General features: G+C 38.9%; 97 protein-coding genes and 2 pseudogenes (2 of these 99 running past the window's edge). 54 read left to right on the top strand and 45 right to left on the bottom strand.

Annotation, left to right across the window (positions count from 1 at the left end; all coding sequences use genetic code 11):
* Both I6F43_RS02180 and I6F43_RS02175 read right to left on the bottom strand, forming a co-directional pair.
* Nucleotides 1–864, bottom strand: a pseudogene (locus I6F43_RS02180) (tetratricopeptide repeat-containing diguanylate cyclase) (it extends 1,057 nt beyond the left edge of the window).
* 178 nt (nt 865–1,042) lie between these two features.
* Nucleotides 1,043–2,698, bottom strand: a complete 1,656-nt coding sequence (locus I6F43_RS02175) for an RluA family pseudouridine synthase (protein WP_197100782.1) — start codon at nt 2,696–2,698, stop codon at nt 1,043–1,045.
* Between the two features lie 321 nt (nt 2,699–3,019).
* On the opposite strand from I6F43_RS02175, the gene poxB reads away from it, so the two are divergent.
* On the top strand, nt 3,020–4,744 hold the full coding sequence (poxB, locus tag I6F43_RS02170) for a ubiquinone-dependent pyruvate dehydrogenase (RefSeq protein ID WP_197100780.1): 1,725 nt from the start codon (nt 3,020–3,022) through the stop codon (nt 4,742–4,744).
* Nucleotides 4,745–4,988: 244 nt separating this feature from the next.
* On the opposite strand, the gene I6F43_RS02165 is transcribed toward poxB, so the two are convergent.
* The 3 genes from I6F43_RS02165 to I6F43_RS02155 all read right to left on the bottom strand — a co-directional run bounded on the left by I6F43_RS02165 (nt 4,989) and on the right by I6F43_RS02155 (nt 8,553).
* Nucleotides 4,989–6,215 carry a threonine/serine ThrE exporter family protein gene (locus I6F43_RS02165; RefSeq protein ID WP_076924234.1) on the bottom strand — a complete coding sequence of 409 codons (1,227 nt, stop codon included), beginning with the start codon at nt 6,213–6,215 and terminating at the stop codon, nt 4,989–4,991.
* A 116-nt stretch (nt 6,216–6,331) separates the two neighbouring features.
* Nucleotides 6,332–7,561: a glycosyltransferase gene (locus I6F43_RS02160; protein WP_197100778.1), complete on the bottom strand. Its 1,230-nt coding sequence runs from the start codon at nt 7,559–7,561 to the stop codon at nt 6,332–6,334.
* Complete coding sequence (locus I6F43_RS02155) at nt 7,558–8,553, bottom strand: LacI family DNA-binding transcriptional regulator (protein WP_197100776.1); 996 nt, start codon at nt 8,551–8,553, stop codon at nt 7,558–7,560. Before I6F43_RS02155 ends, I6F43_RS02160 begins: the two co-directional genes overlap by 4 nt.
* 165 nt (nt 8,554–8,718) lie before the next feature.
* On the opposite strand from I6F43_RS02155, the gene I6F43_RS02150 reads away from it, so the two are divergent.
* The 4 genes from I6F43_RS02150 to I6F43_RS02135 all read left to right on the top strand — a co-directional run bounded on the left by I6F43_RS02150 (nt 8,719) and on the right by I6F43_RS02135 (nt 12,705).
* Nucleotides 8,719–11,181, top strand: coding sequence for a S9 family peptidase (locus I6F43_RS02150; RefSeq protein WP_197100774.1), 2,463 nt, complete (start codon nt 8,719–8,721; stop codon nt 11,179–11,181).
* A 71-nt stretch (nt 11,182–11,252) separates the two neighbouring features.
* Nucleotides 11,253–11,870 carry a LysE family translocator gene (locus tag I6F43_RS02145; protein WP_197100773.1) on the top strand — a complete coding sequence of 206 codons (618 nt, stop codon included), beginning with the start codon at nt 11,253–11,255 and terminating at the stop codon, nt 11,868–11,870.
* A gap of 80 nt (nt 11,871–11,950) precedes the next feature.
* A complete protein-coding gene (locus tag I6F43_RS02140; protein WP_231613992.1) occupies nt 11,951–12,223 on the top strand; it encodes a DUF2798 domain-containing protein in 273 nt (90 codons plus the stop codon).
* Nucleotides 12,224–12,516: 293 nt separating this feature from the next.
* Nucleotides 12,517–12,705: a DUF2798 domain-containing protein gene (locus tag I6F43_RS02135; RefSeq protein ID WP_231613991.1), complete on the top strand. Its 189-nt coding sequence runs from the start codon at nt 12,517–12,519 to the stop codon at nt 12,703–12,705.
* 51 nt (nt 12,706–12,756) lie between these two features.
* Here I6F43_RS02135 and uvrA read toward each other — a convergent pair whose 3' ends face one another.
* Entirely contained in the window at nt 12,757–15,315 is a 2,559-nt protein-coding gene (gene uvrA / locus I6F43_RS02130; protein WP_197100772.1) for an excinuclease ABC subunit UvrA, read from the bottom strand.
* 280 nt (nt 15,316–15,595) lie between these two features.
* Between uvrA and I6F43_RS02125 the strand changes: the two genes are divergently transcribed.
* The 5 genes and pseudogenes from I6F43_RS02125 (at nt 15,596) to I6F43_RS02105 (ending at nt 20,967) form a co-directional block, all read left to right on the top strand.
* On the top strand, nt 15,596–16,000 hold the full coding sequence (locus I6F43_RS02125; protein ID WP_197100769.1) for a hypothetical protein: 405 nt from the start codon (nt 15,596–15,598) through the stop codon (nt 15,998–16,000).
* Nucleotides 16,001–16,054: 54 nt separating this feature from the next.
* Nucleotides 16,055–16,649, top strand: a pseudogene (locus I6F43_RS20300) (DUF7010 family protein).
* A 316-nt stretch (nt 16,650–16,965) separates the two neighbouring features.
* Nucleotides 16,966–19,269, top strand: coding sequence for an AAA family ATPase (locus I6F43_RS02115; protein WP_197100767.1), 2,304 nt, complete (start codon nt 16,966–16,968; stop codon nt 19,267–19,269).
* 106 nt (nt 19,270–19,375) lie between these two features.
* Nucleotides 19,376–20,140: a hypothetical protein gene (locus I6F43_RS02110; protein WP_197100759.1), complete on the top strand. Its 765-nt coding sequence runs from the start codon at nt 19,376–19,378 to the stop codon at nt 20,138–20,140.
* Between the two features lie 395 nt (nt 20,141–20,535).
* Nucleotides 20,536–20,967, top strand: a complete 432-nt coding sequence (locus tag I6F43_RS02105) for a universal stress protein (RefSeq protein ID WP_008165663.1) — start codon at nt 20,536–20,538, stop codon at nt 20,965–20,967.
* 340 nt (nt 20,968–21,307) lie between these two features.
* Here I6F43_RS02105 and I6F43_RS02100 read toward each other — a convergent pair whose 3' ends face one another.
* Nucleotides 21,308–22,891, bottom strand: a complete 1,584-nt coding sequence (locus tag I6F43_RS02100; protein ID WP_197100757.1) for a tetratricopeptide repeat-containing sulfotransferase family protein — start codon at nt 22,889–22,891, stop codon at nt 21,308–21,310.
* Nucleotides 22,892–22,996: 105 nt separating this feature from the next.
* Nucleotides 22,997–25,414 carry a TonB-dependent receptor gene (locus tag I6F43_RS02095; protein WP_197100755.1) on the bottom strand — a complete coding sequence of 806 codons (2,418 nt, stop codon included), beginning with the start codon at nt 25,412–25,414 and terminating at the stop codon, nt 22,997–22,999.
* A gap of 476 nt (nt 25,415–25,890) precedes the next feature.
* Between I6F43_RS02095 and I6F43_RS02090 the strand changes: the two genes are divergently transcribed.
* Both I6F43_RS02090 and I6F43_RS02085 read left to right on the top strand, forming a co-directional pair.
* Complete coding sequence (locus I6F43_RS02090) at nt 25,891–26,985, top strand: NADH:flavin oxidoreductase/NADH oxidase (protein ID WP_197100753.1); 1,095 nt, start codon at nt 25,891–25,893, stop codon at nt 26,983–26,985.
* 74 nt (nt 26,986–27,059) lie between these two features.
* Nucleotides 27,060–28,256 carry an MFS transporter gene (locus I6F43_RS02085; protein WP_197100751.1) on the top strand — a complete coding sequence of 399 codons (1,197 nt, stop codon included), beginning with the start codon at nt 27,060–27,062 and terminating at the stop codon, nt 28,254–28,256.
* A gap of 82 nt (nt 28,257–28,338) precedes the next feature.
* Here I6F43_RS02085 and I6F43_RS02080 read toward each other — a convergent pair whose 3' ends face one another.
* The 4 genes from I6F43_RS02080 to I6F43_RS02065 form a co-directional block, all read right to left on the bottom strand.
* A complete protein-coding gene (locus tag I6F43_RS02080; protein WP_197100749.1) occupies nt 28,339–29,202 on the bottom strand; it encodes an EamA family transporter in 864 nt (287 codons plus the stop codon).
* A 232-nt stretch (nt 29,203–29,434) separates the two neighbouring features.
* Complete coding sequence (locus I6F43_RS02075) at nt 29,435–30,178, bottom strand: FadR/GntR family transcriptional regulator (protein ID WP_002960591.1); 744 nt, start codon at nt 30,176–30,178, stop codon at nt 29,435–29,437.
* Between the two features lie 605 nt (nt 30,179–30,783).
* Nucleotides 30,784–31,770, bottom strand: a complete 987-nt coding sequence (locus I6F43_RS02070; RefSeq protein WP_024593076.1) for a Gfo/Idh/MocA family protein — start codon at nt 31,768–31,770, stop codon at nt 30,784–30,786.
* Between the two features lie 297 nt (nt 31,771–32,067).
* Nucleotides 32,068–33,087: an AraC family transcriptional regulator gene (locus tag I6F43_RS02065; RefSeq protein ID WP_197100747.1), complete on the bottom strand. Its 1,020-nt coding sequence runs from the start codon at nt 33,085–33,087 to the stop codon at nt 32,068–32,070.
* A gap of 102 nt (nt 33,088–33,189) precedes the next feature.
* Here I6F43_RS02065 and I6F43_RS02060 point away from each other — a divergent pair, with 102 nt between their 5' ends.
* Nucleotides 33,190–34,794, top strand: a complete 1,605-nt coding sequence (locus tag I6F43_RS02060; protein WP_197100736.1) for a GMC family oxidoreductase — start codon at nt 33,190–33,192, stop codon at nt 34,792–34,794.
* 27 nt (nt 34,795–34,821) lie between these two features.
* Here the strand turns inward: I6F43_RS02060 and I6F43_RS02055 are convergent, their stop codons facing one another.
* From I6F43_RS02055 to I6F43_RS02045, 3 genes are all read right to left on the bottom strand, one after another.
* Nucleotides 34,822–35,637, bottom strand: a complete 816-nt coding sequence (locus I6F43_RS02055) for a class I SAM-dependent methyltransferase (protein WP_197100734.1) — start codon at nt 35,635–35,637, stop codon at nt 34,822–34,824.
* Between the two features lie 3 nt (nt 35,638–35,640).
* Nucleotides 35,641–36,039, bottom strand: a complete 399-nt coding sequence (locus I6F43_RS02050) for a hypothetical protein (RefSeq protein ID WP_024600580.1) — start codon at nt 36,037–36,039, stop codon at nt 35,641–35,643.
* A 67-nt stretch (nt 36,040–36,106) separates the two neighbouring features.
* Entirely contained in the window at nt 36,107–36,526 is a 420-nt protein-coding gene (locus I6F43_RS02045) for a DUF3429 domain-containing protein (protein ID WP_197100732.1), read from the bottom strand.
* A gap of 282 nt (nt 36,527–36,808) precedes the next feature.
* On the opposite strand from I6F43_RS02045, the gene ahpC reads away from it, so the two are divergent.
* Together ahpC and ahpF are read left to right on the top strand one after the other, a co-directional pair.
* Nucleotides 36,809–37,378 carry an alkyl hydroperoxide reductase subunit C gene (ahpC, locus tag I6F43_RS02040; RefSeq protein ID WP_007581822.1) on the top strand — a complete coding sequence of 190 codons (570 nt, stop codon included), beginning with the start codon at nt 36,809–36,811 and terminating at the stop codon, nt 37,376–37,378.
* Nucleotides 37,379–37,532: 154 nt separating this feature from the next.
* Nucleotides 37,533–39,107 (top strand): alkyl hydroperoxide reductase subunit F, encoded by a 1,575-nt coding sequence (gene ahpF, locus I6F43_RS02035; protein WP_197100730.1) that lies wholly within the window; start codon nt 37,533–37,535, stop codon nt 39,105–39,107.
* A 130-nt stretch (nt 39,108–39,237) separates the two neighbouring features.
* Here the strand turns inward: ahpF and I6F43_RS02030 are convergent, their stop codons facing one another.
* The 4 genes from I6F43_RS02030 to I6F43_RS02015 form a co-directional block, all read right to left on the bottom strand.
* Nucleotides 39,238–39,498 carry a hypothetical protein gene (locus I6F43_RS02030; RefSeq protein ID WP_197100728.1) on the bottom strand — a complete coding sequence of 87 codons (261 nt, stop codon included), beginning with the start codon at nt 39,496–39,498 and terminating at the stop codon, nt 39,238–39,240.
* A 40-nt stretch (nt 39,499–39,538) separates the two neighbouring features.
* Nucleotides 39,539–41,560 carry a GAF domain-containing hybrid sensor histidine kinase/response regulator gene (locus I6F43_RS02025; RefSeq protein WP_197100726.1) on the bottom strand — a complete coding sequence of 674 codons (2,022 nt, stop codon included), beginning with the start codon at nt 41,558–41,560 and terminating at the stop codon, nt 39,539–39,541.
* A 216-nt stretch (nt 41,561–41,776) separates the two neighbouring features.
* Nucleotides 41,777–41,998 (bottom strand): penicillin-binding protein, encoded by a 222-nt coding sequence (locus I6F43_RS02020; protein ID WP_076924211.1) that lies wholly within the window; start codon nt 41,996–41,998, stop codon nt 41,777–41,779.
* A 9-nt stretch (nt 41,999–42,007) separates the two neighbouring features.
* A complete protein-coding gene (locus I6F43_RS02015; RefSeq protein ID WP_010555290.1) occupies nt 42,008–42,778 on the bottom strand; it encodes an undecaprenyl-diphosphate phosphatase in 771 nt (256 codons plus the stop codon).
* A 236-nt stretch (nt 42,779–43,014) separates the two neighbouring features.
* Here I6F43_RS02015 and I6F43_RS02010 point away from each other — a divergent pair, with 236 nt between their 5' ends.
* From I6F43_RS02010 to I6F43_RS02000, 3 genes are read left to right on the top strand one after another with little or no spacing between them, the layout of a single operon-like run.
* A complete protein-coding gene (locus I6F43_RS02010) occupies nt 43,015–43,302 on the top strand; it encodes a hypothetical protein (RefSeq protein WP_024591874.1) in 288 nt (95 codons plus the stop codon).
* The gene (locus I6F43_RS02005) at nt 43,299–44,894 is read left to right on the top strand and encodes a PepSY-associated TM helix domain-containing protein (RefSeq protein ID WP_197100724.1); all 1,596 of its coding nucleotides are present in this window, start codon (nt 43,299–43,301) and stop codon (nt 44,892–44,894) included. Before I6F43_RS02010 ends, I6F43_RS02005 begins: the two co-directional genes overlap by 4 nt.
* A complete protein-coding gene (locus I6F43_RS02000) occupies nt 44,891–45,136 on the top strand; it encodes a hypothetical protein (protein ID WP_007581829.1) in 246 nt (81 codons plus the stop codon). The genes I6F43_RS02005 and I6F43_RS02000 overlap by 4 nt, the downstream gene beginning before the upstream one ends.
* 9 nt (nt 45,137–45,145) lie before the next feature.
* On the opposite strand, the gene I6F43_RS20025 is transcribed toward I6F43_RS02000, so the two are convergent.
* Nucleotides 45,146–45,319 (bottom strand): DUF6363 domain-containing protein, encoded by a 174-nt coding sequence (locus tag I6F43_RS20025; protein WP_407072740.1) that lies wholly within the window; start codon nt 45,317–45,319, stop codon nt 45,146–45,148.
* Nucleotides 45,320–45,380: 61 nt separating this feature from the next.
* Between I6F43_RS20025 and I6F43_RS01995 the strand changes: the two genes are divergently transcribed.
* Entirely contained in the window at nt 45,381–46,253 is an 873-nt protein-coding gene (locus I6F43_RS01995; protein WP_024591872.1) for an SMP-30/gluconolactonase/LRE family protein, read from the top strand.
* Nucleotides 46,254–46,287: 34 nt separating this feature from the next.
* On the opposite strand, the gene I6F43_RS01990 is transcribed toward I6F43_RS01995, so the two are convergent.
* The 3 genes from I6F43_RS01990 to I6F43_RS01980 all read right to left on the bottom strand — a co-directional run bounded on the left by I6F43_RS01990 (nt 46,288) and on the right by I6F43_RS01980 (nt 49,287).
* The gene (locus I6F43_RS01990; RefSeq protein ID WP_024591871.1) at nt 46,288–46,743 is read right to left on the bottom strand and encodes an NfeD family protein; all 456 of its coding nucleotides are present in this window, start codon (nt 46,741–46,743) and stop codon (nt 46,288–46,290) included.
* Nucleotides 46,744–46,764: 21 nt separating this feature from the next.
* Nucleotides 46,765–47,718, bottom strand: coding sequence for a slipin family protein (locus tag I6F43_RS01985; protein WP_007581832.1), 954 nt, complete (start codon nt 47,716–47,718; stop codon nt 46,765–46,767).
* 129 nt (nt 47,719–47,847) lie between these two features.
* The gene (locus I6F43_RS01980) at nt 47,848–49,287 is read right to left on the bottom strand and encodes a diguanylate cyclase domain-containing protein (RefSeq protein WP_197100722.1); all 1,440 of its coding nucleotides are present in this window, start codon (nt 49,285–49,287) and stop codon (nt 47,848–47,850) included.
* Between the two features lie 383 nt (nt 49,288–49,670).
* On the opposite strand from I6F43_RS01980, the gene I6F43_RS01975 reads away from it, so the two are divergent.
* The gene (locus I6F43_RS01975) at nt 49,671–50,564 is read left to right on the top strand and encodes a cation diffusion facilitator family transporter (RefSeq protein WP_007581834.1); all 894 of its coding nucleotides are present in this window, start codon (nt 49,671–49,673) and stop codon (nt 50,562–50,564) included.
* 74 nt (nt 50,565–50,638) lie between these two features.
* Here I6F43_RS01975 and I6F43_RS01970 read toward each other — a convergent pair whose 3' ends face one another.
* Nucleotides 50,639–55,138 carry an EAL domain-containing protein gene (locus I6F43_RS01970; protein WP_197100714.1) on the bottom strand — a complete coding sequence of 1,500 codons (4,500 nt, stop codon included), beginning with the start codon at nt 55,136–55,138 and terminating at the stop codon, nt 50,639–50,641.
* Between the two features lie 166 nt (nt 55,139–55,304).
* Here I6F43_RS01970 and I6F43_RS01965 point away from each other — a divergent pair, with 166 nt between their 5' ends.
* The 3 genes from I6F43_RS01965 (at nt 55,305) to I6F43_RS01955 (ending at nt 57,979) form a co-directional block, all read left to right on the top strand.
* Nucleotides 55,305–55,856 carry a hydrolase gene (locus I6F43_RS01965; RefSeq protein WP_197100712.1) on the top strand — a complete coding sequence of 184 codons (552 nt, stop codon included), beginning with the start codon at nt 55,305–55,307 and terminating at the stop codon, nt 55,854–55,856.
* A gap of 148 nt (nt 55,857–56,004) precedes the next feature.
* A complete protein-coding gene (locus tag I6F43_RS01960) occupies nt 56,005–57,471 on the top strand; it encodes a methyl-accepting chemotaxis protein (protein ID WP_197100710.1) in 1,467 nt (488 codons plus the stop codon).
* Nucleotides 57,455–57,979, top strand: coding sequence for a DUF6436 domain-containing protein (locus tag I6F43_RS01955; RefSeq protein WP_197100707.1), 525 nt, complete (start codon nt 57,455–57,457; stop codon nt 57,977–57,979). The genes I6F43_RS01960 and I6F43_RS01955 overlap by 17 nt, the downstream gene beginning before the upstream one ends.
* 60 nt (nt 57,980–58,039) lie before the next feature.
* Here I6F43_RS01955 and I6F43_RS01950 read toward each other — a convergent pair whose 3' ends face one another.
* Nucleotides 58,040–58,597 carry a TMEM165/GDT1 family protein gene (locus I6F43_RS01950; RefSeq protein WP_101164254.1) on the bottom strand — a complete coding sequence of 186 codons (558 nt, stop codon included), beginning with the start codon at nt 58,595–58,597 and terminating at the stop codon, nt 58,040–58,042.
* Between the two features lie 518 nt (nt 58,598–59,115).
* Between I6F43_RS01950 and I6F43_RS01945 the strand changes: the two genes are divergently transcribed.
* From I6F43_RS01945 to I6F43_RS01930, 4 genes are all read left to right on the top strand, one after another.
* Complete coding sequence (locus I6F43_RS01945) at nt 59,116–59,493, top strand: hypothetical protein (protein WP_197100705.1); 378 nt, start codon at nt 59,116–59,118, stop codon at nt 59,491–59,493.
* 59 nt (nt 59,494–59,552) lie between these two features.
* Nucleotides 59,553–59,933 carry a VOC family protein gene (locus I6F43_RS01940; RefSeq protein WP_024600562.1) on the top strand — a complete coding sequence of 127 codons (381 nt, stop codon included), beginning with the start codon at nt 59,553–59,555 and terminating at the stop codon, nt 59,931–59,933.
* 158 nt (nt 59,934–60,091) lie between these two features.
* Nucleotides 60,092–61,453, top strand: coding sequence for a S41 family peptidase (locus I6F43_RS01935; protein ID WP_197100703.1), 1,362 nt, complete (start codon nt 60,092–60,094; stop codon nt 61,451–61,453).
* 367 nt (nt 61,454–61,820) lie between these two features.
* Nucleotides 61,821–62,015, top strand: coding sequence for a (2Fe-2S)-binding protein (locus I6F43_RS01930; protein WP_002960627.1), 195 nt, complete (start codon nt 61,821–61,823; stop codon nt 62,013–62,015).
* Nucleotides 62,016–62,080: 65 nt separating this feature from the next.
* Here the strand turns inward: I6F43_RS01930 and bfr (I6F43_RS01925) are convergent, their stop codons facing one another.
* From bfr (I6F43_RS01925) to I6F43_RS01905, 5 genes are all read right to left on the bottom strand, one after another.
* Nucleotides 62,081–62,545: a bacterioferritin gene (gene bfr, locus I6F43_RS01925; RefSeq protein WP_024593101.1), complete on the bottom strand. Its 465-nt coding sequence runs from the start codon at nt 62,543–62,545 to the stop codon at nt 62,081–62,083.
* Between the two features lie 12 nt (nt 62,546–62,557).
* A complete protein-coding gene (gene bfr, locus I6F43_RS01920; protein WP_002958985.1) occupies nt 62,558–63,028 on the bottom strand; it encodes a bacterioferritin in 471 nt (156 codons plus the stop codon).
* 257 nt (nt 63,029–63,285) lie between these two features.
* On the bottom strand, nt 63,286–65,421 hold the full coding sequence (locus I6F43_RS01915; protein ID WP_197100701.1) for a TonB-dependent receptor: 2,136 nt from the start codon (nt 65,419–65,421) through the stop codon (nt 63,286–63,288).
* 73 nt (nt 65,422–65,494) lie between these two features.
* Complete coding sequence (locus I6F43_RS01910) at nt 65,495–66,565, bottom strand: PepSY-associated TM helix domain-containing protein (RefSeq protein ID WP_197100700.1); 1,071 nt, start codon at nt 66,563–66,565, stop codon at nt 65,495–65,497.
* A gap of 57 nt (nt 66,566–66,622) precedes the next feature.
* Nucleotides 66,623–67,498: a cation diffusion facilitator family transporter gene (locus I6F43_RS01905; RefSeq protein WP_197100699.1), complete on the bottom strand. Its 876-nt coding sequence runs from the start codon at nt 67,496–67,498 to the stop codon at nt 66,623–66,625.
* 257 nt (nt 67,499–67,755) lie between these two features.
* On the opposite strand from I6F43_RS01905, the gene I6F43_RS01900 reads away from it, so the two are divergent.
* From I6F43_RS01900 to I6F43_RS01865, 8 genes are all read left to right on the top strand, one after another.
* The gene (locus I6F43_RS01900) at nt 67,756–72,519 is read left to right on the top strand and encodes a PAS domain-containing protein (protein ID WP_197100698.1); all 4,764 of its coding nucleotides are present in this window, start codon (nt 67,756–67,758) and stop codon (nt 72,517–72,519) included.
* 12 nt (nt 72,520–72,531) lie between these two features.
* Nucleotides 72,532–73,014, top strand: a complete 483-nt coding sequence (locus I6F43_RS01895) for a GNAT family N-acetyltransferase (protein WP_197100693.1) — start codon at nt 72,532–72,534, stop codon at nt 73,012–73,014.
* A 79-nt stretch (nt 73,015–73,093) separates the two neighbouring features.
* Nucleotides 73,094–73,600, top strand: coding sequence for a hypothetical protein (locus I6F43_RS01890; protein ID WP_165735885.1), 507 nt, complete (start codon nt 73,094–73,096; stop codon nt 73,598–73,600).
* Nucleotides 73,601–73,616: 16 nt separating this feature from the next.
* Nucleotides 73,617–74,228 carry a superoxide dismutase gene (locus tag I6F43_RS01885; protein ID WP_197100691.1) on the top strand — a complete coding sequence of 204 codons (612 nt, stop codon included), beginning with the start codon at nt 73,617–73,619 and terminating at the stop codon, nt 74,226–74,228.
* Nucleotides 74,229–74,302: 74 nt separating this feature from the next.
* The gene (locus tag I6F43_RS01880; RefSeq protein ID WP_197100689.1) at nt 74,303–75,655 is read left to right on the top strand and encodes a DNA-3-methyladenine glycosylase 2 family protein; all 1,353 of its coding nucleotides are present in this window, start codon (nt 74,303–74,305) and stop codon (nt 75,653–75,655) included.
* On the top strand, nt 75,655–76,125 hold the full coding sequence (locus I6F43_RS01875; RefSeq protein ID WP_197100687.1) for a methylated-DNA--[protein]-cysteine S-methyltransferase: 471 nt from the start codon (nt 75,655–75,657) through the stop codon (nt 76,123–76,125). Before I6F43_RS01880 ends, I6F43_RS01875 begins: the two co-directional genes overlap by 1 nt.
* A 75-nt stretch (nt 76,126–76,200) precedes the next feature.
* A complete protein-coding gene (locus I6F43_RS01870) occupies nt 76,201–77,043 on the top strand; it encodes an amino acid ABC transporter substrate-binding protein (protein ID WP_197100685.1) in 843 nt (280 codons plus the stop codon).
* A 296-nt stretch (nt 77,044–77,339) separates the two neighbouring features.
* Nucleotides 77,340–77,933, top strand: coding sequence for a thymidine kinase (locus tag I6F43_RS01865; protein WP_007582344.1), 594 nt, complete (start codon nt 77,340–77,342; stop codon nt 77,931–77,933).
* Here I6F43_RS01865 and ltaE read toward each other — a convergent pair.
* Nucleotides 77,907–78,911 carry a low-specificity L-threonine aldolase gene (ltaE, locus tag I6F43_RS01860; protein ID WP_197100683.1) on the bottom strand — a complete coding sequence of 335 codons (1,005 nt, stop codon included), beginning with the start codon at nt 78,909–78,911 and terminating at the stop codon, nt 77,907–77,909. The two genes, I6F43_RS01865 and ltaE, sit on opposite strands and share 27 nt — an antisense overlap.
* 40 nt (nt 78,912–78,951) lie before the next feature.
* Nucleotides 78,952–79,884 carry a 23S rRNA (adenine(1618)-N(6))-methyltransferase RlmF gene (gene rlmF, locus I6F43_RS01855; protein WP_197100681.1) on the bottom strand — a complete coding sequence of 311 codons (933 nt, stop codon included), beginning with the start codon at nt 79,882–79,884 and terminating at the stop codon, nt 78,952–78,954.
* A 128-nt stretch (nt 79,885–80,012) separates the two neighbouring features.
* Here rlmF and I6F43_RS01850 point away from each other — a divergent pair, with 128 nt between their 5' ends.
* Nucleotides 80,013–80,966, top strand: a complete 954-nt coding sequence (locus I6F43_RS01850; RefSeq protein WP_197100679.1) for an alpha/beta fold hydrolase — start codon at nt 80,013–80,015, stop codon at nt 80,964–80,966.
* On the opposite strand, the gene I6F43_RS01845 is transcribed toward I6F43_RS01850, so the two are convergent.
* The 3 genes from I6F43_RS01845 to I6F43_RS01835 all read right to left on the bottom strand — a co-directional run bounded on the left by I6F43_RS01845 (nt 80,914) and on the right by I6F43_RS01835 (nt 85,668).
* A complete protein-coding gene (locus I6F43_RS01845; protein WP_197100675.1) occupies nt 80,914–82,347 on the bottom strand; it encodes a tetratricopeptide repeat-containing sulfotransferase family protein in 1,434 nt (477 codons plus the stop codon). The genes I6F43_RS01850 and I6F43_RS01845 overlap by 53 nt on opposite strands.
* Nucleotides 82,348–82,598: 251 nt before the next feature.
* Complete coding sequence (locus I6F43_RS01840) at nt 82,599–85,181, bottom strand: TonB-dependent receptor plug domain-containing protein (protein WP_197100673.1); 2,583 nt, start codon at nt 85,179–85,181, stop codon at nt 82,599–82,601.
* A 316-nt stretch (nt 85,182–85,497) separates the two neighbouring features.
* Nucleotides 85,498–85,668 carry an oxidoreductase-like domain-containing protein gene (locus tag I6F43_RS01835; protein WP_076925739.1) on the bottom strand — a complete coding sequence of 57 codons (171 nt, stop codon included), beginning with the start codon at nt 85,666–85,668 and terminating at the stop codon, nt 85,498–85,500.
* 105 nt (nt 85,669–85,773) lie between these two features.
* On the opposite strand from I6F43_RS01835, the gene I6F43_RS01830 reads away from it, so the two are divergent.
* Complete coding sequence (locus I6F43_RS01830) at nt 85,774–86,196, top strand: hypothetical protein (protein ID WP_024600540.1); 423 nt, start codon at nt 85,774–85,776, stop codon at nt 86,194–86,196.
* 87 nt (nt 86,197–86,283) lie between these two features.
* A complete protein-coding gene (locus I6F43_RS01825; protein ID WP_197100671.1) occupies nt 86,284–87,645 on the top strand; it encodes a leucyl aminopeptidase family protein in 1,362 nt (453 codons plus the stop codon).
* Nucleotides 87,646–87,665: 20 nt separating this feature from the next.
* Here I6F43_RS01825 and gloA2 read toward each other — a convergent pair whose 3' ends face one another.
* Together gloA2 and I6F43_RS01815 are read right to left on the bottom strand one after the other, a co-directional pair.
* Nucleotides 87,666–88,052, bottom strand: coding sequence for an SMU1112c/YaeR family gloxylase I-like metalloprotein (gene gloA2 / locus I6F43_RS01820; protein WP_197100669.1), 387 nt, complete (start codon nt 88,050–88,052; stop codon nt 87,666–87,668).
* Between the two features lie 71 nt (nt 88,053–88,123).
* Entirely contained in the window at nt 88,124–89,203 is a 1,080-nt protein-coding gene (locus I6F43_RS01815) for a ketoacyl-ACP synthase III (RefSeq protein WP_197100667.1), read from the bottom strand.
* Between the two features lie 153 nt (nt 89,204–89,356).
* On the opposite strand from I6F43_RS01815, the gene I6F43_RS01810 reads away from it, so the two are divergent.
* The 7 genes from I6F43_RS01810 to I6F43_RS01780 all read left to right on the top strand — a co-directional run bounded on the left by I6F43_RS01810 (nt 89,357) and on the right by I6F43_RS01780 (nt 95,097).
* Nucleotides 89,357–90,664: a metal-dependent hydrolase family protein gene (locus tag I6F43_RS01810; protein ID WP_197100665.1), complete on the top strand. Its 1,308-nt coding sequence runs from the start codon at nt 89,357–89,359 to the stop codon at nt 90,662–90,664.
* A gap of 8 nt (nt 90,665–90,672) precedes the next feature.
* A complete protein-coding gene (locus I6F43_RS01805) occupies nt 90,673–91,077 on the top strand; it encodes a nuclear transport factor 2 family protein (RefSeq protein WP_024600535.1) in 405 nt (134 codons plus the stop codon).
* A 61-nt stretch (nt 91,078–91,138) separates the two neighbouring features.
* Complete coding sequence (locus I6F43_RS01800; RefSeq protein ID WP_197100916.1) at nt 91,139–92,380, top strand: sensor histidine kinase; 1,242 nt, start codon at nt 91,139–91,141, stop codon at nt 92,378–92,380.
* The gene (locus I6F43_RS01795) at nt 92,377–92,904 is read left to right on the top strand and encodes a response regulator transcription factor (protein ID WP_165735898.1); all 528 of its coding nucleotides are present in this window, start codon (nt 92,377–92,379) and stop codon (nt 92,902–92,904) included. Before I6F43_RS01800 ends, I6F43_RS01795 begins: the two co-directional genes overlap by 4 nt.
* Before the next feature lie 27 nt (nt 92,905–92,931).
* Nucleotides 92,932–93,357 carry a thiol-disulfide oxidoreductase DCC family protein gene (locus I6F43_RS01790; protein WP_197100662.1) on the top strand — a complete coding sequence of 142 codons (426 nt, stop codon included), beginning with the start codon at nt 92,932–92,934 and terminating at the stop codon, nt 93,355–93,357.
* A gap of 918 nt (nt 93,358–94,275) precedes the next feature.
* Nucleotides 94,276–94,698, top strand: coding sequence for a hypothetical protein (locus tag I6F43_RS01785; protein ID WP_121953605.1), 423 nt, complete (start codon nt 94,276–94,278; stop codon nt 94,696–94,698).
* 120 nt (nt 94,699–94,818) lie between these two features.
* Nucleotides 94,819–95,097 carry a peptidylprolyl isomerase gene (locus I6F43_RS01780; RefSeq protein ID WP_008171402.1) on the top strand — a complete coding sequence of 93 codons (279 nt, stop codon included), beginning with the start codon at nt 94,819–94,821 and terminating at the stop codon, nt 95,095–95,097.
* A gap of 73 nt (nt 95,098–95,170) precedes the next feature.
* On the opposite strand, the gene I6F43_RS01775 is transcribed toward I6F43_RS01780, so the two are convergent.
* The 6 genes from I6F43_RS01775 to I6F43_RS01750 form a co-directional block, all read right to left on the bottom strand.
* Nucleotides 95,171–95,518: an energy transducer TonB gene (locus I6F43_RS01775; protein WP_197100660.1), complete on the bottom strand. Its 348-nt coding sequence runs from the start codon at nt 95,516–95,518 to the stop codon at nt 95,171–95,173.
* Between the two features lie 170 nt (nt 95,519–95,688).
* Nucleotides 95,689–96,348, bottom strand: a complete 660-nt coding sequence (locus I6F43_RS01770) for a DsbA family oxidoreductase (protein ID WP_008134379.1) — start codon at nt 96,346–96,348, stop codon at nt 95,689–95,691.
* Between the two features lie 123 nt (nt 96,349–96,471).
* Entirely contained in the window at nt 96,472–97,692 is a 1,221-nt protein-coding gene (locus I6F43_RS01765) for a M24 family metallopeptidase (RefSeq protein WP_197100658.1), read from the bottom strand.
* A 101-nt stretch (nt 97,693–97,793) separates the two neighbouring features.
* Nucleotides 97,794–98,402: a flavin reductase family protein gene (locus I6F43_RS01760; RefSeq protein ID WP_121953601.1), complete on the bottom strand. Its 609-nt coding sequence runs from the start codon at nt 98,400–98,402 to the stop codon at nt 97,794–97,796.
* Nucleotides 98,403–98,411: 9 nt separating this feature from the next.
* Nucleotides 98,412–99,134 carry an SDR family NAD(P)-dependent oxidoreductase gene (locus I6F43_RS01755; protein WP_197100656.1) on the bottom strand — a complete coding sequence of 241 codons (723 nt, stop codon included), beginning with the start codon at nt 99,132–99,134 and terminating at the stop codon, nt 98,412–98,414.
* Entirely contained in the window at nt 99,131–99,529 is a 399-nt protein-coding gene (locus tag I6F43_RS01750) for a thiol-disulfide oxidoreductase DCC family protein (protein ID WP_121953599.1), read from the bottom strand. Before I6F43_RS01750 ends, I6F43_RS01755 begins: the two co-directional genes overlap by 4 nt.
* 120 nt (nt 99,530–99,649) lie before the next feature.
* Here I6F43_RS01750 and ppc point away from each other — a divergent pair, with 120 nt between their 5' ends.
* Together ppc and cdd are read left to right on the top strand one after the other, a co-directional pair.
* Nucleotides 99,650–102,295, top strand: coding sequence for a phosphoenolpyruvate carboxylase (ppc, locus tag I6F43_RS01745; protein WP_007582382.1), 2,646 nt, complete (start codon nt 99,650–99,652; stop codon nt 102,293–102,295).
* Nucleotides 102,296–102,720: 425 nt separating this feature from the next.
* Nucleotides 102,721–103,647, top strand: coding sequence for a cytidine deaminase (gene cdd / locus I6F43_RS01740; protein ID WP_197100654.1), 927 nt, complete (start codon nt 102,721–102,723; stop codon nt 103,645–103,647).
* A gap of 186 nt (nt 103,648–103,833) precedes the next feature.
* On the opposite strand, the gene udp is transcribed toward cdd, so the two are convergent.
* Entirely contained in the window at nt 103,834–104,589 is a 756-nt protein-coding gene (udp, locus tag I6F43_RS01735; protein ID WP_007582384.1) for a uridine phosphorylase, read from the bottom strand.
* Nucleotides 104,590–105,043: 454 nt separating this feature from the next.
* On the opposite strand from udp, the gene I6F43_RS01730 reads away from it, so the two are divergent.
* The 7 genes from I6F43_RS01730 to I6F43_RS01700 all read left to right on the top strand — a co-directional run bounded on the left by I6F43_RS01730 (nt 105,044) and on the right by I6F43_RS01700 (nt 115,162).
* A complete protein-coding gene (locus I6F43_RS01730) occupies nt 105,044–106,153 on the top strand; it encodes an arginase family protein (RefSeq protein ID WP_007582386.1) in 1,110 nt (369 codons plus the stop codon).
* A gap of 129 nt (nt 106,154–106,282) precedes the next feature.
* On the top strand, nt 106,283–106,972 hold the full coding sequence (locus I6F43_RS01725) for a transporter substrate-binding domain-containing protein (RefSeq protein WP_197100652.1): 690 nt from the start codon (nt 106,283–106,285) through the stop codon (nt 106,970–106,972).
* A gap of 147 nt (nt 106,973–107,119) precedes the next feature.
* On the top strand, nt 107,120–108,421 hold the full coding sequence (locus I6F43_RS01720) for a hemolysin family protein (RefSeq protein ID WP_007582388.1): 1,302 nt from the start codon (nt 107,120–107,122) through the stop codon (nt 108,419–108,421).
* A 289-nt stretch (nt 108,422–108,710) separates the two neighbouring features.
* The gene (locus I6F43_RS01715) at nt 108,711–109,880 is read left to right on the top strand and encodes an efflux RND transporter periplasmic adaptor subunit (RefSeq protein ID WP_024593129.1); all 1,170 of its coding nucleotides are present in this window, start codon (nt 108,711–108,713) and stop codon (nt 109,878–109,880) included.
* A gap of 12 nt (nt 109,881–109,892) precedes the next feature.
* Nucleotides 109,893–113,027, top strand: a complete 3,135-nt coding sequence (locus I6F43_RS01710) for an efflux RND transporter permease subunit (protein ID WP_007582390.1) — start codon at nt 109,893–109,895, stop codon at nt 113,025–113,027.
* Nucleotides 113,024–114,442: an efflux transporter outer membrane subunit gene (locus I6F43_RS01705; RefSeq protein WP_197100651.1), complete on the top strand. Its 1,419-nt coding sequence runs from the start codon at nt 113,024–113,026 to the stop codon at nt 114,440–114,442. The genes I6F43_RS01710 and I6F43_RS01705 overlap by 4 nt, the downstream gene beginning before the upstream one ends.
* 96 nt (nt 114,443–114,538) lie before the next feature.
* Complete coding sequence (locus I6F43_RS01700; protein WP_024600516.1) at nt 114,539–115,162, top strand: TetR/AcrR family transcriptional regulator; 624 nt, start codon at nt 114,539–114,541, stop codon at nt 115,160–115,162.
* A 70-nt stretch (nt 115,163–115,232) separates the two neighbouring features.
* Here I6F43_RS01700 and I6F43_RS01695 read toward each other — a convergent pair whose 3' ends face one another.
* Nucleotides 115,233–115,343, bottom strand: the 3' end of a protein-coding gene (locus I6F43_RS01695; RefSeq protein ID WP_197100649.1) for a HupE/UreJ family protein. The gene runs 1,002 nt beyond the window's last position; the window shows 111 of its 1,113 coding nt (coding positions 1,003–1,113); its start codon lies beyond the right edge, outside the window; the stop codon is at nt 115,233–115,235.

The raw sequence follows: 115,343 nt of genomic DNA, 5'->3' as shown, positions 1-115,343 counted from the left end.
AAGGTTAAGCCTTTTTGCATATTAACTTTTTTAAAATAGAGCAATGCTTTATCTAGGTATATTAAGGCATCTTTAGGTTTTTCTACTTCAAGCAATACATTGCCTAAGCTCCAATATGCTTTTGAGGTAAAAAGCCCATCTTGTGTTTGCTCATATGCCGCAACCGCTTTTTTTGCATAATATACGGCTTTGTCTTTTTCGTTTAGATAATTATATGCATCGGCTATTTTTCTAAAAAAAGTATCCTTGAGATGCTGAATCGTCATCTTTTAATGCTAATTCTAACCCCTCTAGTGCAACATTTAGGGTCTTTTTCAATGCATCTGTATCGGTGTAATAGTAAGCAAGTGCTCGTAAAATAATGATTTTTTCTTTAGTTGAATGCTGTTGCAAGCTCTCTTCTAATTTTGTGGCTAGCGTTTGTGCTGGAGCTGGGTTTGGCTCTCTCGCTAGAGACTTGAGTTGTGATTCGAGAAATAATAAATATACACTTTTTTGATTTGGTAACTCTTTGTTCTTTAAGTAATAGGATAAGTGTGTGTTTAACGCTTCGTATTTTTCTTGTCTAAAAAGTAACTCCGCATACAAAGCGGCCGCTTCTAGATGAAGGTTTTCCCAATTTTGCTCTTTGCTTATTTTAAACGCTTGAGTGAGTTTGTCTTCATTTTGAAGATAGTCTAGTTCATTCTTTTTTATGTTATTGATGAGAGTTTGAGTCGTGTCAAAGTCTAGCGCATGTAAAGTTGCACTTAATGAATCGCCGTTAGCTGAGGCAAGCTTACTTAAAAGTAAAAATAAAATGAGAACAATATACTTTGCCCATAAAGTATTACCTAAAATCTTTATTTGTGTATTGTTAGCCATGTTAATCCTTTGCTGACTTATTTTTATTATTGAAATACTTATTCACATTGCTTAATAAACTTGGGTTTGAACAGTTTTTTATACTTCTCATTGAAAAAACAAGACCACAAACGATATCAATTAAATTAATAAAAACCAACACATTGAATAATATAGTCGTTGTAGCTATGTGTTTTTATTAAAAATCTGGGGCTACTTCAAACTCTAATCGTTTAAGTGTAATTGGGTGAGTAAATGCTAAGTATTCTGCATGTAAATGTAATCTATCGGCTTTTTGCCCGTAATGTGTGTCGCCTATAATTGGCATGTTTAAACCTAAACTGTGCGCGCAATGCACTCTTAATTGATGAGTTCGCCCTGTTTTAGGGTATAACTGTAATCGGGTAATGTTGTTGTTACGCTCTAAAACCTGCCAGGTAGTAAGTGATGGCTTACCATGTTTGTAACACACCATTTGGCGCGGTTTATCATCAAAGTCGAGCACTAAGGGTAAATCAATTACTCCGCTATACTCAGCTACGTTACCATTAACTAATGCGACATAACGTTTATCTATGGTGCGTTCAATAAACTGCTTTTGCAGTGCTTTGTGCACGCGTTTATTAAGTGCGATCATCAATAACCCAGAAGTCGACATATCTAATCTGTGTACAATTAGTGGGCCTGATGCCTCTGGAAACTGCGTTTTGATTCGCATATAAACTGAGTCTTCAATATTTACGCCAGGCACCGATAAAAACTCAGCGGGCTTATTTACCACAAGTAAGTCGTCATCTTTATAAACAATACTTAAATCTTTACCCTGAGCTGGGTTGGTAAGTAGCGGATTATCTTCAACATCTAAACCCTTTAGCATGTGCCCAAGTATTGGTTGGCATTTACTGTAACAAGAAGGGTAGTAGTTTTTATGTTGCCTAATTGCTGATTTAGGCGCAGCTCCCCACCAAAATTCAGCCATTGCAAGTGGCTTTAAGCCATGTTTATAGGCGTATTGTAATAATTTAGGCGCTGCGCAATCGCCAGCACCCGAAGGAGGAGTGTGCTCAGGTAATGCTGCAAAAATAGCATTTAAGTCTGTAGTTTCTCCATTTGCATTTAAAAATTGGTACTGCGCGAATAACTTTTTTTGTAAGCTTTTAGAAAGCGTTTTACGGCGCTTTTTTAAATGAGCAATTTCATCAGAAATATTGATGTGTGTTTGCTGCAGTGACTCGATTATATTTTGCCAATAGGCTTTAAGTGCCAGCAGTTGCTTTTTTTCTACGATGCTTTGCCCTGCAAGCTTATTTTTTAACTGCTCAAAATCACTTTCGCTAAGCTCTAATTCGCCTTCGGTACGTTGTATTTTTCGTTGCTGGCGACCGGCTTGCATCACTGCCTGTTGGGCTAATAGTGCTTGCTGGTAGCTTTGTGTTGCATCATCAAGTTTGCTATTAACTTCATGCAGTTGTTCGCTATTTTCTAATTGCTCAATTTGAGCATTAATATCGTTAATTATTTTACTTTGAGCCAAATAGCTATCGTCTTGCAGTTGCATGCTAGAAACTGGCGGTACAAAGCTAATATTGGCTTTATCACCTTCAATTTGCCCCGAATAAGCACTTAAAAAGCCTAATTGTTGCTTAGCATTTTGCACCACTAAAACCCCAAACATTTTACCGGCATTTTCTGCTTTTAAATGCGTTAACGTTTCAAGTTGTTGCTGTAATTGTTTTGTGGCTACTACAGCTAATGGTTGCGGCTCGTAATAAAAAGGGAAAGTAAACTTTTCAGGAAGCGCGAGAGAATCAATATTTTGAGAAAATAATGTAAAGCACAAAGCAGAATTTGACATAGAAGTAAGAGAAAAGCATTCAGTAAAATAATTGAGCGCATAATAACATATTCATAGTTAAGCCACTAAAAATCTCGCACCCGCATATTCATAAACACTTTAAAGCGGACATTCATGTTTTATGTATCAGTATGGGGGCACAGCAAACCTAGTAGTACCGTTTGTTAGTAAAGTCTCAGTAGCAATATATCTATTATTATCAAAATACCTAAGCTTATCGATTCTCAATAATTGAGCGCATTTCGAAACGATGACTTACTTGATAGATCAGAGGCGAAAAATCAATTTACAGAATAACTGAATATTTAGGAGTTCTATATTATGAGTCAAAATATCGCAAGTTTTATTACTAAAACCCTTGAACAAGCGGGCGTAAAGCGCATTTGGGGAGTAACTGGCGATTCACTTAACGGCATTAGTGAAAGCCTGCGAAAAATGGGAACAATTGAATGGCTAGGCACACGTCATGAAGAAGTTGCCGCATTTGCAGCTGGTGGCGAAGCACATTTATCAGGCGAGCTTGCGGTGTGTGCGGGCTCTTGCGGCCCAGGTAATCTTCATTTAATTAACGGTCTATTTGATTGTCAGCGCAATAATGTACCGGTATTAGCTATTGCCGCACATATTCCTTCATCTGAAATTGGCAGTAGCTATTTTCAAGAAACCCATCCGCAAGAATTATTTAAAGAATGCAGTGTGTATTGTGAAATGGTGTCGAGCCCCGAGCAAATGCCGTACCTGCTAGAAACCGCAATGCGACAAGCAATACTAAACAAAGGCGTGAGTGTACTTGTGCTACCTGGCGACATTGCATTAAAAGATATGCCTAAAGCTATCAAGCCAAAATGGAACGTGCCAAAACCAGCAACGTATACCCCCGCTTTATCTGATATTGAAGCAATGGCGACTCATCTTAATAAAAGTAAAAAAGTAACCTTATTGTGTGGTGCTGGTTGTAAGGATGCCCACGACGAAATTGTTGCGCTAGCCGAAAAATTACAAACACCGATAGTACACGCTATGCGCGGTAAAGAATTTATTGAGTACGATAACCCTTACGATGTTGGTATGACTGGGTTTATTGGCTTTGCGTCGGGCTATCATGCAATGCAAGAAGCCGATACGTTACTTATGATTGGTACTAGTTTTCCTTATCGTGCTTTTTATCCTGAAAATACCACCATATTGCAAATTGATAATCAGGCTGCGTCACTCGGGCGACACGTGCAAATTGACTGTGGCGTGTTAGGGGATACTAAAAATTCAGTGACCACATTGCTTGATTATATTAAAGGTGAGCGGACAAGTTCGCACTTACAAAAATGTGTTAAAAACTACAAAGAGTCTCGACAAGATCTTGATGAACTAGCCAGTGGCAAAACCTCGCAAAATTTAATTCACCCGCAATACCTAACGCGTTTACTAAACGAGCAAGCGGCTGACGATGCTGTTTTTACTTGTGATGTAGGTACGCCAACAGTGTGGGCTGCGCGTTATTTGTCAATGAATGGAAAGCGCCGCTTAATTGGATCGTTTAATCATGGTTCTATGGCGAATGCCATGTCGCAGGCAATGGGGGTTCAATCTGTAGATAGAGACCGCCAAGTCATTGCAATGTGTGGTGATGGTGGCTTTTCGATGTTAATGGGCGATTTAATCTCACTTAAGCAGCTTAATTTACCAATAAAGATTGTTGTTTATAATAATCGCTCACTTAGTTTTGTGGCTATGGAAATGAAAGCCAGTGGGTTTTTATCAAGCGATACCGATTTAGAAAACCCAAGTTTTGCTAAAATTGCAGAGGCCTGTGGCTTAAAAGGGATTCATGTGGACGACCCTGAAAAATTACCATCGGCAATGAACGAGATGATGAATCACTCAGGACCTGTTGTTTTAGAAGTCGATACAGCAAAACAAGAGCTTTCAATGCCGCCGCAAATCAAATTAGAGCAAGCAAAAGGCTTTAGTGTTTACATGATGAAAGCGCTGATAAATGGCAAAGGTAACGAGATTGTAGAGCTTGCCAAAACTAACTGGTCACGCTAGTTAAGTTACTTCCCTATTGAGTATTTTTGCTCAATAGGGAAGTGTAAATTAGAAGTAGGATATGATTAAAATGGAAGGTTTTTTAGTATAGTGTTGGAATCACTACGATGCTTTTGAGCTCACTCAAGTGCGATGTAAAGAGCTAAAACACTTAGCATTGGCATCAATTGCTACTTGGTAGTTGTTTTAGTTTAACGTTTCACTCGCTTTACTCAATCAAAGTAAAGCGAGCGCTCAGTATCACTTACAAACTCTTTTTAGGCGGTAGGGCGACGTTTGCAAATATTAGTCCTGCAACAAGCGACATAAATATTAAAAACGTTTGTTGGCCTATGTGTTCTGCGTATATAAAGTCTTGGCCTTCAATTAGTGAGTTTAAGCCAATATAGGTTTTGCTACCTGGTACTAATACAATTAAGCCTTGCATGGCCACAATAGAAGCTGGCGCATTAGCAACGCGGTTAAACAAGTTACTAAATATACCCACCGATAAAGCACCCACAAACGTACCTAACGTGTAATCAAGATACATAGCTGAGCCAATACTAGTGCCATACGCTATAAAGCCTGATGCGATAGACCAAACCGCATGCTTAAGTTTGGTTCTAAAAATCACGATTAAGCTGCTACAAAGTAAAAATATAGCCAGCCATGCGGTCCATTTTGGTAATGGCTCAGGTTGTACAAAGTCGGCTTGCCCAAAGAGTGCAAAGCCAATACCTATACCAATGAAACCACCAAAATACAGTTTAAACAACAGCATAAACGAGTCCATTACCCTTGCTGTGCCCGACACTAAATGCCGTGCTGCAAGCTCTGCTAAGCCAAGCGCAAGTGCTAAACCGGGTATAAATACAATAATGGCCGAAAGTACTACCAAGCGTATATTTATTTCAGGCGTTATATACACGCTTACTGCACATGCAAGTACTGCTGATATTATGGCAACTAATGGCTCAAGCATGTGAGCTACGCGTTTTGAGCGACCAGACCAAAGCACAAACACATAAACGACTAAAGTAAGCAGCGATGACCAAATAACATCAGTCCAGCTAGTACCCATTAGCATAGCAAACGCACCGCCAGAAGTTGCAAAAGCAACGCCCGTTGTTAATTTATTATATGGGTTTGGCATCACAAAAATTGCGTCTAGCTGCGCATCAACTTCTTGTAAACTTAGCTTGTCGTCAAGCATTTGGTTTACAAGGTCGTCGGTGTCGGCAAGTGAGCCTAAATCGTGATCGCCAGGGTCTACACGTGCAACGTGAGTGTACTCATCTTCGTGGCCATCGGTCCAAATAACAAACGTTACAGAGGTTGGCGACATAACAAATGACGATTTAAGTCCTAAGTAAGTAGCCACTTCCATTAGGTGGGCTTCTAGGCGGTAGGCTGGGGTGCCATACTTGTGAAGCATTTTACCCAATTTAACGATAAATTTGCGTTTTTCTGTAAAGGTTGCAGTTTTCAAATCTTTTTGGACCAAATATTGCGATAACTAAGCTAAAAATATAGACAATACAGCTAAAACTGCCCACGTTTGATGGGCGCGATTTTAAACACTAATTGGTGTGTGTCTAGTCATTTTTAATCTAATTTTTTATTTTTTTCAGCTATCCATTGCGACATGTATTGAGTGCTGCGCATTGTATGATGTTTGAGCATTTGGCCTGTGAAGTTTTTTTCGCGATGAGCGCTTAAATCGCAACTTATTGAATCAATTTTTTTAATTAACGCTGCGCTTAATTGGGCTTTATCGTACAGCGTATTAAGGAGTGTATTACCATCTTGCTGCGCTTGTTCAAAGTCACTTTGATTGTTGTGCATTTCAATGGCAGCGTTGGCAAAGTCATCGGCTGTGTTGGCTATTTTACCAGGCCATGGTAAATCGTTATGCATGCCCTCTGCGCCAATGTTAGTGGTAACGCTGGGTGTTTGCATTATCATGGCTTCAAGCAATTTACCTTTAATACCTGCACCAAAGCGCAGTGGCGCTAAACATACACGCGCACTTTGCATTACATCAAACGCATTATCGGCCCAGCCTTTTATTAAAAAACCGGTTTTGGGGTTATTAAGTGCCGTGGCTTTTGGTGGTGGGTAAGAGCCATAAATATGTAGTTCTGCTTTTGGGAGTTGCTTGCGAATAAGTGGCCATATTTTTTGTAAATAAAGTACAGCATCCCAGTTTGGCGCGTGTCTAAAGTTACCTATTGTCATAAAGTGCTGGCGCTGCTCAAACGTTTTTGTACTTATAGGCCGTGAGCTTAAATCAACCATAAACGGTAAATGGTGTAATAAGCTTGGCTCTATTTTAAATACGCTGTTTAGCAGGCTCATTTCATAACTTGAAATAATTAAGCTCAGGTCGCAGCGTAAAATAGCGGCAATTTCGCGTTTTGCTATGTCTGAATGTAAATCGCTGGTTGTAAACTCGCGCTCACCTTTAAACGCTTCGTGGCGAGCATTACGTAGGCACTGTAAATCTTCGGTATCGAGAATTTTAATTGCGTGTGGGCAATGCTTATCGACGCGCCAGCCAAATTGTTCTTCCATCATAAAACGGTCAAACATGACTATATCTGGATTATAGGCTTTAACGTATTCGTCAAAGCTGTCGCAGTTTAATGCAATGCTTTGGCTGGTTATGCCGAAGTCGTCAAGGTTTACCATGTGATCGGTGCGCTGCGCGGGCGTTGCAAATTCAACGTCCCAGTTTTGCGCTCTAAATGCATTTAATAACGACATCATGTGCGTTCCCGCAGCAGACGAATTTGGCTCTGGCCATACGTAGCCAATTACCAGCACTTTTTTCATTGGCTAGAATCTCTAATTTGTAAGTTTACATTTACCAGTGTTTTTACTGGCGGGGCTGTATTTTGTAGTAGCTCTTGCAGTATTAAAAGGCACCGCTTGGCTATATCGGTTGTACTTATAGCCACGGTGGTTAAGTGATTATTTATAACCGCGCTATTAGGAATATGGTGGCAACTCACTACTTTAATAGAGTGATGTGTTAATGAGTTAATAGCGGCAATAACACCTTGAGCAATAATATCGTTTGCACACACCACTGCGTTTAATGTTGGGTTATGTTTATATGCTTCTATAAATGCATTTTTAGCGCTAAGGGCTGTGTTTACTGCGCAGTGAATGGGGGCTAATGGATTAATGCTGTGCTGCGCGCAAGCGGTATTAAAGCCACTTTGTAGTGCTTGTGAATCATTTAAAGTAAGTTCACTGCCTATAAATGCAATGTTTGTCACGCCTTGTGCGAGCAAATGCATACTGGCTACGTGGCTGGCTTTTTTATAGTCGGGTAATACACAAGGAGCTGCGCTAAAAGGCACTTCACTCATTACGGTAATTACTTTGTGTTGCGCGCTGAGCGTATCAAGCCATTTGGAGCAAGTATTAGCAACGGGGCAAATAATAAATGCAGCAGCGTTGTATTCTTTTAAGTTTTTAACTGCGTTTGCTTGTAGTTCAAGACTATTATTACTGCTTACAATCATGGCTTGTAGGCCGTTGTCGTTTAACAAAAGTTGTAGGCTGGTAGCAAGGTGTGCCATAGCTGGGTTAGTTAAATCGTTTATTACTATGGCCACTAAATTTGAGCGCTTTGAGCGCATAGCAGCGGCATCACGATTATAAACGTAACCTAGCTCATCAATCGCTTTGAGTATTTTTTGTTTACTTTTATTGCCCACTTTATCGCTTTGGGTAAGTACCAAGGATACGGTTGATTTTGATACACCAGCACGCTCTGCAACATCAAAAATAGTGACTGATTTGGCTTTGTTATGCATTGTATTTTAAGTACCGCAGTGGTGAATAAATAGCGCTGTAGTTTAGCTTAATCAGCACTATTAAGTCATCTTTTAGAGGTGTTTAACTTACCTTAATACTTTATGAACAAAGCAAAACGTGTTTATATACGCTTATAAGAGTAAAAATAACAAAAGGATAAAAACATGAGCGCTTTTAGGCTGTTAGTTGCCTTTATTTGTTGTGCGGCATTGGTGCCAACAAGTTACGCCGAGCAGGGCTATCAAACCCCTTCACCCGAACTTGCAGCATTGGTTGACGCTAAGTTAGCACCCACTAGTTACTTATCGAGCGATGGCCAGTGGCTAGCGCTTTTTGAACGCAAACGTGTAGTAACCCTTGATGAACTTGCAAAAGAAGAGCTTAAGCTTGCTGGTATTAAGCTAAACCCCGCTAATTTTTCGCGCTCTCGTGTGAGTGCCAAATTTAGTGCCGTGGAGCTAAAGCATGTTCAAAGCGGGTCAGTTATCAGTATTAATAACTTACCTAATGGCATTATTCGCTCACCTAAATGGTCATCTAATAGTAAATATTTAGCCTTTGTTGTTGAGCAACCAACCCAAGCCAACTTATGGCTTTACAGCGTTGAAACTAAACAAGCAAAAGAGCTTTCAAGCGCTGCGTTAAATTCGGTACTAACTGCCTCACCATATAAATGGCTGCCAGATAGCAGCGCCATTGTTGCAAATCTTGCTGTTAATTTTGGTAAACCAAGGCTTGAAAATAACAGCCAAAATGTAGTGCCTGTTATTCAACAAAGTACTGGTGAAAAAGCGCCAGCACGTACTTATCAAAATTTATTAACAAGCCCGTTTGATGAAGCACAATTTAAGTTTTACGGCCAAGGGCAGCTGGCTTACGTAACGCTTGATGGCAATACTCAAGCAATAGGTAGCCCTTCTTTATTTAAATCGTTTTCAGTATCACCTGATTCTACCAATATTTTAGTTGCCGGTATTAATGAGCCGTTTTCGTATCAAGTGCCTTACAGCCGCTTTGCAAGCACGTGGCAAATATGGGGCATGCGCGGCTATGCATTAGCAGAGCTGGCAAAACAGCCACTTGCCGATAACATTCCACAAGGTTACGACAGTGTACGCACTGGCCGCCGTAATTTTGAATGGCGAGCCGATCAAGGTGCTGAAGTCATTTGGGCCGAGGCGCAAGATGGCGGCGACATGAAAACCGACGTTGAGCATCATGATTATGTTTACAGCTTACGTGCACCATTTAAACGCGAGCCTAAATTATTTGCCAAAGTAGAACGCCGTTATTCTGGTATTGAATGGGGTAACGAAAACGTAGCAATGCTGACAGACTGGCGCTTTAGCGATCGCCAAGTACGGACCTTTGTTGTACAACCTCGAAATGCTGACAGAAACCGCGTTTTATTTTCAGAGCGTAGTTACAACGACGCGTATAAAGACCCTGGTAATGCAATTTACGAGCGCAACGATTTAGGCGCAAACGTAATTAAAATTGTAGGCGGGCGTTATATTTACCTGCGCGGTAATGGAGCTTCAGAGCAAGGTAATATCCCGTTTTTAGACCAATACGATGTTAAAACAAATAGCAGCAAGCGTTTATGGCAATCAGAAGCGCCATACTACGAGCGTGTACGCGCTCTGCTTGACGACGAAGGTGAGCGATTTATTACTATTCGCGAATCTAAAACTGAGCAACCTAACTTTTTTATACGTGATTTAGATAACGACACGCTAACGCAATTAACGACATTTGAGCACCCGTACCCTGCATTTAAAGGCGTAACTAAAGAGCAATTACGTTATAAACGCGACGACGGTGTTGAGCTTTCGGGTACGCTTTATTTACCACCAGGGTACGATAAAACACAAGGGCCGTTACCGGTACTTATGTGGGCTTATCCACTCGAATACAAAGATAAAGCCGTAGCATCACAAGTTCGTGAGTCGCCGTATGCATTTACTTACATTGGTTATTGGGGCCCAATGCCTTACCTTGCCAAAGGGATTGCCGTGTTTGACGACCCTAAAATGCCAATAGTGGGTATTGATGGCAGCGAGCCAAACGATAACTTTAGAAAGCAGTTAGTATCAAGTGCGCAAGCAGCTGTTGATGTATTAGTTAAAAAAGGCATTGCCGATAAAAACAAAATTGCCATAGCAGGGCACTCGTATGGTGCATTTATGGTTGCTAACTTATTGGCTCATAGCGATTTATTTAAAACAGGTATTGCCCGCAGTGGCGCGTATAACCGCACATTAACGCCGTTTGGTTTTCAAGGAGAAGAGCGTGATTTTTGGCAAGCACAAAGTGTGTACGCTAATATGTCGCCGTTTTTTCACGCTGAAAAAATCAATGAGCCAATGCTAATGATCCACGGTCAAGAAGATCCTAATTCAGGCACTTTCCCAATGCAAAGTGAGCGCATGTACGCAGCCCTAAAAGGTTTAGGTAAAGATGCCCGCTTAGTAATGCTCCCTTATGAAGCACATGGTTACCGTGCGCGTAAAAGCTTATTACATGTGTTGTGGGAACAAGAACAGTGGTTAGATAAGTATTTGTTAAATGATACAGCAGAGTCAGTAGAGGTTATTACTGAACCCTTGGTAAGTGCTGGGCAATAGTAATAAACATGAGTAAGCAACAGCGCGGCTACTTATAGCCGCGTTTTTGCTTTTAATATGAGAGTAAATTAATGATTGATGTAGCAGCACTTGCGGTTTTTATTCCTACCTTCTTTTTTGTGTCGATAACGCCAGGTATGTGTATGACCCTTGCCATGACACTCGGTATGAGTATTGGCGTGCGCCGCACATTATGGATGATGATAGGTGAGCTGTTAGGCGTCGCAAGTGTTGCCATAGCTGCGGTATTAGGCGTTGCAAGCGTAATGCTAAATTACCCAGATGCGTTCGCTATTTTAAAATGGGTTGGCGGTGCGTACTTAATTTATATTGGCGTTAACATGTGGCGAGCCAAAGGCAAAATGTCGGTTGATACCTCAAAACCAAATGACGTAAGTCGGAAGTCGTTATTTACCCAAGGTTTTGTAACCGCAATTGCTAACCCTAAAGGGTGGGCGTTTATGATCTCACTATTACCGCCCTTTATAAGTGTTGAGCATGCAGTAGCCCCTCAGCTTTTAGTATTGCTTGGCGTTATAATGACCACCGAGTTTTTAAGCATGTTGGCTTATGCAACAGGCGGTAAAAGCTTACGTTTATTTTTAGCCCGTGGCGATAATATAAAATGGATGAACCGTATTGCTGGCAGCTTAATGGGGTTAGTTGGAATTTGGCTTATTATTGGTTAGCTCAAAAAGTAGTTGATATTGTCAATTAATTTGCTATAGTTGATTTTATCATCTATTTAACGCTTAAGGCATGCCCAAAAATGAGTACACCCGTATCAGTAAATCCAGTAATTGTTGAGCCTAAAAAAACACCTGTAATTTATAAAATACTGGTTATGGTAAGTATTATCACTCTAATCGGCGGTACTCTAACTGGCATTATGACTTATGTGAATGTGGGTGTTACAGAGCATTTTTATGCCGACTGGTTTACCTCGTTTATAAGTGCAGTACTTGTAATGGCGCCTATTGGTTTTTTAATGATGACCTTAATGCACAAGCTAGTTGCTAAGTTATTACCTAGGGCGTGTTGATCTTTGGTGGTTGAATTTGCAGCAGTATGTTTGGTTTTTAGGCAAGGCAGAGCCTATGTAGTGTGGTTATTCCCCATAAATAGGCGATAACGCAGCATAAATACCAAACATGCGCTGCCTATTGGGTTCTTTCTAGGGACGATTAACTCTTTGTTGCTCGGTTTTGACTTAGCCCACTAGGTTACAAACCTCGCGCCGTGATTTAATCGCCCCTAGATTGAACAAATTTCAATCTACAAAGATAAACACGCCCTAGTAGCGAGCTAAAACGTAACTTAGTTATTAGTGTTTTTATGGCGCTGATCATGGAGTCGGTGATGGCGTTTGTTACCGCTACTAATAATATTGGCTATGCAGATATGCGTGTATTTGTAACTGGATGGGCTGAAGGGTTATTAGCCGCATTACCAATAGTTTTAACTATAATGCTGATAATGTCGGTTACGGTAAAACCTAAAATAGAACGCTTTTTAAAAAGCTAATAAAAAAAAGAGCCATTGGCTCTTTTTTGTTATTTAGTGTTTACCTGCTCTTTAAATTGCGCCATTCAAAAAAGGTGCTGTTCGGCTTATTTTAGATTGAGCTACATCTGTAGGTTTCCCTTGCCCTACAATTAAGCCGCCTTCTTCACCAGCACCAGGGCCTACATCAATTACCCAGTCACTATTGCGGGCTACTTGCATATCGTGTTCAACCATAATGACGGTATTGCCAGCATCTACTAATTTATTTAACTGCGACATCAGCATTGATACATCCGATGGGTGCAGGCCTGTCGTTGGCTCATCAAGAACATAAAGTGTGTTACCGCGCTGCGCACGTTGAAGCTCGGTTGCTAATTTAATACGCTGCGCTTCACCGCCAGAAAGCTCAGTGGCAGGTTGTCCTAAACGCAAATACCCAAGACCTACTTGCATAAGTGCATCTAGTGCTCGTAGTATTGCAGGTTCGTTTTCAAAAAAGGTATGCGCCGATTCAACCGTTAAATTGAGGATATCGCTTATGTTTTTATCACGATATGTAACCTCTAGTGTTTGCTCGTTATAACGCTTGCCATGACACACTTGGCAAGGTGAATAAACGCTTGGTAAAAACAGTAGCTCTATACTTACAAAGCCAACGCCTTCACAGTTTTTACAGCGACCCTTAGCAACATTAAACGAAAAGCGACCAGCATCATAACGGCGCTCTTTTGCTTTTTGGGTTGAAGCAAATAGTTTACGCACGTGATCAAACAAACCCGTGTAGGTAGCTAAATTTGAACGAGGGGTACGGCCAATCGCTTTTTGATTGACGGTAATCAGGCGGCTTATATTATTTATACCTTCAATAATTTGTCCGCTGGTGTGTGTTTGCAGCTCTTGTTCGAGTAGGTCGGCTTCGTCGGTTGGCGCTTGTGTTACTACTTTTTGCCCGAGCGCTTCGTAAACAAGATCTACTAACGCTTGGCTTACTAAGCTTGATTTACCAGAGCCCGAAACCCCAGTAACGGTTGTCATAACACCCAGTGGAAATTCTGCATTGAGTTTTTTAAGGTTGTTACGCTCAATATCAGCCAATTTTAACCACGCACTAGGCTGCCTTTGATCCTTTTTTTGTGCGCTGTTTCGAGTAGACTCTTGACTGGCGTTTTTAGCAAAAAGGTGACGACCGGTGTGCGAATTTTTTATTTTTTTTAACCCTTCAACAGGGCCGCTGTAAATAATGTCGCCACCATGCACACCTGCATCAGGGCCTACATCAACAATCCAATCAGCATGTTTAACAACGTTAACATCGTGCTCAACAACAAATACAGAATTGCCAGCCGCTATTAGCTCATCAAGCGCTTTTAAAAGTGCATGTGTGTCTGCAGGGTGTAAACCCGCTGAAGGTTCATCTAACACGTAAACTACCCCAAATAATTTAGAGCGAATTTGTGTGGCAAGTCGCAACCGTTGTAGCTCTCCGGGTGAGAGCGTTGGCGTTGTGCGCTCAAGCGACAAGTATCCTAAACCAAGCATGGTTAGTGCTTCAATACGGGTGAGAATATCGCTGGCAATGCGCTGCGTAACCATGGCTTGTTCTGGTTTCTTTGTATTTTTATTTACTTTGGTATTAGCGGCGTTACTTAGCTTTTTAGCAAGCTCGTTTAATGTAAGTTGAGATAGCTCGCCAATATCGAGCCCTGCAAATTTAACACTTAACGATGCTTGTTTTAATTTTTTACCTTGGCAAGTAGGGCACTGCGATATTTGCATAAACTGCGATACGCGCTTTTTTGTACGCGGGCTTTGGGTAGTAGTAAAAGACTGTAAAACAAAGCGTTTAGCGCTTGAAAAAGTTCCCATGTAGCTTGGATCTTCGCTATTTTTTATCGCATTTTGTGTTTGCTCATAGGTGTAATCTGGATATACAGGCACAGTAGGTGTTTCGTCGGTAAATAAAATCCAATCGCGTGCTTTTTTAGAAAGTTTGTTCCAAGGCGTGTCTATGTCATAACCAAGGGAAGTAAGAATTCGGCTTAAATTTTTACCTTGCCATGCTGGTGGCCATGCGGCTATGGCGCGCTGGCGAATAGTTTTTGTATCATCTGGCACAAGTAGCTTTTCGGTTACTTCAAACACTCGGCCTATTCCTGAGCATTCTGGGCACGCACCTTGTGGTGTATTTGGCGAAAACGCATCGGCATACAAAATACTCTGCCCAGCTGGGTAATCGCCAGCACGAGAGTAAAGCATGCGTAGCGCGTTAGAAATAGTTGTTATGCTACCAACTGATGAGCGAACCGACGGTGCCCCGCGTTGCTGCTGCAAAGCAACGGCAGGCGGTAGCCCTTCAATAGAGTCAACATCGGGCTCATCAACTTGATCAATTAACCTACGGGCGTATGGCGATACCGAATCAAGGTAACGGTGCTGCGACTCAGCAAACAGCGTTCCAAACGCAAGCGACGATTTTCCAGAGCCCGATATTCCTGTAAAAACAACCAATGCGTTACGAGGTAAATCAACGTCTACATTTTTTAAGTTGTGAACGCGTGCCCCTCTTACTTGAATGCTATTACTGGGATCAGATAAATCCATTGTTGAGTTTTTATGTGTGCTTGCCATACGTTTATACTCCTGTTTAATCGCGCTTTTTACTTTAGGTTAGCTTTGAATTATTTACTCTTATCGCTCGTTATTACCCTAAAGTAGCGCAAGCACACTGAATGAGCGCTTAGTCTGTAGTGGGGCAGCCAAAGCGCTGTATAAAATGGCGATGATTGTTTGTTTACACAATGGGTATGGAATGCGAATATAATTTAAACAGTTATTGTTATGTAATTTATTACGCAATTTACTAGGTGATTTATTAGGTAATTTACTAGGTAATAAAAAGGAACTAACAGTGAATAAAGCCTTCGTGATCATTTTGTTGATGCTTTCGTGGTCAACCCAAGCCGACTCTATCAAAGCGCTAAATGTTGACCGTGCAGTACCAAATAGCATGCACTTATCGTTTGCAAACGATAGCAACATAACCCCTAAAAAAGGGGATTTTAAAATCGTTAATTATGTATTAATGAGCAATGAAGAGGGCGAACGCTGGGCTGTTATAACACTAACTAACTTATCGTCGGGCAATCGCGAATTAGGCGAGGAACACATACTTGCACTTTTTGCCGACGGCAGCCGATTCATGCCAATGGAATTTAAACTCGGTTTCAAAGGTAGTGAAACACAATCGGTAACAGTCTCGTTTACTGATTATAAATTCCCTATTTTAAGTGTGTATTCGAGTAACGATTTGTAACTAATAACGATACAGTAATATTAAATTAAGGATATTTCTAAAATTAAGGATTTTATGAAGTTTGAAGATGCGCAACAAAATATGAACCTCGCATACTTCGGTGGTGGAACCGGTGTATTAGTATCTGGCTTGGTCTGGTGTATAGCTGGCTTTGTCGCACTACTGCATTCAAATCAATCGAGTATGCTTACTTTGTTTTTTGGTGGCATTTTTACATCCTTTAGCCATGTTGCTTTCAAAAGCGCTTAAACGCTCAGGCAATCACGACCCTAAAAATCCATTAGGTAAATTGGCCTTAGAAAGCACTATTATTTTATTTGTTGGTTTGTTTTTAGCATTTTATGTAGCAAAATTTCAAGCTGAATGGTTTTATTCAATAATGCTGATGATAATTGGTGTTCGCTATTTAGTTTTCAACACTTTATATGGCATGAAAATCTACTGGATTTTAGGTGCTTCGCTTATGTTTTCTGGCATGTATTGTATTAAATGCCAATTTTGTAATCGGCGCCTTTATTGGCGGGATAACCGAAATAGTATTTTCGCTAGTAATATTTGCCCAATCGAAAGGTGTGGTTTTAAAAACAGAATAACAATCTCCAATAACAGCAAAATAGTGTGCTGTTGGAGTTACTCTTCAGCTTGGTAATATAGCAAAGGTTTTAAAGTATTGAGTATCTGCAAATTGCATGTATTCATTAGTCGGCTGTGAGCGATAAGCGATCATTGATAATTGTGCTTATATAAGTCGCTACTACTCAAGTGATACCATTTGAAGTCTCCCTCTTTTTTATATAATAACTTAACCCAAGCATAATATTTATAATTGGCAATAACTTATACTATTTGCTATTAATAGAAGCTTATAAAATAAGGACATTTTCGCGTAAAAATATGGGGAACGCCCTCTGATAAGCTATTATTACACAATTTGAATAGTGAACGACTTTAAGAGCAAGGATGTTATGTCAATAAAGAATATACAAAAGCTAAAGCAGTTCGGTATATTTCAGAATCATACTAATGCAAATGCCAAAGATTTCGGAAAATACAACTTGTTCTATGGTTGGAACGGTAGCGGTAAATCAACTCTTTCTGGTGTATTCAGATGCATCGAAAATAAAGCTCATTCGATAAGGTTTCCTTCCTCAGAATTTTCAGTTTCACTTAACGGCGAGACCGCGATTACACAAGCGAATATTGCCGCATCTAACCTAAACGTGTACACCTTTAACCAAGATTTTATTGATGAAAATATCTCATGGAATAGTCTTGTTAAGAGCATTTTACTTGTAGATAAAGAAAAAATTGAAGAACGTAAAAAACTAGAGAAACTAAAAAAGAAGAAAAAAACTGATTCTGAAGTGCATAGCAAAGAAGCTGAAGCAATTAAGAAGCTGGATACAACTGTCTCAAAATTTGGAACTAGTAGCGCAAGACACATGAAAACTAGCCTTCAGTCGATAGACACCACTGATAGCTATTATCTGAACTATGATAAGCGAAAGTTTGAAGCATTTATTACTGGGAACTATGAAACCACCAAGACAGACGACCCGCTTTTAGATGACGAAAAGATTATTGAATTAACCAATGCGGCTAAGCCAGATAAAAGGAGTACTATCACCTTCACACCGCAAACTATCAATCAGGAAACTTTCAGCAAAGCTAAAGAGCATCTTGAAGATCTCTTAAAAACCAGCGTGGTTAGTGAAACCATTCAAAGGCTTGTTAACCATCGTGACGTAAGGTCTTGGATTGAAACTGGTCTTGATCTTCATAAGCGCCATGATACGAACGAGTGTGAATTTTGTGGTAATCCGATCACTGAAGTAAGAATTAAACAACTTGAAGCTCATTTCAATGATGACTACAAAGCTTTTCAAGACCGACTTGTTAGAGCTGATGGATGGCTTGCCAATCAATATGTTCAATCACCAGTACTTCCCAGTCCAAGTGATTTCTACGAAGAATTTAAAAAGGAATACATTGACTCTTGTTCAGCGTTGAAAAAAGCTATAGTCACGTTGAACGAGGAGATTGCAACATGGCATAGTACTCTAAAGGAAAAGACTGTTAATCCGCTAGAAACAGGGTTAATCGTTAATATCATCAATGAATCGTCTATAACGGCATTTAATGATGCAATGACCGTTATTGGTAATGTTGTTGGAAAGCACAACCATAAGTCAGGTAATTTCGAAATAGAAACAAAAAAATCTAAGAAAAAACTTGAGCTTCACTATGCTACTACTGAGGTTAAGGACTTTGGCTACCATGAAAAGAAAAAGGAAATTACCCGTCGAACAGCTGAAAACACTACGCTAAAAACAGAAATAAACAGCCTTAATTCTGAAATTCTGAAGCTTGAAAATTCACTTTCAAATGAAGGTCTTGGAGCTGAGCAGTTTAACGAATCACTTCACAAATTCCTTGGCCGTAGTGAATTAACTCTTCGCTTTAATGTATCAAATAAAGGTTATGAAATATTTAGGAACGATTCTGACCTAGTAGAGGGGAATTTAAGTGAGGGAGAAAAAACAGCAATAGCGTTTGTTTATTTCATTACAAAACTAAATGAAAACGACAACAAAATGGAAAATACTATTGTTGTCGTAGATGATCCGGTATCAAGCTTTGATTCGAATCACCTTTTCCATGCGTATTCATTCCTTCGTAGTCATTGTGATAAAGCAAAACAGTTGTTTGTGCTTACCCATAATTTTACTTACTTCAAATTAGTGCGTGATTGGTTTGAGGGCAAGAACCGTAAAAAAAGAAGTAAGCAGAAACCTGAAATTGCATTCTATTACACAATTGAAGCATCTACATCCATGCCACGTCACTCCACTTTTAAAAATTCTGATTCCAGTTTAGTAAAGTACAATTCAGAATATCACTATATATTTTCAAAATTATATGCATTCAAGGGTAATTCTGTATTATCACGCGACGAAGCATTTTTGACTGCCAACCTAGCTAGAAAATTGCTTGAATCATTTTTTAGTTTTAAGTTTCCAAAACATCGAAGCGATATAGCCCAACTTATGGCCTGCGGCTTGAATGGCTGTGAAATCACAGATGAAGTAACAAAAGAAAAAATTTATAGGTTTATAAATAAGTATTCTCATAGTGCTGTTATTGAAATTAATGAAGATTCTTCAGAAAACCTTCTTGGAGAAAGTCAAAATGTGATTGAAGATATTTTCACTTGGCTTCATGAAGTTGATGAAGTTCATTACACCGAAATGGTCGAGGTTGTTACGTGAGTAGTGGTAAACCTATAACAAGCCGCTCCATCACCTTAATTTCACTCGCTTCGTACCCAAAATTCAGGTGGTGGAGCGTTATGTGCCAAGGAATAAAAGGTCAACTATGAGTCTAAATAAGAAACTTGTTGAGTTTCGAAAGAAGATAAGAGCAAATCAAACAAAAGTAATCACTTCAATCATTGATGAGCACTCAATAAATATATGCGTTTTTTGTGGTGAGACTGATAATCTAACTAGAGAGCATGTTATTCCACAGTGGGTTTATGAACGTTGCACAAAACGAACTTTTATCACAACGATTAATAAGAACGCTCAAACTTATAATAAGGCCACAGTGCCTGCATGTAAAAACTGCAATAATAGTATTCTTGGCGAGTTGGAAAGATTTCTGACCCATAAATTCAATTACGTTGATCTTCGAGATGAATATTTTATTAATGATGAAATAAATAAAATAATTCTTTGGCTTGAGATTATCGAATACAAATTTCATGTACTAAATTTGCGTAGAAATTTGAATAAAGTACAAGGTGTAGAATATATTCCCTATATTGGCAAAATGCCAATTGCAATGTTTCAAGGCTCTCTGGATCAGAGTCCATCAAAAGTGTTCTCTAACTTACGAAACGCTCTAAAAACACTTGCTTTAAAGTCAAAGGTAATAAAGCATAATTCCCTTTGCATTCTAAGTACAACGAACCCTCACTTTCATTTTTTTCACTCTACTAATAACTTTATATTTATAGAGTTAGCGCAATATAATGTCGCGCTTTTCTATTTCTACAAACAAGAGTTTGCGACTTATGCGGAAGCTGCAGCACTTGCACAAGAAATAGTGCAAAGAGAATATGGAGTTGCAGGCAAATAACAAAGAAGGCAAACAGTTTGGCTTGCGCTTCTTATCGCCAGAATTTTAAGCTCTATATACGGGCGTTACCAATGACTGCTTATGGCACTTTTGTGAAGTTCAACTGTGAGCGAAAAACTGACTGTCAGCCCCAATTATTCCAAATATTGATTACCTTATAAAAGAAACAACAACGACAACCAGATTAATAAACCCCGCAATCACAGCCTAATCAATAAGCATAAATTGATGAGGTATTGTTACTTTTAGTGCCTTATTGTTATTTATTGATCGTAATCAATAGATAACCTTTTAATACTCACTACACTTAACTTGCTGAGATGGAGCCGAGTCTATTCTTATGGAGTTGGTAATATCATTGAAAAATATGATTTTAGATTGTGAAGGAGAATAATATGCGAACAGGTAATATTTTATGGCCTACGGATTTTTCTGATACTGCATCACATGCTTTGCAATATGCCATTGAAATGGCGAATTTATATCAAGTAGGCATTCGTATTTTACACATTGTTGATCAGCCTTCAGATAATGAGAACTATATGATCCTCGCGATAACTCCCCAAGAGTTAGCTAAAAATATGGAAGACGCTGCGGCGAGTAAAATGCATGAGTTATTAGGTCAGTTGAATACTGATTTAAAGATTGAAACGGTTATTCGACATGGTGATGCCATTAATGAGATTTTAGATGAGACTAATAGCGGTGATATAGGCATGGTGGTAATTGCCAGTCATGGAAGAACCGGACTTTCTCATTTTTTGAATGTTAACGTTGCAGAAACGATCGCCAATAAAGCTGATTGCCCAGTGTTAATAGTCAAATAAAATTGGCGCGTATCTCTTGTCCCGCTGCGCTCTTAGACGGGACAAAGTGGCCAGCACGTTGGATAAAAATGTGAGTTGTGTAAACGTCAATACACGGTTTAATTGCCCGAAAGTGAACTTTTCATACTGGGGCAGTACCTGTATGTATAACCTGGTCTTTTCCTCTTGAATTGACTGAATAATGAAGGTCCGCTTATGGCCACTCTCCAACCACTCGACAACATAAAATGTTGATAATAATTGGTAAGGTATTTTAATGTGTCGGATGGCGCTTCGCTTATCCGACCTACACTTACACAAAGCCGCTTATTTGGCGTCTCTCACCGGTAAAATAAAGCGTTTATTCAATACTAATACCTTGCTTTAAAAGGTACTCCACTGCTTTATCTGTATGTGGCTTAAACGCCTTCCAACGGCCGATTGCTTTATTGTTAAGTGGTTCGCGTACTTGTACTTTACTGGCGGTAGAGACCGGTGCGGTGTTTAAGTGAAAGTCTATACATTGCTCCTGCCAATCTAGGTTACAAAAGCTGACTAACTCTTTAATTTGTTGCTCGGGCTGTGCGACTAATTCTTCGTATTTTACTAATTTTATATTGCTGTGCAGGGCGCTGAAGTGCTGCATTAGTTTGTAAAAACGACTGTAAAATTTAGCGGTGTCGAGTAGGTTGAGCGAGTACGCGTAGTAGGGGTTATTTATAGTAAATAGCTGGCGGTAGTTACCAATACAGGTGTCCATTGGGTCGCGCAGCATGCAAATTATTTTGGCGTTTGGCAGTGCTTTGGTTATTAAGTCGATATAAAAAAAGTTAAACGGGAGCTTATCAATAAAGTGTTTATGGCTGCCTGTTATTACGCGTGTTGCGTTTAAATAGGTTGACCCAAGCTGATTAAAATCAAGCTCGTAGGCTTTACTGAGTGTTTGAGTGTCAAGCACATGGGGTGTTTGTGTTTGGCTTAGCTTTTTAACACTTAGGCCAAAGTCTTGTAATTCACCGGCTGATTGCACGTCGCTGTGGCTCGATAAAATACGCTCAACTAATGTGGTGCCAGAGCGGGGCATGCCCAATACAAAAATAGGTTCGGCCGTTGGGTTACCTTGTGTCAGCGCTTGTGTGTGCTGTTCACTTAAGAGTTTAATATGTTCAAATAACTCAGTTGAGCTTTTATGATCAAACGGCTGCACAGTACGTTTTGCTACTTTACCTTGCTCTAACGCGTTGAAAGCCTCTGAAAATTCACCAATATCTTGATACTCTTTTGCTAAAGCATGGCCTATATGCAGTTTTGCATCGGGGTGTGTTACTTGCTCAAATACATTTTTTAAGCGCTTAATATGATTGTTTTGCTTACTTACTTTAGTTAAATCACTTAACGCAAAATGACTTTGATGGTGCAGCGGGTTAAGCGCTATGGCATTTTCAAAAGCGTGTTGGGCTTTTTCAAATAGCCCTAAAAACTTAGCGCTTACGCCGTAGTTATAATAAAACGGGGGTTGAGCTTTGTTAGCCGCTGTAGCCAGTGTAATAGCGCGCTCAAAGTAGTTAAGTGCTTGCTCGTGAATGCCTGCTTGAGTAAGTGCAACGCCAAGTGTGTCGGCATCAAGGGCTTTAGTTATTTGTTTTAATGGCACCGATAGTGCGGTGTTTTTTGCTTTTTGTAATTCGCCAGTAAGTGCGTAACATTTAGCAAGTTGCGCGGTGTATTCAATACTTTGGCCAAGGGTAAGAGCTTTTTCGATGAGCTTTATTGCTTTGTGTATTTGCCCAACAGTTAAATTAACCATGGCAAGCAAGAAATACCCATCAGCAAAGTCTGGTTTGAGTGTAACTAACTCCACTAGGGCTTTGTGTGCTTGCTCTATTTTACCTTGGTTTAGGGAGTGTATTGCGCTTTGATGAAGTTGCTTTAAATTTGGCTGCATGGTTTTTATTAATTATTATTTTGTAAAAAGAAAATAAAAAGGCTCAAATAAATTTGAGCCTTAAAACAGTGTTTAAAAAGTGAGACTGTTTAAAAGTCGCTTAAATTATATTTCAAATTTGTAGTTAAATTTAACACCTACCGTAATTGGGCGGTTAATATAATGGCCGTAGTTTCGTTGTATGTCGGCGCCATTAGCTGATGTTATGTCTTCATCAGAGCGACGCACTGAGGTAACCGCGTATTTGTTGAATAGGTTATCAACATACAGGGTAGTTGACCATGCATCAGCTGTTAATTTAGCTGATATATTACTTAAGCTGTAACCTGGTAGTGTTTCGCCGTTATCACGAAGCCCTACTCTTGAAAGCACGTCGCTTTGCGCAGTTAAACCGTAGTTAATATCAAGCGTTTTGTCGTTAAACACGTCTGTTTGATAGTTTACACCCATCGAAAATTGGTTTTCAGGTGAGCCTGGTAAACGGTCGCCATCTTCTGCGCCACCGGTACCATCGGCATTAAACAAAAATGGTGCGTCTGATGTTAGCTCTGCTTTTGTGTAGGCATAAGTTGCATAAACCGAGAACGAGTCAGATAAAATTGCACGAGTTGATATTTCAACCCCTTTTGCATTAGCGCTGCCTGCGTTTGAAATATATGTTAATTGGCCTATATCCGTAGCGCCCGTAATTTGTGCATCATCCCAATCTACGTTAAATAACGCGGCGTTAAAGTGTAGTTGGCTTCTAAACCATGTACTTTTAAAGCCTAGCTCGTAGTTTGTTGTGGTGTCGGCTTCATATAGTAATTCGTCAGGTTTGCCACAGCCTGTTTGTTGATCCTCAACAATTGGATCAGGACAAGACACTAAACCGTTTGAGCCGCCAATTCTGAAACCTTCACTTACTGTTACATAGCCCATTACAGAGTCAGTAAACTGGTATTTAGCATTAAATTTAAATAAGTTACCGTTATCGTCAGCCTCATCTTTCTCGTATTCAACAGTGATCGCATCAGGATCTGCGCCACCATACAGTGTATTGGCTAGCGGGAAGTCAAAAGCCGCTTGCGACTCTATATCGTATTTGTAAAAACGGGCACCAATGGTCACATCTAATTTGTCGGTAACTTGGTAGCCAACTTCACCAAATAGTGCAGACTCAGTGACGGTACTTTTTGTAAGCTCTAAGTATTCTAATGAGTCAGGTCTTAGCTGCTCGCCACCAAAGTTATCGATAGCGAATTGGTCAAACCCAGGCGTAAACTCTCTGCTTGATGCTTCGGTTTCTGTTTTGTTGTAAAAGCCACCCACAATCCAGTTAAAGTCGCTGTCGCCTTGCGACACTAAGCGAATTTCTTGAGTGAAGGTATCTTCTTCGTCTATTTCACGGGTAAACGTTGAAAACGAAGGAAATTCTTCATAGCCGTAATCAAGACGAATAAGTAAGTCTGTTTGATCGCGTTGACCGTCGGCATCAAAGCTCGAAATACCGGTTGCCGATACTAGCTCTGCAAAACCTAGGTCGGCTTTTAGTTCGAGGCTTAGTAATTGATCTTTTTTCTCGCGAGGCTCTTCAAAGCGATAAGCTGATTCGTATTTACCTATTACGTCGCTTAAACCGTTGTTTGCATTAAGGCTGTTGTAATGAACAATCGAGCGACCTTCGCTGTCTTGGTTTTGGTAAAAGTAGTTAAGCGTACCTTCAAACGATTCATTTGGTTTAAAGCGAACAGAAATACGACCTGTAGTGGTGGTTTCGCCGTTGGCGTCTTTTACATTTTTAAGGTTGTTATTAACTGCTGAGCTATCGCTCCAATCTGGATCTGGCAGTGATACGCCTGGCTCGCGTACTACGTAGCCGTAATCGATAAAACCCGGATCTTCATATACGTTTAAGCTGGCGCGTACTGCTAATTTATCTTCGATAATAGGAAGGTTAAATATAAAACCGCCTTCGCCGCCTAAAGAGTCACTTTCTTTTGTTTGAAATAGGTCGCCGTAAACTTCAAGCGATGTAAAATCAAGCTCAGGCTGTTTAAGCATGTAGCGAATTGCACCGCCCAATGTGCCTGCACCATAAAGCGTGCCTTGTGGCCCAATTAATACTTCAACACGCTCAATATCTACTAGGCGCATATCTACCGAAACTGGAATTTCGTTTATATAAGTAGATACCGTGCCGCCATCTGACGATGGACCAGATGAATTAGTATTTAAACCACGAACAATAATAGGTGATCCAGAGCGACCACCTTGATCGGTAATTGTTAAACCAGGTACCCAGCGTGCTACATCCGCAAGCTCATTGATATTTTGATCTTTCATAATATCTGCATCAAGGGCGGTAATATTTAGCGGTGCATTTTGCACAGAGCCGCTGCGCCTTGTTGCTGTAACTTCGATTACTTCGAGTGATTTGTTTTTAGCTGCAACTTCTTCTTGAGCAAGTGCGGCATTAGGCAATAAAAATACGCTAGAAACAGCGCTCGAAATAGCCAAGGTTAAAAAGCTTGGTTTAAACATAAAAAGTGATCCCCAGTTCAAATGTTTTACATTAGTAAATTAAGTTAAGCAGTTTATCAGGGAGTGAAGTAGCTGGGAATATTTAAATTGAATTTTAATTCACTTTTATAGAATAAATATGGTTTGTATGTGGGTTTTTATTTAGTTAATAGGCAATATAAGCAATAGCTTAGTGCTATTAGGTACAGTTAGGTTAAAAATCACACCCTTGTTTAAAGGTAAATAGTCATTCATTTTTTAAAGATGGCTTTATGACGTGTTCGTTAAACAAATTATTACATTAAAATTGATAGTTTATAATGTCATTAGTTATGCTTTTATCAGCACTATTAAAGTGTGTTTTTATCCCCATTAAGAGTGGTAGTCGTATTTATAAGTAACTGTGTAAGTTATTGAGTGAGCGTGTTTGATTGCCGCTTCGTATACTCTTTTTTGTTTTGTCCGCACTTTTTTGTGCGTGTTTTTAAGGATTAACAATGAGCCAACTATTTTCGCCTTTATCACTTGGGCAAGTAACGTTAGATAACCGTATTATTATTGCACCCATGTGCCAGTACTCAGCAAACAATGGCGCTGCTAGCGATTGGCACACTATTCATTTGGGCCAATTGAGTTTAAGTGGTGCAGGATTGCTAATTTTAGAAGCAACAGCAGTAAACCCAGAAGGGCGTATTAGCTACGGCGATTTAGGGCTTTGGAATAACGAAACCCAGCAAGCCCTAGGCAAAAGCCTAAAAGCAGTAAGGCAATATAGCCCTATGCCTATTGGTATTCAGTTGGCACATGCTGGGCGCAAAGCCTCTACAGGTAAGCCGTGGGAAGATATTGGCGCTATTGCACCTGATGACGTAAATGGCTGGCAAACCGTGGCACCTTCGGCAGTTGCGTACGACGATAGCAGCCCAGTGCCAAAAGCAATGAGCCAAGACGACATAGACTCATTAATTAAAGACTTTGTCAGTGCAGCTAAACGCGCTGATGAACTCGGCCTTGATTTAATCGAGCTACATGGTGCGCACGGTTACCTGTTACACCAGTTTTTGTCGCCACTTTCAAACAAGCGCGATGACAACTACGGTGGTAGCCTAGAAAGCAGAATGCGTTTATTGCTTGATGTGTTTAAAGCGGTAAGAGCGGTATTTCCTAGTGAAAAAGCGGTAGGTGTGCGTATTTCGGCAACTGATTGGGTTGAAGGCGGCTGGGATTTAGATCAATCGATAGTGCTTAGTAAAGCGCTTGATGAACTCGGCTGTGACTTTATTCATGTAAGTACTGCGGGTTTAAGTCCTGAGCAACAAATACCAGTAAAACCTAATTTTCAGGTACCGTTTGCAACAGCCATAAAAGAAGCGGTTAAAATGCCTGTTATAGCGGTGGGTTTAATTACACAGGCGCAGCAAGCCGAAGATATTATTAGTGAGCAGCAAGCCGATGGTGTAGCGCTGGCGCGTGGCATTTTATATAACCCGCATTGGCCGTGGCATGCAGCTGCAGAGCTTGGCGCTACAGTAACTGCACCTAAACAGTATTTACGCTCAAGCCCACATGGGCAGCCATCACCAATAAAATAAAACGAAGCTTTTTGTAAAAACCCAACCCGCGTTTGCTGGTTGGGTTTTATTATTTTTATAAAGTAGAGACACACATGACCCAAACAGGCGTTTCAGCGCAACCACTTAGCAATACACTCGTTACTATTATTGCTTTGTGTTGCGGTCTTATTGTTGCCAATATTTACTACGCTCAACCTATTATTGAGTTGCTTGCCCCAGAAGTTGGATTAAGTGCGCACAGTGCTAGCCTTATCGTATCGCTTACACAAATAGGCTACGCTTTGGGGTTGTGTTTTTTAGTGCCATTAGCTGACTTAATTGAAAATAAGCGTTTAATGCTTATTACTTTAGCTGTGTCGTTTTTGAGTTTAGTGGGTACGGCACTTGCTGACTCACCTAATGTAATGCTTATTTTATGTTTAATGATAGGTATGAGCTCGGTTTCTGTTCAGGTGCTTATTCCGCTTGCTGCGCATTTATCGTCTGACGAGAAGCGCGGACAGGTTCTTGGCAATATTATGGCGGGTCTGTTGCTAGGTATTTTGCTGGCAAGACCTATATCGAGCTTAATAGCCGATCACTTTGGTTGGCGCGCTGTATTTTACTTTGCAGCAGGGTGTATGGTGTTTATTGCAGGCGTAATTTATTTTGCTATTCCAAGCAGGCAACCTACCCATAAAACAACGTATTTTAAGTTATTAAAATCGCTTAAACAGTTAATGATAAGCCAACCAGTGCTGCGCCAACGTTCACTTTTTCAAGCATTAATGTTTGCATCGTTCAGTTTATTTTGGACAAGCGTACCGGTTGTGCTTGCCCGTGAGTATGGTTTATCGCAATCAGAAATAGCATTGTTTGCATTAGTGGGTGCGGCAGGTGCTGTAGCAGCCCCTATTGTTGGTCGCTTGGCAGATAAGGGCTATACACATCAGGTATCGTTACTGGCCAAAGTAATTGCAGCAGTGTGCTTTTTACCAAGCTTATTTGAGCTACCTTACGGCATTATAGTATTGGCATTAACCGGTGTGTTTATTGATTTTGCTGTGCAGGCCAATATGGTATTGGGTCAACGTGCAGTGTATGCACTAGAGCCACAAAGCCGTGCGCGTTTAAACGCTATTTACATGACGAGTATATTTGTAGGTGGCGCAGTAGGCTCGCTTATTGCCAGCCCATTATATGAAGCGGGCGGGTGGACAGGTATTGCACTGGTTGCAACGGGCATGCCGCTTATTTCGTTGATTGGCTATTTGGTTACAACTAAAAAGCAAAGTAAGGCTGTGAGTTAAAAAATTACTGGATACAACACAATAAAGTCACCATGTTGCGTGGTGACTTTATTTAACTTGTTAAGGTTAGTTTAGTAGTTAATTAAGTAGCCTGTTTTTTTGCGTTTGAAAAAGAGCTACCAACAGATGCAATAATAACAAGTAAAATAGCGAGCCACTGCCATAAAGTAAGTAACTCACCCAGTATAATAAACCCTGCGAGCGAAGCTATTGCAGGCTCTAAGCTCATCATTACGCTAAACCCTTGTGAAGGCATGTTACGCAGTGCAACCATTTCAAGTGTGTAAGGCAGTGCACTTGATAAAATAGCAATACCAATACCCAGTGGGATAATTTCCCACGTAAACGCGGCGCTTTGCATAATGCCGCCGTAAGGTACTAGCACTATAGCGGCAACGGTCATACCCAATGCGACAGTGGCTCCACCAGAGCTTTGTGTGCCCGTTTTTTTACCAAATAATATATAACCTGCCCAACATGCACCGGCGCCAAGCGCAAGCGCTACACCCAATGGATCAAGGCTGTCTTGGCCGCTCATATCAGGAAGCAGAAGCAAAATACCGGCAATAGCACAGGCAACCCAAAATAAGTCACGTTTGCGGCGTGATGAAAATAAGGCAACAGCAAGCGGGCCTGTAAATTCAAGCGCTACACCAATGCCTAGTGGAATGCGTTCAATGGCGTAATAAAACAAAATGTTCATGCCGCCTAAACTTAAACCATACACAATTATAGGAATACGATTACCAGAAGTAGGTAAGTGTTTCCAAGGTTTAAACACTAAGCAAAGTATAAAGGCAGAAAAACCAAGCCTAAGGGCAGTTGTACCTTCAGGGCCAACAATAGGAAAAAGCTGCTTTGCAAATGACGCGCCCGTTTGAATGGTCATCATAGCAAGCAGTACACACACTATAGCCAGAAAATAACTTTTTGAAGATGCTTGCATTTTTATCCTTGAGTTGAGTAACTCTATCAATTAGTTATGTAATGCAGGGAGTATAAAAGCTAAACCCGCCCGATATTAATGGCGGCATAGTATCTTTTTTTAAATTTATAGGTAAGTGTTTGCGACCAAAAATAGCGCAATTAAAAGTATATTTAATAGGGCAGGTAAATAAAGTAAGAGGTAAAGTTAGCAAACAGGCGTTTGCTAACTTTAATCAGTTGGTTAAAAGGCCTTAGTGGGCACTTTTATTAACTAAGCCATCAAGCGAGTAGAGGCCTCGTTTTTCATCATTTTTGCGTTTAATTTCTTCAAGTGCGCGCGATTCTACAGCGTCAAATAAAGCATTAATTAAGCGGTTAAAATGTTTGTGCATTGCACTGCGCGCTGCATTTGCATCATGCGACTTTAGAGCTGTATAAATAGCGGTGTGTTCGTCCATAACGCACTCGTTATTGTTTTTACACACACTGCCATAGTCAGCAACAATTTGTGGGTTTGTTAAACGTAAATCCCACAAGTTAGACACTGCAAATTCAAGTGCTTTATTGCGTGTTGCTCTAGCTATAATTTCGTGGAACTCACGGTCGGCTTGCTCAACATAAAGGCCTTTTTCCATGGCAATTAATGTTTTATTTAGTTGCTCTAGTTCTTCTTCTGTAATGCTTTGAGCAGCTAAAGCGGCAATTTCGCCTTCAATTAATGCGCGAGCTTGAGTAAGTTCAAATGCACTGATCTCTTTTGATTTTATAGATGCATTTTTTTGTTCTACTACGTAAACACCAGAGCCGGTTTTAACTTCAACTCGGCCACGTACTTCTAATGCGATAATAGCTTCTCTAATGGTAGGGCGACTTACATCAAACATTTCTGCAAGTTCACGTTCAGGTGGTAAACGACTCCCAGCAGAAAATTCGCCTTGATTTATTAAAGACTCAATTTTATCAACTATGCGCCAAAATAAGCGACGATTACCCATACTTTACCTTCATTACCTTAAGGAATAATGGCCTCTGGGGCCTAAAAGTCAAAACCAACTGTTAATACCAGAGGTTACCTCAAAATTCACTATTATGTCAAAATTCTAACGCGATGTTATGGTTAAAAACCACTATACACCAATGGTTGTATTCTTGTATTACCAATTTAGTTTAAAATAATGCAATTGGCTAGCTTGATTGGTAATGTTTTTATGTGTTAGGTTAGTTTTAAGGTTATTGAATAATAAATATTGGTAATAAACCGAATTTGGGTTGTTAGTGTTAAGTTTGCTGTAGAAGTATTTGATTGCCCATGGATGGGGATCGCTATTTTTAAATGTGTTTGTAAAGTGTGCTTTGTAAAATGTGTAGTTGTACGAGAGCTATTTAAGCTTTCTTCTGGGTATTATACCAACCTGCATAAATCTTTGATCAATTTAACGAATTAAATTGCACTATAACGTCGTTAAAAATTTTTTATTTAGAACAGCTAGATATAAAAATTTTTGCCTAGTTCTAGCGTAATTTTCTTAACGTTAAATAGACCCCATATATAAGCAGATTGGTATTAACTGTCGTTGGTTAACGCCCATATTTTATTTAGTTAGTCGTTAGGGTACACAACCCCAAGCTGTTTGCGCGCTTCATCAAGTACGCTCATTACGTTACTGGCTAAAATATGTGTATTAACGGGTGACTCAAGAATATTTTGCTTCACTAATGCCATAAAATGTTCAACTTCGTATTTCATAAAGTGCTCATCAAACGGCTGGGATATAACCTCTACCTCACCATTATTAGCAATAAACTCCACCTTTTTGAGTTGCGATACGGCTTCTATACGTATGCGTCCAAGTTCGCCTTGTATTTCGGTTATGTTGTCGCCTTGCGATATTTTAGAGTAGCTAATAACGGCTTGTTTATCAGCGTAGTTTAGTAATACATCCCCCGCACCATCAACACCTGTATCAAGTAATACGCCGCTTGCGTGTACACTGTTTGGTGCGCCCCACAATGCAATCAATAAATACAGTGGGTAAATCCCTAAATCAACCAAAGCACCGTTAGCAAACTCGGGTAAAAATGTATTTGGGCGTTCGCCATTTTTATATTTATCGTAACGCGATGAATATTGACTGTATTGCCCAATATATTTACGTGGTGTGCCAATTTTTACCATTGCCTGTTGCAGCCGTGCAAAGTTAGGCAAGTGAGTGGTCATCATGGCTTCCATGTAAAGGCGCTGATGTTTTTTTGCTGTAGCTATAATGCTTGCAAGCTCTTTAGAATTGGCTGCTGATGGTTTTTCGCCAAGGACATGTTTACCCGCTTCTAGGCACATAACGGCATATTGTTTGTGTAAGCTGTTAGGGGCGGCTATGTAGACAGCATCAACATTTTGATCTTGGCATACTTGCTCGATTGAGGTGAAAATTTTTGCTTGTGCATTTTGTGGGTGTTTGGCTAAAAACGCTTCGCCGCTTGATACTGCGCGCGAGCACACCCCATATAAATTAAAATCGTTTAACGTATTTGCAGCGGCTAACAGTGTGTCGCTAATAAAATTGGTGCCAACAATAACAAAGTTCATGCTCACTCCTTAGCTTAAATAAAAATAATAATAAGAGTGTTTAGTTTAACATTTTTTTAGTCCTATATGCTTTAGGGCGTGTTGATCTTTGGTGGTTGAATTTACAGCAGTATGTTTGGTTTTTAGGCAGGGCAGAGCCTATGTAGTGTGGTTATTCCCCATAAATAGGCGATAACGCAGCATAAAGGCCAAACATGCGCTGCCCTATGGGTTCTTTCTAGGGACGATTGACTCTTTGTTGCTCGATTTTTACTTAGCCCACTAGGTTACAAACCTCGCGCCGCGATTAAATCGCCCCTAGATTGAACAAATTTCAATCCACAAAGTTCGACACGCCCTAGGAGAACATCCAAACCAGCGTTTAACATTAACACTTAGTGTTGCTTGCTCCTGATACCCTAAAAGCTCAGATATGGTTGATATTGTAAATTGGTTTTGCGCTAAATAGTGTGCAGCTAAAGCGCGACGAGTGGCATCTTTAAGTTTTACAAAGCTCGTATTATGTTTGATAAGTTCTCGATGCAGAGTACGCGGGTGCATACCCAGCGCAGCTGAAATAGTTTGGTTACTACATTGATAAATAGGAAGCATAGGCCTAATTAGTGCACTAACTTGGTTGGGCAATGGTTGTGTGTGTTCTTTGTTTTTTGCCAAGAAGCTTAGCGCTGCTTGTACTTTATTTAGTTCAGGGTGATCAAGCTCAAGAGTTAAATCACTTTTTGAGATTACAATACCAGCGCTGTTGCGATGCTCTATAACGTTACAACCAAAGTAAGTGTTATAGGCACGAGTATTAGTACTTAATTTTTTTGGCAAAAATATATTAATTGGTTTGCAGCGGTTATTACTCAGCTTTTTAATAACAGCCAATGCTAAACCAATGGTTAGCTCAATCACTTGGTTAATGTTCGGTAATGGTTTTAAATTAATTTCGAATGATAAAAACAAGCTTTTATCATTCTCTAAAGGGTGGGAGTTTAAGCTAAGTGCAGGGCTGTGCAAGTGAAGGTATTTAATAACCCAATTAAGTGCATCACCTAAATTAGTACTACTTTTAGCTGCTATTGCAATATGCCCTAAAATATCAAAATTTTGTCTACTTGCGAGCTTAAGGCCAAAACTAGAACAATTGAACTTACAAGCACAGTATTCTAATAGCTCAGCGTAATCTCGATAAGGTAAATATTGGTTATCGAGATTTTTAAAGTCAACGTTATTAACATTACAGTTTTGCATTATTTCATGCGGATCGCCGCCAAATTCGCTAATTAGGGTGTCTATACCTTGTAATGACGTGGCTCTGATTAGGCTGCTCATGGTTAACCTCAAATAAACTATGTCTAAAAATATCAAGTTTTGTTGAATTTTTCTATGCACTATTACTGTTAAGGCCGTTTAAAACTTTTATTAAGGTACACCATGAACAATACAACATTTGATTACATTGTGATTGGCGCAGGTAGTGGTGGGTGCGTTATGGCATCGCGATTGTCTGAGGATAAAAATGTAAGTGTGTGCTTAATTGAAGCTGGAGGTAGTGATAACACTGTATTTGTGCAAATGCCAGCAGGCATAGCAGCGAGTGTGCCTTATGGCATAAATAGCTGGCATTACAATACGGTGCCACAAAAAGAGCTTAATAACCGGTGTGGTTTTGTGCCGCGTGGCAAAGTACTGGGTGGGTCAAGCTCGACTAATGCAATGGTTTACATAAGAGGTAATAAGTACGATTACGACCAATGGGCGGCTAATGGCAATACGGGATGGGATTTTGATAGTTTACTCCCGTACTTTATTAAAGCTGAGAACAATAAAGCGTTTACAAATAATGAGCTGCACGGGACAAAAGGTCCGCTACATGTACAAGAGCTAAATAACCCAAGCGATGTAAACCAGTATTTTTTAAATGCATGTGTTGAGCAGGGCGTTAATTTAAGCGACGATATAAATGGTAAAGAGCAAAGCGGCGCACGTCTATCGCAGGTAACTCAGAACAATGGCGAACGTTGTAGTTCAGCAAAAGCATATTTAACACCGCATTTAAACCGCCCAAATTTAACGGTATTAACCAATAGCCACGTTAATAAAATAAATATAACCAATAAGATAGCGCAAGGCGTGCAAATAGAGCGTAATAAAGAGGTTATTAATTTACGTGCTAAAAAAGAGGTAATACTTAGTGCTGGCGCTATTAATTCGCCTCAAATATTAATGCTTTCAGGTATTGGCCCTAAAGAGCAGTTAAGCGCGCATAACATTATGGTTCAGCACGTACTTGAAGGTGTTGGCGCTAATTTACAAGATCACTTAACGGTAGTGCCACTTTATAAATCAAAAACAAATAAAGGCACATTTGGTATAAGCCCGCTTGGCATTGCCAGCATTATAAAAGGCTGTGTTAACTGGTTTACAAAACGAGAAGGGCGATTAACCAGTAATTTTGCAGAGTCGCACGCGTTTATTAAATTATTTGAAGGCTCGCCAGCGCCAGATGTGCAATTAGAATTTGTAATAGGGCTGGTGGACGATCATAGTCGTAAATTACACACTGGGCATGGTTACAGTATACACAGCAGTATTATGCGCCCCAAAAGCCGAGGTACTATTACATTAGCCGATAACAACCCGCGTAGTGCTCCACTTATTGACCCTAATTACTTAAGCCATCCAGATGATTTAACTGTAATGCTTGCAGGCCTTAGAAAAACACTCACTATTATGCAAAGCAAAGCTTTTGATAACATACGCGGTAAAATGGTCTACCCGCTTGATATAAATAATGATGATCAGCTAATTGAGTTTATACGCCAAACTGCAGATACCGAATATCACCCAGTAGGGACATGTAAAATGGGGCAGGATCCAATGGCAGTGGTGGATACTAATTTGCGAGTACACGGGGTAAGTAACTTACGCGTAGTCGATGCGTCGATTATGCCTACCATTATTACCGGCAACACAAATGCACCGGTAATTGCGATTGCTGAAAAAGCGGCTGATTTAATTAAACACGAAAAGGTGTAATTAAATAAACTGTAGTAGGGCTATTAATTAGCTATAAAACTCATTTAGCCATTGTTGCCAATCGCTTTCAAGATGTAGCATTTGCTGATGCTTTTTAGCGTTTAGATGCTTGGTTTCGTCCTCGCTTGCCATATAAGGTCCAACGCGGCAAAGGGAGCAATGGTTAGATGTTAAGTATGCAGGTTTGGTAAGACGTGAGCTTAATTCGCTAGTATGTGTATCAATACTTTTTGGGCTGAAAACGTAAGTTATGCCGCTGGTGTCTTTTACGTGTTTGTCGCGGTCAACATTACGAATTTTATAACCTTCAAAATGGCTAATATCAAATGGGATTTGGCCTAAATAATCAGCGTTTAAGCCGTTATTTAAACTCCCTTCTATATTCCATTCTCGATAAGGTTTTACATCCTTTGAAGTGATATAACACAGCATTGGACCATTTTTATCAAGTACATATTCGTTAGCGTATTTAATAAATTGATGCAGCAAAGCGCGGTTTAATACGTTCATACTGGTTTGGCGCGTGTTGTTTTCAAATGCTTCACGGCCAACAAACGCAGGTATAAGCGGAAACTGAAAAATAACCACGTCAAAGCTGTGCTGGTTTTCACTTATAGTTTGCCAACACGCGGGATTTGTTACATCAAAACTATTAAGTACCTCAACGTTATGCGCTTTTAGGTTACCAAGTGCATTGTGCTGATACTTTTGCTCAATAGTAGTTTGGTCATCGTAAGTGGATGCGACCAAAGCTTTTGGCGATAGATGAGTGTAAATAGCGTTCGAAAACGATAAATCGCCATCGCCTACGGTGAGTATTCGCCATTGGGGATTTAAATACATAAATTAAAGTGGTTTAGTTGGTGTGTTATCGGCATCAGGCGTACTTTTTTGAGACTGCGCTGCAAGTAAACGATGAAAAGCAAGGCGTGTTTTTAACCCTTCAATGGCGATTTGTTTAATAATAAGATTAAAGGTAATTAAAATGGCAAAGGCAATATGAATAGGCCCATGGGTAAATCCTGCATTTGTATCGTAAAGCATTAAACCGAATAGCAAAAATAAGACAACCAAGAAAATTTCGAGTAATTGACTTGAATAAAAGCTTAAACGACCTTCGCTTTTATGATCTTTTTTAATGCGAATAGCACAAAAAAATGGGATCACTTTGATTTTAAATGCCGCGTTTTTTTCTACGTAGTTTTCGCCAAGTTCGTCGAGTTGTTGGCGTAATTGGTCAATCATGGTGTGTCCTCAAATAGCAGTGCGCGGATATTACCTTATTACTGTGCAACATTTAAGTTTACAGCTGCTATTTAGGATAAATACTCATACCAATAGTTAGGATGTGACACACAAATACAACAGAGGTCAGCACAAAGCGCATTTTTTGATAATCTTTATGGTAGGTTTGCCATTGTGGCGTGGCTTTTTCAAATATAAGTACTAACCAAAAACTAGCACCTAGCCAAGCCAGTGCCCACTCTACAGGTAAAAATGATAAAAATGGAACTGGGATAACAGGTAATACCGCTTTAATTGCATTGCTATAGCTTTGCTCTCCGGCGCGCCACAAGCTACCTGCCATAAATGCTAAAATGGCGATACTGTAAAAAGTAAAAAAATCTAAGTTAAGGCTATTACTGCCAAACATAAGTGGCCAACCCACACACCCTAAAAACGGGATTAAGCCTAAATAACCTAGTTGTATGTGGTTAAAAAATTTTTCCATTACGGCGTGCCTTATATTTAATGACTTATTTGAAGCGCGGCTATTGTAGCAGTATTGCGATTAGCGATCTTAATAATTCGCCAGCGTTTACAATCCCAATAATGCTTACGATAACAGAGATTATATAGTTCAATCCAAAAAACCGATTGTTTTAATCTAAACAATCAATTTTATTTAATTGTCCATTAGCCTTATTGTATTAACCAAGCCAACGCAGAAGGTCGTTTTAAACGAGGGCGTTGATTACTTTTTAAATACATTAAATATAGATGAGGAAATACCATGAGCACTTCATTAATCAATACTAAATTACAACCATTCAATGCAACCGCTTACCACAACGGTGACTTTGTAGAATTGTCTGAAAAAGATGTTCTAGGTAAATGGTCAATCTTCTTCTTTTACCCAGCAGACTTTACATTTGTATGTCCTACTGAACTTGGTGATGTTGCAGATTATTACGCACAACTTCAAGAAATGGGCGTAGAAGTTTACTCAGTATCTACTGACACTCACTTCACTCACAAAGCATGGCACGATACGTCAGACACAATTGGTAAAATTACTTACCCAATGATTGGCGACCCAACAGGACGTATTACTCGTAGCTTTGGCGTAATGATTGAAGAAGAAGGCTTAGCACTTCGCGGTACATTTGTAATGAACCCAGAAGGCGAAATTAAAATTATCGAAACTCACGATTTAGGTATTGGCCGTAGCGCTAAAGAACTTGTTCGTAAAGTACAAGCTGCACAATACATTGCAACTCACGACGGTGAAGTTTGTCCTGCATCTTGGCAGCCAGGTGAAGACACACTTGCACCTTCACTAGACCTAGTTGGTAAAATCTAAGTATAGATTTATTCCTACTATAAGGGCAGGTAACTGCCCTTAAATCAACGAACATCCGTTTGTTGGTGCCTCCTATATCAATATACTTGTTTAAGCACATGCATTATTTGGCATGGGAGGCTTGCTGTTTAAATTTTCCTAAAAGGGTTAAGCCATGTTAGATAACAACATAAAAAATCAATTAAAAAGCCATTTTGAATCGCTTACTCAACCTGTTGAGCTGCTTATTGCCTTGGATGACAGCAAAAAATCAGCAGAAGTAGAAAGCTTAGCGAACGATTTAGCCTCACTGAGCGATAAATTTACGGTAATGAACAATCCTGATACAAGCGCGCGTCGCCCGTCAATGGTTGTACATTCACCTATTAAAAACACTCATATTACGTTTGCAGGCGTACCTATGGGCCACGAATTCACAAGTTTAGTGTTAGCTCTTTTACATACTGGCGGACACGCAAGTAAAGCTAAAAGCGAAGACATTGAACAAATACAATCGCTTACTCAAGAACTCAACTTTGAAGTATACATAAGTTTAAGTTGCCAAACGTGCCCGCAAGTAGTCCAAGCACTTAATACTATGGCAGCGACAAACAGCAATATTAAAGCGACCATGATTGATGGCGCATTATTTCAAAGTGAGGTAGAAGAGCGAAATATTTTAGCTGTACCGGCTGTATATTTAAATGGCGAACCATTTAGCCAAGGTGCACTAAGCCTTACCGACATACTCAATAAAGTAGATAGCAAAGGGGCACAGCGCCAAGCTGAATCGCTAAGTGAAAAAGATAAATTTGATGTACTTGTAATTGGTGGTGGGCCTGCGGGCGCATCGGCTGCGATTTACTCAGCACGAAAAGGGTTAAATACAGGCATTGTTGCCGACAGGTTTGGTGGACAAGTTGCAGATACATTAGCAATAGAAAACTTTATTTCGATTAAGGCGACAGAGGGGCCAAAGTTGGTTGCCCAGCTTGAAGAGCACGTTAAAGAATACGATGTAGATGTAATGCATAATCAGCGTGCAGCGGCACTTGGTTATAACAATGGCTACGAAATTACACTAGAAAATGGCGCAGTACTTAAAGCTAAGTCGCTCGTACTTGCCACCGGTGCACGCTGGCGCGAAATGAACGTACCAGGGGAGCAAGAATATCGCGGCCATGGTGTGGCATATTGCCCACATTGTGATGGCCCTTTATTTAAAGGTAAGCCTGTTGCCGTAATTGGCGGTGGTAATTCGGGTATAGAAGCAGCAATCGATTTAGCTAATATTGTGCAAAGTGTTACGGTACTTGAATTTGCAGACACACTACGTGCTGATGAAGTGCTTATTCGTAAAGCTAAAAGCATGGCTAATATTACTATTATCAAAAGTGCACAAACTACCGAAGTACTTGGTGATGGTAAAAAAGTAACTGGCTTAATGTACACAGATAGAGTGTCGGGAGAGAGTAAAGAGCTTGAACTTGCCGGTATATTTGTACAAATAGGCTTAATACCAAATACCGAATGGTTAAAAGACAGCGACCTTGAATTAAGCAAATTTGGTGAAATACTGATTGATTCTAAAGGCGCAACTTCACTACCAGGAATTTACGGCGCGGGGGATGCAACCAATACTCCGTTTAAACAAATTATTATTGCAATGGGCAGCGGTGCAACAGCAAGTTTAGGTGCATTTGATTATTTAATTCGTCACTCTGAAGAAGCTGATCAAAGTGCTGCTTAACATTATTTAATAAAAAATTTAGTAAAAACTCTCTTGATATAACAGCAAGGCTACACTCATAGCTGTTTGTTAACCCAAGTCGCCCTTCTCCAAAGGCGGCTTTTTTAATGCTTAAGAATTAGCACACGATTTAATCGCACCCACCACCAGAATCACCGCAGCTACAATTTGTGTGAGAGTGCGATGAGTTACTGCTAGAGGAAACTGATGAGTCACTGCCAGTATAAGCGGATGATCCACGTGATGACTTAGCACTGATAAATGTAACTAACAGCAATACGCCTGATACGATAACTATTGTTATTGATGAGCTCCATTGCCCAGTGGAAACGCCTTTAAATACTGCAACAATAAGTACTGTTAGTAATATAGTTCTAATTATGTTTTTCATTTTATGTTCTTATTTTTTACCAGTGGCAGTGCAGTAAAAATTAGCTGATTTTTACGGTATGCTCAAGCGCATTAATAACCGCTTTTTCAAGTATGGGTAGTTTAAACGGTTTTGATATAAACATATCCATACCGGCTTGTTTGCAGGCAAGTTTGTCTTGTGATGAAGTATTAGCAGTTATAGCCACTATGTAGGTTTCTTCATGCGAGCAGATGTTTTCTGATCTAAGCTGCTTTGTTGCCTCAAATCCATCGAGTATGGGCATTATGCAGTCCATAAAAATAAGGTCATAATGCTTTTGGCGACATTTTAATACAGCATCTTGGCCATCAACTGCAGAGTCGGCTTTTATATTAAGTTTGCCTAAAGAAGCATGAAGTACCAACCTATTAATATCGTTATCATCGACTACAAGTACTGATAGTTCACTGCCATTGATATCTAACGTTGATTTGAGGTTTTCTTGTTTTTGTTCTGTCCCTTTCTCAATAGGAATATTTACTAAAAACGTAGTGCCTTTATTAGGTGTACTTTTTACCTTTATTTTGCCGCCCATATATTCAACAAGTTCTTTTACTATTGCAAGGCCAAGGCCTGTTCCACCTTTTGAATTTTTAGCATCTACTTCTTGAGAAAAAGGAGAAAACAGTGATTCTAAAAAGCCTTTACTCATTCCTCGGCCTGTATCAGACACTTCAATATTTAAACTTAGCTTAGTTTTTACTTTAGAAAGGCTGGTGTTTAGTGTAACTGAACCATTTTCAGTGAATTTAAGTGCATTACTCAGTAAGTTAGAAGCAATCTGGCTAAGGCGTGTGTTGTCGCTAAACGCCCAGCAGTTGTCATCAATTGTATTATTTACTTGTAGCGTTACATGCGTGTTTTTAAATAGAGGTGTATATAAAGAAGTTAAATCGGTAAAAATTGTTTTTAGTAAAAAGTCAGTAGGTTCAAGCTTTAGCTCACCATGATTAATTTTAGAAAAATCGAGCACTTCGTTAATAATACTAAGTAAAATATCGGCGCTTCTAAGGCCTATTTTAATTTTTTCAGCGCGAACTTCTTCACTGTGTTCATCAACTAATGTGGTTAGCATGCCTGTGATGCCGTTAAGAGGGGTTCTTAATTCGTGGCTGATTTTAGCAAAGAGCATGCTTCTGTCTTCAAGTAAGCGCTCTGCTTGAGCTTGCTTTTGTTTAAGCTCTTCTCGAAGCTTGACTGACTCGGTTACATCTTGGCAGGTGCCAAATAATCGGACACATCGGCCTTCATCAAATTCGGCCTCACCAAAGGTAGCCACCCATAAATGTTTATTTTTAGCGGTTACTATTTCTAGTTCTAAATTCCATTTTTTGCCTTTTTCTATGGCTAATTCTACCGCGCGAGTAATGCCTTCACGACTTGGACCTTCTTTATAAAACTCGACTGCAGAATTCATTTGCGGTTGAAATTGTTCATCCACCTCATGTATGAGGTATGTTTGCTCGCTCCAGGTAATTTTATCGGAGACTAGATCAACCTCCCACGTACCTATATTTGCTACATTCTCTAACTTTAATAAAGTATTACTATTTTTTATGAGTTGTTCTTTAGCTTGAGTGCGAGCAAATTCCGATCCAAGCCATTGTGCAAATAACTCAATATAATCATAGGCTGCATCATTAAAAGCTGGAGAGCTGTTTATGGATGAAAAGTTAACGGTACCAAATATTTTTTCACCAATTTTTATTGGCGCGCCAATATAAGACTCTAACTGAAAGTTTATATAACAGGGGTGGTTTGCAATTGCGCTTTGAGAGGCTTTATGAAAAGCAAGTGCGGAGCCAGCAGATAGCGTATGTACGCAATAGGTGCCTTGTAAGTCAAACACAGTACCGGGTAAAAGTGAGTTGTCGGGGGTTATGGCATATAAAACGGTATAACTGTTTTCATCTACTTTACTAATAATGCCTAGCTCTAGCTCGAATACTTCTAATCCAAAGATTAAAAGTTTATTGATTTTGGTTTGAAAATCAAACGACTGATTCGAAACGATATCGTGAAAACGTCTTAAAAAATTCAAAAGAAAACACCCCGTAAGCTTTTGTTCAATTTATACAATATAAAAGCCAATTAAAGGCATATTTATTAATTACCAAGTAAGTTTAGCAGTTTTTATCGATGATAACTAAAACTGATGTGTACACTTTAAATTTATAACCTTATGTTTTGTAGAATAATAGAGCATTAATATAACGCTGAGTGTAATGATGATTATATAATGCTCAGTGTTTTATATTTAGTAGGTTGAGTTTGGTGTGTACTCAGGATTTATATCGCCGCCAACTTCTTCCGGGTCTACATCGTTAAGAAGTAGCGTTTCACGTACAGCTTCAATGTGATCAAGTACGCTTTGGTAGCGCTCGCCATATTCATACTTTGTCACTTCAATCGCTTTAGGCATGTAAGTAAAGGCTATTTTAAGTGCGTGGAGTGCTTCTTCGTTTATTTTTTCGGTCATAATGTTCTCTTATGTGTAGGCTATAGTTAGTAAAATAACACCAAATACGATTCGGTAAAGACCAAAACTAACAAAAGTGAAATTTTCTAGAAAGCGTATGAATAGTTTAATAGTAAAATAAGCAACTATAAAAGATGTTAAAAAGCCAACTGCAAGGGCAGTTAGGTCATCTAAGCTAAACAGTTGGTAGTGTTTAAGTAAGTCGTACCCTGAGGCTGCTGCAAGTACAGGTAAACCAAGTAAAAATGAAAATTCAGCGCTGGCTTTTCGGTTTAAACCACACAACATGGCACCAACAATAGAGCTTCCAGCACGACTAGTCCCTGGAATTAACGCAAATACTTGTGCTACGCCAATCCAAAGAGCTTGTTTATAAGTAACTTGGGTTACATCGGTAGTTGTGCAGTGAGTCTCTTTATAACTGCGCTCTAATAGTAAAAAAATCACACCGCCTACAATAAACATAACACCTACTACCGGTACGCTAAACAGTGTTTTTATTACATCACTAAATATAAAACCAATAATACCCAAAGGAATAAATGCAATGGCAACTTTCACCCATAAATTGAAATGTTTAGGGCTGAACTTGTCTTTATAGTTGGCTAGTACCGCTAAAATGGCGGCAAGCTGGATAATTACTTCGAAGGCGAGGTTAGCGTCTGTTGATTCAATGCCTAACCACTTTGACGCTACAATTAAGTGCCCAGTTGATGATATGGGTAAAAATTCTGTTATACCTTCAATAATACCTAAAATAATTGCGTTAATTATATCCACGGTTTACTGCTTCCTGAAAAATTAAAAAGCCCGAACTCGGCTTAACTGAAATGACGCATTACTGCGTACCTAAATTGCGAGGCGTAGCATAAAAGCTCTTAAGGCAAACCAACTGTGTTTTTAGGCTTAATTTGTTTAATAAATTGCATTAAGCATTAAATGCACAATATAATGACAATTGTTATCATTTGCATGTGCTGTTTTGTATATGTTTGGGCAAATTTATTGAGCGAATAATGAATAATAAAAAAACGTTTACAGCTACACGGCGAAGGCACTTAATTGCGTGTGTATTAGCGCTAGTTACAGCGGTAATAATGATTCCGGGTATGACAACCTATTTACCGTTTCAAATGAATGAACAAATATTACTGCCTATTTTACTCTTTCCTATTATTTGGACTGCGTTGTTTATTTATGCGTATTTGGCGCAAAAAGTATGGCAACCTTTTGTAGTAATGATTGCATTGTGTGTATTACATGGTTTATTGAGTTTTTGGGCGTTAACGCAGGGGCAGGGATGAAGTCGATTACTTTAAAAAAGCTATTTTTATTACATAGCTGGGTAGGAATTATTACTGCGGTACTGCTATTTATTGTTGCATTTAGTGGGGCGTTAGCAGTTCTGTCGCGACCTGAGTTAAAAATATGGGCTAATCCAGAACTACAATCTAGCCAATACGTTGCCAGCGCGCAAATTAACCGACTAGTAAACGAATACCATAAAAAAGTACCTAGTGAATTTGGCGAAAACATTCATGTGTTTTTACCAAGTGGGCATAACTTTCATTTGTTAACGTTGGTATTTGAATCTCACCATGGCGATGAAAATTACGACCAAGAGGTGGCCAGAGTATTTCAATTTCATCCCGATACGTTGACGCTGGAAAATACTTACTATGGGCCTAGTAAAGAGTTTTACGCCAATAAAAAAACGGATGCGCCAACTTATATAGGTGAGTTTCATGCAGATTTGCATTTAGGGCGACCAATTGGGTTAATACTCACTGGGTTTTTAGGTTTAACGCTTTTAGTAAGTGCAGTGACAGGCTTGTTTATTCATCGCAAATTGATAAAAGAGCTCTTTACGTTTAGGCGAGATAAAGGGTTAGATATTGCAGTAAGCGATGCTCATAAGGTTATAGGTATTTGGGGCAGCGTATTTAATATTGTGATTGGTTTTACAGGATCATTTTTAGGGCTCGCAACCATTATTTTACTACCAGCAGCTGCGTTTGTGAGCTTTGGTGGCGATCAAGATAAGTTAATAGAAACGTTTACCGCTATTCCTGAGCCTGTAGTTAGCCACATTAAGCAACCTACAAAAATAGACACTATTTTAGAGCATGCTCATAGTCGTTACCCTGAAGCAATAATTAGGGATGTCACAATAATGGCGCATAACGATGCGAATGCGCAGGTATATTTGCGTTTGTTAGGTGGCGAGGCTGTTGCTTCTCAGTTACTGCATTATCAGGGCAATGGTGAGTTTGTGCAGTCGATGAGTAGTTTTGGTGATATTTCAGGTGTTTCGATAAAAGTAATTGAGTTGATGTTTCCGCTGCACTTTGGGAACTTTGCAGGAGTGTTTGTAAAATTACTTTGGGTATTGCTTGGCTTAAGTACTGCGCTTTTACCTATTTCGGGCATGATGATGTGGCTAACAAAGCGCACACGTGGCAGTAGCCCTTCACTGAGTATGCAGGCATATGCACGCTGGAATCGTTTTATTATTGGCAGTTGTGGCGGTTTGGTATTAGCAAGCTTTGTGCTATTTCCTGTGCAAGTTTTACTTAATTATAGCGTTGTTGGTGTGGCGCAAAATAGCTTTTTTGGACCCGTGTTCTTTTATACGTGGTTGGCATGGTTACTATTAAGTGTATTGCCCATAGGTTATAAAAACTATTTTAAGCTGACACTTTTACTATGCGGCGCTTCGCTTGCTTTGGTGCTGCCACTTAATATTTTACTTGGCGTTAGCAATGTTATTAACCTTAATAGCTCGCTTGTCGCGGTAGTAGATATAAGCTTTATGGTGGTGGGTATCGTGTGTATGTTTGTTGTCTTAAAAATAAAAAACACACAAAAATTACAAATTGAGGTACAACCCGCATGAACGAGCTACTAATTACAATTGCGATGGTAAGTTTATTATTAATGATGCTCAACCTACGAAAAAACACACTTACATTAGCGACTAAAACATTTTTAAGTGCACTGCTATTTGGTTTAGCGCTGATATGTTTTATGAGTGTTTACGGTATTTTAGGCGGTGCAATATGCACCGTTGTGGGAGCTATGTTAGCTGGTTTACTAACCGCAGTTATTGCGGGTAAAGCACCGCAATTATTAGGTTAAATAATGCAGTTATTTAGCTAAAAAGGCCTTAGCAGTATCAACTCCCATGTTGTAACCACTATTAAGTATTTCAAACTTTTTAGTGGTACGCCCAACTTTAAAATTAGCCGGTGGTCCAATGATATTGATTTTGCAGTCACTAGGGCGTGTTGATAAATTAAAGCCAGGTACACATCGCGAAATTCACTGTTTTCTGGTAAGGTTTGGGTTACAAGGCTTTGTTAATAATAAAGAATAAGTATTTATGTTTGACCCTAGCGTAACCATTTTTGAAAGCACACAGAATCAGCTTGCAGAAAGTCCTCTTTGGCACCCTATGCTGAATACTTTTTTTTGGGTCGACATAAATAAAAAATTACTTTTAAGCAAAAAAATACACAGCGAAAGCCAACCAAAAACAGTTAATATGCCCGATACGCTCAGTGCAATAGCGTGGATTGATGAGCAGCACTTGTTGCTAGGTACAAGCACTGGTTTATATAAATACCATATTAATTCGAGCACTCGCCACCTTATTCTTAATATTGAAAATACACAACTAAATAGGCGTTCAAACGACGGCCGCGCTGATCCATGGGGTGGTTTTTGGTTAAGTACAATGAACGTAAATGCTAAAAAAGGTTACGGTAAAATATACCGTTATTATAAACACCAGCTTAAAGCCGTTGTAAGTGGTTTGAGTATCCCAAATGGATTGTGCTTTGATAAGCCACGTTTACGCGGTTATTACTGCGACTCTTTAACGAGTTGTATTTATGTATTAGATTTGGATGAGCAAACTGGCGAACCTTGCTCTGAGCCACGTGTTTTTTATCAATTTAATAACACTGATGTTGACCCCGATGGCTGCGTAACCGACCAATTAGGTAATTTGTGGCTAGCTGTTTGGGGAATGGGGTGTGTTATATGTTTATCCCCAGGCGGTGAGCTAATTAAAACAATAAAGCTTTGTGCAATAAAACCGACATGCACCGCATTTGGTGGTGAAAATGCTGAATTGTTACTTGTGACATCGGCATTTGATGAATCGATTAATAATACTGTTAGTGAACAAGGCGCTGTATTTCAAATCTCAGGCATAAAAAACGGGCAGTTTGAGCCGCCCGTTTTACTGTAATTTATTATACACAGTGCTTGTTTTAAAGTGATGATTAGCTTTTAGGCTTAATCCACATAACACCCACTTCTTTTTTGGTTACTAAAACCTCAGTACCGGCGCTAATTGGTTGCTCACTTTTGAGTTTCCAGCTAATACCTGAATATTGATGTGTAGTTAAACCTTGTTCTGTTACATCGCTAGTAAGTACAAAAGTAAGTTCAGCAAAATCACTATTCACTTGCTTCTTATCTACGCGATTTTGCATTTGTTTTAATGGTTTCCAAAGTGCAACGGCCAAGCCAGCTGTTACAACTGCATTACTCCAAAGGGCTGTTGTTAATGAGTCAGGCAAAATACCAAAACTCATTAATAATCCTGTAAGGAATAACGATAATCCAAAAAACAACAAAATAAATGTAGAAAGGCCAAGTACTGCTACTTCTATTATTAAAGCAACAATACCAAGTACCATAAGTGTTTGCGGTAAATTTTGCGTAATAAAATCCATACAAACCTCTTTATTTAGTTATTAACCCAGATGCTTTTTATTTAAGCTATTAATGATTGCCATACCTTGGGCAACCATTGAGCTTGCATCTGTCGCGTTGTCTGGTAGTAATACAATTGATGATTCACGAGCAATAGCTTCTTTAGCCGCGATTGCTTTAGTTGCTAAATCTAGCTGAATTGCTTTTTGACCTTGCTCTGTATCTGCAGCTTCACCTATTTTAATAAGTGCATTTGCTTGTGCTTCTGCAACTGTAGTAATAGCTGTTGCTTCACCTTCAGCGCGTAAAATTTGCTCGGCTTTGTCGGCTTCAGCAGCAAGTACTTGTGCTTGTTTTTTACCTTCAGCAACGTTGATATTTGCTTGGCGATCACCTTCTGACTCTAAAATTTGAGCTCGTTTAACACGCTCAGCTTTCATTTGTGCTTCCATCGCTTCCATAATAGAGTTAGGCGGCACAATATCTTTAATTTCGTAGCGAAGTACTTGAATACCCCAAGGCTCAGATGCCTGGTTTATAGCTGCAACAATGTTGGTATTAAGTAAATCACGCTCTTCAAATGTTTTATCAAGCTCCATTTTACCTAATTCTGAACGCATTGTTGTTTGTGAAAGTTGTACAACTGCAAACGTATAGTCGTCAACGCCATACGTTGCTTTGTATGGGTCTAGTACTCTAAAGTACAGTACGCCATCAACTATAAGTGAGATGTTATCTTTAGTGATAGCTGACTGCGATGGTACATCTTGAGCTTGTTCTTTTAAGCTACGATCAGCCGAGATTCTATCAATAAATGGAATAATAAAGTTGAGGCCGGCTTCTTTAGTTGATTGGTATTTACCAAAACGTTCGATTAACCAGGCGCGGTTTTGTGGTACAAATTTAACGCTACTTTTTAAAAGCACGATAACAAAAACAAGTAAAAAAGCCTCAACAGTAAAAACCATATCGAGAATTTGTGTGACTGGATCCATTTAAACATTCCTTATAATAATTAAACGCTGAGTGGTTGTATTGTTTATAATTTCAGCGTGTATAGATTATCACTACAGCGAACTTTTAACCACTAAAACTCACTGTAGCGCGCCGACTTAGTCGGTTTTTTAAAAACTGGCTATTTTATTTCTGCCTGTTTCTTTTGCGTTATAAAGGGCTATGTCGGCGTTAGTTATTACTTCTTTAGGTGTTGTTTTTTGATTGGGTATAAGGCTATAAAATCCAATACTCAAAGAGAGGTAATTACTAGCACTTGAAAAATTATGTTCAATTGCGAGTTCTGCGATTTTTTCCTGAATAAGAACAGCAAACCTTTGACAATGATCTGTGTCGACTGCAGGTAAAATTATCGCAAATTCTTCACCACCGAAACGAGCGGCTAAATCACCTTCACGTTTACAAAGATCATGCAGCGCCTTGGCAACTTTTTTTAACACTTCGTCACCTAGCTGATGCCCATAGTTATCGTTATAACGCTTAAAAAAATCAATATCACACATTATTAAACTAATGGGTTCTTTATTACGTGCGCCGCGCTTAATTTCGCATTTTAAAGTTTGATCAAAACAGCGTCGGTTAGCAATGTTTGTAAGGCCATCAGTATTAACTTGTTTGTTAAGTTTATGATTGGCATTAATGAGTTGCTGCTGAGCTTGTTGTAGCTCTTGCTTGTAATTTAAATTTTTGAAAGCATTAGCAAGCATTTCACCTACTAACCTTAAGCGAATAAGGTCTAAATCAGTCCAGTTTCGCTTTTGAACAACGCAATCACAGCCTATAAAGCCAACGAGCTCTTTGTCATAACGTAACCCGATGCAAAGTACTGATTTTATTTTTTGTCGCTGAAAAATTATTTTTTCGCTCGTTGCTTGGATAGGTAACAACGTTACATCGTTAACTCTAAATAAGTGAGTACGTGCCATCAAACTAAAAAAATATGGGAGATCGCTTTTCGGAAGGTTTTGTAAGTCCTCTTTAAATGCTTGTATATCATTATTGACCCATTCGTGGGTGTTATTTATGGTTTTACCATCCTCGGCAAACTTAAAAAGATAACTTCTATCTGCGTGGCAAACGGTACCAATAGCTTTTAATGCGTAGTTGATATGCTTATCAACGTCGTCGTTTTGAATATCAATTAAGTCAGTTGATATGTTCGAAATAATATTATCAAAATCATATTGTTCATCTACATTATTATTCAATACATCGATTATAATAATGGAGCTTGAGTTAGGTAATTTTGCAAATTTTACATTGAGTAGCAATTTAGATACCTGTTTTGATAAAACAAACTGGCATTGGTTATTTGCAGTGAAATAATCAAAGAATAGCTCCTCGACTAATAGTTCTTTTTTACTGTGATGATTGGTTAAAGTGATGTGTGAAAAATCAATTTTATTAAAATGTGATTTATTTCTTAAGCCAAACAAGTCCTGTGCTTGGCTGTTAACTTTAAATATATTTTCATTGGCATCATAAAGTAATACACAAAACGGCAGTAACTCCAAGTTTCGCCATATTTCATTTGATAGGTTATTACTCACTCAACTCTCCATGTGTTTAAGCCACAATTAAATTGTTATCTATTGTATTTTTATTGTTTTTACTTGGGCGTGTTAATCGTCCTTAGATCGAGCTCAAAAGGCAGCGCATGTTTGGTATTTATGCTGCGTTATCGCCTATTTATGGGGAATAGCCACACTACATAGGCTCTGCCTTGCCTAAAAAACAAAAATACTGGTGTAAATTCAACCACCGAAGTTCAACAAGCCCTACTAATTATTAGCACATTTTTTTTGATTTACTAAGTTTTTAGTGCGTTTGAGGGCAGTACGTATTATAATTGATACTGTATATCATTACCCCTTTCTACTCTAAGCCATCTTTGGTTTATTTGCACTTTAAGTATAGGTTATTCAAGCATTTCATGACAGAAATCACTACACACCAAGCTTCTCGTCGTCGGTTACTTATTGCACTAGCAATTACGTGTTCGTTTATGGTAATTCAGGTTATAGGTGCTTATTATTCTAATTCGCTTGCTGTACTTGCCGATGCGGGGCATTTGTTTGTTCACAATAGCTCGTTATTCATCGCACTGATTGCATCAAGTCTCGCTATTCATTTTGCTAAAACCTATAACGATGGTCATCAAAGAGCCGAGCTTTTGGGTGGTCTGGTGAACGGATTTTTATACCTAGCAATCAGTTTAATTATTTTGTATGAAGGTGGTGAGCGCTATATACACCAGCATGAAGGAAATGAGCTGGCTATTAATAGTTATTTAATGTCGGTTATTGCTGCTATTGGTTTTTTGTTTCATGGTGCTGCTGCATGGGTTTTATATAAAGGCCGCAAAGCGAGTATTAATGTTTACGCGGTATTTTTACATTCATTCTTTGATTTGATTTCTACCGTATCGACATTTGTGGCTGGTATTCTTATATATTTTACGGGCTGGGTTGTTATCGATATTTTATCGAGCATGTTAATCGCCTCTTTCGTGTTGTTTACCGGTGTTAAGGTCATTATTAGTTGTATAAAAGGTTTACGCTTAAATAAGGCCAAACTTCCTAAAGTTGCAGATATTGAAAGTGAGATTACAGATATGGAGCATGTTCACAATGTCCATAACGTCACTGTAACGCGTAAATATAAGGGTGTAGTAGTCGGGGCGCACGTTGTACTTAAAGAGCATTGTACTATTGAAAAACACGATGAAGCATGTCGTATGAAGGTAGAACAACTGTTAGCTGAAAAATTTAATGTACGCAATAGTGTATTACAAATAGAAAGCCACGAATGCCATCACATCCATTAGTAGCATTTAATTAATATAAAAGCGTGTAATAATGATTAGCACGCTTTTAATGTTTTAAATCAAATCAAATCAAATCAAATCAAATCAATGATATTGCTAAAACAATCGCTTTTACGTAAGTCTTTAGCATCCATTGGCCTTGCAAAGTAATAACCTTGCAGTACAGTACACCCAACCTCGGCTAAAAAGATCATCTGTTCGCGCGTTTCTACTCCTTCTGCAATACAGTAAAGATCTAGGTTTTCGGCCAATAAAAGAATGGTCTTAATAATTGACTCATCCCCTTTATCTATACCAATACTGTTTACAAAGCTTTGATCTATTTTAATAACATTAATAGGAAATTGGCTCAAATAGGTGAGTGACGAGTAACCTGTACCAAAATCGTCAAGTAGTAATTTAAACCCAGCAGCTTTTAAGTTATGTAGCTGCTTGGCTGCTTTGAGTTTATCTTCTAGTAAAATACTCTCTGTTATTTCAAGTCTTAATTGTCTTGGATGAACTTGAGAGTCCGCTAATATAGACATTAACCTTTGGGTTATGTTTGTTTTTAAAATGTGTTTAGGCGATAAGTTTAAAGATATGTAAAACAATGGGTTTTCGCTGAGTATAGGTGCAAGTTCAATAAGAGCTCGTTGCAATGCTTGCTCAGTAAGGAGTTCTATTAAACCGGTTTCTTCTGCTACCGGTATAAAAAGTGCTGGGGATACCAACTGTCCTTGATTTTTCCAGCGCATGAGTAACTCCACGCCATTTATCGTTTTTTCTTCTATGTCGATAATGGGCTGATAGTGATTAAAAAATCGGTTGTCTTTTACTGCATCTTTTAAATCATTTTCGAGCAGTAACTTTTGTTTTATCAGCTCATTCATTTCATCGCTAAAAAACTTAAAGTCGTTTCTCCCGCCTTGTTTAGCGTGCATCATCGCAACATCGGCATTACGGATAAGTATATCGGTGGTTACAGCATCAAATGGGTATAGAGCTACGCCAATACTTGCTGAAATATTAATAGAGAAGTCTTCAATAATTACTTTATTAGCTAACTCATTACTAATTTTTCTTACTGTATCGCGAAGAGACTGAAGCGATTTTATATTTTGAATCAGCACTAAAAATTCATCACCACTTTGACGGCCAAGTTTTGCGTTTACGCCAAGCATACCGTTTACTCTTTGGGTAATATTACAAAGTAGCTTATCGCCAACTGCGTGGCCAAAAGAGTCGTTAACAGGTTTAAACTTATCTAAATCAATAAATAATAATGCGCATTGTGTATTACTTTCATTGGCATGTTTAATCGCGTCTTCAATATTTTTATACATTAAACTACGATTAGGTAGATGCGTTAGAGGATCAAAATTAGCCAAATAGCGCAGTTCGTTTTCTGCACGTTTTTGCTCAGTTAAATCTGTAATAACAACTACGTAGTAGCTTGCAGTATCTTTTGTTACGGCTGTGGCGCTTATATGTATTGGATGTTCGTTACTTTTTGCTGTTTTTATATAAGCATCACTTTGCCAGTTTTCTGTAGCTTTTAATTTTTTTAAAATATTTGCAAACTCTCTACACTTATCTTTACCAATGGCCCTAATAAATAATTTTGGGCTAATTTTAGTGGCTGCTTGTTCATTTGAAAACGTTTCAATAAAACTGTTGTTCGCAGAAAATGGCATTAAATGCTTATCGAGTATAAGTAACCAGTCGTTTATTTGGCTAAACGCTTCACCTAGAATTTTTGCTTGTTGCTCATTAGCCCGTTGCTCAGTGATATTGGTATATATGCCAGAAACATATAGCGGCTCATTTGTTTGAGGATCGTATATAACTTGTCCTGTATCTTGATACCATAACCAATGCCCATTTTTATGCTGTAGACGATAAGTTGCTTGCCAGTTTTGTTGTTTTTTGTACTTGAAGTAGTTTTCCCATTGGTTTTCAAAACGACGTCGGTCATCTGGGTGTATTAGCGCTAAAAATTGTTCTATGTGTACGCGTACAGGCAAGCCTGTATAGCCTAATTCACTTCCTCTGAGCGTACTTACGGAAGCATCTTTAAAATTATAATCCCACACGCCACTTTTGTTATTTTTAAGCGCGAGTTCTGTTTGCTTTTGCGAATGAATAGTCGCTCTATGGGCTTGTTCAATTGCAACTTGGCGGCTGCGGTATTGCCAAAAAATAAAAAACAACACGGCTAGCATTAAGGTTATATAGGCGGCAATAGCAAAGGGCGACTTCCATGGAGCATAAGCTACGTTGATGTTAAGCGTGACTGGTTCGCTTGTAACAATACCATCGCGATTATGTGCTGATATTTTTAGTGAGTAACTACCCGGTTGGAGCTTTGTGAAAAATACTTGATTAGATTGTAAGTCTTCATATGTAAGGGACGTAGGCCCTAAAAGGGTAACTTTATAATACGCTTTGTCTATATTGGGGTAAGAAAAGTTAGAAAAACTAACCGTCAACCCCATATCTTCATGATCTAGCTCAAGCGGTTTGCTAAGGTATTTATGAGGGTGATAATTGAGCTCCTTAGTAAAGAGGCCTATATCAGTAATGGCTAGATTGCTTTTTTTCAGTTGTTCTTTTTCATTAAAGTCTACAGGGTTAAATAGTAGAGCTCCGGCATTACTGCCAAAAATTAACCTGCCATCATTTAATGTTGTTGCTGCAATTTGTGTGAATTGGTTTATGTTCAACCCGTCTTTCACTGAATAACTCACCACATTAAGTGTATCTAGGTTTATTTGATATAAACCATTGTCGGTACTTGCCCATAAAAAACCATTTTCATCAGGAAGTAACGAATAGATAGAGTCAGTATTAAATGAATTTTTTAATCCTATGTAGTGTTTTCTCTCATAAGTAACTGGGTCAACACCAAGTAAGCCTTCCTGGGTGGTTGCCAACCATAAAGTATTCCGTTTTGAGTCTAAGTAAAAGTTTTCTACAGTGTAAAAAATATCTTCTTTAGGATTAAAAGACTGAAATATAGTCGTTAAAGTTTTCGTTTTTTCGTTGTACCTAAAAAAACTTTTTGATGTACCAAGCACAAACTCTTCAGGATGTGTGTCGAGGTGTTTATAAAAAGCGTAAGAAAATAAAGGGTCGACTTGCTCTTTGAGTCCCTTAATAATTCTTGTTTTTCCGGTTGTTTCATTAAAAAGATAAAAGTTATCATCAGACATAAATGCATATGTGTCTGCAGATAATTGGGCAAAGCCAAATAAGTTGGATCGGTTAATTACATCATTCTCTGTGTCTTGGTTTTCAACAACTTTACCTGTCTGCTTATCAAAAAGTTTAAACCCGTTAAAAGTAACAAGCCAAAGAAACTGATCATCTCCAATCGAAGACGCAAAAATATCAAATACCGCAGATGCTCCATATATGGCTTTTGAGTCGGTCGAGCTTAAATATACTTTACTTTTATTTGTAACTTTGTCGTAGCGCGCAATACCATCTTCGGTCCCTAACCATATAATATTATTTTTATCTTGATAGGCAGCATGAACAGTATTATTCCCTGGTAAAAAAATATGTTTAAACCGTTGAGTTTTGACTGGCCAAGTAAACACCCCTTGGGTTCTAGATGCGAGCCAAAGCACGCCGGACTTATCAATCATTAGATCGTTGATTGAGTTTTCACTAATATTAAACTTACTTTTTTCATAATTTAATATGAACTCTAGTTCTTTGGTTTCGCGGTGATAACTGAACAATCCACTTTCGGTTGCTACAAACTCCCCGTAAACAGTATTGGCATAATCCCATATATTATAATCAGGGATTAAAGTTGTAATATTTGCTGCAGATATATTTTTGTTATTATCGAATGCTAATTGATACATGCCTTCAACAGTACCAACAAGTAATCCTAATTCATTATCAACACTTAAGAATTTGACGTTTATATTATCTATCGTATTTTTTTCAGGGGGGTGAAGAGGGATTTTTACAAGTTCTGAATTATCTATATTTGCAGTGTATAAACCATCATTTGTACCAATATATAAAGTGTTTTTATATATCGTTAATGACCTAATGTAGTCACCTTCATTTGGTAGAGCTAGTTTAAGTGTAAAGCGTTTACTCGTCTCATCAAATGTATATATTTGACCATCTATGGCGAAGTAAAAAGTATTTTGTTTTTGGGTCATCGCGGAGATTGGAGAAAACATCTTTTTTTCTTTATCTATTTGACCAGAATAGATTTTTTCGGTTTTTAAAGTGAGGGGATCTATTATATACGCACCAGAAAGATCAGTTGAGACAATGATTTTTCCGTCTTCGGCTTTAAATAACGCATAAATATAGTGTTTATCTAAGCCAAAGCCACCATTAAAAGTTTTTACATTATAACCATCAAAACGGTTTAAACCCTGTTGGGTTGCTATCCAAATATAACCAATATCATCCTCTTGAGTCTGCAAAACGTAACTTTGCGATAGGCCTTCGTCAGTAGAAATTCGTTGTAATTGTTGAGCATAGTTTTGTGATGCAAAAGTGCTTTGGATGCATAGTAAAAAAACAATGGTGATATGAAAAAAAAGTTTGCTCAAACGCACTTATAAACACTCTCAGTGGAGGATAGGATGATACTTAGCTAGATAGTAAATATAGCATAAGTTTTTATTTTTTAATTACAAATAATATACGTAAAGTTAAAAGCTCTATTTTCAAATAGTGAGCTAATCTATATAGATAACAGTTAATGTTCATAAGGAGAGTATAGTGGTTTTATCTAATATTGATGCAAAAAATAGCGTGTTATTAATAATAGACTTACAAGAGTTGCTTGCTCCTGCAATTAAAGACTTTCCGAATATTTTAAAAAGTACACTGCAGTTAGCGCAGGCGGGTATTATTCACGACGTCCCGGCCTTAATAACTGAGCAATATGTCAAAGGGTTGGGCGAGATTAATCAGCAAATTAAAAATACGTTACCTAATGCTACGTATTTTCATAAAACGTACTTTAGTGCGTGTGCAGAGCCTGGCTTTGTTGATAAGTTAAAAAGCTATGGTAAAAAGCAAGTTGTTGTTGTTGGCACTGAAGCACATGTGTGTGTTTTACAAACATGCTTAGATTTAATAGAAAATGGTTTTGAAGTTATTATCGTACACGACGCCGTTGGCTCGAGAAATCCGCAACATAAAAATTTGGCGATTGAACAGCTACGCCAAGCTGGTTCGGTAATTTCATGCGCTGAAATAGTTATTTTTCAATGGACAAAAAAAGCAGCAACGCCTACGTTTAAAAAAATACTGCCTATAATTAAGTAGACCGCATGTATATAATGTAAATTAAATGCATTACTTTTTAATGTGTCGGTAGTTTATTATTGTGTTCAGTAAACTGAAACTCGTTTTGATACGTATATTGCAGACTGCTTTATAAAAAAACAATGCAAACAACAATTTTAAGGTTCTTATGTCTAGTATTGGCCGGTTATTTACAATTATTTTTAGTCTTTTGTTTGTCGAATCTATCGCTATTGGCTTGTATTTCGACACATTAGCGCAGGCCTTTATGATAGGTTTGCCATTGTGTTTATTACCTATATGGCTTTTAAACACACAAGGGGACAGTCCTGTTACCCCGCATGTGGTAGCTGCCGCCATAATGATGTTTTCTTTTTTGCACATTCAACAAACTTTTGGGTTGATTGAAGTCCATTTTGAAATATTTATTTTAATGCCCATGTTAATTGTTTTTGTACAGTGGCGAGTGTTTATTACTACAATTGTATTTGTAGCTGTTCATCATTTATCTTTTTATTATTTACAAACTCAAAATACAGGGTTTTACGTATTTGACCCTGATAGGCTTGCTTTTACTACGGTGCTTATTCATGCTGGATACGCAATAGTTGAGGTGCTAGTTGCAGGCTACATCGCTATAACGTTGCAACGCGAACGTCGTGCGGGTTTATCTTTAAGTTATGCGACAGAGCAAATAATGAAAGACCCCGAAAACATTAAACTCTCTCTACGCGCTGATGACACTAAAAGTGAGGCTGTAGCAGGGTTTAACACGTTACTAGATTACTTATCTGATGTTATTAAACAGGTACAAACTCAATCAGAATCACTGCAAAAAAACTCACAAGAGCTTATTCATGTTCATGATCAGTTGGCGGGTGGCGCAGTACAGCGTACACAACAAACTGATGATATTGCTAATTCTGGCGCTCAAGTTGCTAATGGTTTTAAACTTGTAGAAGAAGAAAGTGAGGTGCTTAAGCGTCAAGTAGACCATATTACACAAGCTGCGAGCGATGCATTAAAAGAAGTACTTCAAACAGATGCTAAGAGTAGAGAGCTGTTAACACTACTTAACCATACCGAAGAAAAAATAAACCACTTAGTGGCAGCGGGCGATGTTATTTCAGGTCTTCTTAATGAGATATCAGGTATTGCCGAGCAAACTAACTTACTTGCTTTAAATGCTGCTATTGAAGCTGCCCGTGCAGGCGAGCATGGTCGAGGTTTTGCTGTTGTTGCTGATGAGGTGAGATCTTTGGCTAATCATAGCAAAGCAACAACAGATAAAATTAGTTTAACATTAAAAGATCTCGTTAATAATAGTAAAACGTCAACACAATCAATGAGTCAGTGTGTGAATTTTGTAGTCGATTTAACAAGTATTAGTGCTGCAATGAAAGAGAATATTTCAGCAATGAGCGAGCAAATAGCCGCAGTATCTTCAAGCTCTGATTCAGTTGCACAAGTTGTAGCTGAGCAGGCAGGTAATACTGAATTAATAGCAAGCAGTACTGATACTATGCGACAAAATCAGTACCAAGATACGCAAATAGTGCAGCAGTTAACCGCTAAGGTGCAGTTAATAGACGTAAGTATTGATTTGTTAGAGCAAAGTATTGCCAAGTTTAAATAAATCTAACTCTTTTGTATTTTCGCTTATAGCTACATGGCTTATTTGTGTTGTTGCAGGGTTAGTTTATTTTCAATTAGAGCAGCTTAAACCGTTTGATAGCTCAAAAATTTTATTGCAAAAACATTGGTTTAGTAATTTTAAAAAGCAATTAGATTGGGTTGATACCGGTGAGCCGTCTTTAGTGCTTATAACAGAAAAAAAATGCGGGTGTACTATACAAGCTAAGCCGCATATTTCATCGTTAACCTCTTTTGCTGCCAATAAAGCTATGAAGGTTGTACAAGTTGAATTAACACCAAAGCTTAAACACGTTATTCCGGCAACGCCTGCCGCCGTTATTATTAATAAAAACGGTGAGTTTGTTTATGCTGGGCCGCTCTCTGAAGGATTAGCTTGTGCCCAAGGAAGTGGTTTTGTTGAAACTGCGGTCACTAATTTAGCTGCTGGTTTTAACTCAAATCTCTTAATTACACAAACCAAGGGATGTTACTGTGTAAATAATGCATAAATAACGTATCGATAAACTAAAGCTCGCACTTATATCAACAGTTGCGAGCTTTAATATTGATTAAATTGTAACTAAGCCATAAATACCTAATGACACAAACACAAAAGCAGCAATAGCACGTACGGTGTTTAGCGATATTCTTTTTAGTAATGCATTACCAGCGTATATAACAGGCACGTTAGCAATTAGCATACCTAACGTGGTTCCTACCGTTACCCAAAACACAGACTGATATTGTGCGCCTAACAACACCGTCGCTATTTGTGTTTTATCACCAATTTCTGCAATAAAAAATAATACAAAAGCGACCAAAAAAGCCCCGTAGCTATCGTATTTACTACTTACAGCTTCGTCTTTGTCTGGAACTAATAGCCAAAGGCCAACAACAATAAAGCTGATGTTTACAAGCCAAGGTAAATATTCAGAAGAAAAACTATTACTTAACCACTGCCCAAACCATGCTGATAAACCATGATTGAGTAAGGTTGCGGCTAAAATACCAAGAATAAGCGCGCCTTTATTACGAAAACGGGCAGCTAACAGGAGCGATAAAAGTTGGGTTTTATCGCCTATTTCGGCAAGTGTGACAGTGACGGTTGAGGTTAAAAAAACTTCCATTATTGATTCTTACAGGCGGGAATACTAAACCAAGGCAAACAACTATCTCCCGCCATGAGGATAGTGTCTACCTAGGTCTCGCCGATAACGCTTGCTACAACATTACAAACTTACCATGCACTTGAGGTGCAATTATGTTGATAAGTTTACTCATTACTGAGCGGGCTACTCCCCTAAGAGGCGGGCATTATTCCACAAAAATTTTGTGCGGTAAATATTAAGAATCATACATAGTTAATTTATTCGGGAGTAATAACGTTAGCTTTTGGCAATTAGTTGATAGTCAGGAAAGTGCGATAAGCGGTCGGTCAGGGTTAATTATTATTAGCTAATAGATACTATGAGGAAACTTTTCCCTTTTACATAGTGAAATAAACTTCAACAATCATAATGTTTATAGCTGGCAATAGATTACACTATTTGCTATTAATATAAGTTCATTAAATAAGGATGTTTTCGCGCTAAAATATGGGAAGTGTACTCTGATAAAGTTGTTATATCTCAAAAGGAGTTGAGTCATGCGGATTTATTGTTTAGCTCTATATTTCTTCTGTTCGGCTGTGTTTGCCACTAGCTGCTATATTACCGAAGAGCAGCGCACTGAAAATAGCATCAAATATCAGGATCAAGTCGAAATCGAGATAACACTTTCAGATTCAGATTACTCAGTGATGATATCAATTCCTTCTCAAATAGGTGAACTCCCATTTCAAGGAGTCTTCCTTGTTACTGATAGCCTAGAGGACCCAACATTTTTCACTCAGCTTCAACCTTTCGAAGAAAATGTAGCCTGGTACACAATAAATACTGGTTTAATTCGCCGTCACTTTATCGTGGCTAGCTTCGGTGAGTGTAGTATGGATGTCTTCAGGGAAGTTTTATACCATGAAATATAACAAAACCACTCAATGCTCTCGCTTCACTCGCTAGGACGCTAGGTATACAAGGAGGTCCTGTGAATTTAAATCAAGTTACGTTACCCGTAAATAACATGGATAAAGCTACAGAGTTTTATCGTGCTCTAGGTTTTACTCAAATAGTTGATACACCTCATTATGCACGTTTTGAATGTCCTGAAGGAAATTCAACTTTTTCATTATCTTTAGAAAGCTCTGACTTTAAGAGTTGTACTGTTATCTATTTCGAACACGAAGAGTTAGATAGTTGGGTTGCTCAATTAAAGTCTAAAGGTCTTAATTTCGATCAAGAGCCAACGGATCAAAGTTATTTGTGGCGAGAAGCTGTTTTATATGATCCGTCTGGTAATAAAATTAAACTTTATTGGGCAGGTGAAAACCGCCTTAATCCACCTTGGCGTGTCGAAATGCGCACCTAACAACACGTCCAGAGGTGGACGACCAGTAAAATTTAGCTATTAATTGCGAACTTTAAAAATGGTGAGCCTTACTTATTTTAGCCAACAGCAATTTGCCGCTTAAGACAGCGTTCTGCGCTTAGTCTAGTTCGGTTGTGATTCACTATTAGGAGTAAACTTTGAATAAAGGGATTTTGTTATTTTTACTCACCGTACTTTGTACCATTAATTCTGCGAACTCCGCAGAGACAACTTGGAAAACCCAAGGTTATGGTTACGTTTTTCATACTGTGGACAATAAAACAACAGCCTTTGATTTAACAACTAAGCATTGTTTGGAAAACCACTTTATCACCGATGAGTTTGAACAAATCTCGTTCATTGAAGAAACACAAAAAGTGAATAAATATACTCGCTTACTTAACTTTGGTGGTTTGTTTCCGTTAAAGCTAACGAAATTAGATAGTTTACCCGCTCAATGTCAATCCGAAAAAATTGTTAGTATTAAAGACAAAAACTATGAATTTAATGCCAGTATTGTTCTTGACGTTCTAATGAATAATTTTGAAGAGCACTATGCATTTTCAAAAGATAAAGATATTAATTGGGTTGAGCAGAGAAAACTTTGGCAAAAAAGAATAACCTCAAAAACTACGCAAGATGAGCTATTTAGTATCATTGATGACTTTCTTAAAGAATTACGCGACGGTCATGCCATATTACTCAATCAAGAACTTGATAGGCTTTCACATTACTCACCAAGAAAGTGGTCATTTTGGGGTGAATTAAAAGCGCACTCAGTAAATTACCCTGAATACTCAACTTACTGGGAATTACATACCGCATTAATGGAAAAGTCTCAGGGAAACATTAAGAATTACATTGATAAAAACTATTCCACTCTTCAATATCACGATAATTTTACCTTAGCAAAAACGCCTCAAAATATTGCCTATTTAAAAATAAGTAACTTTGATGATTTCTCAAATAATGACGTAAAAGCAACAAAAGAGGTTATGGATATATTTACGCCTATCATCAAACAAAGCAATGGTTTAATTATTGACTTACGTTTTAGTATGGGTGGAAGTGACTTAGTGGCATTTTCTATTTTATCTTACTTAATAGATTCAGAATTAGCCTTGGGGGGTAAACAGTTTAAAACATCGACAGGTTACAGTGAACTTCAAAAAATTGTTGTCGCTCCATCAAAAATTAATAATTACACAGGAAGCATTGTTGTTCTAACTAGTCAAAAAACACCTAGTGCGGCTGAAGTATTTCTTTTAGGTTTACAAGCAAGGGGCAATGTTACTTTTATTGGTGAAAGAAGCTACGGAGCTTTTAGCGATACGTTAACAAAAGCTTTGCCTAATGGTTGGGGGATCACATTATCAAATGAAAGGTATCTCAATTCTCATGGGGAAAATTATGAAAACATTGGATTGCCTGTAGATCATGAATTTGTATTTCTTAATGTGAACAATATTGAAAGCGGAAAAGATGTGCAGCTTAATGAGGCAATTAAAGCTTTTAGATAGGTGCTTTCAGCGTATAACGAGGCGTCACTAATGTCCGCTGTTGGCACAAACCGGAAATCCCCCCCATAAATTCCGCATTTACACATTAAGGTTTTTAAAACCTTAATGTAATGAATTTTCAACCATTCAAATATTTACCTAAACCTATTCTTACTTAGATTTAAGGTGGGCTTTAATTAACAAAGCTCGATTTATGTACTATACTTTATTTCAATTTAGGCTTTTTCAGCGGCTGAAAAATCTCGATTTAAGTGGCGATGGCCAAAAAAAAGCCAAATAATACACATTTTTTCAAATAACAATTGATAACCATTTTCGTTTAGATTAGTATGCACCTACTAAATGAAATTGAGAGTGGTTTGTATTCATGTATATTTGTCTATGTCACGGTGTGACTGATAAAAAAATTGAGCAAACAATTGACGATGGTGCAACAACCATGCGTGAATTAACTAAAGAGCTTAAAGTAGGCAGCCAATGCGGTAAGTGTTGTGGTTGTACTAAAAAGATCCTTAATCGCAGACTTATTCAGATTGCAGATGTGACGGATCAAGTTGCTTAATTACATATAAAATTTAGATATAAAAAAAGCAGCTTTTTAGCTGCTTTTTTTATGCTTGTTACTATTTACAGTTGAGACTGCAAGTAGTTTTTAATGCCCGTATTTTTAATAAGTAATTGTTGGGTTTCTAACCAATCAATTTGCTCTTCTTGCTCATTTAAAATGTGGTCAAGGGCTTCACGGGTAATATAATCTTTTTTGCTTTCAGCCAGTTTAACTGCGCTTTGTAACTCACCAATAGTATCAAGTTCAAAACTCATGTTAGCTGCAATCATTTCTTCGCTGTTTTCACCAATACGCAGTCGGCCTAGGTCTTGAAGATTAGGTAAACCTTCTAAAAACAAAATACGTTCGATTAAACGATCGGCGTTTTTCATCTTTTGAATAGATACTTTGTAATCTGCTTTGTCTAGTTGAGTGAAGCCAAAATCTTTAAACATACGTGCATGTAAAAAGTATTGGTTAATACCAACAAGCTCATTAGCGAGTACTTTATTAAGCGCTGCAATAACGTCTTTATCGCCTTTCATAATATGCTCCTACTAAGCCATTTGTGCTTGATGATAATTTTCAGAACCAATCTTATCAATTAAGCCAAGTTGTTGCTCTAACCAGTAAACATGGTCTTCTTCGGTATCAAATAACAGTTTTTCTAAAATGCTACGAGACTGATAATCTTGTTGTTCTTCACATATTGCGATGACGTCTTTAACACACGCAACTACTTCAAGTTCTAGTGTTAAATCGTTTTGCATCATGCTTTTTACGTCGTTACCGATAAGTAAATCACGGCGTTTAGTCATATTTGGTACACCTTCTAAAAACAAGATGCGCTTAATAAGCCAGTCTGCGTGATCTTTTTCTTCTTCCATTTCGTGGTTAAGGCGCTCGTATAGTTTGTTTAAACCCCAGTCGTCATACATGCGCGAGTGTATAAAATACTGGTCGATTGCTGCTAATTCGTTAGCTAACAATGTATTAAACGCATCGATTACTTTTTGATTACCTTTCATGATAAATCGCCTTAACTATTTCAATTGTATGCAGTGTAGTATAAACAGCCTATATTGCAAGTTTTCTCTATAAAAATCATTGCGTTACTATTGGTTTTGATTCTTATTTAAGTTTGCGTTACTGCTTGGTTTATGGACAGTTTTTTATTTGCATTAGCATCTAATAGACGCCCTAAATAAAAATTGAGACGTTTATTTATGTGGGATTTGTTGAGCATATAGGCATGCAGGGCATGCCTATAACGTGCGCTTATTTGTTAAAATTGATATTTAGCACCCAGCGTTGCGGTTGTGCCTAATCCTTTAATGTTATATCCACCGTAGGTGTAAGCCTGTGCGCGGGCAGGGTAGTAATCACTATTGAAAAGGTTTTCTATTCCAAAATAGCCACTCCACTTGGCGTTAACATTGTATTGGCCACTTAAGTTGAATGTGTTGTAGCTACTAACAGGGCCCTGATCGCCAGAGTATTGGCCCTGTGCATTTTTATCAAAGCGCTTTCTGTCGCCTACATATAAAAAGCTCATTGCAAGCGATAGCTCGTCATTTGTTTGCCACGTTACATTCGCTGTTGCTTTAGGTGGGCTAATTTGGCTTGCGCCTAGATAGTCATCAGCTTCGGTGTTTTTACCTTCTACGTAACTATATGTGGCGCTTAACTTAAGGTCTTGGGTAATAGTGTAATTAACTAACCCTTCGTAACCCCATATTTCTTGTGGTGCACGCACAGGTTCGTAAACACCCGTTACTTCATTATACTCATTACTAGTACCAAGCTCTGAGGTACTTCTGTAAAGTGCAAATTCAAAACGTACGTTTTCAAACTGTGAGGTAAAACCAACTTCGTAATTGTCGATTATTGAGGCTTGTGTTTGAATAAGTGCAATGTCGTCAACGGTTGCAGCGCGAAGTAAGCGACCAATATCAGAAATATCAGAGCCCTGTGAGTAACTAAAGAACGGGCTAAAGGCATCTGTTAAGTTATATTTAATACCGGCGTTATAAGTTGTTGCATCGTAATTAATGGTGTCGCCACGCACATTTAATGGTACTGAACATTGCGATGCGGTTTTGCAAAGTTTTAGCGTTTGGTAGTCACTTACGCTCAAATCAATGCTTTCGTTTCTTACACCCGCTTTTACAATAATGTCGTCGTTTATTACCCATTTTGTTTGTAAAAAGCCTGCCACACTTTCCATGTCCATTTCTGGCACCCACACTCGGCCATCTACTAAAGGTTGCGATGTTTTATCGTTTAAGGCATCAATACCGTAGATTAGGGTGGCTGTTACGTTTTCAAAATCAAACTGACTATTAAATGTAGCTCTGGCACCTTGTTTGTCTGATTTAATAACCGATTGACCACCGCTATAACCTTCATCAAGATTGGCTAAAGCGGTTGAGAAAAAGAATACGTTTTCTATATTTTGTTTATACAGATCGAGGGTCATTTGTGTGTTTTCAAACAACGCGTAATCAACATATTTTAGGGTTATATTTTCGTTGCCTTCTGGGCCTTGCGGCTTACCTTGTTTTTGAAGCTCTAAAGGGACGTGTATAGCGTATGTTTTTTCCCCTATATTGCCATCGCCAGTAACATCGCCTAAATCAGTTTTTTGCTGTGAGCTGTAAAAGTTATAGCTAAACTGCAGTTGCTTTTCGTCGTCAAAATCATAAGTTAGTTTGGTAAAATAGTTTTGAGTTTCAGAGTCTGATAAACCATATTGCAAGCCTAAAATATCGCCCTCTGCATCGCGTTGTACGCCGTTTTCTTCATAGCTTGCCGTTAACAGGTAGCTTAGTTTGTCGAGCTTTCCGTTTACTGCGGCCGCTATTCTACCGCCGCCACTTTCTGCTAATTTAACAGCGCTAAAGCGGCTTGAAATACTTATTTCGCCTTCCGGTTTTCCATCACTACGCGCTTGTTTTGTTATGTAGTTAATAATGCCACCTGAGGCACCATTACCATAAATAGACGTTGCCCCTTTTATGACTTCAATGCGTGCTATGGCACTTGCATCAAGCGTTTTTACGCCTAAAGAGCCATTACGAAGAGGGGTTGATTGCGGTACGCCATCAATCATTATTAATGGCGCACGGCCGCGTAGTGTTTGTCCTGAATTACTTGAACTGCCAGTATCTGGGGCAAGGCCAGGAACCATTTGCGCGAGTAAACTTCCCAGTTCTGAGCTTACTTTTAAATGCTGTTGTATTTGTTGCTGATTAATAACGGTAATCGAGGCAGGTACTTCGTCAATGCTTTCTGATATGCGGCTGCCAGATACAATGACATGCTCTAACTGATCAGAAGTGTATTCATTTTTATTATTTTCATTTGCTAACGTGTTAGTACTTATTGCAATAGCAATAAGGCAAAGCGAAGTTTTTAACATGGGAGGGTCTTAGTTGATAATAAGTTGCGTAATGGTAATTATTATCAACTAGTGACGCAAGTGTTAATGAGATTTATTTCCATTTATGGCGTTTTAACCAAAAATACACACCGCTTACAATAAAAAATGCGAGTGAAAGGGCTATTAATAACCATAAAAACTGCACAATAGGACCTGCAAAATCACCAATGTGAAACTTATACTTAAAGTTCCATGCTTGTGTTGTGAAGTTGGTTTTACTGGCGTCAAATGAGTTTAATACTTTACCAGTAAATGGGTTAATCCAAACCCAGCTGTAAGCATGGCTTTCGCCAGGGTTTTGCATTCTCAGTGCAATTGCTTCGTCATCTTTTTTAGGCAAGTAAATTCTATATGTTTTGCCATCAGGGAATACGCTCTCGGCATTTTTTATTGCTTCGTTATAATTTAAAACAGCTTGAGAAAGGGGGATTATTTTTGGCGCTTTAGGTCTTTGCTCTACTTTGTTAAACGTTACAAATTCTAATACAGATTGAGTTTGTGTTTTCCAGTTAAATGCCATGCCAGTAAAGGCAATAAGCATAAGGGGTATAAAAAAGTAAACACCAAGCACGGTATGTAATTGATACATGAGCACTCTAAATTTGGCTTTTGGTTTTATAGCTAAACGTTTAACTCTGTTTTTTGGTTTTACCCATAAGTAAAAACCAAGTAATACATTTACTAGCAGCAGCAATGCACACACGGACATCCAATTTCGAAAGGTTTTTTCACCCTTACTGTTTTCAAACAACAGCCAGCGATGTAAGCCTTGGGCAAACCCATAAATAGTATCGGTTGATTCATAGACGTTTAGTACACTCCCTGAATAGGGATTAACACTAGCGTAGTGTTTATTAGCTAACCTAAACTGCCATGCGGCGTCCGGTGCTTGCTCTGGCATAAAAAAAGTAATTTTTTGCTTAGTTTGAGTTTGTACATTTTGTATAAGCTCATCGTAATGCATAAAAGTAGCTTGTGGTGCTACTTGCCATTTTGCGGGTTCTATTAAGTGCTGAATGTCTTTTGCATAAATCATAACAGCACCGGTTAAGCTCACTATTAATAAAAATAGTCCGCTAATAAGGGCAAGGCCTAAATGAATTCTACGTAACCAAATTTTCAAAAACGGTATCTCATTATGAGTTAATAGTAATATTGTAAATGATAATACGAGCTGTTTTCAATTAAATAGTGATGTATTTGGTTGGATTTCTATTATGCAATTTTCGATATTATAATTATCGTGTAAGAATATTTTTATGGCTTGCAAATTAATCGCTTGCTGAGTGCTAATAATAAGCTCGCAGTAGCTTTCTTTATCGTCTAATTGCCAAAGCTTAATACTGGTTACCGATTCGATATTAAATTTACTACTAATAGCATCCGATATTGCGTGTGTGTCGATATTGTCAGGCGCTGCTTGCATTAAAACTTTGCAGCTTTGTTTTAAAAGTAAAATGCCATGATAAATTACATACATAGAAATAAGTACAGTGGCGATTAAATCAACAATATACCATTGATATAAAATAATTAAGGTGCCAGCAATGATTACCACAATAGATGCCATTGCATCTGATACGTTATGAATGAAGGCTGCTTTTATATTTATACTGTGATTTTCACCAGCTCGATAGGTTAAATACGCTGTTGCTAAATCAATCACTAACGCTATTGCGGCCACCCACACAACTATCCAGCCATTAATTGGTTGAGGGTTTAAATAACTCGAAATTGATTCAAAAATCAAATACACACCAATTATTATTAGTGTACTGCTATTAAAAAGACTGGCGAGTATTTCAGCGCGTTTATAGCCAAAGTGATGAGTGTCATCAGCTGGTTTATTACCGATTTTTCGTGCAATCAAGGCTATAAATATAGCGGCGGCATCACTTAAGTTATGAAGTGCATCTGCTATAAGTGACAAACTGCCCGAAAATAACCCACCAATAACTTGGGCTATGGTTAGTAATACATTAATAAAAACTGCAACGGTGAGCTGCTTATTACTTTGGTTTTCGTCTACATGACTATGTGAATGATCGTGTGCCATTGCCATAATCCCTTTAAATACATTGACTGAATATTGCTTATATCATGGGTGGTTTAAAACAGCTACAGAAGTTGTCGCGTACATGAACGTAATTTTAAGTTAATGATAAAGGCGTATTTTCTTAAATGCGTGAATTTAAGTTTGTCACGCTAAATATCGAGTTTTTAAGGAGTTTACGGCTCAAAACTTGCGTCTTTATATATTTAGTGCATTAATGTAAGTAATATTAAATGATTAAAAGCTGCTGGGTATTAAGCATGGACAAAGGTTTAAACTTTGGTGAATTAACAGGTAAAGGACAATCTGTTCGAAGTAAGTTAATTATAACCTTTATAATTATAGCTTTAGTGCCACTTTGTATACTTACGTGGTTTAGTCTTGAACACGTAAATCGCACCCTTAAACAAAATGCAGACACCGAACTTAACGAGCTTAATAATATAGGCAAGCAATTTGCTGATATTTGGTTTGCAGACCATGTTAAAGATTTATATTTGCTTAGGTCACAACTTGATATTAGCTCTGCTAAAAAACAAAAATTAATAAATCAATTTGTTGAGCAGTATGACTTCGTTAATCATGTAGAGCTTATAGATATAAACCTTGTTAACTCACGACCTTTATCACCTTTTTTTGATGTTATTAAAGAGCCGCGCTTTAATAACATACGCACAGGTATTAAAAATACAGGCAAGATTCAGTTTCAGTCAATGACTGCCTCAGGGCGCGACTATCATATTATTGGCTTGCCGGTATTAAATGATGAAAATAAGTTACAAACAATATTGATCGCAGATATAAATTTAAACGGCTTATTAAATAATTTAAGTAAAATACACGCTGCTAATAAAGACATAACATTTTATGTTATGTACAAAAATAAAATTCAAAAAAGTAATAATTCAGACGATACCCAACCACTATTTTTCTCTCAAAACGGATCACCAACACAACGTGTTTTTACTTATAGTGATAAGAATGAAGTCACTTTATATGGGTATATTAATTCATTAGAGTTTTTAAATGAATCTGGCTGGCAGCTACTCGTATCAAAACCAAAAGAAGTCGCACTACAAGGCGCCAATTATTATAAGCAGCTTGCTGTATTGACTAATACGGGGGCGTTATTGCTTATATTAACGCTGTCTTGGTGGTTTGGTCGCCGGCTTTCTCAGCCTTTAATTGACTTAGCTAAAATTGTTGAAAATATTACAAAAGGCGATTTGGTTAAAGTTCCAATAATAAACGACAGTATAGAGTTTAATCAGCTTTCATTAGGTCTTCGTAAGTTAGTGGACGTAAAAGCAGAGCAACAAAGTATATTGCAAAAACAACGTTCGGCACTTCAAATTGCATTAAAACAATTAGCTGAACAAAAAAGCGCATTAGATGAACATGCAATTGTTGCTGTAACCGATTTGCATGGCACTATCACTTTTGTAAATAAGAAATTTTGTGAGATTAGTGGTTTTGATGAGCATGAATTAATAGGCGAAAACCATCGCCTTTTAAATTCGGGAAAACACGAAAAAGAATTTTTTAAAAATATGTATAAAACGCTTAAACATGGCGACATATGGAACGGGCAAATATGTAACAAAGCTAAAAATGGTGATTTTTATTGGGTAGATACGACCATTGTGCCATTTTTAGATGAAAACGGTAAACCACAAAACTATATCGCTATTCGTACCGACATTTCAGCACTTAAATTACAAGAGTTGGAGCTTGAACAGCACAAAACACAGTTACAACTAGTGATTGACTCAACAGCCGTGGGTATTTGGGATTGGTATATCTATTCTAAAAAAGTGACATTTAATAATCGCTGGGCCGAGATTATAGGTTACAAACTCAGCGAGCTTGAACCATGCACTATAGATACTTGGTATACATTTGCTCACCCTGATGATTTAGCTATATCGGAGAGAAAACTTAAAGCGTATTTTGCCGGCGAGACTGACTATTATGTTAGCGAAGCCCGCATGAAGCATAAAAATGGAGATTGGATTTGGGTTCTCGATACTGCAAAAATAGTTGAGTGGAATACCGATGGCTCTCCAAAACGTATGATAGGTACGCATTTAGACATATCTGATCAAAAATCTACACAGCATGAATTGCAAGGAAGTCGAGATAGGTTTGCATCTTTAGTATCAAATATACCGGGCATTATTTATCGATGTAAATTTGATGACAAATTAAGCATGCTTTATATGAGCGACCAAGCGAGTGAAATAACAGGCTATTCGCCTGATGAGTTGATACATAGCGAAGCCATTAACTTTTTTGATTTAATATGCAAAGACGATTCTACAAAAATAAAAGCTGAAATATTAAGCTGTGTCGGCGCCAAGCAACCATGGTCTGTTGAGTATAGAATTACAGCCCGCGATGGTTCCTTGCATTGGGTAAACGAAAAAGGCCAAGCGATTTACGCAGATGATGGCAACATATTGTATTTAGATGGGTTTATTTTAGATATTACGGATCGTTATAACACTCAATTAGAAATAAATCGTCAGCAAAATTTACTCGAATCAATGAGTAAGCAAGGTCAGATTGGCGCATGGGAAATTGACTTAGAGGCGCATACGCTTTATTGGTCTGATGAAGTTAAAGTTATTCATGAGGTACCAGAGGGTTATGAGCCTAGCATAGATACCGCAATTGATTTTTATAAACCAGGAATACACCGAGACACTATAAGTACCTTGTTTGAATGCGCTGTGACTTTAGGTGAAAGTTGGAGTGTTGAGCTTATTATTTTAACTTATTCGGGGCAGGAGCGTTGGGTTAAATCAATGGGCCAAGCAGAGCTTAGAGATGGAAAATGCGTACGTGTTTTTGGCTCGTTTCAAAGTATTGATGCGCATAAGCGACTTGAACTCGAAAGCGAAAAAACAAACAGGTATAACAAAAATTTAGCCGCACTTACTGTTGCCCCTGAAGTACAAAACAGTAATGTAGAACAAGTTAAAAAGTTAGCAGTTAAATCTATGTGTGAAGTGCTAGATATTGCTCGCGCTTCGGTATGGATTTTTAACGATAAACGAGATGTGATGACATGTCATAGTTTATACATTAAAGGGCAAGGTTTTGTAGATACAAATGCTGTTTTAACTGCTAAAGACTACCCTGAATATTATAACGCCATTTATAAGCAAAACTTAGTAGCTATTGATGATGTTTATACGCACCCAGCAACTGCTGATTTTATAGAAGCGTATGCAAAACCACTAAATATTAAATCGATGCTTGATGCAGTGATAGCAACTGGCGATGGTAATTTAGGTATTTTGTGTGCTGAAACGGTAGGCGAGCACCACAATTGGACGCAAAGCGAAGAAACGTATCTTCGATCATTAGCTACTTTAGTGGGAAGCTCTTTAGTTTCTCAGCAGCGTAAAGTAATTAGTGAGGAGTTAAAAGTAGCGCTTGTTAAAGCTGAAGATGCAGCGCTTGCTAAGAGTCAATTCTTAGCAACTATGAGCCACGAAATAAGAACGCCAATGAATGGTGTGCTCGGTATGCTAGAGCTTGTTCAATTAGAATCATTACCTAAGCCAATAGAGACAAAAGTAGACATTGCCAAAACAAGCGCACATTCTTTATTAGCCGTGATTAACGATATTTTAGATTTTTCTAAAGCCGAGGCTGGTAAAATCGAACTTGAAGAAATTAACTTTAATGGACGAGATTTAATTGGCGAAGTTGCTGCCGCGCAAGCATTTACAGCTCAAGACAAAGGCATTGAAATAATTTTAGATTTGTTAGCCTTGGAGCCTTCGCAATTATGTGGTGACCCCGGGCGAATTCGCCAAGTGCTTACTAATTTACTGAGTAACGCCGTTAAGTTTACGGCTAAAGGCGAGGTTGTGGTAAGTGCGAAAATTAATAAAGTGGTTCAAGGTTTAGAATTTGTTGTAAGTGTAAAAGACTCAGGCATAGGAATAAGTGAAGACAAACAACAGCAATTATTTACTCCGTTTTCTCAAGTAGATGCATCAACAACGCGTGAGTACGGGGGCAGTGGCTTAGGGCTTGCCATCTGTAAACAACTTTGCGAGTTAATGGGAGGAGCTATTTCTGTCACTAGCGAAGCAGGTAAAGGAAGCACCTTTACTGCCTCTATAATGCTAACACCGGGAGATCAAAAAGAACGTTATATTCCTAATATTAATATGGAAGAATTAACTGTTTTAGTTGTTGATGATAACGAAACAAATAGAATAGTAATTTTACAGCAGCTTGAACACTGGGGCGCGAAAGTTGTTCTGGCTTGTGACGCACACCAAGCACTTGATATGTGTGCGCAGCAATATAAAAGCGAAAATTGCATGTATGATATTGCAGTGCTTGATATGCAAATGCCAGGAATGGATGGCATAGAGCTTTGTAAAGCATTAAAAGCACATGAACATTATAAATCAATGCCACTTGTAATGATGACTAGTATTGCTGGTATGGAAGGCGCTCAGCGCTATTCGGATGCTGGTTTTCAGGCATATTTCCCTAAACCAGTAACCACCGCCGATTTAATTTCTGCACTGTCTGTTATTACGAGTAATGGAGCAGGAGAAGTGCTTCCACTCGTTACGTCAGGTTATATTTCGTCACTCAAAAAAGAAAAGGTACAGGAGTCTTCCCAAATATTATTGGTAGAAGATAATCCCATTAACCAACAGGTGGCTAAATTAATGCTCAAAAAGCTTAATTGTGATGTTACGATTGCCGGGAATGGTCAACTGGCAATTGATATATTAAAAGCTCACGATTCAGGGTTCTTTGAGCTAGTACTTATGGATTGCCAAATGCCTGTTATGGATGGTTTTGCTTCAACCGCGGCTATTCGCAAAGGATTAGCGGGTGAACAACACAAAAATATTAGAATTATTGCTATCACCGCCAATGCAATGGACTCCGATAAAGAGCGTTGTATTACAGCTGGAATGGATGATTACTTGAGTAAACCTATTCAATTAGATATTTTAAAAGATAAATTAGAGCAGTATATTTAAGGTAAAAATACAATGAGCCAACCCGTTATAATACGTGATGCAAAACCAAGTGACGCAAAAACAATTTTGCACTTTATTACCGAACTTGCCATATATGAAAAAGAACCTGATGCAGTAAAAACAGACGAGCAGGCAATATTAGATACTCTGTTTAGTGAAGGTACAACTGCGCACAGCATAATTTGTTTAGAAGGTGATGAGCCAATTGGTTTTGCGGTATATTTTTATAATTACTCTACCTGGTTAGGTAAAAATGGCCTATACCTTGAAGATTTATACGTAAGCCCAGATAGCCGTGGCAATGGCGCAGGTAAAGCCATTATGAAACACTTAGCTAATAAGGCCATTAGTAATGACTGTGGTCGTTTTGAATGGGTAGTGCTTGATTGGAATAAACCCGCTATCGATTTTTACAATAGCATTGGTGCAAAGCCACAAAACGAATGGATTATATATCGCTTAACAGGGCAGGAATTATTAGACTTCGCTAAATAGTTAATGAAAATCATTTGCATTTAGTTTTGTGGGTGTGTAAGTTAAATACACACTCATAAATAAACGTGCAGATGATTATATGATCTCAAGTCAGAAACAACCCCACTCAGATTTACTTTATCTTGATCAAGCATTAAGCCCTTGGCAGTCGAATATAATGCAAGGTAATTATGCATTTGAACAAGGTGCACTTCTCGAAGCCCGCGATAAATACTTATTAGCTAAAACACTTGCAGATCATCTTCTTCAGCAATTTTTATATGCTCAGATTAATAACACTGTCATTCATGCTATTGAGCACTGTATACCCGCACTTGTTGTTGCGTCACATAATTTAGCTGATACCTATATAGCTATGCAACAGCCTGAAAATGCATGCAAATGGCTATGCGAAGTACATTTAACACTCTCTTCATTAATTAAGCATACTCATTACGATATACAAAAAGTGAGTAAGCACCATTACATTAAAACTTCCTCTGAACTTGTATCATTTGCAAGACGCTATCATTTTTTACCTGAGCTAATAGAGCAAGTGAATTTTTACTTATGCTCTAAAGACTCAACAAACAGCCTGCTACATTAAAATAAAGGAGTAATTTATGGCGTTTACATTGCCAGCACTTGATTATGAATATGATGCGCTTGAGCCTCATTTAGACAGCAAAACGATGCATATTCACCACACATTGCATCATCCAACGTATATCAATAAAGCCAATGCTGCTTTAGCAGATACCGTATATGAAAACGTAAATGCTGAAAAATTACTTAAGGGAATAAACAGCCTGCCTAGTAATTTGCAAAAAGCAGTACAAGAGCATGTAGGAGGGCATTTTAATCACAGCTTATTTTGGCAAGTAATGAGTCCACAAGGAGGAGGTGAACCTGAAGGTATTGTGGCTCAGGTTATTAATGAGCAACTAGGCAGTTTTGATAAATTTAAAGACCAATTTACAGCCGCAGCAATTAGCCAATTTGGTAGTGGTTGGGCGTGGTTATGTGTAACGCCGGATGAAAAGTTGATTGTAGAAAATAGCGCTAATCAAGATAGTCCTTTAATGCAGGGAAATATCCCTATTTTGGGACTTGATGTATGGGAACATGCTTATTACTTGAAGTATCAAAACAAACGCCCTGAATATATTGCTGCATTTTATAATGTAATTAATTGGCAAGAAGTACAAAGGCGTTATTTATTGGCTATTGGTTGAGTGCCGAATATGGCTAGTAATGTGAGTTTTTTTGTATAAGCTAGGCTCTATAAGGTTATTTTACAGAGTCGCTTATGGACATTTTACATTGGCAAAAAGCACGTCAGAGCCGCGATCCTCGTTTTGACGGGCTTTTTTACGTAGCGGTAAAAAGTACCGGTATTTATTGCAGACCTATTTGCCCTGCGCCAACGGCTCACGAAAAAAACGTTGCTTATTATCAGTTTGCCCATAATGCGGCGCAAGATGGTTTTAGACCCTGTATTCGTTGCAGGCCCGATAGTGCCCCTGGCAGCGCAGCATGGCAGGGTACAAAAACGACTGCACTTAGAGCAAAACAGTTAATAGATCAAAATGACGAGCACGACTGCGAAAAATTAGCAGCTCGTTTAGGTGTAAGTAGTCGTTATTTAAGACAGTTGTTTAAGCAGTATTTTGGCGTGTCGATTACGCAATATCGATTATTTAACCAATGTCACTTTGCTAAAAAGCTGATTCAAGAAACACATTTACCCCTTACCGAAATAGCGTTTTCCGCAGGTTTTAAAAGCATTAGGCGCTTTAATGATGCATTTTTACAGCAGTTAAATATAGCTCCCTCGAAGCTGCGCAGTGGCGATAAAAAACCAACGTCAACACTCACTTTAACCCTGCCATTTAGGCCGCCTTATAATTGGCCTGCTTTGCAGGGCTTTTTACAAAGGCGCTTGATAAAACCAATGGAGTGGATAACACAAACGAGCTACGGACGTACTTTTGCAAGTGAGGAATACAAAGGAAGCTTTACCGCTGAATTTATAGCGAGTAAAAACCACTTTAGTGTATCTATCAATATAGACAATACGGTGTACTTACAACCTGTTATAAATAATATACGCCGTGTGCTTGATTTAGATGCCGATATTAATTTAATTCAAACGCATTTAAGCGCCAATATAAACAATGCGTTTACAGTGTGTGAAGGGCTCAGGCTTCCAGGGATTTGGTCAAGTTTTGAAGCCGGTATAAGGGCGGTACTCGGACAACAAGTGAGTGTTACTGCGGCGCATAATTTAGTAACAAAGTTAGTTGACGAATTAGGCGAAAAAGAGGGCGATCCCGTTTATTTTCCTACAGCTAAAATTGTTGCTAATAGTGATTTTGCATTTTATAAAATGCCACAAGCACGCAAAAATGCGCTACACAACTTAGCCCAGTTTTGTGCACTAAATCCTGAAAATGACGATTTAGACGAATGGCTTAATTTAAAGGGAATTGGTCCTTGGACGGTAAATTATGCAAAGTTGCGAGGGCAAAGCCAGCCCGATATATTACTTGATGGCGACTTAGGTGTTAAAAAAGCTCAAGCGGCGGCAAACCCTTTCGTACCTGCTAACAGCGCTCCTTTTCGCTCTTACTTAACTTTTCAACTTTGGCAGCAATTATAATGATCATTCAAACATCAATTTCGAGCCCTATAGACGACATAATTATTCAAGCGACCGAGAAAGGCGTGAGTTACGTTGGGTTTTATCCACCAGTTGAACACCCTCATACGCCATTTGAGCAAGTTACTAACAAGGCGGTGCTTATTTGCGCTGCGCAGTTAAACGAGTACTTTGCAAAGAGTCGTACTACTTTTGATGTACCACTTGATACAAACGGTACAGCATTTCAACAAAGCGTATGGCAAGCACTATTAACGGTACCTTTTGGACAGTCGCAAACATACGGCTATATTGCAAACCAACTCAATAACCCAAAAGCAGTGAGGGCAGTAGGCGCTGCGAATGGTAAAAATCCGATTAGTATTATAGTGCCTTGCCACCGAATTATTGGCGCAAATGCAAAGTTAACGGGCTATGCTGGTGGGCTTGATAGGAAACTTTGGTTGCTGAAACACGAAGGATTAATGTAAATTAATTTAACGAATATTTTGTATGTTTAGTTCTACATACTACACTGTAGATTTAGTTTATAAATAAAAATCACTATGAAAATTAGAACGTTACTTTATATTTTTGTTTTGAAGTGTATTGTTTTTTGCGATGGCGTTACGGCCAAAGAATTACTTTTTTGTTATGAAGATAAAAACGCAGCACCACTATTTTTAGGTGTTGATAAGGCTATACCTATTGATCAACCTGATGCCTCAGTTGAGGTTTTAAGTTTATTAGATAAAGCGATTGATGGTGTTGAGATTAAGTTTGTTAGAAAACCATGGCGTAGATGCTTAAGCGATTTAGAATTTAATCGAGTTAATGCTGTTATTGCCAGTTACCGCAAAGGACGAGAAAACGTTGCTGTTTACCCTGTTGATCAGCAAGGTAAGTTACAAGATGACTATGCAGTAAGTGAATTTAGTAGCTGCCTTATAGGGCGATATAAATTTCATAAAGAATGGGAGACTCGCGAAGTATTTCAAAATAAAGCATTTACTATAGCTATTCCTAATGGCTATGGACTAAATAGCGCGTTGAAAGAAGAACCATTTTTTATTCATAATACGTTTTCTAAAAGCAAAGCTTTTGAGTTGCTAGATAAGGGCGTGGTGCAGGCGAGCGTTGATCTGTGCCAAGTTGATGGCTTAAAAGTGTCGAGTTATCCGTATGAGGGTAATAATGTTAAACCTATTTATCCCCCTTACGAAACCAGCCATGGTTACCTTGTTTTTTCAAAAAAATTCTACGAAGAAAATAACACTCTAAGTTGGGAAATGTGGCAATGGTTATCAAAGTTTGAAAGTGCACCTGTGTATATTAAATATTTACAAACACTTAGGGCCTGTTTATCTTTCGAGGTTGAATTTGCAGCAGACTGTTTGGTATTTAGGTAAGGCAGAGCCTATATAGTGTGGTTATTCACCATAAATAGGCGATAACGCAGCATAAATGCCAAACATGCGCTGCCCGAAGGGTTTTGCCTAGGGGCAATTTACTCTTTGTTGCTCGGTTTTTACTTAGCCCGCTAGGTTACAAACCTCACGCCGCGATTAAATAGCCCCTAGGTTGAACAAATTTTAATCCTGAAAGGTCAACAGGCCCTAATAACCTCATTAAATTCGCGTTTGTAAATTGGTATTAATTTAATATTAAGGTAGCATAAGCGCACTTTTTATAAAATGGCACCGCAATGGCTCAATTATACTTTTACTACTCTGCAATGAACGCAGGTAAATCAACCACGTTATTACAATCTGCATTTAATTATAAAGAACGTGGCATGGAACCTGTGATCCTTACTGCAGCCATTGATGATAGACAAGGCGTAGGTAAAGTATCGTCTCGTATTGGCTTGCAAGCTGACGCGCATGTATTTGATGCTAGTAAAGATGTATTTGATCTTATTCAATCACTCAACAATGATAAAAAACGCCATTGTGTGTTAGTTGATGAATGCCAATTTTTATCAAAAGAACAAGTAATGCAATTAACCGATGTGGTTGATGAATTAGGTATACCGGTATTGTGTTATGGCCTGCGTAATGACTTTAGAGGCGAGCTATTTATAGGGTCGCAATACTTACTTGCGTGGGCTGATAAGTTAGTTGAGCTTAAAACTGTATGCCACTGCGGGCGTAAAGCTAACCATGTACTTCGTACCGATGAAAATGGTGAAGCAATAGCCGATGGTAATCAAGTAGAAATTGGCGGCAATGACCGATATGTTTCGGTATGCCGCAAACATTATAAAGCCGCGTTAAATATGGGCCGACAAAGCATTTAAAAATGTATCAATATCTTCGCGCGTAATATCTAAATGCGTTACTAGCCTAAGCTGCTTGCTTGGGCTAAATAATATACCTTGTTGTTTAAGTGCCTCTGCAATCTCTTCAATGTTTATACTGTTAGTGTAAGTTGCGTAAACCATATTAGTGGTGTTACTCATATCGACAGTAAAGCCACTGATTTCACTTAATTGTTGAGCCAAATAACGTGCATTTGCATGATCGTCTTTTAAGCGCTCTACATTGTGCTCAAGTGCAAACTGCCCAGCGGCTGCAAGCATTCCGGCTTGGCGCATACCGCCACCAAGTACTTTTCTCCATCGTCTTGCTTTATTAATAAGTGCTGGTGAGCCTAATAATAAAGAGCCTACGGGCGCCCCCATACCTTTAGATAAACAAATAGAAATTGAGTCAAAGTGCTTTGTGATTTCAGTGATATCAATATTTAGCTCAACAGCGGCATTAAAAGCACGTGCGCCGTCTAAGTGCAGCGCTAAATTATGCGTGTTAACAAAGTCACGAGCTTGGGCTAAGTACTCAAGCGGGAGTACTTTTCCGCCTATGGTATTTTCTAAGCTAAGTAATCGCGTTTTTGCAAAATGACAATCGTCTGGTTTTATTGCTGCAGCTATTTTACTAAAAGGTATACTGCCATCAGCATCGTTTTCAATAGGCTGTGGTTGCACAGACCCTAAAACAGCTGCTCCGCCGCCCTCAAACTTATAGTTGTGAGCATTTTGGCCACAAATGTATTCGTCACCTCGTTCACAATGCGCCATTATTGCAAGTAAGTTGGCTTGTGTACCTGAGCTACAATAAAGTGCGGCTTTAAAGTTAAAACGCTTACACGCATAGGCTTCTAGTTGGTTAACGCTTTCATCATCACCGTATACATCGTCACCAACCGGTGCGCTGTACATAATATCGCGCATTGTGTTTGTTGGTTTTGTAACTGTATCAGAGCGAAAATCTATCATGATTGCCTTATCCTTTTTATTGTTTTTAATAAAATTGGTATTAATCAAGCTCGCTACAAATTTGCTCACGAGTGTCTTTATCAAAGTAAGTCCATGCAATAAAGCGGCTGATTTTTTGACCTTGTGCCATATCAACTATTTTATATTGTGCTATTGGGTGGGCTTTTAATACTTCTTCAAGAGCTGCAATATTATCTTTTTTGGATACTAACGACGTAAACCACAGTACTTGCTCTGCAAAGTCTTCGCTCTCTTTAATCATGTTAGAGATAAACTGTACTTCACCGCCTTCACACCATAATTCATTATTATGGCCACCAAAGTTAAGTGTGCTACTGGGTGTTTTTCCTAGGTTTTTCCACTTACGTTCACTGCCTTTACTTGCCTCTTCTTCGCTTGCATGAAACGGAGGGTTGCAGAGCGTTAAGTGGTATAAATCTTTTTGATTTACAACGCCTTTAAAAATATGTGATGCGTTTTTTTGTTGTTTTAGGGTTATTTTTAAACCATTAAACTGAGCAATTTGCTTTGCTATTTTTACCGAAGCTGCATCAATATCAGTCCCTGTAAAATGCCACTTATATTCACTTGTACCAGTAAGCGGATAAACTAAGTTAGCGCCAGTGCCAATATCAAGCACTTTAATTTGCTTACCTAAAGGTATTTGTTGTTGGTTATCATCACTTAATAAGTCGGCTAAGTAATGAATGTAGTCAACACGCCCAGGTATAGGTGGACATAAGTTGTGCTCGGGAATATCCCAAAAATCAATATTATAATGTGCTTTCAAAAGGGCTTGATTGAGTGTTTTAACGGCTTTGTTATCACTAAAATCAATACTTTTAGTACCTGCAGGTGTGGTTATAACAAAAGGCAGTAGAGCAGGGTGCTCTGTTGTTAATAAATCGAAGTCGTACCCATTTTTATGTAGGTTACGAGGGTGTAATTTTGAACGTGCTTTATTTTCTTTCATGGCTTCATTTTAACAACAGATATGATGTGGTGATTGTAACAAATGCTGATGAGTAAAGTGCAGACATTTCCTTTGGTATATTTAATATTGCTGGTAGGATGAGTTGAAAATAATAAAAAGGAATAACTGTGGCGATTTCTCAGCAATCAATAATTATCAATTTAGCTGATCAACAAACACTTCATTTACGCCGTATCAGCGATGAAAATCAGCAAGGGCCTGTCGTATTTTTTATGCATGGAGCTGTAGAAAACGGTAAAATTTTTTACACCCATTCTAATAAAGGACTAGCCCCTTTTTTGGCTGAGCATGGGTACCGATGCTATGTGGCTGATTTACGTGGCCGAGGTGATAGTAAGCCGATTATTTCAAGTGACGCTAAGTACGGTCAAACCGAGGCCATTTTAGAAGATATTCCAGCCTTTATTAAGCAAATAGAGTTGATTGAAGGCAAGAAGCCTGACTACTGGGTCGCTCACTCTTGGGGCGGGGTATTGATGAACAGCGCGTTTGCACGTTTTCCAGAATATATTAATGATGTAAAAGCGTGTGTGTATTTTGGCTCTAAGCGCTCTTTATTTAATAATCATCCTCAAAAATTATTACAAGCCAATTTAATTTGGTATTTTATGGCACCTTTACTTGCTAAAAAACACGGCTATTTAAATGCTAAAGGTTATAAGTGGGGAAGCGATAACGAAACTCAAAAGTCGCATTATCAAAGTATGCAATGGGCTAAAAAGAAGCCATGGATAGATTCTGATGATAATTTTGATTATGCAAAAGCTCTAAACAACCTGCATTTACCGCCAACGCTTCATATTGCTGCGGTAAAAGATAAAGCATTAGCGCAACCAATCGATATTCAAAAATTTATGGACGAATCAGGGCCTGGCATTCAACAAATGCGAATTTACGGTCGTAAACACGGGCATAATTTTGATTACGATCATATTAATATGCTTACCCACCCAAGTGCGCGTGAAGATCAATTTAAAGATTTACTTAATTGGTTTAAAGCACATCCGATTAACTCTCATCAAGTAACTTTAAAAGAGGTGTTTTGTAACGCTCCCACTTAGCGATTGCGGCGTTATTAATAGGTTGGCGAATAGCATGTTTACTCAACGTGGTTACCGGTGTTTTTTGTTTATAAAACGCTAAGCAGCGCTGTTCAAAATGACAGTTTAAAAAACTAAGTAACTGCCTTAGCTGCTCTTTTGGGTTACTCACTAAATCTTCGTAACTGACATCATAAATTGGCATACCTTTAAAGGAGTGCCAATGGCTCATCAGTTTTTCATACACACTATGGTAAAGCTTAAACTCAGGTAGTGAGCAAAAATAAGGCTCGTTTTCAGCAAAGTAATTAGTGAAAATAGAAAACGCTGTAGCATTAAAATTACGACTTAAGTTTATAAATTTGGCATTTGGAAATAGGATATATATTAGTCCGAGCGACTGATAATTACTCGGCAGTTTATTTATTATAAAAGGTCTGATGGGCGATGCTGTTTTTAATGTTGTGATATAAAGCTCGCGGGCTTTTTTGATTAAGTCAGGCGTTAAATGCGCTAAACATTGCGGGTAAGCAACTCCCGTTTTTTGCTCGATAAAAGCAACCGCGTTATTACTAATACTCGTACTTTCTCCTAGGCTCGAAAACTGACTATGGCTTGCCAGCATTTGCTCCAGGAGGGTAGAGCCACTACGAGGCATACCAATAATAAATACAGGTGTAATATTACCTGTAAATTTTTTATCGGCAGAGGCAATAAATTCCTCGGTGTTGTATTTTATTATTTCATCGTAAAAAGGGATTAAATCTTTAGTGTTAAATTCACTTAATTTTTTTTGTAATTTATTCGCCAATATAAAGTAATTAAATGCTTGCTCGGTATCTTCAAGTGCATCGTAACTGTTTGCTAATGCGTAGTAACACACCATTTTTAAACGTAAATTGCTCGTTTGAGTTAATAAGTGGTGTAAATTACTTACATAATTATGCTCTTTATTAAAGCGGCCTAACTGTACAAGTTCAAATAAAATATAGGCTGTTACTGGGTAGGTGCCAATACTGAGAGCTTGGGCAAACGTTGTATGGGCTTTATCTAATTCGCCATATGTTAAGTAGTGTTGGGCTAGGTAGTAGTGGGGTTCTGGGTTATGACTCGCTAACTTTTTTGCATATTCGAGAACAGTTAACGCATCGTTTGGCGAATTAACACCGTTAAATGCATCAGCAAGGGCATGTAATGGTTCAAGCATATGAGGCATGCGCTCACACGCTTTTTGGAGTAAGTACACGGCAGCGTCATAACGCTCTAATCGTAGGGCAATTCTGCCTAAGCCAAATAAAGCTTCACCATTTTCGGGATTACTATTTAATAGCGTTTTAAAATGAAACTCAGCTTCTTTGAGTTTATTTTGTTGCAGTAGTTGGTTGGCTTTATTAAGTAGCATAGTTATACCAATTTTATTAAAAAAATAATCATTCTATCGCATTAAATAGCGTACTCACTGCGTTAAAAATTATTCATATAGAGCAACTATATATCATAGTTTTCGCCTTGTTATTACGCTATTTTCTGAGCGCTATAATAGAACACTTATTCAATGCAATTGGTATTGTTCATTGTTATTTTTATTAACTATAAAAATTAAAAAGGCGAAATGTCTTTAACATTTCGCCTTTGGTTCTTCATGAAAATAGTTTAGAAAGTATATGTTGCTTTAGCGTAGTAAAAGCCACCGTTAATACCAAACGGAGATGTCTCGTAGAACTGACCACCCCAGTTATTGTTAGGCGTATCAATTCTATCAGCAAAATCTAGCTTTTCAGCGTCTTGGTCAAATATGTTTTGAGCGCCTACGGAGAAGCTAACTGATTCATTTAAGAAGTAAGTTACTTCAGCATCAATAGTGACTGCAGCATCAGCTGTTTTAGCTGTTGCATCATAATCAACGTGAACACCTTGGTATTCGCCGTAGTAGTTTGCACGAGCAAATGCAGAAACTGATTCCCACTGTTGAGACAATGTGAACGTTGCACGATGATTAGGTAAGTCTTCTTCTAAGCGCTTAACTTTAAACGCACCTGTAATCTCACTAAATTGAGTTACTTCAGTATCATTCCAGTTATAAGCAAGGCTAAACGTAGAGCTTCCGCCCATTAGTTCAGCAGTATAGTTTGCAACTAAATCGATACCTTGTGTTGTTGTATCAAAGTCATTTGTAAAAAAGCTTACTTGAGCAAGACCTTGTACATTAGGAACTCCAGCCGCTGCAAGTGTATCTTTATCTGCTTGGCTTAAGTTGATTTTATCTGATTGGCTAATACGGTCATCTACCTGGATGTTGTAGTAATCAAGCGTTAAAAATAACTCGCCGATTGTGTATACAGCACCAAGCGTATAGCTTTGCGATTCTTCCGGCTCAAGCTCTGTACCACCTAATTGCACTGCAATTGGGTTTGTTGGTGGAAGAAGCGCTGAGTCTTGTAATACGCCGCTGTCTAAGCTTGTTTGTACGTTACTTACGTTAGCTTGACCAACTGTAGGTGCACGGAAACCGCTACTTACAGAGCCACGAATGTTTAAATCTTCGGTTAAATGGTATTGAGCCATTACTTTGTAGTTAGTTGTAGTACCAAAGCTGTCGTAGTCTTCAAATCGAAGTGCTACGCCCATTAAGAAATCTTCAGTAAATGGTGCTTCAACATCAACATATGCTGCATAGTTACGACGAGAAAACTCACCTGCTTGTGATGGTTTAAAACCAGGGAAGCCGTTAGAGCCAATACCAAAACCTTGTTCTGTTAAAGGGCCTGCTGTGTAAGATTCTTCATCACCAGAAATGATAGTGAATGTTTCTTCATGCCATTCAAAACCACCGGCAATATTTACATCATAAGCTAAACCAAAGTCGACACCCTTTGATAAATCAAAGTTAAAGTTTTTCTCTAGTTGCTCATATTTACCTGGGCTGAAATCACGTGGTGTATCTGCACCTAAAGAGGCATTAACCGTATCGTAAATAAAGTAACGTGATTCATTTAAACCCACAGTACCGCTTAAGTCATAGTAAGTATCTTTTAAGAAACCATCAGTGAATCGCCCTTTAGTACCGATAGTTAAAGAAGTATCAGTAATGTTGCCGCCAAAGTTAGGTGTAAAACCACCTGGAAGCGATTCGTTAAATGCAAAACAATCTGGGTTGTTCGCTACACCATTTATATAAGCAGGATCATCTAATACGTTGCCATCTGTTATTGCAATAGTAGGACAGTTAGCGCTCATATCAGGTGTTAAATCTGCAACAAGTAGTGTTTCGCCACCATCATTTGAGTAAACGCCAGAACGTGTTTGCGGGTTACGGTAGTAAAAGCCGCCGCGTACATCACGTTCAGAGTAATTACCAAACATGTAAAATTCAGAATCGTTTGTTAGCTCTAAACCTACGTTACCAAAAATTGTAATATCGTCGTTTACTTCTGGTGCGCCCCATACTTGTGCAAGAGAAGATACATCAGGAACACCGGCAGCTGAAAGTGCTGCGGCATCGGCACGTTGAACTGAGCGGCTTGTTGCATCAGCTGTTTTGTACTGAAAACTTAAATTAGCAAAGCCATTGTCGGTAAACGGTAAACCCACGTTACCCGACACTTGTGTTGTATCGCCGTCACCTTCATAAAATTGACCATGGCGGATTTCTAATTTGCCACCTTCAGAAGCGTCTTTTAGTTGGAAGTTCATTACACCGGCTATTGCATCAGAACCATATTGTGCAGCTGCGCCATCACGAAGTACTTCTACTTGTTTAATAGCAATGCTTGGAATAACTGAAATATCTGCGCCTTGCGCGCCATCGTTAATACCACCGCCTAAAAATGCAATTACAGAAGCACGATGACGACGTTTGCCGTTTAAAAGAACCAATGTGCTGTCTGATGGTAACCCACGTAAGTTAGCTGGGCGAACAAGAGAGGCTGCATCGCTAATAGGGTTTTGATGTACGTTAAAAGATGGCACGGCACCTTTTAAAAGTTCAAGCATGTCAGTGTTGCCCGACTTTTCAAGCTCTTCGCCACCAATGATATCGATTGGCACCGGTGAATCACCGATTGAACGTGGAGCTGAACGCGTACCTACTACGGCAATTTTCTCTACGTTTTTGTTTACTTTAGTTTGTTGTTGCTCGTCTGCTGCAACAGCAGTACCTGAAAAAAACAACCCTGCAGTGGTTGTAGCTAAAGCAAATTTGATTGCTTGGTTTAGCGCATTATTTTTTAATTTCATTCTAATTTTCCCCAGTTAGAATAATTCTTATTTTTGAAGCTAATTTCACATCATTTATTTTTTACTTAATTTTTGTTTCACATAAGTTTGAGGTCTTACCTCAAAAGCCTAATCAATTAAGCTTACTTTTTGTGAAGTCCTATCTACAGACTATAGGTAAAAAACGAGGAGAGCAATTGTTAATTAACCGTTTGATAACAAAAAGGTTCAATTTAATAAAAAATGCAACAGTGGTGCAAAGTGAAGTGGAAATGAACTAAATAAGTGCAAATAGGGTTGTTAAGAGGAATTTTAATGCGTTGGAAATATTAAAATGTTATTTATTTGTTTCTTCCTTGTGTTTTTTAATGTTTTGTATGCAGCGCCAAGCCACTAATTTTTCTTTATATTCATCCCACACACAGGGGCAGCAACTACCGCCGCCACAGCATTCATCAGACTTCGGTTTTTCAGGCTTTTGCGGTATTTGACTTGATAAATTTTGCATTATTGTATGTATTTAATACTAATTTGGTGCAATAAGAGTAAGTGAAAGGCCGTAGCAAGTAAATTATTCTTTGTGAACCTGCGCCGCTGTGTGAAAATAAAAGCTATGCGATTATATAAAGTTATTCACCGTGCGCCTTGGCGGGTAGTTAAAATTAGTAAGAAACGCCAACAGCTGCGTTTTCGTCGTGCTATGGTGGCGCTTAAAATCGCACTTGCCCAAGAAAAACAAGAAACCAAGGAAATGCTCTCTATCTATAGGCGCTATACCCAAGGCCAAACAAGTAAAGAGGAGTTAAAACGCGCTAATGAACAGTTTGTTGATATTTTAAAAGGGCTAGGGCTCGGTGTGTTTGCTGTATTACCTTTTGCCCCGCTTACAATTCCTTTAGTTGTTAAATTAGGGAGTTTAGTGGGAGTTGATGTACTGCCAAGCTCGTTTAATATAAACAAATCTATTAAAGAACTTGATGCTAAAATAGATCAAGAAAATCAAAAGCAAGAATCCAAAAACAGCTTAAAAAAGTAACTAAAATCCCTTCAAATTAGCGATACCTTTTAGGTGCGCTTATTGATATGCTCTTAAGTACCATTTTTATATTATATGAGCTTTTTAATGAGTGCATTACTACGTCATACATCTTCTGGTATTCCTTTATCTTTTATTCTTAAAAACGAATTATCTGACTGGCAAGCACAGCAGCCTGCATTTATACAAAATTGGTTAACTAATACAGGTTTTGAAAAGCAAGGTGTTGCTTTAATCCCTGATGCTAAAACTGGCGAGTTAAGCCAGGTATTTTGTTTAATGCAAAGTAGCGATGACTTTTGGGCTGCGGGTAATTTAGCAAATACACTTCCTACTGGTACTTATCAAATTCAAGGCGAGAGCGCTTTTGTTGAGCAAGTTGCTTTAGGGTTTGTGCTTGGTGGTTACGAATTTAGTGAATATAAAGAAAAACCAACAGCAAAAGCGCAATTAGCCATTAGCGATAAAGCGTTGTTTGACCGTATTAGCCAACAAGCTGATGCCATTACACTTGCACGTGATTTAGTAAACACCCCAGCGGTAGATATGATGCCGCAACATTTATCGCAAGTAATGGAAGATTTAGCTGCAACTTACAATGGCGAATTTTCACAGTGGATTGGCGATGAGTTACTAGAGCAAAACTACCCGACTATTCATATGGTGGGTCGTGCAAGCGAAAATAAACCGCGTTTACTTGATTTAAAATGGGGCGCAACAGATGCTCCATTAATTACACTAGTAGGTAAGGGCGTATGTTTTGACTCTGGTGGACTTGATTTAAAACCAAGCTCTGGCATGCGTAACATGAAAAAAGACATGGGCGGCGCGGCGCATGTAATTGCACTAGCGCAGCTTATTATGGCAGCTAACTTACCAATTAGATTACGAGTGCTTGTACCAGCTGTTGAAAATGCAGTATCGCGAAATGCATTTCGCCCAGGCGATGTAATTAAAACGCGCAAAGGCATTATGGTCGAAATTGATAATACCGACGCGGAAGGGCGATTAGTATTGTGTGATGCATTAAGCGAAGCACAAAACGACAACCCTGAGCTAATTATTGATTTTGCTACTCTCACGGGCGCATGTCGTGTTGCACTGGGCACGGAGCTTCCGGGCTTTTTCTCAACAGAGCGCGATGTAGCTAATGGCATTATTGATGCCGGTTTAAGTGTATATGACCCTGTTTGGCAGCTTCCGTTGTTTGAGCAATACAAAAACTTACTAAAAAGTGATGTAGCCGATATGGCAAACTGTGCAAGCACACCATTTGGTGGTGCTATTACTGCGGCGCTTTACTTAAAAGAATTTGTTGAACCAACAACACCATGGGTACACTTTGATGTAATGGCATGGAACTTACGTGCATTACCAGGTCGTCCAACAGGTGGTGAAGCGTTAGGTATTCGCGCGGTGTTTACTTACTTACAAAACCGTTTTAACTAATCTTATATGACTATACGGGGTTAAACCTCGTATAGTTCAAGTGGTAAATTATCTGGATCGGCAAAAAAGGTAAACTTTTTGCCGGTTATTTCATCCACTCTAATATCCTCAACGTTTACACCGCACGACTCTAAATATGTTTTTGCAGTTTGTATATCTGCTACTTTAAAAGCTAAATGTCTTAAGCCTTGTGCTTCGGGATAGCTGGGTCTTGAGGGCGTTTCATCAAACGAAAATAACTCTATTTGACTACCATCGGGCATGGCTAAATCTAATTTATATGAATTACGATCAGCTCTAAAGTGCTCATTAATAACGTTAAGTTTAAGTACGTTGCTATAGAAGTGTTTAGAACGTGCATAGTCACTGCTAATAATGGCAGCGTGATGAATACCTAAAAGTTTCAAATTTAATTCCTTAAAAAGCAAAAACGCACTTAAATTAAGTGCGTTTTAAATGTGGGTTATTACATCTTTTGTTAGCTTTTCTGCGCTTCTTTACATGCTTTAACAGCTGGTGCTACAAGCTCTAAACCAGTTTTATCACATGGTGGTAAAGCAGCATCGCTTACACTAATAGGCGTTACGCGCTCGCCCCATTTTATGTAACTTGCAGCCCATGTAAGGCCTGCACCAAATGCAGCAGACATAATGTTTGAATGCGGTTTAATTAACCCTTGCTCAACGGCTTCACATAACGCAATCGCAATAGTCGCCGCAGAGGTATTACCATATTCACCAATGTTAACCATCACTTTTTCGTCAGGTACTTTTAAACGATGCTGAATAGCCTGAATAATACGTAAGTTAGCTTGGTGTGGAACGAGTACATTAATATCATCAAGGCTCAAATCGGCTTGTTTAAGTACATCGTCGCACGCTTCACTCATGCCTTTTACAGCACGTTTGAAAATTTCACGACCTTCAAATAATAAATCAGATGGACCAATTGGCTCATATTTATTTAAATCACTACCAAAGTTAGTGATGTGTAAAATATCGCGGTCTTCACTGTCACAACCGGTTTTAGTACCAAGTAGACCCGCTGGTGTTTCTGCCGCTTCAAGTACGACTGCACCTGCACCATCACCAAATAATACAGCGCTGTCACGGCGTGCCCAGTTTACGTACCAGGTCATACGCTCAGCGGCAATGACCACTGCTTTTTTGATCATACCCGCTTGAATTTGTGCTGTAGCAGCTTGCAATGCATATAAAAAGCCCGAACATGCCGCGTTTGTATCCATTGCGGCAGCGCCAGTTGCACCAATATTTTTTTGCACTTGTGAGGCGGTATTTGCCACAACAGTAGAAGGTGTACAAGTGGCTAATATCACTAAATCAATATCTTTAGGATCAACGCCCGCGCAAGCAATAGCATGCTTAGCAGCAACGGTTGCCAGCTCGGCGGTACTTACATGGCTCACTCGGCGAGATTTAATGCCTGTACGCGTGGTTATCCACTCGTCGGTGGTATCAACTATTTCACTAATTTCATCGTTGCTAATGCTTGCTGGTGGAATGCATTTACCCCAACCAGTGATATGTGCGTAAGGCATAGTATGTTCTCTTAAGGTGGTCTGACATGTATTTCTAATGGGTGAGTTATACCAAAAAACGGCTTTCAAGACTAGTTTATAGCATGCTTTGTATCGTAAATATTCGCAATTACGGGTTATTTAAGGTAATGCTAGTATAAAAAAGGAGCAAGTATGAAAACAATACTAATAACAACATTCACTTCAATAGCGCTGGCATTAATTGCAAATGGGGCTTTTGCTCAACAGCATAAAATTATTTATGCGGGCAGCTTACTTGCATCCGAGGATCAAAAAGTAAAAACAGAGCAAACGTTAGTCATAACAGATAATACAATAACAGCCATTAAAGACGGCTACCTCACAAAAGCAGAACTTAACCTATCTGATGCCGATATTATCAATCTTAAAAATCAATTTGTAATGCCTGGTCTTATTGATATGCATGTTCACGTTACGTTTGAGCGAGATGCTAAAGCAAACCCTCACCGCTGGGCAACAGAATATGATGCCGATTATGCTTTGCGCTCAATTAAATATTTGCAACGTACGCTCGATGCGGGTTTTACATCAGTGCGAGATTTAGGTAGCGATCATAAAGTTATATTTCCGCTAAAACGCGCTATCGAGAGAAATGATATTAACGGCCCTCGTATTTTTGCAGCGGGTAATACAATATCGCCTACCGGTGGACACGCAGATATGCACGGTTATCGAAAAGATATTACAGATGCGGTTACAGGTGGGATTGGTATTTGTAATGGCGCGGATGATTGTAGCCGTGCGGTACGCGAGGTAATAAAAAGTGGCGCTGATGTAATTAAAATTACTGCCACAGGCGGAGTATTGAGTAATACCGCCGCAGGGGTTAACCAACAACTTACAGATGCAGAGCTGATTGCAATTGTTGATACTGCTCACCACTTAGGGCGTAAAGTTACAGCGCATGCGCACGGTACACAAGGTATAAAAGCGGCCTTAAAAGCCGGTGTAGATTCTATTGAGCATGGCTCTTATTTAGATAAAGAGGCAATAAAGTTATTTAAAAAAACGGGAGCTTATTTAGTACCGACGCTTTTAGCGGGTGCAACGGTAAGCGAAGAGGTGCTTACAAATCCAAATATGCCACCGGCAATAGCCAACAAAGTGCGTGAAGTGACTCCAAAAATGCAGGCTTCGTTTAAACTTGCACTGAAAAACAAGGTTAATATAGCCTTTGGAACAGACTCAGGTGTGTCGCGTCATGGGCTTAATGCTAACGAATTTAGTTTAATGGTAAACAATGGTATGAGCGAAGCCCAAGCTATTAAGTCAGCAACCATACATGCAGCTAAACTACTAGGGCAAAGCGCACTCATTGGCGACTTGAGTGTTGGTAAGCAAGCAGATATTATCAGTGTTAATGGCTCACCGCTTAAAAATATCGACGTACTTAAAAACGTGCAATTTGTTATGAAAGCCGGGCAAGTTTATAAACAATAGGGAAGGTTATGAGCAGCAAAATAAAAGTGTCGTTGTTTAATCATTTGATTGACGCTGAGCGCCAGTTACTAGACCCAGAGATTCGCCAATCTGAGCGCGCATTAGATGCTTTACTCGATGATGAATTTATTGAAATTGCAGCCAACGGCACTACATTTAATAAATACCAAGTACTTACCCGCTTACCTACCGAGGTTGTGCCACAGTTTTATAATCAGCATTTTAAGGGCCGAATGCTGAGCGATGATGTAGTGCAACTTAGTTATCAAGCTGCTTATAGGCGCTCTGCTCGCAGTGAATTTAATTATTCATTGCGTATGTCGCTTTGGCGTCAAACTAACGAACAATGGAAAATGGTGTTTCATCAAGGAACGCCTTGTGCGCCGTTTTCAATTTCGATGGATGATGATTAAAAATCATATAACCGTTAAAATAACCTTATTAAACATTTGATTGGGCAATTACCTCTTGTTAATGCGTACGGACCCCACCATTAGTCGACTATTAATGCTGCGTAGCGGCGCAATTGCCGTGCAATTAATTGCTGTGCTTAGCGTTTATTTTTTACTAGAACATCAGATTGCATTACTGCCTTTGCTGATTGTTATTGCTGTTGAGGCTGTGTTTCAGCTTATTAGCCTGTTTGCCTATCGTAATGTAAGCCGCGCTAAACCTTTGGGTATGTTGATGCAGTTAACCGCTGATGTATTATTTTTAACGGTTTTGCTCTCACTAAGTGGCGGTGCAACTAATGCATTTGTATCGTTGTTATTACTCCCAATAATGATCGCTGCTGTTACGATGCGAGAAAAAGGATTAGCTTATATTGCGGTATTAGCCATTGCCGCATACAGTTTTTTACTGATAAAGATGCCCGATCACAGTATGCATCAAATGAATATGAGTGGTCACTTTATTGGCATGTGGGTCAATTTTGTTTTAAGTGCCAGTGTAATTGCACTTGTTATTGGCGCAATGAGCAGGGCACTTAAAGAGCGAGAGCGAATTATTGCAAACGTGCGTGAAAAACAATTGCGTAATGAACAGCTTGTTACCCTTGATGGGGCCGCTGCACAAATAACCCATCAACTAGCGACCCCAATTGCAAACTTACAGTTACTGTTTGAAGAGTTATTAGAAGATCAACCAAACAATCCTATTGTTAAGCACATGCAAGCGCCGCTTACTCAGTGCAGTACACAACTTAACGACTTTAGAAAACTCTCAGAGCAATTACGTCTTAAAAATTCGCAAGAGCATACCACCGTAAAGCAACTGCAAACACAAATTACAGACACACTTCTACTACAACACCCTGATCAGCACATTAAATGGATTACGCCACCTATTGCAGCAACATTATTGAGTGATGCGATGTTATTGCCCGCTATTTTAAATTTATTGCAAAATGCCGCGCTTGCTAATCAAAAACAAGGTCAAACCCAGTTAGAGCTGAGTTGGCAGCAAGATAACTTACATAGTGAATGCGTTTACTTGTTAATTCGTGATTTTGGCTGTGGCTTTTCGTCATCGCAATTAGCAGAGCTGGGCGGGCAACTTATGCCAAGCGATCAAGGAATGGGGCTTGCTGTGCTTTTATCAAACGTTACTTTTGAGCGTTTGAATGGCTCACTTACCTTGTTTAACCATGCAGATGGCGGCGCTGTCGCCAAAGTTAAACTCGCTATTGTAAACACTGAGAATAACGCCTTATGAAGTTACTTATAATTGAAGACGACATAAATTTAGCCAGCACACTGGCAAGGCGCTTAACTAAACAAGGCTTTATCTGCGAGGTGGCGCATAACCAAAGTGATGCGTTACTTACCGCGCGTAAACTATTGCCCGACTTTATTTTATTAGACATGAAACTAGGTGACGATAACGGACTTGTACTCATAAAGCCGCTGCGTAGTTTGCTCACTCAGGCTCATATTGTTTTACTAACTGGGTTTGCAAGTATAGCAACCGCAGTAGAGGCAATGCGTTTAGGCGCAAACGACTACCTTACTAAACCGGTTGATATGGCAACATTATTAAAAGCGCTTAACACCGAGCCTGTGGCATCGGCATCGAGTGTTATTGATGATGCGGTTATGTCGCCAGAGCGTTTAGAGTGGGAGCATATTCAACAAGTATTACACAGTAATAATGGCAATGTGTCGGTTACCGCAAGGCAACTTAATATGCACAGACGTACTTTGCAGCGCAAGTTACAAAAAAAGCCGGTGCAGCAGTAATTTAGTACTTAATTTAAGGAAAGTGTTATGAGCGATGATGCAGTGACAATAATGCAAAATCAAAAAATTATATTATTTGATGCGCAATGTAAGCTTTGCAGCGCGTGGTGTAACTTTATTATTGCTCACGATAAAAATACTATTTTTAGATTATGCAGCGTGCAATCTCCAAAAGGGGAACTGTTGTTAACACACTTTGGTTTTTCAACAATTGAATATGCCTCAATGGTTTACCTAGAAAACGGTAAAGCGTATACGCAAAGCCATGCTTTTTTTAACGTTGTTAAGCAGCTAGGTTACCCATACAAACTAGCAACTGTATTTAGTATTTTGCCAAATAGGTTTAATAATTGGTTATACGATAGGGTTGCTTTAAACCGCTATACCTTATTTGGAAAATATCAGTACTGCAGAATACCCAACCCAGAGGATGCCAAACATTATTTAACCTGAACGCAGGTAAAGAAATTTACTAATGTTTTGAATCATAGTGCTCCATTAGACAAATACTTTAAGCAGTGGAATAACCGCAATGATGCAATATAAGCTGCTTATGCATCGGTCAGCTGTTAGGGTTTTTTCAATACCTGACACCACCGATGGTATAACTAATGGATTAAATTCAGCTATAAAGAAGGTTGAAATAGCTACACTGTATTGTGAAGCCCTCCTTCTGGAATTAGGTGCTAATATGTTTAAAAAAAGCAAAGTTTTTTTGTCGTAATGTTTTTAGCTTAATTCGCTTGGAGTACTTATTTAGTAGCAATTGTTTCAGAAGGCCTGGCTACGAAAAGTTGGCCTGTGGTCGAGGGTACTGTTATTTTTAGTAATGCATTGCGTATACAACATAACCAGGAGCGCTATATTATAGAGGTCGAATACTCGTATTCAGTTGAGAAAAAGCTATTTGTTGGAAACCGAGTATCTAACTTTAACTCTATGCTTGATAGAACGGATCGAGATTTCTAACTTAAGAAATATGAAATGAGCGATAAAGTTAATGTTTATTATAACCTTAGGGAGCCTAGTAAAGCCTACCTAATAGTCGGTGTGGACTACGGTATTTATCTTTTGTTGTTTGCGCTTATAGCAATGGTAGTTTATTCAGCCGTGAATTTAAGAAGGTTATTTAAAAACTGATTTTAGAAAGGCTCATAGCAGAGGCAGAAAACTAATTGGGTTAGGTTTTTTCTTCTTGCCTTTGGTTGATTACTGCTAATCTTGAGGTATTAATTTATACAAATTGATAGGTTATAAAATGACTAGGCCTCTCAGGTTAGAGTGTACGGATGCGTTATAGGGCTATCCTCCCCGAAAATTAATAGAAGCCAAATGTATAATTTTTTCTTATTGTAAACATAGGAGGAAAATATGAAAAAATTTATATCTATGTCTAAATTGTTATTTTTAATAGTATCTGTTTTTTCTGTAAAAGCATTTCCTTTACAGGAAAATATTGAATGTAAAAAAGTATCATGGGGTCAACTGTTTAAGAATCAAAGTGAGCTGATTGGAACTAAAGTGTGCTTAGTTGGATATTATGGACACCTTGTTTTTTATGAAGATCATGCAGCTTTAGAGAATATGTCAAAGCAATACTTAGTATTCCCATTTTACGGTGATGTAACGGAGGGGTTTGTTAAGCGTTGTAGCGATAGAATGCTTTTAGTGGAGGGCGTTATTTCCAGCCATGAAAAAAGTAAAGCACCACGAATAAGGAAAGTAACTAGGTTAAGCCCATTCTCAGACCCTGAATATAGCTGCTTAGATCAAATATCAGGTTTCGTGAATTAAAGTGTACTATTAAGTGTTGCCAATTATTAGATTGGTTAGCTATAAGTAGATGCTAGGTTTAGGTGGCTGTGCTAAAATCGCCGCGTTTAATTTTAGCTAACGGTATAAAAGGCTTTTTTCATGGCAAACACAGCACATGCACTTCACATTTTGGTTAAGCACAAAGAAATTGCAGAAGATATTATTAAGCAATTGGGTAAAGGTGCAAAGTTTCAAACCTTAGCTAAAAAGTATTCATCATGCCCATCGGGTAAAAAAGGCGGGGATTTAGGTGAATTTGGACGCGGGCAAATGGTCCCACAGTTTGACAAAATTGCATTTAAAGGTGCAATTTTAGAACCCCACCTAGTTAAAACAAAATTCGGCTGGCATGTTATTAAAGTGCTTTATCGTACTTAGTTTACTTTTAAGTAAGAAGTAACCTTCGCTATATAGAAAAAGGCTGCAATGTGCAGCCTGTTTTAGTTAGTTATTATTTTGCTAAATTAAAATCTATAGTCATTTCTAAATTCTCATCAACTACCGCAATACCATTAACTACTTTAGGTGCGTAACGCCATTTAGAAAGAGAGCGAATCGCTGCTTTATCAAAAATTTTCACAGGCTCAGCTTTAATCACTTTAATATTAATGGGCTTACCAGATGTATTTACATCAAAAGACATTGTCACACTACCTTCAATTTTTTCACGGACACTTTTAATTGGATACTCCGGAGGACTGGGCATTATTAGCGTAGAGTGAGGGTTATCAGGTAGAGGTGTTGTCGAACATGCGGTTAAAAGAAACAGTGAAGTTAATGTTGTAATTATATATTTCATTATAAATCCCTTTATAGGTATTATTATCGATTTGTTAAATGTAGTTTCTATAATGACACCAAAAGAGATCTAAGGTAAATAACAACTTTGTATTATTTTTGAACTGATAAATATATAAGAAAGGCTGCAATGTGCAGCCTTTTTTAAGTATTAAACAACAATTTTACTCGTTAAGCGTCTTGCTTGGCTTCTTCTTCACTAATTTGTTTTAGTGCTTGAATGAATGAGTCGCTTGGTTGTCCGCCAGTGAGTGCATATTTATCGTTTATGATAAATGTAGGGACGGAAGTAATACCCATCTGTTTAAAGTTGTCTTGCTCTTGGCGTACGTCTTGTACGTATTTGTCTGAATGTAGAATACCGCGCGCAGTTTCTTTATCAAGACCCACTTTTTCAACAACGTCGAGCAGTGCTTCTTCTTGATTTAAGTATTTTAAATCTGTGAAGTGCGCTTCAAAAAAGGCGAGTTTTAACTCGGTTTGCTTACCTTCTTCACGTGCCCACATTAATAAACGATGCAAATCAAAGCTGTTGATCATGATGCGTTTGCCATCAAAATTAAAGGTAAACCCAGCACGTTGACCGGCTTCGAACATGTTTTTACGATTTTCGTCGCCTTGTTCTTCACTTAGGTTGTACTTTTGCATTAAATGTTCGTTTAAATCCTGACCTTCAATTGGCATATCTGGATTTAGTTCAAAAGGATGCCACGTAATATCTGCGCTCATTTCGTCTTTAAGTTGCTCTAGTGCAGTTTCTAGGTTTTTATAACCCACTACACACCAAGGGCACATTACGTCTGAAACGATATCAATTTTAAAGTTTTTCATATTTATCCTTTTGAGGATTGCTTATAACTAAGTATAAAAAAGGATATTGGGATTAATTTAGCTTTATCAATACCAAACTAAAAAGAGCAGCTATACAGCTGCTCTTTTAGAAGGTAATAATCTTTAGGCGTTAAGCCCAAATGGGTCGTCAATGCTATAACTTGGTTGTGTAAACCAATGAGGGCCGTTGTCGGTCATGTAAAAATGATCTTCTAAACGCACGCCAAATTCATCGGGTATAACTAACATTGGCTCGTTACTAAAGCACATGCCAGGGGCAAGTGGGGTTTTATCACCGCCAACTAAGTATGGCCATTCGTGAATGTCTAGCCCAATGCCGTGCCCCGTTCGATGCGGGCAACCCGGTGTTTGGTACTGCGGACCTAGCCCTTGCGCCGCTAAATAAGTACGTGCGCCCGCGTCTACGTCTTCGCAGGTAGCACCGATTTTAGCGGCATTAAACGCGGCCATTTGCGCTGCTTTTTCATGATCCCAAAACATCCGTTGGCGCATTGTAGGTTCGCCAAATACATAGGTACGGGTTATATCAGATAGGTAATCGTGTACTTTACAGCCGGTATCAATTAATACCATATCGCCTTTTTTAAGTACTTGGGCGTCTTTAACACCGTGCGGAAAAGACGTTGCAACACCAAATAAAACAATACAAAAATAGTTACCTGGCGCGCCTACTTTTTGATGTACTTGCTTAATAAAGGCTTCAACTTCGGTGGTGGTTACTCCCTCATAAAGCATGCTTGCTGTGGCTTGATGCACGGCTAAGGTCATATCCATCGCGCGCTGCATTAAGCTAAGCTCGTGAATTGATTTATGCATACGGCAATGCGCCGTTACAGGTTGTGCGTTTATGAGTGTTAAACCCGTTTGCGCTTTATTAATGCCGTCGAATATAAAAAATTGTGCGCTTTCATCAATGCCAATGGTTGCGTTTTCATTAATATTTAACTTTTTTAGTACTTCGACAAAAAGTGCATAAGGATTTTCGTGCTCTTGCCACCCATGAATAGGTCCCTCTATTACTTTAAACCCGTTTAGTGAACCAATTTCGAAATAAGGCGCAATGTATTGTACTTCACCAAGGGCCGGTAATATTGCGCCAACCATGCGCTCGCTCGCGTACCATTTCATACCTGTAAAGTAGGTTAGGTTGGTGCCAGCGTTTAAATAAATTGCATCTATGTTGTTTGCAAGCATATAAGCTTGCGCTTTGGCTATGCGCTCTAAATGTTCGTCAGCAGCAATAGGGGTTAGCGTTTGCGTCATATTACTTAGGCTTGCCAGCGCTTGCTCGCTTGATTGTGTACCTATGCCTATAGTGGTCATGTTTTTCTCCTTGGATTTTTAGCTAGTGTGATTAATACCAAGGTAAAATTCAATGTTATGCGATAAGAGGCTAATAGTTTATAGCCTCTTAAATGATCATATTATTTTTTAGCGTAAGGTAAACGCGTGAGTTTATTGCTTGTGTGGTAGCTATCAAGCCCGGTTACTGCCACTGTTTCTATTGCTTGTAAATCTAGGAAACCATCGCTTTGCAGCGCGGCTTTATCAACAAAAACATCCATAATTTCGCCAATAACGAGCTCAGTCCCATTGATGGCTAAATGTTGATTTTCTACAAATTTAACCGAGTACTTTAAGCGGCTTTCTTTTACAAAAGGGGCTGCAAAGTCGTTTAAGTATTCAGGTGTTAAGCCTGTAGCATCAAACTCAGACTCGTCTTTATCGTAACGGGCTGAAGTTTGATGAGCTTGTTTATAAATCGACTTATTCACTTGATTAATGGTGTAAGTGCCCGTTTGTAAAATATTTTCAAACGTATGACGCGGCACACTATGAGGGCGCATAATCATGGCGACCAAAGGTGGGTTAGCCCCAAGGTGAATAACCGAACTTACAATCGACAAGTTGGTATTGCCGAGTAAGTCTTGCGTGCCAATTAAATTAGCGCTTTTAAAACCCGAAAGAGAATTAATTAAATGTGTACGGGTATGTTTTTCAAGTGCGTCTATTTGCGCTTTAGTAAAATGCATTAAAAGTCCTTACCACGGTATTGTAGAGCCTTGCCAGTCTAAATAAGCAGGCTCACCGTTTAGTTTTAAATCAGGGTTATTGTTTGTTAATTCAAATAGTTGCTTGGCTACAAATTCAGGCGTAAATAATTTGCCTTCAGGTACATTTTTTTGAAAGGGCTTTGAAAGTGCTGTATCTGTAGTGCCAGGGTGAAACAGAATGAGTTTGGTATTTTTAGCACGACGAGCAAGCTCTATAGCAGCGGTTTTAAATAGCATGTTAAGCGCCGCTTTAGATGCGCGGTAAGTATACCAACCACCTAATTTATTGTCGTTTATGCTGCCTACGCGCGCACTTAATGCAGTAATAGTACACTGCGTTTTGTGGGTTAACAGTGGTAATACGCTCTGTAAGCAAAGTAGGGGAGTTAGGGTGTTTGAATTTAGAAGTTGGCTAAAATACTCAGCGTCTAAATCCTCCAGCTTTTTTTCAGGCATATGGGTTTCGTTGTGCAGTGTACCATTGAATATAATAACTTGTTGTATATCGGCATTTTGCTCTTTTAGGTAATTAGTAACGCGCGCTAAACTTTGTTTTGTGTAGTCAGTATGCAGGTGGACAACACTTGAGCCAGACTCAATACCTTTTGAACTAATACAAACGATCTGATGAGTAGGCGTGTTTATTTGTAGATGTTCCATGTATGCATTTGCTATGGCACTGCTTGCGCCGAATAAAACAATAGTTTTCATTTATCACCTTTTGCTTTTAGTCCACATTGGCCATTACTGCACTGAGTATTTGGCATTAAAAAGCGACTGATGGAGTGCCGATACTTAGCAAATAATAGGTATCCGCAGTCAGCGAAAAAGCGAATTATTGGCAAGCGAAAAATTTTCAACCAGCTGTGTTTACCCACTATTTTCCATGCTTCGTAAGTTACATCGAGCCCATAAATCATTTCACCTGATTGCTTTTGAGCTTGAAGGTAGTTCATTGCTTTGTCTTTATCAATATACGGGTAGCGCTCACTGAAGTCGCTCGCGTTAAGATCTTCAAGCGTAATTAAGTTTTTGTTATCAGCGTGTTTTAGTTGCTGCATTTCGGTGCTACAAAGAGGGCAGTTACCATCGTAAAAAATGATCATGTGAATTCTTTGTGATTATTTTATATATACTTTTTTACGACAAGACATTGCAAATGGATCTATTAAATATCTCTTCATGATGATATTAATAGTGTCCTACGAAAAAATGGAGACTGATAAATGAGTGAACAATACGCCGCCTTGCGAGGTAATGTAAATTTACTAGGGCAACTACTAGGACAAACAATCAAAGATGCCCAAGGTCAAGCGATTTTAGATAAAGTGGAAGAAATTCGTGCTTTATCAAAATCATCTCGCAGTGGTAACGAAGACGACAGACAAGCGCTAATAGATGTTTTACATGCGCTTAGTGATGAAGAGCTTTTACCGGTTGCCCGTTCATTTAATCATTTTTTAAACCTTGCTAATGTAGCAGAGCAATTTCATACCGTTTCGCGTTTTAATGACGTTGGCCTTGGTCAACAAAACCCTCTCACTCAAACATTAAAAACGTTAGCTACAAAAGCAGAACAAGGCCAGTTAGACAGTAATCATTTGGCCGAAACACTCTCAAAACTCCACATAAACTTAGTATTGACCGCTCACCCAACCGAGGTTACGCGCCGTACTATTATTAACAAACACGTTGAACTAAGTGATTGCTTAGCGTCATTAGAGCGAAAAGACAACTTAGTGCAAGAGCGGGACAATATTTTAAATCGTATTGAACAGCTGATTAGCCAAGCTTGGCATACCGACGATATTCGTCGCTCTCGCCCAACGCCAGTTGATGAAGCCAAATGGGGCTATGCAGTAATAGAAAATAGCCTCTGGCATGCGGTTCCGCGCTTTTTACGTGAATTTTCAGCCAATGTTAAAGACCAGTTGAGCTTAGAGTTGCCAATAGATTACAGCCCAATTGAGTTTACATCGTGGATGGGTGGAGACCGTGATGGTAATCCATTTGTAACATCGCAGGTAACAAAAGAAGTGCTTGATCATGGTCGTTGGATGGCACTTAACTTATACATTCAAGATTTAAAAACGTTGTGCGCTGAATTATCTATGTCAGATGCCAGTGATGAGCTTGTTGAGCTTGCAGGGCAAGAGTTTGAACCATATAGAGCGGTGATCAAAAAGCTTAAAAATCAGGTTGCAGAAACAGTGGCGCACTTAGGTGCTAAAATTAAAAATAAGCGCAGCGATTCACAAGATTTAATTACTAATATTAATCAGCTTAAGCACCCAGTTGAAGTGTGCTATCGCTCGTTATTAAAGTGTAATATGAAAGTAGTTGCGGATGGCTTATTACTTGATTTACTGCACCGTATAAATAGCTTTGGTTTGCGTTTAGCTAAACTTGATGTGCGCCAAGATTCGTCTCGCCACGGCGATGTGTTTTCAGAACTGACTCGTTATTTAGGTTTAGGCGACTATAACCAATGGCAAGAGCAAGACAAACAAGCATTTTTACTTGCAGAGCTTAACTCACGCAGACCGCTTATTCCAAAGCATTGGCAACCAAGCCCTGATGTACAAGAAGTACTTGATACCTTTGATGTAATTGCCAAGCAAGACGAAGCAACATTTGGTTTGTATATTATTTCAATGGCACGAACAGCGTCAGACATTTTAGCAGTACAACTGTTGCTAAAAGAAAGCGGCTGTAGCTTTGATTTACCAGTAGCACCGTTGTTTGAAACACTCGACGATTTAAACGCAGGCAGTGATGTAATTACCACATTGCTTGATAATGTTTGGTATCGCGGGCACATTAAAAACACCCAAAACGTAATGATTGGTTACTCTGATTCAGCTAAAGATGCTGGCATGATGGCAGCAGGTTGGGCGCAGTACGAAGCAATGGATAAGCTAGTACAGCTTGCTGATGCACGTGGTATTGAGCTTGTTTTATTCCACGGACGTGGTGGTACAGTAGGACGTGGTGGTGCACCCGCTGCACAAGCGCTGCATTCACAACCGCCTGGCTCATTAAAAGGTGGCTTGCGTGTAACCGAGCAAGGCGAGATGATTCGCTTTAAATTTGGTTTACCCGATGTAGCACTGCAAAGCTTAAATATTTACGCAGGCGCAGTTCTGCAAAGTAACTTATTACCGCCACCAGAGCCAAAACCGCAGTGGCGCGAAGTAATGAAGCTAATAAGTGAGGAGTCGTGTGAGCATTACCGTAATGTAGTTCGCCATGATGAAAACTTTGTACCTTACTTTAGAATGGCAACACCTGAGCTTGAGCTGTCTAAGTTGCCGCTTGGCTCGCGTCCTGCGAAACGTAACCCTAATGGCGGTGTTGAAAGCCTGCGTGCTATTCCATGGATTTTTGCGTGGAGCCAAAACCGTTTAATGCTTCCTGCATGGCTAGGTGCGTTAACAGGCTTAAAAGCTGCGCTTAATAAGTACGGCGCAGAAACCCTAAACGAAATGAGCTTACAGTGGCCGTTCTTTAGATCGCGCCTAGAAATGCTAGAAATGGTATTTAGTAAAGCCGATTGTTGGTTGAGTGAGCATTATGATAATGCGCTGGTGGAAGATATGTACAAACCACTGGGTGTAACACTTCGTAAAGAGCTTCAAGAAGCAATTAGCTTGGTGCAATCACTTAGCCCGCAAAAAAGCCTACTAGCCGAACAACCTTGGATTAAAGAGTCGATTAGTTTACGTAACCCGTACACCGATCCACTTAACTTACTACAGGTTGAGCTTTTACGCCGTGCTCGCTCAGAGGAAAAACGCAACGAAGGTGACATTGATAATGCATTAATGATCACGATGACAGGTATTGCAGCAGGTATGCGTAATACCGGCTAACATGTTATTTTGTTAGGTATACCAATTAATTATTTTGTTGGGCATACCAGTTAAAATTAAAGGGAGCACGCGATGTGCTCCCTTTTTTTGCGTTTAATAACCTAGGGCCTGTTTATCTTTCGAGGTTAAATTTGCAGCAGTGTATTTGGTATTTAGGCAAGGCAGAGCCTATGTAGTGTGGTTATTCCCCATAAATAGGCGATAACGCAGCATAAAGACCAAACACGCGCTGCCCGAAGGTTCGTCCTAGGGACGATTAACTCTTTGTTGCTCGGTTTTTACTTAGCCCACTAGGTTACAAACCTCGCGCCACGATTAAATCGTCCCTAGTTAGAACAAATTTTAATCCTGAAAGGTCAACAGGCCCTAGCAATTAGCGGCTTAACCTTTTAAACTACTTAGCCATTGAATAATTAAAAAATGTTATGGCTTCAGCAACTTTTACTGTACAGCAAGATACAGCACTTACAAATTCGCACATCACATTAAACGTAGCGCAAACAGCGTCATTACGTAGTCAATTAAAATCACAACGTGGCATATTAAATTCTAATAATATTAAGCAGTTATGCGCACAATTAAATGTGTCTGATGATGCATTATTACAAGGTTTAGTACCTTTAGCCTCTGAGTATGCCGTTGCGCCGATATCAGATTTTCATGTAGGCGCAATTGTTAAAGCACTTGATGAAAACGATGAGGTAAACTTTTACTTTGGTGCAAATGTAGAGTTTGATCATCAAGCATTGAGTTTAGTGGTTCATGCAGAGCAATCGGCTATAAATAACGCATGGTTAAACGGCGCTAAAAAAATAGTTAAAATAGCGATTAGCGATGCACCGTGTGGGTATTGTCGTCAGTTCATGAACGAACTCGCTGATGCGAAAGAGTTTGATATTTTATTGCCAGAGCAACACTTTAAATTGGCAGAATTACTGCCGCACTCGTTTGGGCCGACTGATTTAGGTAACGCGTTTAGCTTGTTTAATCCAGAGCCTCACCAGCAAGTATTTGCAAATGATCAACTAGATGAAAAACTAGCAAGTACAGCATTAAACGCATACGTACCCTATAGTAAAAACTTTAGTGCAGTAAAAATTAGTACATTTAAAAATGGTGATTTTTACGGAAGTTACGCAGAAAACGCAGCATACAGCCCAAGCTTGTCGCCACTACAAAGTGCACTTAGCCAATTATTTATCGCAGGGCTTAGCTTTAACGAAAGTACAGTAAAATCAATTACACTTTTAGAAACCGCAGGCCATGAAAACCAAGCGGGTGTAGCACGTGCTGTACTTGCAAGTTTTAAAAATCTACCGGCAATAGAAGTAATTAGCGCTCAGCTAAAATAACCTCTTAAAAACAATAAAGCACAGGCAGAGCTGTGCTTTATTAAAATGTGCCATTCTATCGAATTAAATAACTCACTAACTGCGTTAAAAATTATTCATATAAGACAACTATACTTCATAATTTTTGCCTTGTTACTGAGCCATTTTCTTATCGTTATAATAGCCCATTAATTAATAGAACTTATATTAATCAAGTAATACTTTAGCCGCTTCTAATACTACCGCTACAGATTTACGCTCAATTTCACCATGGTCAACATTTGGTATTTCTTGGCGAGTACGATTAACAAGTACGCCTGCTACACATGCAGCTTGTAAACCAAGGGCTGCACACATAGTGAATAATGTTGCTGATTCCATTTCGTAGTTCATTACGCCAAGTTTTTGCCACTCTTCGCAGCTACCTTGTAGTGATTTAGGAACGTAACCAGAATGCGTATCGTAACGCTCTTGTCCTGGATAAAATGTATCGCTTGATGCAGTAATACCAATATGAAAATCGATATTTAAGTTTTTACATGCTTGTACCATAGCTTGTGTTGCATAAAAGTCAGACACAGCAGGGTAGCTAAGAGGAGCAAAATGCTGGCTTGCACCGTCTAAACGTACAGACGCTTGGCTAATTAAAATTTCGCCTTCGTTGATATGTGGCTGAATCGCACCTGTTGTACCAATACGTAAAAATTTACGCACGCCAAGTTGTGCTAATTCTTCTACTGCAATCGACGTAGATGGACCACCAATACCCGTAGAACAAACAACCACCGAATGGCCGTTTAGTTGACCTAAGTAAACATGAAACTCACGAGTTTGAGCAAGGCAGGTTGGGTTGTCTAGGAATTGTGAAATGCGTGCAGCACGATCTGGATCGCCCGGTACAATCGCAAGTTTTGCACCTTTAAGATCGTCAATACATAGTCCTAAGTGAAATACCTTTTCCATAACTAAGCCTTTTAAAATAATTTGTTGTCAATCTGGCATCATTGCCATAAACGTTTATCAAGTACAGGACGATTGTCCGTTTTACCTTAACTCCTCCAATTAAGTCTTAATAATTTTAAGGATTAATTTGATTTATTCATCAACTATGAATATTCAATCAAGTGCTTATATACGTAGGCTTGTTGTGCTGTTGACATGTTCAAGCAGACATAATAAGTATCACACAAGCGCGTAACTGCAATTAAATAGTTTATGGTAAATGTTCATTAATATTAAATTAATTCAATAGTTTAAGTTTTTATTAAACACGTAAAAGCTAACGTGTTTATTTATATTAGGCACAGAGTTATTTAGCAAAGTGGAATTTATTTGAAGTTTAGGCACTTTTGGTGATTTTGCATAACTAATCAAAAGTAATTAGCTACGTACAGAATAAAAATCGAAGGAGTTTATTATGAGCACACAATTTGAAGCATTTAAAAACAAAGTTGAGCACTGTTTGTGCGCACCGGGTGATGGCGTATACACAGTAAATACTGCAAAAGAGCGCAAAGCCGCACTGCGTAATAAACTTTATGGACAAACTGAAAACGTTGATAATTTGTGGCGCGAGTCTTTAAATGAATTACCAAATTCTCCACATAAAGCCGTTATGTTAGGTATCAGCTCAGACTGTGGCGGTGGTATTTTACGCGGAGCAAACTGGGGGCCACTGTTTGTGCGCTCAGCTTTAATTGATCAGCAACCGCAGTGTCACTCGTTTGATTTAGGCGATGTACGTGTGATCCCACATTTACTTCATGATAAATACCTAAATGATGCAACCATTTCTAATTGCCAAAAAGCCCTATACGGTAATGAAGATAACGACTATTACGTAAGTCCGTTATCAATCACAGAGGATGTATGCGACAGCTTTTACGCAACATTTAAAGATAAAGGGATATTTGGTATTGGTGGCGATCACTCAATTAGTTACCCACTTACCAAAGCGTACTTAAAAGCAAAACGTGAGCAAGGTAAGCGTACCGCTATTATTCACTTTGACGCGCATACAGATTTACTTGTTGAGCGCCTAGGCATAGATTTATGTTTTGGCTCTTGGTGTACACATATTTTAGAGTTTTTACCAGCGCCACATCATTTAATACAATTTGGTATACGCTCAAGTGGCAAGCCTAAAGCACACTGGGAAAGTACCTTTGGCGTTAAGCAACATTGGGCACATGAAATCATTGAGCGCGGCGCAGCAGCGGTTGCTGCCGACGCTATTGCACAGTTAAAAGCTGATAACGTTGATGAAGTATACGTAAGCTTTGATATTGATGCGCTTGATGCAGAGTTTGCATCTGCCACAGGTACGCCAGAACATAATGGTTTAACACCACAGCATGCGCTTGATATTTTATCAGCCATTGCGGATGAGTTTCCGATTACGGGTGCGGATATGATGGAAATAGCGCCATTTACCGACAGCTCTTTAGTGGGCCAATCAAGCTCTGAAACGACACTTAGAGAAGGCGCTAAAATTTCAGCCTTTTTAATTAGTGCGATGAACAAGTAAGCTGTATGAGCTATAAATACTAGCACTATCAGCGTATAAGTGTGCATTACATGACTAAAAACTAGCAGTTCATAAAGCCTCAGCTATATTTATTAAATACTTATAATGAGTTAGTTGAGGCCTTGCTAAATGAAATTATTGATCTTTTTATTGTTCATTAGCTGTATTAAAGTTGATGCAACTGAAATCACAATAGTAACGGAAGTATTTCCGGACTTTCAGTATATTAATGAAGATAATAAACTCGTTGGCCGCTCTGTCGATAAAGTTCATAAAGCGCTAGAAGGTACAGGTATAAACTACACTATATTGGCGCATAGTTGGGCCATATCCTACAATGCAGCGCTACGCGATAAAAATACCTGTATATTTTCAATTGTTCGATTACCTAATAGAGAAAGTAAGTTTAACTGGGTGGGTGAACTGGAAAGCTTTGATTCTGCCATCTATGGTCTAAAGTCCAGAGGTATAAAGTTAAATACTCTCAATGATGCTAAAAAATATAAAATAGCAGTACTGCGTGATAACTTTAGTCATCACTATTTGCTTGAGAGGGGCTTTAGTGAGAACAAGCATTTATTACTCATCGATAGCCTAGATAAAATAGATAAACTCATAAGCACTCGTCACCATATACTTGATTTTGTTATCCTCAACAAAAAGCAATTTAACTACCGAGTTAAAACAGAGCCTAAGCTTGAGTTACTCGAACCATTACTTAATTTAAATACAACTCAGTCTCCGTTATTTTTTGCCTGTAATATAAATATGGATCCGGCTTTAGTTTCTCAATTAAAAGTCGCCTTTAATAAAATTTAAGCACTTTAAATTTGCTGTTTTACCTCTCAACCAATTGAAAATTAATAGCTTAAATATATTTCGTAAATATAAATTGCTGCGTTTAAAAAACCGATTATAATCCAGCTGCTTTTTGTTTAAAAAAGCGCTAACTTATTGGAGCGTTAAATGGGTGATTTAATCGGGATTAGCTTATTGATCTTGATCAGTGCGTTGTTTGCTATGTCAGAAATAGCAATTGCAGCGTCGCGTAAAATAAAACTGCGAGTAATGGCAGATGAAGGGAATATAAAGGCAGCAGCGGTACTAAAGCTACAAGAAAATCCAGGGGCTTTTTTTGCCATGATCCAAATAGCGCTCAATGCGATAGCGATATTGGGTGGTATTGTGGGTGAGCAGGCCTTATCGCCTTATGTTGAAAGTGTGTTGGTATTGTTTTATCAAGGTGCGCATTTAGAAAAAATTAGCTTTTTATTCTCGTTTTTTACTATTACATCCTTATTTATATTATTCGCCGATTTAATGCCAAAGCGTTTAGCGATGATCATGCCTGAAGCGGTCGCTGTTAGAGTGGTTACAATAATGCGCTGGGTTACCTTTGCATTAACCCCGCTGGTGATGTTTTTTAATGGGGTAACTAACTTTGTGCTGCGCTTATTTAAAGTGCCCGCTGAGCGAGAAGACAATGTGACAACAGAGGACATTGTTGCCATGATGGAAGCAGGTGCTGCATACGGTAGTTTGCAAAAGCAAGAGTATGAACTCATTGGCAATGTGTTTGATCTAGAAGCGCGATTTTTATCAAGCGTAATGACGCCACGCGACCAAATTGTATATTTTGATTTAAACGAATCTAGCCATGATATTGCGACTAAAATTATTGACCATCCTCATAACCACTTTTTAGTTGTGTCAGGAAATTTAGATAAGTTGCATGGCTCTGTTGAATCTAAAGATATTTTACGACAAGTACTAAAGGGCGAAGCTGCCAATATAAACGATGATCTCATTGATAAAGATGTTTTTTACTTACCCGAAACATTAAGCCTATCAGAAGCTTTAAATGCGTTTAAAAGCGCAGCAAAACCATTTGCTGTTGTCGTAAACGAATATGCGCTTTCGGTGGGTATTGTAACGGTAAAAGATTTAATGAAAGGGTTTATGGGTGATTTAATTACTCATCAAGGCGACGAATTAATCATAGAACGCGATAAAAATTCATGGCTTGTAGATGGCTTAACCCCAATTACCGATTTAGCAAAAGTACTTGATATAGAAGAATTTCCTGATCAGATGCACTATGAAACGGTCGCTGGCTTTTTAATTTACAATATGAAGCGAATACCTAAACGCGCGGAGCATTTAACTTTTTCAGGCTTTAAGTTTGAAGTTGTTGATGTAGAAGGAATTAGGGTAGAGCAGTTGTTAGTTTCAAGGGTTATTAACCCGCAGAGTGCTAATATCCTTTAAAATAAGGTGTGCGCTTTAGTTTTTATATAAATAGCCAAGCTGTATTTGCTTGGCTTTTTTGTGTCTGTTAAAAACTTCGTTTCTAAAATGAGATATTATTTCAATATGTTAAGTTGTTTTATTTTCATACAGTCTTGATTCTATTTTCATCTAATTAACATTAAATGCAACCTAAGACGTATATTGTACTGAGGAGTGTAAGTTTGTGTAAATTTCTTCTAATTAAGATTCATTATCAGCGCGTTTTAATTTAGAATGATCGTTCACTCTAAACTAAAAGGTATTTAACATGCAGCGTTCCCGCATCGCTTTATTTGTATTGTCAGCCCTCGTCGGTTCTGTTGCTTTAACTGGTTGCGATCAGGCTGCTGAGCAGTCACAAGCTTCAGCTCCTAAAGCTGTACCAGTGGGTGTACTTACATTAAAAAGCCAAGCGCTTACTCTCAAAAAAGAACTTCCTGGTCGTATCAGTGCATTTCAAATTGCTGAAATTCGCCCACAAGTAAGTGGTATTGTGCAATCTCGTTTATTTGTTGAAGGTAAAGAGGTTAAACAAGGCCAGGCTCTGTATCAAATAGACCCTGCGACATTTGAAGCAGACTTAGCAGCAAGTGAAGCAAGTGTTGCACGTGCTCAGGCGAGTATTTCAAGTAGTAAAGCTAAAGCATCTCGTTTTAGCGAGCTTTTAAAAATAAAAGCGGTAAGTCAGCAAGACTTTGATGAAGCAGATGCTGCATACAAACAAGCAAAAGCAGAATTATTAACGGCTAAAGCGCAGTTAAAATCGGCGCAAATTAACCTTGATTACAGCCATGTGTCGTCACCAATTAGTGGTCAAATTAGTAAATCAAGCGTAACTGTAGGTGCACTAGTTAGTGCTAACCAAAGTACTGCACTTGCTACAGTGACTCAGTTAGATCCAATTTATATCGATTTAACACAATCAAGTAATGAGCTTACCAAACTTAAAAAAGCAATATCATCAGGTGCTCTAAGTGTTGATTCGACTAGCCAAACTGACGTTGAACTTATTATGGAAGATGGCTCTGTTTATCCTCATAAAGGCACATTGCAGTTTTCTGAAGTGACAGTTGATCCAAGTACTGGCTCAGTAATACTACGTGCTAAATTTTCAAACCCAGAAAAATTATTACTGCCAGGCATGTATGCCCGAGCTTCTATTGTGGAAGGTGTTAAGGCGGGTGCTATTTTAGCTCCGCAACGTGGTGTTAGCCGTAATTCAAAAGGCGAACCAACAGCAATGGTTGTCAGCAAAGACAACACAGTAGAAAGCCGCGTATTAAAAGTAGATAGAACGATTGGTTCTGATTGGCTTGTTACTGATGGCTTACTGGATGGCGATAAGTTAATAGTTGAAGGTTTACAAAAAATCCGCCCTGGTGCACCAGTGAATCCATCTGAAATTCAATCGTCTGCTAAAGCCGATCAAGCGCAATAACGGAGAGTTTTAATGTCACGATTTTTTATCGATAGACCGATATTTGCTTGGGTACTCGCTATTGTAGTGATGCTTGCAGGTATTTTGGCGATTAGGAGTTTACCTATTTCGCAGTATCCTTCAATTGCACCACCTGCAGTGAGTATTACTGCAACGTACCCTGGTGCATCTGCACGTACACTTGAAGATACGGTAACGCAAGTTATTGAGCAAAAAATGAAAGGACTTGATGGCCTGCTTTATATGTCATCTACGTCTGAGTCGAGTGGTTCTGCTACGCTTACACTTTCGTTTAGCGCTGAAACAGACCCTGATATTGCACAAGTCCAAGTGCAAAATAAACTAGCGACAGCGACTCCACTATTACCAGAAGCCGTTCAAAGGCAAGGTGTTGTAGTGGCAAAGTCAGCGCGTAACTTTTTAATGGTTTATGCTTTTGTGTCTAAAGATGGCAGCATGACCAATATTGATATTGGCGATTATGTTTCATCAAACGTGCAAGATATTGTCTCACGTGTTGAAGGCGTAGGTGAAGTGCAGCTGTTTGGTTCTCAGTACGCGATGCGTATTTGGTTAGACCCTTCAAAGTTACAAAATTATAAGCTTACACCCGCTGATATTAGTGCATCAATTAGTGCGCAAAATGCACAAGTATCTGCTGGTCAACTTGGCGGTATGCCTGCCGTTGATGGTCAGCAACTTAATGCAACAGTAACGGCTCAAAGTCGATTACAAACGCCAGAGCAATTTGAACAAATATTGGTTAAAACCAATCCAGATGGCTCTTTTGTACGTCTAGAGGACGTTGCTAGAGTAGAGCTTGGCGGTGAAAGCTACCGCGTTGTTGCTCGTTACGATGGACAACCGGCATCAGGATTAGGTATTAAATTAGCCAGTGGTGCTAACGCACTTGATACTGCCGCTGGAGTTAAAAAAGCAATTGAAGAGCTAAAACCGTTTTTCCCTGAAGGGTTAGATGCTGTTATACCTTACGACACAACGCCGTTTGTATCGTTATCTATCGAAAAAGTTATTCACACCTTAATTGAAGCTGTTGTACTTGTTTTTGTAGTTATGTATTTGTTCCTACAAAACTTTAGGGCAACACTTATACCAACAATAGCAGTGCCAGTGGTTTTACTAGGTACGTTTGGTATTTTGTACACCTTTGGTTATTCAATAAATACGCTAACGATGTTTGCAATGGTACTTGCCATAGGCTTATTGGTAGATGACGCAATCGTTGTTGTAGAAAACGTTGAGCGCTTAATGACCGAGGAAAAACTCTCGGCACTTGAAGCTACGCGTAAATCGATGGATGAAATTAAAGGCGCGCTGGTAGGTATTGCCATGGTGCTTTCTGCGGTATTTATCCCAATGGCATTCTTTAGTGGCTCTACCGGTATTATTTATCGTCAGTTTTCTATAACACTGGTATCGGCGATGGGGTTATCTGTTTTAGTTGCTCTTATTTTAACGCCTGCATTGTGTGCAACGCTTTTAAAACCAAGCCATGTACATAACAATGAGACGTTATTTGGCCGATTTTTTACAGGCTTTAACCGTGGTTTTGATAAAACAAATTCAGGTGCACAAAGCTTTGTAGGCCGTATGCTTACGCACTCTAAACGCTACTTACTTATTTATGGTGTGATTGTGGGCGGTATGGTTTATGTATTCTCAAGCTTGCCAACGGCATTTTTACCTGACGAAGACCAAGGTATTTTGTTTAACCAAGTTTCACTGCCAGCAGGCTCTACAACACAGCAAACGCTTGAGGTTGTTAAAAAGGTAGAAAATCACTTTTTAAACGATCAATCTGAAGCTGTGAATGGTATTTTTACCGTTACTGGTTTTAGTTTTGCAGGCTCTGGCCAAAACTCAGCAATTGCCTTTGTTAACCTTAAACATTGGGATGAGCGTCAACGTGACGAGTTATCTGTTCAAGGTGTTGCAGGTAAAGCGATGGGCTACTTTTCAACGATAAAAGAAGCGTTTGTGTTTGCATTCCCGCCACCTGCAATTGTTGAACTGGGTACTGCTAATGGCTTCAATATTTTCTTACAAGACCGTGTAGGCCTTGGCCATGACGCACTTTTGGCGGCACGAAATCAGTTATTAGGTTTAGCAAGCCAAAGTCCAATTTTAGCGGGCGTACGTCCAAATGGACAAGAAGATATGCCAGAACTACAACTTGATACAGATTTGGCAAAAGCCGAAGCGCTTGGTGTGTCGCAAAACGATATTAACAGTACACTTTCGACAGCATGGGGTAGTAGTTATGTGAATGACTTTATTGACCGTGGTCGAGTTAAAAAAGTGTATATGCAAGGTGATGCACAATCGCGCATGGTGCCTGAGGATCTAAATAAGTGGTATGTGCGCAATGATAATGGCGATATGGTGCCGTTTTCAGCGTTCGCTAGTGCTTACTGGACGTATGGTTCGCCACGTTTAGAGCGTTACAATGGTTTTTCAGCAATGGAAATTCAAGGTAGCGCAGCGCCGGGTTACAGTACAGGCCAAGCAATGGATGAAATGGAACGCTTAGTAAAACAATTACCTAATGGTATTTCGTCTGAGTGGACCGGTATTTCATTCCAAGAGCGCTCAAGTAGTGGTCAAGCACCTTTACTATATGGCTTATCGCTATTGTTTGTATTTTTATGTTTAGCTGCACTTTATGAAAGTTGGTCGGTACCGTTTGCGGTAATGATGATTGTGCCACTGGGTATATTTGGTGCAATTATGGCAGCGCTAGGCGGTGGCTTATCTAACGATATTTACTTGCAGGTTGGCTTGTTGACCACCATTGGTTTGGCATCTAAAAATGCGATACTGATTGTAGAGTTTGCGATTCATAAAATGGATGATGGGCTTGGCTTAGTTGATGCGGCTATTGCAGCTGTACGCTTACGATTACGTCCAATACTCATGACTTCGATGGCCTTTATTTGTGGTGTTTTACCACTTGCTATTGCCTCAAGTGCAGGTTCTGGCGCACAAAATGCGTTAGGTATTTCGATTATTGGCGGCACACTCGCATCATCAATATTAGTTGTTGTATTTGTACCGTTGTTCTTTGTGTTAGTTCGCCGTGTATTCCCTGGTAAAACTAACGAGACAACAAAGGAGAGCGCAGAATGAGCATTAAAACATTCAGCCTAAGTGCAATTGCTTTATTGGTGCTAAGTGGTTGTCAATTAGCGCCAGAGCAAAAAGACCTTGCTCTACCAGTATCTGATGCTTATGCATCAGGTACTGAGCAAAGCGCTGCGCAGCAATTAAATTGGCAGCAGTTTTTTAATGATGAAAAACTACAAACCTTAATTACGCAAAGCCTTGAGCATAATAAAGATATGCAAATTGCAGTGCTTAATGTGCAGCGTGTTCGTGGTTTGTATCAAATCGAAGATTCTGCTTTGTATCCGTCACTTGATTTAAATGCTTCTGGTACGCGCCAGCGTTTACCGGCTGATTTGTCGGGTACTGGCGATGCAGCTATTAGCTCGCAGTACAGTGCAACAGTAGGTATTACCTCTTACGAGTTAGATATTTGGGGCAAAGTGCGCAACCAATCAGCGCAAGCACTCCAAAATTTATACTCTACAGAGCTTAGTCAATACAGTACGCAGGTGTCTTTAATTTCTGAGCTTGCAAATGCGTGGCTTAGCTACGCGACGGACTTACAACTGCTAGAGCTGGCAAAAGAAACGCTAACCTCTCAGCAAGAGTCATTATCGCTTACGCAAAAAAGCTTTGATTTGGGGGCTACGTCTTCAATTACCCTTGAGCAGCTTAAAAGCACAGTAGCTACAGCAAAAGTAGATATAGCAACATATAAGCGTTTGTTAAAGCGTGATAAAAGTGCCCTAGATTTATTAGTAGGGAAATCTGTTTCAGCCGATTTGCTGCCTAACAAAGACCTAACTAATTTGATCAGCATGCCAGAAGTGCCAGTTGGTTTACCGTCTGATCTGCTATCGCAACGCCCTGATATTAAAGCCGCTGAGCATTTAATGCTTGCTGCAAATGCCAATATTGGCATTGCACGTGCGGCGTTTTATCCAAGCATTAGCTTAACGGCCAATGCCGGCACTGCTTCAAGTGACTTAAGTGGCTTATTTGATTCAGGCTCAGGGACATGGAGTTTTGTGCCGACAATTAGCTTACCTATTTTTAATATGGGACGTAACCAAGCAAATCTTGATGTGGCAAAAGCCGATCAAGCAATTGCGGTGGCAACGTACCAGCAAAAAATTCAAAATGCGTTTCGCGAAGTTGCCGATGCACTTGCTGATAGAGAAGGTTACCAAGAGCAACTAAGTGCGCTTGATATGCTTATAAGTAGCCGACAAATCACGTTTGATTTATCAAAAATGCGTTACGAAAAAGGCGCAGATAGCTACTTGCAAGTACTTGATGCTCAGCGTACGTGGTACGGCGCGCAGCAACAGTTAATTTCGGGTCAGCAAGCGTATCTTGCAAGCCAAATTAATTTGTACAAAGCGCTTGGTGGCGGATGGAACGTAACCAGTGAAACAGCTCAGGAAGAGAAATAATATTTGCGGCTTTTAAAGCCGCATTACATATTTATATAGCGAGACTATTTATAGCTCTTGCTTTACTGAGTTTATGACTTGGTAGTGGAGTTGAACATGAAGCCTAAAGCAAAAAGGCAAACAGATCCCGCTATAGCGCAAGCTAGGCGCGAACAAATACTAACAGCGGCTGCAGAGTGTTTTCGCCGAAAAGGTTACCACGGTGCAGGCATGGCTGAAATATCTAAAACGGCAGGGATGAGTGCGGGCCATATTTATAATTACTTTGAAAGTAAAGAAGCAATTATAGAAAGCATTATTGAAAAAGACATGGAAGAAATGTTTTCTATCTTCCAACAGTTTGAAGATCACCCTGGTGATGTTTTAGCAGCTCTTTTAGATGGCTTAAACATTGGTGTTCAAAGGCACATGGACACAGGGGCATGTGTAGTTGACTTAGATATGATGGCTGAAGCAGGTCGAAATGTTAAAGTAGCTTCATTGCTACGTGATATGGATACTCAAGCACGCGGGCGCATGAGACAGCTTTTAACAAGCGAGCGAAGTGCGCTCAAAGACATTGATGAGCTTGAACTTGAAAGTCGAATTAATGTTATTTTTTCGATGATGGCAGGGTTATTACTTAGAAAGTTACTCTACCCTGAGCTAACCGAAAAAACAGTGTTAATAGCGCTTCGCCCTGCGATGAAAACATTACTGATGCCATTTGATAAAGCATAGTAAAGCGCAAAGTAGATAAACTAAAAAGTAAGCTAGCCAATATTTGGCTAGCTTTTTTATTTTAGTCTATTTAAAAGCGCTCGATTGACCACTGAAGTGCAATGATTGCGATAGCAACGGAGCCCATTGGCATTAACCACTTTTTATACCAAGTGTAGTGTCGTACATAAATGAGTATTGG

Source organism: Pseudoalteromonas sp. NZS71_1, from assembly GCF_015864305.1.
Classification (GTDB): Bacteria; Pseudomonadota; Gammaproteobacteria; order Enterobacterales; family Alteromonadaceae; genus Pseudoalteromonas; species Pseudoalteromonas arctica.
This window is presented reverse-complemented; position numbering and strand designations above follow the sequence as displayed.

Coding starts and splice junctions, on each gene's coding strand:
- I6F43_RS02175 (WP_197100782.1), bottom strand. CDS start 2,698: ATGTCAAATTCTGCTTTGTGCTTTACATTATTTTCTCAAAATATTGAT.
- poxB (WP_197100780.1), top strand. CDS start 3,020: ATGAGTCAAAATATCGCAAGTTTTATTACTAAAACCCTTGAACAAGCG.
- I6F43_RS02160 (WP_197100778.1), bottom strand. CDS start 7,561: ATGAAAAAAGTGCTGGTAATTGGCTACGTATGGCCAGAGCCAAATTCG.
- I6F43_RS02155 (WP_197100776.1), bottom strand. CDS start 8,553: ATGCATAACAAAGCCAAATCAGTCACTATTTTTGATGTTGCAGAGCGT.
- I6F43_RS02150 (WP_197100774.1), top strand. CDS start 8,719: ATGAGCGCTTTTAGGCTGTTAGTTGCCTTTATTTGTTGTGCGGCATTG.
- I6F43_RS02145 (WP_197100773.1), top strand. CDS start 11,253: ATGATTGATGTAGCAGCACTTGCGGTTTTTATTCCTACCTTCTTTTTT.
- I6F43_RS02140 (WP_231613992.1), top strand. CDS start 11,951: ATGAGTACACCCGTATCAGTAAATCCAGTAATTGTTGAGCCTAAAAAA.
- I6F43_RS02135 (WP_231613991.1), top strand. CDS start 12,517: ATGGCGCTGATCATGGAGTCGGTGATGGCGTTTGTTACCGCTACTAAT.
- uvrA (WP_197100772.1), bottom strand. CDS start 15,315: ATGGCAAGCACACATAAAAACTCAACAATGGATTTATCTGATCCCAGT.
- I6F43_RS02115 (WP_197100767.1), top strand. CDS start 16,966: ATGTCAATAAAGAATATACAAAAGCTAAAGCAGTTCGGTATATTTCAG.
- I6F43_RS02110 (WP_197100759.1), top strand. CDS start 19,376: ATGAGTCTAAATAAGAAACTTGTTGAGTTTCGAAAGAAGATAAGAGCA.
- I6F43_RS02105 (WP_008165663.1), top strand. CDS start 20,536: ATGCGAACAGGTAATATTTTATGGCCTACGGATTTTTCTGATACTGCA.
- I6F43_RS02100 (WP_197100757.1), bottom strand. CDS start 22,891: ATGCAGCCAAATTTAAAGCAACTTCATCAAAGCGCAATACACTCCCTA.
- I6F43_RS02095 (WP_197100755.1), bottom strand. CDS start 25,414: ATGTTTAAACCAAGCTTTTTAACCTTGGCTATTTCGAGCGCTGTTTCT.
- I6F43_RS02090 (WP_197100753.1), top strand. CDS start 25,891: ATGAGCCAACTATTTTCGCCTTTATCACTTGGGCAAGTAACGTTAGAT.
- I6F43_RS02085 (WP_197100751.1), top strand. CDS start 27,060: ATGACCCAAACAGGCGTTTCAGCGCAACCACTTAGCAATACACTCGTT.
- I6F43_RS02080 (WP_197100749.1), bottom strand. CDS start 29,202: ATGCAAGCATCTTCAAAAAGTTATTTTCTGGCTATAGTGTGTGTACTG.
- I6F43_RS02075 (WP_002960591.1), bottom strand. CDS start 30,178: ATGGGTAATCGTCGCTTATTTTGGCGCATAGTTGATAAAATTGAGTCT.
- I6F43_RS02070 (WP_024593076.1), bottom strand. CDS start 31,770: ATGAACTTTGTTATTGTTGGCACCAATTTTATTAGCGACACACTGTTA.
- I6F43_RS02065 (WP_197100747.1), bottom strand. CDS start 33,087: ATGAGCAGCCTAATCAGAGCCACGTCATTACAAGGTATAGACACCCTA.
- I6F43_RS02060 (WP_197100736.1), top strand. CDS start 33,190: ATGAACAATACAACATTTGATTACATTGTGATTGGCGCAGGTAGTGGT.
- I6F43_RS02055 (WP_197100734.1), bottom strand. CDS start 35,637: ATGTATTTAAATCCCCAATGGCGAATACTCACCGTAGGCGATGGCGAT.
- I6F43_RS02050 (WP_024600580.1), bottom strand. CDS start 36,039: ATGATTGACCAATTACGCCAACAACTCGACGAACTTGGCGAAAACTAC.
- I6F43_RS02045 (WP_197100732.1), bottom strand. CDS start 36,526: ATGGAAAAATTTTTTAACCACATACAACTAGGTTATTTAGGCTTAATC.
- ahpC (WP_007581822.1), top strand. CDS start 36,809: ATGAGCACTTCATTAATCAATACTAAATTACAACCATTCAATGCAACC.
- ahpF (WP_197100730.1), top strand. CDS start 37,533: ATGTTAGATAACAACATAAAAAATCAATTAAAAAGCCATTTTGAATCG.
- I6F43_RS02030 (WP_197100728.1), bottom strand. CDS start 39,498: ATGAAAAACATAATTAGAACTATATTACTAACAGTACTTATTGTTGCA.
- I6F43_RS02020 (WP_076924211.1), bottom strand. CDS start 41,998: ATGACCGAAAAAATAAACGAAGAAGCACTCCACGCACTTAAAATAGCC.
- I6F43_RS02010 (WP_024591874.1), top strand. CDS start 43,015: ATGAATAATAAAAAAACGTTTACAGCTACACGGCGAAGGCACTTAATT.
- I6F43_RS02005 (WP_197100724.1), top strand. CDS start 43,299: ATGAAGTCGATTACTTTAAAAAAGCTATTTTTATTACATAGCTGGGTA.
- I6F43_RS02000 (WP_007581829.1), top strand. CDS start 44,891: ATGAACGAGCTACTAATTACAATTGCGATGGTAAGTTTATTATTAATG.
- I6F43_RS01995 (WP_024591872.1), top strand. CDS start 45,381: ATGTTTGACCCTAGCGTAACCATTTTTGAAAGCACACAGAATCAGCTT.
- I6F43_RS01990 (WP_024591871.1), bottom strand. CDS start 46,743: ATGGATTTTATTACGCAAAATTTACCGCAAACACTTATGGTACTTGGT.
- I6F43_RS01985 (WP_007581832.1), bottom strand. CDS start 47,718: ATGGATCCAGTCACACAAATTCTCGATATGGTTTTTACTGTTGAGGCT.
- I6F43_RS01975 (WP_007581834.1), top strand. CDS start 49,671: ATGACAGAAATCACTACACACCAAGCTTCTCGTCGTCGGTTACTTATT.
- I6F43_RS01960 (WP_197100710.1), top strand. CDS start 56,005: ATGTCTAGTATTGGCCGGTTATTTACAATTATTTTTAGTCTTTTGTTT.
- I6F43_RS01950 (WP_101164254.1), bottom strand. CDS start 58,597: ATGGAAGTTTTTTTAACCTCAACCGTCACTGTCACACTTGCCGAAATA.
- I6F43_RS01945 (WP_197100705.1), top strand. CDS start 59,116: ATGCGGATTTATTGTTTAGCTCTATATTTCTTCTGTTCGGCTGTGTTT.
- I6F43_RS01930 (WP_002960627.1), top strand. CDS start 61,821: ATGTATATTTGTCTATGTCACGGTGTGACTGATAAAAAAATTGAGCAA.
- bfr (WP_024593101.1), bottom strand. CDS start 62,545: ATGAAAGGCGATAAAGACGTTATTGCAGCGCTTAATAAAGTACTCGCT.
- bfr (WP_002958985.1), bottom strand. CDS start 63,028: ATGAAAGGTAATCAAAAAGTAATCGATGCGTTTAATACATTGTTAGCT.
- I6F43_RS01915 (WP_197100701.1), bottom strand. CDS start 65,421: ATGTTAAAAACTTCGCTTTGCCTTATTGCTATTGCAATAAGTACTAAC.
- I6F43_RS01905 (WP_197100699.1), bottom strand. CDS start 67,498: ATGGCACACGATCATTCACATAGTCATGTAGACGAAAACCAAAGTAAT.
- I6F43_RS01900 (WP_197100698.1), top strand. CDS start 67,756: ATGGACAAAGGTTTAAACTTTGGTGAATTAACAGGTAAAGGACAATCT.
- I6F43_RS01895 (WP_197100693.1), top strand. CDS start 72,532: ATGAGCCAACCCGTTATAATACGTGATGCAAAACCAAGTGACGCAAAA.
- I6F43_RS01890 (WP_165735885.1), top strand. CDS start 73,094: ATGATCTCAAGTCAGAAACAACCCCACTCAGATTTACTTTATCTTGAT.
- I6F43_RS01885 (WP_197100691.1), top strand. CDS start 73,617: ATGGCGTTTACATTGCCAGCACTTGATTATGAATATGATGCGCTTGAG.
- I6F43_RS01880 (WP_197100689.1), top strand. CDS start 74,303: ATGGACATTTTACATTGGCAAAAAGCACGTCAGAGCCGCGATCCTCGT.
- I6F43_RS01875 (WP_197100687.1), top strand. CDS start 75,655: ATGATCATTCAAACATCAATTTCGAGCCCTATAGACGACATAATTATT.
- I6F43_RS01870 (WP_197100685.1), top strand. CDS start 76,201: ATGAAAATTAGAACGTTACTTTATATTTTTGTTTTGAAGTGTATTGTT.
- I6F43_RS01865 (WP_007582344.1), top strand. CDS start 77,340: ATGGCTCAATTATACTTTTACTACTCTGCAATGAACGCAGGTAAATCA.
- ltaE (WP_197100683.1), bottom strand. CDS start 78,911: ATGATAGATTTTCGCTCTGATACAGTTACAAAACCAACAAACACAATG.
- rlmF (WP_197100681.1), bottom strand. CDS start 79,884: ATGAAAGAAAATAAAGCACGTTCAAAATTACACCCTCGTAACCTACAT.
- I6F43_RS01845 (WP_197100675.1), bottom strand. CDS start 82,347: ATGCTACTTAATAAAGCCAACCAACTACTGCAACAAAATAAACTCAAA.
- I6F43_RS01840 (WP_197100673.1), bottom strand. CDS start 85,181: ATGAAATTAAAAAATAATGCGCTAAACCAAGCAATCAAATTTGCTTTA.
- I6F43_RS01835 (WP_076925739.1), bottom strand. CDS start 85,668: ATGCAAAATTTATCAAGTCAAATACCGCAAAAGCCTGAAAAACCGAAG.
- I6F43_RS01830 (WP_024600540.1), top strand. CDS start 85,774: ATGCGATTATATAAAGTTATTCACCGTGCGCCTTGGCGGGTAGTTAAA.
- I6F43_RS01825 (WP_197100671.1), top strand. CDS start 86,284: ATGAGTGCATTACTACGTCATACATCTTCTGGTATTCCTTTATCTTTT.
- I6F43_RS01815 (WP_197100667.1), bottom strand. CDS start 89,203: ATGCCTTACGCACATATCACTGGTTGGGGTAAATGCATTCCACCAGCA.
- I6F43_RS01810 (WP_197100665.1), top strand. CDS start 89,357: ATGAAAACAATACTAATAACAACATTCACTTCAATAGCGCTGGCATTA.
- I6F43_RS01805 (WP_024600535.1), top strand. CDS start 90,673: ATGAGCAGCAAAATAAAAGTGTCGTTGTTTAATCATTTGATTGACGCT.
- I6F43_RS01800 (WP_197100916.1), top strand. CDS start 91,139: ATGCGTACGGACCCCACCATTAGTCGACTATTAATGCTGCGTAGCGGC.
- I6F43_RS01795 (WP_165735898.1), top strand. CDS start 92,377: ATGAAGTTACTTATAATTGAAGACGACATAAATTTAGCCAGCACACTG.
- I6F43_RS01790 (WP_197100662.1), top strand. CDS start 92,932: ATGAGCGATGATGCAGTGACAATAATGCAAAATCAAAAAATTATATTA.
- I6F43_RS01785 (WP_121953605.1), top strand. CDS start 94,276: ATGAAAAAATTTATATCTATGTCTAAATTGTTATTTTTAATAGTATCT.
- I6F43_RS01780 (WP_008171402.1), top strand. CDS start 94,819: ATGGCAAACACAGCACATGCACTTCACATTTTGGTTAAGCACAAAGAA.
- I6F43_RS01775 (WP_197100660.1), bottom strand. CDS start 95,518: ATGAAATATATAATTACAACATTAACTTCACTGTTTCTTTTAACCGCA.
- I6F43_RS01770 (WP_008134379.1), bottom strand. CDS start 96,348: ATGAAAAACTTTAAAATTGATATCGTTTCAGACGTAATGTGCCCTTGG.
- I6F43_RS01765 (WP_197100658.1), bottom strand. CDS start 97,692: ATGACCACTATAGGCATAGGTACACAATCAAGCGAGCAAGCGCTGGCA.
- I6F43_RS01760 (WP_121953601.1), bottom strand. CDS start 98,402: ATGCATTTTACTAAAGCGCAAATAGACGCACTTGAAAAACATACCCGT.
- I6F43_RS01755 (WP_197100656.1), bottom strand. CDS start 99,134: ATGAAAACTATTGTTTTATTCGGCGCAAGCAGTGCCATAGCAAATGCA.
- I6F43_RS01750 (WP_121953599.1), bottom strand. CDS start 99,529: ATGATCATTTTTTACGATGGTAACTGCCCTCTTTGTAGCACCGAAATG.
- ppc (WP_007582382.1), top strand. CDS start 99,650: ATGAGTGAACAATACGCCGCCTTGCGAGGTAATGTAAATTTACTAGGG.
- cdd (WP_197100654.1), top strand. CDS start 102,721: ATGGCTTCAGCAACTTTTACTGTACAGCAAGATACAGCACTTACAAAT.
- udp (WP_007582384.1), bottom strand. CDS start 104,589: ATGGAAAAGGTATTTCACTTAGGACTATGTATTGACGATCTTAAAGGT.
- I6F43_RS01730 (WP_007582386.1), top strand. CDS start 105,044: ATGAGCACACAATTTGAAGCATTTAAAAACAAAGTTGAGCACTGTTTG.
- I6F43_RS01725 (WP_197100652.1), top strand. CDS start 106,283: ATGAAATTATTGATCTTTTTATTGTTCATTAGCTGTATTAAAGTTGAT.
- I6F43_RS01720 (WP_007582388.1), top strand. CDS start 107,120: ATGGGTGATTTAATCGGGATTAGCTTATTGATCTTGATCAGTGCGTTG.
- I6F43_RS01715 (WP_024593129.1), top strand. CDS start 108,711: ATGCAGCGTTCCCGCATCGCTTTATTTGTATTGTCAGCCCTCGTCGGT.
- I6F43_RS01710 (WP_007582390.1), top strand. CDS start 109,893: ATGTCACGATTTTTTATCGATAGACCGATATTTGCTTGGGTACTCGCT.
- I6F43_RS01705 (WP_197100651.1), top strand. CDS start 113,024: ATGAGCATTAAAACATTCAGCCTAAGTGCAATTGCTTTATTGGTGCTA.
- I6F43_RS01700 (WP_024600516.1), top strand. CDS start 114,539: ATGAAGCCTAAAGCAAAAAGGCAAACAGATCCCGCTATAGCGCAAGCT.